Origin of the sequence: Methylobacillus rhizosphaerae (assembly GCF_900187985.1) — a bacterium.
GTDB classification, from domain to species: Bacteria; Pseudomonadota; Gammaproteobacteria; order Burkholderiales; family Methylophilaceae; genus Methylobacillus; species Methylobacillus rhizosphaerae.
This window is the reverse complement of record NZ_FZOA01000003.1, coordinates 56,113-171,057: the sequence shown is the minus strand read 5'-3', so window position 1 is coordinate 171,057 and position 114,945 is coordinate 56,113. Positions and strand designations below refer to the sequence as shown.

Sequence of the window (114,945 nt, the reverse complement as noted above, 5' to 3'; positions counted from 1 at the left end):
CAATTGCGCTGAATTCATTGCTGTCATTTTTGCCCTGTTCAGGCTGGGTGCCTTGCCTGTGTTCGCCTTGCCTGCCCATCGCCAGTTTGAAATCGAACACTTCTGCCGCCATACAGGGGCGGTGGCGTACATCATTGCCGATCAGCACGGTGATTTTGATTATCGTGTGCTGGCACGCAAGCTGAAACAGGAAGTGGATACGCTGCGGCATGTCCTGGTGCTGGGAGAGGCACAGGAATTCACACCGCTGGGGGTGATGCCATCATGGGATGGCGACCTTCCTGCCGGACCGCAGGCCGGAGAGGTGGCCTTCTTCCAGCTGTCGGGAGGCAGCACCGGTACGCCCAAGCTGATACCGCGAACCCATGATGATTATCTGTACAGCGTCCGCGCCAGCGCCGAGATATGCGGGCTGGGGCCGGACAGTGTCTATCTGAGCGTGATCCCGGCCGGACATAATTTCAGCCTGAGTTCTCCTGGGTCGCTTGGCACCCTGTATGCCGGCGGAACCGTCGTTATGAGCGCCCACCCCAGCCCGGACGTGGCCTTGCCGTGGATAGCCCGGGAAGGTGTCACCATGACGGCGCTGGTGCCTCCGCTGGTACCGGTGTGGCTGGATGCCATCCAAGCTACGTCACCAGGCCTGAGTAGTCTCAAGGTTGTGCAGGTCGGCGGCGCCTGTTTCAGCAGCACCATGGCAAACCGCCTGGTGCAGGAGCTGGGCGTAACCTTGCAGCAGGTGTTCGGCATGGCAGAGGGGCTGGTGAACTATACCCGCCTGGATGATCCACTCGATGTGGTGCTGCATAGCCAGGGACGGCCTATTTCTCCCGATGATGAAGTGCTGGTCGTGGATGATGATGACCAGCCTGTGGCAGCCGGGGAGATCGGTCATCTGCTGACACGTGGCCCTTATACCATCCGCGGCTATTACCGCGCTGACGAGCACAATGCGCGAGCTTTCACTGCCGATGGCTATTACCGCACAGGAGACATGGTGAGGATGACGCCAGAGGGCAACCTCGTAGTGGAGGGGCGCAACAAGGACCAGATCAACCGTGGCGGCGAGAAGATTTCTGCGGAGGAGGTGGAGCACCAGTTGCTGGCGCACCAGGGCGTGGCGGATTGCGCGGTGGTGGCCATGCCGGATGCATATCTAGGCGAGAAAACCTGCGCCTTCGTGATCCGGCGCGACGCCAGCCTGCGCAGCATCGATTTCATCCGCTTCCTGCGTGAACGCGGTCTGGCGACCTACAAGATTCCCGACCGCATTGAGTTCGTATCCCAACTTCCCAAGACTGGCGTGGGCAAAATCAACAAGAAACTCTTGCGCCAGCAGATCAGTATGCAATTGTCCGTACCTGCGGCAATGGCAATCTAACCCGAGTGACATGTAAAGGTATTTATTATCATGGCAATTCCCAGAATTCCTTCCTATAACATCCCGGAAACCTTCCCGGATAACCGCGTCGCCTGGCAGGCCAGTCGTGATCGTGCTGTATTGCTTGTGCACGACATGCAGGATTACTTCCTTGATTTTTATGACCGCGACAGCAAACCTGTGCCGCAATTGCAGGCCAATATACGCAGTCTGATCGACCTGGCCCATTCACTGGAAATCCCGGTGGTCTATACGGCGCAATTGCCGGAGCAGAACGTGCAGGAGCGTGGCCTGCTGCAGGATATGTGGGGGCCGGGTCTGACGGCGCAGCCACAGGGGAAATCCATCGTGGCAGCGCTAGCGCCGGAAACCCAGGATACGGTGCTGGATAAATGGCGCTATAGTGCTTTCCAGAAATCCACGCTGGAAAAGATGATGCGGGAAGATGGCCGCGATCAGCTCATCATCTGCGGTATTTATGCGCATATAGGCTGCATGATGACGGCATGTGATGCTTTCATGCGTGATATTCAAGCGTTTATGGTCGCGGACGCCGTGGCCGATTTCTCTACCGAAGAGCATGCTATGGCGTTGCGCTATGTAGCTCAGCGTTGCGGTGCTGTGACCACGACGGAAGCATTACTCGCTGTCTTGCAGCCAGCCTCATCTCACAATCATGTGCCGCTTTCACAGGATGAGTTGAAGACCACGATAGCCGGATTGCTGCAGGTGCCTGCCGCGGAGCTGCAGCCGGATGACAACCTGCTCGACTGGGGCCTGGACTCAATCCGCATCATGTCCTTGCTGGAAAGCTGGCGCAAGACCGGGCTTGATCTCAGTTTCATGCGCCTGGCCGAGCAGCCTACCCTGGCTGCGTGGTGGTCTATACTTGATCCCGACCCTGCCCATAGCTGAGAAGGCATATTGCTCATGACAAGGAAATGCAATTGAAATTTGACACATCTTACCGCCATATGGGCGTCCTGCGGCAGGTAGCCACCCGAATGGGCCTCGCCATGCTGCTTGTCTGTGGCGTGATGCAGGAGGAAGTCCGCGCAGAGGCGGTTCGCGAGGAGGTATTGGCACCGCTGCCTGTAGACTGGCAGCCAGCTACATTTTCACGCAGCCTGGGATTTGATCTGACGTCACGTTATACCGGGCAGACTTACCGTATCCTGTTGGGTTTGCCGCACAAGCCTGCGCCGGCAGGTGGTTATCCGGTACTGTGGGCGCTGGATGGCCTGGCCAGTTTTCCCTTGATGGAAACCGCCAGACCCAGACCGGTTTCAGCCAATGAAAGCGCCCAGTGGCGCAGGAAAATAGGAGATGAGCCGGCTGGCCTGATTGTTGCCATTGGCTATGCCAGCGGTGATCCCATTGATGTCAATGCCAGGGCGCTGGACTATACGCCAGTGACCAGCGGGAGTACTGGTGACACGTTTTCCAGCCAGCATGGCGGCGAGGAGAATTTCCTACGCTTCCTGACCGAAGAGTTGCGACCATTGATTGCCAGCCATTTTGCCATCAACCCGGAACGTAACACCTTGTTCGGTTTCTCTTATGGTGGCTTGTTTACGCTCAATACCTTGGCACGTGCTCCTGGTTTTTTCCAGCGCTACTGGGCGTCCAGTCCCTCGTTGTGGTTTGGCGGGCATCAGACAATGAAACTGCTGCCTGACCGCCTCAAGAACAATGCCACGGCGCTGACAGGTGTCAACAAAGTCATGATCACGGTAGGAAGCGATGAGCAGTATCCAGCCAGTTTTTCCTCGGAGCAGGAGTACAAAAAACTGCAGGAACGCACGATGGTGGATAACGCTGAACAATATGCGCAGGCGCTGCAGGCACAGGGGCTTGCAGTCAGTTTTGAGAAACTGCCCGCTCACGACCACATGGACATGCTCATGCATGGTGCCAGGCGGGTAGTGGGCTTTGCCTTTGCGCCCTGAACCTATTTGTCTTTAACCCTGTATCACATTTGAGGGTCATTAATGAATCCAATATCACAACGCCAGCCCACTACGACTGCCCAGTACGGCATCTGGATGGCGCAGCAAATGGTGCCGGAAAGCCCAAGTTACCTGACTGGAGAAGCCATTGAGCTGAAAGGGAAGCTGGACCGCAAGGCACTCTCCGACAGCGTGGTTGCGGTGCTGAACCATTGCAGCACGCTGCATATGCGCTTTGAAATAGATAATGAAGGCCTATGGCAATGGCCGCAGCCTCTCAGCGAGGCACCGCCGGAATATCACGATATGCGTCAGCAGCCAGATCCTGATGCGGCTGCGCAAGCATGGATGCGCCAGTCGCTGAACACGCTGTGCAGGCCGACGGAGGACCCACTGTACCGCAGCGCAGTGCTGCAAGTGGCGGATAACAGGCACCTGTGGTTCCTGCAGGTGCACCATATTGCGCTGGATGGCTATGGTTACAGCCTGATTTGTCAGGCGGTTGCGGCGCGTTACAGTGCTACGGTGAACCAACAACCTCTGCCGGAATTGCCGGATTGGAAGCTGGACAAGGTGATTGAAGCCGAGCAGCGCTACAAGGCGAATGGCGGGTTTGAACGCGACCGGAATTTCTGGGTGGAACACCTGCAGCATGTGCCAGCTCCTGCCGTGATTGCTGAGCCGCAGGAGTTCAGCGATGCCGTGCGGCGGCATAGCAGCAGGCTGAGCGAGGCTGAAATTGCAAGCTTGCAACAGGCGGCCCAGCGCTGCGGCCAGGATTGGGGAAGCTGGATGCTGGCTGCCATCGGCATGTGGCTGGCCCGGCATTCCGGCCAGCGCCAATTGACGTTTGGCCTGCCGGTGATGAACCGCCTGGGCACGCCTGCGCTCAATGTACCGTGCATGGCCATGAATATCGTGCCGATGAGCGTATATGTCGATCCGGAACACAGCATGCAGCAGATGGGCCAGGCCTTGGCCGGGCATATGCGCAAGATACGTCCGCATCTTTATTACCGCTATGGCTGGATACGCGGCGACCTGGGGCTGCTGGAAGCGCAGAAGCACTTGTTTAATCAGGCTGTCAATATCATGCCGTTTGACCGGCATGCGCCATTTGCTGGGTTGGAAAGCAGCATACATCCGGTGAGTGCTGGGCCGGTCAAGGACCTCAATATCAGCGTGTTCGTCCTCAATGCCGAGTGGCAGTTATTGCTGGAAGGCAATCCATATGGCTACAGCGATGCTCACCTGGCTGAACTGCATGCCGACCTGCTCAAGTGGCTGAAAACGCTGGCAGCCCATCCGCACGATGCGACGCTGGCACCATTGCTTGAACAGTTGCCAGCGCTTTCTATCCTGCAGGGTAATTCGCTCGCTGCAGAGCCGCGACCTGTGATCCGTCGCTTGATCGAGGCTGCAGCAGGCAATCCGGGCAAGACGGCGCTTGAGCATGAGAATGGTAGCCTGAGTTATCAGGCGCTGTTGCAGGAAGTATCAGCGCTTGCCGCCACCTTGCAATCTGGCGGGTTGCAGGCGCAGGACCGCGTGGTAATCCTGTTGCCGCGCAGTTCCCAGGCCATTGTGGCAATATTGGCCTGCCTGTGGACGGGCGCTTGCTATGTGCCTGTGGACCCCACCGGGCCAGCCAGTCGCCTGGATATGGTGCTGAAGGATTGTGCGCCACAGAGGATTGTGACACTGACATGTTGGGCAGAAAGTGCAGGGGATATTCCTGTGCTGTGCCTGGACCAGGTTGACCTGGAAAACCCCGCGGACACTACCTGTCCGCCACCATATATGCCTGCCGATGACGACCCTGCCTACCTGCTGTATACCTCGGGTTCCACAGGCAAGCCCAATGGGGTGATGATGGGGCATGGCGCGCTGGCGCATTTCGTGGAAAGTGCGGGCAGCCTGTACGGGATAGAGGCAAGCGACCGCATGTTGCAGTTTGCTCCCTTGCATTTTGACGCCAGTATTGAGGAAATCTTCCTGGCGCTATGTCATGGCGCTACCCTGATATTGCGTAGCGATGCAGTGCTGGAGTCTATCCAGGCTTTCACCAGCTTTGTCGAGCAGGCTGCCATCAGCATTCTAGACCTGCCCACCGCCTACTGGCATGAATTGGCGCATGCGTTGAGCCCGGCATCGGCAGTGCAGTTAGCCAGCGTACGCCTCACTATTATCGGTGGCGAGGCCGCATTACCCGAGCGAGCGCGGCGCTGGCGCGACCAACTGCCCGGCAATGTGTTGTGCAATAGCTATGGGCCGACGGAAGCTTCCATTATTGCCACGACTGCAAACCTGGGCGGCAAGGATGCCGTGTGGGATGGCGGTGACCAGCTGCCGATAGGCCGTCCGCGCCCGAGCGTGACGGCGCTGGTGGTGGATGAGCAGGGCTACCTGCAAGCGGAAGGCAGACCGGGAGAGCTGTTGTTGTGCGGCCCGGCATTGGCGCTGGGTTATTACCAGAATCCTGAGTTGACTGCGCGCCGTTTCATCCAGCCACAGCATCTGCCCGGTATTGCGCGCGCATACCGTACCGGCGACAAGGTATGCCTACAGAATGGGCAGCTGATGTTTCTGGGCCGCCTGGACAACGAGGTCAAGATCAGTGGTTTGCGCATCGATCCGGCGGAGGTGGAGAATGCGCTGCTGGCCAATCCGGTGGTCAGGGAGGCCGCTGTGCTGGCGCAGGCGCGCAAACCCAGTGGTTATGTGCTGGTTGCGTTTGTCAGCTGCACGGAGGAGGTGACTTCCCAGCAGCTGAAGCAAGCGCTTGCCAGTATACTGCCTGATCCCGCGATTCCCGACCGCTGGCATTTCCTGTCTCAATTGCCGCGTAATCTCAATAACAAGATAGACCGTAAGCAGCTGCAGGAGCTGATGACCATAGCAGAGCCTGCCAGCCTGCCGCAGGCAAGCCCGGTGGAGCAGCAGATCATGCAGGTCTGGCACGAGGTGTTGGGCGAAATGCCGCAGGATGTCGACGCTAATTTCTTTGACCTTGGCGGTAAGTCTCTGCAGGCAATCCAGGTTTCCAACAAGCTGGGTTTGCTGCTGCAACGCGAGATACCGATTTCAGCGCTGTTCCAGCATGCGACTGTGCAGGCGCTGGCCCGCGCGCTGAACGCGCCAGCCGCGCACCGGCCGCCGCCTGCCAGCGCTGACCTGGCGTTTGCCCCTGTGCTGCCGATTCAGCGCGGAACGGCTCCGGCCTTGTTCTGCCTGCACCCGGCAGAAGGCTTATCTTGGTGCTATCTGCCGCTGGCGCAGTACCTGCCAGGTGTGGCGATCCATGGCCTGCAGGCGGTGCCTGACGCCTTGCCAGACAGTTTCGATGATATGGTCGAGCAGTATGTGGCGCGGATTTGCGCGCAGCAGCCTCACGGCCCTTACCACCTCCTGGGATGGTCGCTGGGTGGTGGCCTGGCGCAAGCCATGGCGGCCAGGTTGCAGGCCATGGGCAAGCAGGTGGGCATGGTTGCCCTGATGGATAGTTATCCGGCTAGCGCATTTGCCGCATGGCGTGCGCCGCAGCTGCAGGATGCATTGATCACTCTGCTCAGCGTGACTGGCGAGGTTGAGGCAGATACGCCGGAAACCATTTACCAGCGCCTGCTGCGGCCGGGCAGTCCGCTTGCCGTGTTGGGCCGCGACCGGCTGGAACAGATGGGGCAGGCAGCCCTGCATGGCATGCAGCTTTTCCGTAGCAGCAGCACGCCGCGCTATCAGGGGGATATCCTGTTGTTCCAGGCAGCACAGCGCGGGGAGGAGGTACCTGATCCCGCAAGCTGGCAGCCTTATATCGACGGCCAGATGCAATGCATCACCCTGGACTGCAACCATTTCGGTATGAGCGATCCCGGTCCCATGCGCGTGATCGGAGCAGAAATCACCAAATATATCGATATATCTGCGCGGGAGGAGGCGGCATGAAAGGGCGTATTGCCCTGGTGTCAGGGGCCGCCCAGGGTATAGGAGCGGCAGTGGTGTCAGCGCTGTGCGCACATGGGGTGAGGGTGGCTGCGCTGGATATGGCGCGTGCCCCCCTGGAGGCGCTGGCCGCCACTTTTCCGGGCCTGGTAACGCCTTATGTGGCTGACCTGAGACAGCACCAGGCGCTTGAGGCGCTGGTCGATGAGGTAGAGCGGGAACTCGGCCCGGTGGATATGTTGGTCAATGTGGCCGGAATCCTGCGCATGGGCAACCTGTGCGATCTGGATGCGCAGGATTGGGATGATATTTTCGCCGTGAATGTGCATGGCTTGTTTCACCTGACGCGTGCGGTGGCAAAACGGATGCGCGCGCGCAGGCAGGGCAGTATTGTCACTGTCGGCTCGAACGCAGCCAAGGTGCCGCGCATGCAGATGGGGGCTTATGCCGCTTCCAAGGCTGCTGCGCTGCATTTCACCAAGTGCCTGGGCCTGGAGCTTGCCAGTCATGGTATCCGTTGCAATATCGTCTCGCCAGGGTCGACGGATACCGCCATGCAAAGGCAGTTGTGGCAGTCGGAGGATGACGCGCTCAAGGTCATTGCCGGTAATCTGGAAAGTTACCGCACTGGCATCCCCTTGCAGCGCATTGCCAGTCCGGAGGATATCGCGGCGGCGGTGCTGTTCCTGCTCAGCAATGAAGCGCGGCATATCACCATGCATGACTTATGCGTGGATGGCGGGGCAACACTGGGTGCCTGAGTTGCTGGCTTGCGTGCCGGACTTGCCGGGCGTCAGGTTGTTGGAGCCAGTCACGGCACCGCACCTGCCTGCTGCGGTTGCAGTATGGTGTTTACAATGCGATTTTTCTGCTGGCGATTTGTCTTCCTTGTTGCCACGGCTGAGCGCGGTAGAGCAGGCGCGCTGCCTGCGCTACCGTCGTCTGCATGACCGTTTACGCTTCGCGCTGGTGCGTATCATCTTGCGGCACTTGCTGGCCAGCCGGCTTGGCTGCGCTGCAGCGGCGATTGATATTGCCTATAGTGCCTATGGCAAGCCTTACCTGCCTGACCATCCACACTGGCATTTCAATGTGTCGCATAGTGGGGACAGGGCGTTGATTGCGATATCGCAACACAGGGATGTGGGCGTGGATATCGAAGCGCTGACCAGTGCTAGTGCCGCCAGTGATGTGGTAACAGCCATGACGGTGCAGGAACGGCAATATTGCCACGCGCATGGAGAATTGGCCCTGATGCAAATATGGAGTGGCAAGGAAGCCGTGCTGAAAGCAATGGGCGTCGGCATTACCCGGCATTTTTCCCTGGTATCTGTCATTCCTCTCAGTCCTTGGCAATATGCCGTGAGCTGGAACATGGACAGAGCGCCTCTGGTAGAGGCATGGGAATTGATGGCGCCTTCAGGATTTGTTGCTGCATTGGCCCTGCTGGCGTGAGCAACATGACGTAACCTTCATCAGGTCACATGCTCAGGATTTGTTACGGTAGTGCTTGGGAAGGCTGCCGAAGTGGCGATGGAATGCCGTCGAGAAATTGGCCTGGCTGCTGTAGCCAGCAATTTCTGCGGCGCGGGTCACACTGACACCATCGTATTGCAGTGCATGGGCAGCGCGTTGCAGGCGGCCTTTGCGCAGGTAGTCGAAAATGGTCTGGCCGCATACCTCGCGAAATTGTTGTTGCAGGGTATTGGCATTACAAGCCATCGCCCTTGCAATGCCACGCATGTCGAGCTGATCAGCCTCTCCACTGTCCAGCAGAGTCTGTAGGCGCAATACACGCTGGTAGGCAGCGGCAGAGAGAGTGGAAGGTTGTGAAGGCTCTTCCGGCAGCGTCAGTGACAGGGCTTTCACTATCAGCTCTAGTGCCAGGCACTCTTGGTGCAGCATTTGCAACGGGCCTTCATTGTTTACCGGATGGATCAGTTGTTCTGCCACTGCAATGGCACGCAAGCTAGGTTCCCATTGGAATACTGCCAGGTCTTTGCGGAACAGGTTCTGGGGTATCCCTGCTGCTTCGAACCAGGATGGTGTCAGTGTCAGTACCACCATGCGCTGATGGGTACCAGCGCGGGAGTTGCGGGAAAAAGTGACTGGTTCGTTCAGGCTGACCACCACGCCTTGCGGCACTGCACCTGGGCCTTCACCAGCATCCAGTGGTAGGGTTTGCCTGCCTATCTTGACATCGGCATTACCTTCCAACTTGAGCAGGATCTTGACGCATTTTTCCTTGATGACGAACTGTGTGCTCATATCGTGAAGATGCACGATATCTGTGCAATGTAGCGTCATACCATCGCGCAGCCTGGTCAATGAGAAATTTCCCTGCATCAGCGGTGATGAATTGCCGATATCGGGTGCGATCAGCGTGAGACCCTGGCCTATATGAGAGCTGAGTCTTTCGCCATCAATGGCGCGAGCAAGGGGTGCCATGCGGCCTGTTGAGGATTTTGTCGGACGGAGTTTATCGAATCTGGAATGGTGTGTGTGCACAAACATCTTTCTTGTTTAAACAAACAAAAATGCACTCCCCATGATGGGAGCCGCAGGTATAATTATTAATGAGAATAATACTCATTGCAATATAAAAATAATGAGTGTCAATACTTGTCATCATTAAAGGGGACAATATGAAAGTGGATTCAATACGTGCAGGAGTAATGCACAGCGAAAAAACAACCAGGCTGGCAGCATTGGTTGCATTGGCTTGCGCTGCCATGCCTGTTTACGCTGCTGAAGATACGGTTGAGGATACCTTGCCGGAAATCAATGTGGTTGGCACGGCCCAGGAAACGCTGAAACAAGCACCTGGTGTATCCATGATCACCGCAGAGGATATCCAGAAGCGGCCACCGGCCAATGACCTGTCTGAGATCATTCGTACCCAGCCCGGCGTTAATCTGACGGGTAACTCCACCAGTGGTCAGCGAGGTAATAACCGGCAGATTGATATTCGCGGCATGGGGCCGGAAAATACGCTGATCCTGATTGATGGACGTCCCGTGACCAGCCGCAATTCAGTACGTTATGGTTGGCGCGGTGAGCGCGACAGTCGGGGAGATACCAACTGGGTGCCAGCAGATCAAGTGGAGCGCATTGAAGTATTGCGTGGCCCGGCTGCGGCGCGTTACGGCAACGGAGCGGCTGGTGGTGTAGTCAACATCATCACCAAGGGGCCTGCCAAGGAAACCCACGGTTCGATTACCGCTTATACCAATATCCCAGAACATTCGGAATATGGCGCCACCAGAAGAATCAATTTCAATCTTAGTGGTCCTCTTGCCGAAAACTTGTCGTATCGTCTCTATGGCAATATCAGCAAGACTGATGCGGATGATTATGATGTTAATGAGGATCACAGTAATCCCCGTACCGGCCTTTATGCTGGTACTTACCCCGCCGGGCGTGAAGGTGTGCGCAACAGGGATGTGGGCGCCCGCCTGAGTTGGAAGATTTCTGAGCAGCATAGCCTGGATTTTGATGCCACGTTCAGCCGCCAGGGGAATATTTACGGTGGCGATACCCAGAACACCAATAACTTCACCGCCGCCGCGACAGGCGGCTTGAACCCCTTTGCGCAACGTGTGCAGACTATGCTGGGACGTGAAACCAATATTATTTACCGGGATACAGTCGCGTTGACCCATCGCGGCAAATATGACTTCGGTAACTCCATGGCCTACCTGCAATACGAGTCCACACGCAACAACCGTCTCAATGAAGGTTTGGCAGGTGGCACAGAAGGGTTGTTCAGCAGCAATGAGTTCACTACTTCGCGCCTCAAGGGATATACCGCCCATGCGGAAATGAACCTGCCATCCAAGCTGGGTGGCCTGGATCAGGTCTGGACTGTAGGAACGGAATGGGTGCGCCAGACATTGGATGATCCCAACTCCATGACCCAGACATTATTGGGCGGCGATATCCCCGGCATGGCCAACATCGGGCGTGCCAGTGAAACGGCAGCCAATATTTTCTCGCTTTTTGTTGAAGATAATATCGCGCTGACTGACCGTACTATCCTGACACCAGGTTTGCGCTATGACCATCACAGTCGAACCGGGGATAACTGGAGTCCTGCACTTAACCTGTCCCACGGGCTGGACGACAACTGGACTCTGAAAACTGGTATTGCCAGAGCCTACAAGGCGCCCAACCTTTACCAAACCAATACCAACTACCTGCTCTACAGCAATGGTATCGGCTGTTGGGGTGCCAGTGGCGCATGTTACCTGCGCGGCAATGATAATCTTGAGGCCGAAACCAGCATCAACAAGGAGCTGGGGATAGAGTACAGCAATAATGGCGTACTGGCCGGGCTGACTTATTTCCGCAATGATTACAAGAACAAGATTGAAGCTGGTATTGATCCTGTAGGTCAGGCAACTACCAATAATCAAGCCAATATTTTCCAGTGGGAGAATATCCCCAAGGCAGTGGTGGAAGGCCTGGAAGGCACGCTCAAGTTGCCGCTGGCAAGCAATATCGAGTGGTCCAATAACTTCACTTATATGTTGACGTCCAAGAACAAGACGACAGGCGAAGTATTGTCGGTAATTCCTAAATATACCGTCAACTCTATTCTGGATTGGAAGTACGACAATAATCTGAGTTTTCAGGCCACCATGTCATGGTTTGGTAAGCAGGAGCCGAAGAAGTACGATTATCAGGGCATCCGGGTAAGCGGTTATTCTGCGAAAGAGCGTAGTCCTTATGCCTTGTTCGGCGTGAGCGGTACTTATGTCATTTCCCCCTCCTGGCGTGTGACGGCAGGGGTCAGTAACTTGTTTGACAAACGGTTGTACCGTCGCGGCAATGCCTCCGGTGTCGGTGCTGGGGCTAACATCATTTCCGGTGCTGGTGCTGAGACCTATAATGAACCAGGTAGGGCGTTGTATATCTCGCTGACTAGTTCTTTCTGATGTCAGTATAGAGTGGATAAAAGCTGCCTGGAGTGATCCAGGCAGCTTTCCAGTTTTTTTGGCGTGGCGTTCTGATGAACGATGCGCATGGAATGGATCAATTGATGCAGACATTATGGAGTAGGCTGGCTGGTGGATTATTGCTGGCCTTGAGCATGACCAGCCTTTATTCGCAGGCCGCCATGCAGGAAATCACAGACCTTGCCGGGCGCAAGATGCCGCTACCGGCAAAGAGTGACCGCATCCTGTTGGGTGAGGGGCGCACATTGCCAGCGCTTGCCATTCTGGATGGTCAGACACTTGGGCGCAGGATTGTCGGGATGCCAAGGGATTTCGAGCAGTTGGACCCGGCTGGATATACGCAGTATGTGCAGCGTTTTCCTGAACTGGACAAGGTGGCGCATACCGGCCGCACCACGGCTGAGAGTTTCAGTGTGGAGAAAGCCATTGCCCTGAAACCGGACGTTGCCGTTTTTGGGCTTGAGGGTCATGGTCCCACACCTGACAATAAGGAGATACTGGCCCAGCTCACGGCTGCTGGCATCACCGTTGTGTTCATTGATTTTCGTAAGGATCCTTTACGTAATACTGCGCGCAGCATGGAAGTGCTGGGGCAGGTCATGCATGCGCCTGAACGGGCAGCAGCCTTTGTGGCGGAATACCGATCCCAGCTGGCCAGGGTGGAGCAGAAACTGGCCGGGTTTCATGGCAGGAAACCCAGTGTTTTCCTGGAAAACCGGGTGGGGTTAAGCGAGGAATGCTGTGCCACCATGAGTCATGGGCTCATGGGACTCATGCTGGAGGCTGGTGGTGGGAGCAATATTGCTGCTGACCTCATTCCGGGCGAGTTTGGTACATTGAGTCTGGAGTATCTCATGAGTCATCCGCCTGATCTGTATATCGGTACCGCTATCGGTTCCATGCAAACCCTGGCGCGCATGCCCATGCGCATTGCGCTGGGGGCAGGCGTGGATGCGAAGACTGCACGGGCCTCATTGAAGCATACCCTGCAACGCCAGGGCATTGCTTCATTGCCTGCAGTACAGCAGGGACGGGCTTATGCCATCTGGCACCATTTCTATTCTTCACCGTTCAATGTGGTGGCTGTGCAGGTGTTTGCCAAATGGCTGCATCCTGAGCTGTTCCAGGATATGGAGCCGAGGCAGACTTTATCCATGCTGTATGAACGTTTTCTGCCCGTGCCACTAGATGGCGAGTACTGGGTAGCGCTGACACCGGACCAATAAGGAAGTGCATGTAGATGTCTGACACCACGAAACTGGTGGAGCGTTATGCGCACACAGTGCGCCGCCGACTGTTATTGCTGCTGGCGCTTTTTCTTGCGCTCGTGAGCGTATTGCTGTTGGATCTTGCCACTGGCCCGGCGGGGCTGCCCCTGAGTACCCTGGCGCAGGCATTGTATGCGCCCGCATCTCTGGATGCAGGCACACGCGTCATCTTGTGGGATATCCGCATGCCATATGCGTTGATGGCAGTACTGGTCGGTGCGGCCCTGGGTGTTTCCGGGGCACAGATGCAGACTGTGCTCAATAATCCATTGGCCAGCCCGTTCACGCTGGGGCTGGCCGCCGCTGCCACAGCCGGGGCTTCGCTGGCAATTGTTACTGGCTTTACTGCCTGGGGAGCCGGGGCATCCATTGCATTGCCGTTGGGGGCTTTCGCCGGTGCGGTAATTGCCGCCTTGCTGATTCACCTGCTGGCCTGGCGTACCGGTGCATCAGTCACTGTGGTGATCCTGTTTGGCATCGCGCTCATGTTCTGTTTTGAATCGCTGCTTTGGTTACTGCAATATCTTGCCGACAGCAATGCGCTGCAGCAGATCGTGTTCTGGAGCATGGGCAGTCTGGGACGGGCTACATGGTCGAAAATTGCGGTACTGGCAGTGGTATTGCTGGTATGCGGTTTGTGGACGCAGGCGCATGCATGGCAGCTCACGGTGTTGCGTAGCGGTGAGGATCATGCTCGTAGCAGTGGTGTGGCTGTCGAACGTTTGCGCCTGATCAGCTTACTCCGGGTCTGTCTCATGAGTGCCACAGCATTGGCCTTTGTCGGCACCATAGGGTTTGTCGGCCTGGTCGGACCGCATATGGCCAGGCTGATGATAGGCGAGGACCATCGTTTCTACCTGCCAGCCAGCGCATTGGCAGGTGCCTTGATGCTGTCCTTCGCTTCCATCCTCAGCAAGGTGCTGGTACCCGGTGTCGTCTTGCCGGTCGGTATCCTGACCGCATTGATCGGCGTGCCGGTATTCATGCTGCTGATATGGCGTCATTACGCGAGGTGGCGTGCATGAGCCTGGAGTTGCAACAGCTTTCAGTCAGCTACGGCGCTCGCACTGTTCTGCAGTCAGTTGACTGTGCAGCCCTGAATCCGGGCAAGCTTATTGCCTTGGTGGGAGCCAATGGTGCGGGAAAATCCTCTTTGCTGCGCGCCATTGCGGGCATGACGCCGATGCAGGGTCAGGTCTTACTGGATGGCGAACCCCTGCACCGTATGCGGGCGGCCGCGCGGGCACGCAAGGTGGCATATATGCCTCAGAGCCTGCCTCAAACCTCTTCCCTGACCGTGTATGAATCGGTGCTGGGTGCGCTCAGGATTGCCAGTCCGCATATGGGGCATCAGGAAACCCATGCGCGTGTTGCTACCGTTCTGCAGGACCTGGGGATCGGCGGCCTGGCCATGCATAGACTGGATATATTGTCCGGCGGGCAGCGGCAGATGGCAGGACTGGCGCAATTGCTGGTGCGCCAGCCGCGACTGTTGCTGCTGGATGAACCTACCAGCGCGCTGGACCTGCGCTGGCAGCTTTGCCTGCTCGATACCCTGGCGTCGCATGTGGCACTGCGCGAGACAGTATGCCTGATGGCTGTGCATGACCTGAATCTTGCTACCCGTTTTTGCGATGAGATGCTGGTGATGGCAGCAGGCAGGCTGATTGCGCGGGGAGAGCCGGCGGTGATCCTGACACCTGAATTATTGAAGCAGACATATGGCATCGTGGCACGAGTCGAGACCTGTTCGCTGGGAACGCCCATCGTGATTGCCGAGCAGGCATTGCCACATGATTCGCTGGATTGATGAATGAAAATAAGGAAAACACATAATGCATTACCTCAAGGGCAGCTTGCCCACGCATGAGCCCAGTCGCTATCTCATGGGATTGTGCAGTCATTTTCGCCGCAAGATAGAGGTGGAATACGATGAAAACCGTGGCCTGGCCCGGTTTCCTTGGGGAAACTGCACATTGCAGGTCGCCAACGGCGCCCTTGACCTGGAATGTGAGGCTGCTACTCCTGAGCAGCTGGGCCGTGTCCAGTATGTGCTGGATGAACATATTGCCTTGTTTTCGCGGCGTGCGCCGATGACCGTGGTCTGGCAGAAGCCCAAGATACGACAATCGTGAGCCAATGCGCTGTGGCCGGCATTGGTAAATCTGCTGATCATCGTTAAAATGCCCGCATGAAACTGGAACCGGAAGAACGACCCACCCAAGATACGGAAGTCCGCCAGGCCGCATTGGCGTTGTTGTGCTGGTGCGACCCTGTGGAAAAGGCCCGGAAGGTTGGCATGTTGCATGCCGCCCTGCATGCTGGGAAGGTGAATATCATTCCCGGGCCAGACTTGCTTCCATCAGGCATGATTCCAGGTCGTCCTGTCCGGCCGGAGTTGGTATCACCTCTGTTACTTGAGCGTCGCTCCATGCGTACTGCGCGGGGACGGGCTGCGCTGATTCATGCCCTGGCCCATATTGAATTCAATGCCATCAACCTGGCCCTGGATGCGGTCTGGCGTTTTGCCGGAATGCCTATTCAGTATTATGCGGACTGGCTCAGGGTTGCTGCGGAAGAAGCACATCATTTCACTTTGTTGAACGAGCACCTGCAAAGCCTGGGTTATCAATATGGTGATTTCACCGGACATGACAGTTTGTGGGAAATGGTGGCAAAAACCAGCGATGATGTGCTGGCACGCATGGCTCTGGTGCCACGGACGCTGGAAGCTCGCGGGTTGGATGCCTCACCACCTCTGCGTGCCAAGCTTGCCCAGGTGGGCGATATGCAGGCGGCAGCCATACTGGATATCCTGTTGCATGACGAGATCGGGCACGTGGCGATCGGCAATCACTGGTATGCATGGTTATGCGACCAGCGCGGGCTGGAACCTGTGGCTACTTATGCCCAGTTGACCCAGCAATACAGTGCTCCCAAGTTGCGGGGGCCATTCAATTTTCCGGCCAGGAAGGCTGCCGGTTTCAGTGATACAGAACTTGCATTGCTGGAGCAGCACAGTTGAGCTGAACGGAAGATGAATGCCAGTTGGATGCCTGGCTTAGCAGGTGTCATGGGTAGCGAGAGAAATAACTGGCTTTCAGATGGACGCTGGACTCAGGGTGTGTTTGAGGTATGACCGTTACGGTGAAGCCGGAAGTCTTGCGAGCAATTTCTGCGGGTAATGAAATACTGAAGTCATTGGAATAGGATTTTCCGGCAGGAATGGTAATGCTGTTCCTGCCTTTGAAACTTCCGGCCGGCAGGCCATCTAATTTCAAATGGTAGGTTTCTGTAGTAGCCGACTTGTTTGTAATGCGCAGTTCGTAGCGATTGCGCAGGCTGCCATCGGACAGCTGGATGACCAAGGGTTGGCGCTGCTGATGAATCATAGCCGTGAGCGGGGCAAGGTTGCTCATGGCGTGGGCCGTGAATACCAGGCTGGCAGCCAGTAAGGTGAAATATCCGGCAAGTTTGGCTTTTCCCCATTTATGCTGCCGGACATCAGGCTCCTGGATATGCTTGTCATGGTCAAACCGGATCAATCCATGTGGCAGCTTGAGGCTGTCCATGATGTTGTTGCATGCATCAATACAAAGTCCGCAGGATATACAGCCAATCTGTAAACCCTTGCGGATATCTACGCCTGTCGGGCAGACATTGACGCAGTAATTGCAATCGATACAATCTCCAAAGCCCTGGCTGGAGCGAATTTCCGCTGTTTTTAGCGTAGCGGTAGGTGCTTGGCGACCATGTTGTCCTTCGCCACGAATAGTGTCATACGTTACGTTGACGGTAGAAGAATCCTGCATTACTCCTTGGAATTTACCGTAGGGACATGCAACAAAACAGATGTCTTCACGTGCAAAACCGGCGGCAATATAGGTGGTTGTTGTGAGTACCGCAATGGTGACATAAGCGACAACAGCAGCATTCCCTAGGAAAATCTGGATGAACAGGGAGCCGGCATTGGCGAAATACAAGGTAAAGGTCACTGCCGTAGCGAATGACAACAACAGCCACAATGCATGTGTGCTGCCGAGAAGCACCAGCTTGCGCTTGCTCCATGGTGCTTGCTGCAAGCGTTTTCTTGCTTGCGCTTCACCTTGTATCCATTTTTCAATGTAGCGGAACGCATCGGTCCACAAGGTCTGGAAGCAGAAAAAACCGCAGAATATCCGTCCGTACATGGCAGAAGCTATAAAGAGTAAGGTGGCAGCAATAATCATGATGCCCATCAATACCATCAAATCCTGCGGATAGAGCATGATGCCGAAGATATGAAAACGCGAGTTGCCAATGTCAAACAGTAATGCCTGACCAGCTTCATTGTCCCAGGGTAGCCATGGCAACAGGAAATATACGCCAAACGCCAGGTTGAGGATGATGGACTTGATATTGCGATAACGTCCCTTGACCGAGTAGGGCACGATGGGGATGACTTTTCGTGTCGCAGTAGATCGGGCAATGGCGATTTCTGCTTGCATGACAATTCCTGGGTGAAAATGCTAGGAGGAATTGTGTCGCGGAAGCAAAAGATATAACAGATTCAGTTTTTTATGAATTTATAGGATCAGATGGGGTGGCTGATGCAAGGTGAGGATCAAATAATCAATGCCGCTGCAACGTGGCGGCTTTCCGCCATGAGGATATTGTAAGTGCGGCAGGCTGCTTCTGTCGTCATGCATTCAATGCTGATATTGGCAGATATAAGTTCGCGACTGATGGATGGATGCAGGAAGCGATGCCTGCTGCCGGTGCCCAGCAAGACCAGTTCAGGTTGCAGGGTCAGCAAGTGGCTGAAGTGTTCAGGAACCAGACTGTCAAAGTCGTCTACAGTCCAGTCGGTGACCAGTGTGGCTGGCAGGACAATCAGGCTGTGTTCATGGCGTGCGTAGTTGACCTCAACCCAGCCATCGCCATAGCCGGTGATCAAATGGCTGCCTGCAGCCTGGGTCAGGTGTAATTTCATCAGGAATATCAGGGTGGTTAGGGGGCGTCTTTATGCGGCCAAGCTTCAATTGCATGCCAACTCAATGTAAGATATCACATCTTACGATCTCCTATCCATCAGGACACCATGCAACCGATTTCCAAATCCAATAAGCTCCAGAACGTGTGCTACGACATTCGCGGCCCGGTGTTGGATCGAGCGCGTAAGATGGAAGAGGAAGGGCATCGTATCATCAAGCTCAATATCGGCAATCCAGCGCCCTTTGGTTTTGATGCGCCGGAGGAGATTCTGCAGGACGTGATCCGTAATATGGATTCCGCTTCCGGCTATAGCGATTCCAAGGGTTTGTTCGCGGCACGCAAGGCCATCATGCACTATACTCAGGAGAAGAATATCCGTGGTGTAACAGTGGATGACATCATCATCGGCAATGGCGTCTCTGAGTTGATCGTGCTGGCCATGCAGGCATTGCTCAACAATGGCGACCAGATGCTGGTGCCCATGCCGGATTATCCCTTATGGACAGCTGCGGTAACCCTGGCTGGCGGTACAGCGCGACACTATCTCTGTGATGAGCAGACCGGCTGGTTGCCTGACCTGAAGGACATTGAAAACAAGATTACGGCGAATACCCGTGGCATTGTCCTTATCAATCCGAATAATCCGACTGGTGCTTTGTACCCGGACGATACGCTGCGCGGCATTATTGAAATTGCACGCCATCATGGGCTGGTGGTGTTTGCGGACGAAATCTATGACAAGGTGCTGTACGATGGCAACAAGCATACTTCCATCGCATCACTGGCAGATGATGTCCTGTTCGTGACATTCAATGGCTTGTCCAAGAATTATCGTACTTGCGGTTATCGCGCAGGCTGGATGGTGATTTCTGGCGAAAAGCGTCATGCGAAGGATTATATTGAAGGACTCAATATGCTCGCTTCCATGCGATTGTGCGCCAATGTCCCTGGGCAACTGGCGATCCAGACGGCACTAGGTGGCTACCAGAGTATTGACGACCTGGTCGCGCCCAACGGCAGGCTGTGCAAGCAGCGTGACCTGGCGCACAAGATGCTGACGGAAATCCCCGGTGTGAGTTGTATCAAACCCAAGGCCAGCCTGTACCTGTTCCCACGCCTTGACCCCAAGGTGTACCCGATTGAAGATGACCAGCAATTTATTCTTGAGCTGCTGCAGGAGGAAAAAGTGCTGCTGGTGCAGGGTACCGGATTTAATTGGAAGGCATCCGACCATTTTCGTGTGGTATTCCTGCCGAATGTGGATGACCTGACTGAGGCAATCTCACGAATCGCCCGCTTCCTGGAAAACTATCGCAAAAAGCACAGCACCATGACGGTGATCGAAGGAAAAAATACAGGTAAGACAGCACAGGGCGCGTCTGCATAACCGCGCCTGTGGAAACAAGATCGAATAGCAATAACACTGGAAACTGAATGAAATCTATCAATGTTGGTTTGCTTGGCATCGGCACTGTCGGTGGCGGCACTTATACCGTTCTTACCCGCAATCAGGAAGAAATCGCGCGCCGTGCTGGTCGCCCGATTGCGATTACCCGTGTGGCTGACCGCAACCTGGAGCTGGCTCGTCAAGTGACGGGTGGCAATGTTGCTGTTACCGATGATGCATTTGCCGTGGTGGCAGATCCTGATATTGATATCGTCGTGGAACTGATTGGTGGCTATACCGTCGCGCGTGAGCTGGTGCTGAAAGCCATTGAAAATGGCAAGCATGTCGTCACCGCTAACAAGGCGCTGATCGCCCTGCATGGCAACGAGATTTTTGCTGCTGCGCAGAAAAAAGGCGTGATCGTGGCGTTCGAGGCTGCCGTTGCTGGTGGCATCCCTATCATCAAAGCAGTGCGCGAGGGATTGGCGGCCAACCGTATTGAATGGATTGCCGGCATTATCAACGGTACGACCAATTTCATTCTCTCGGAAATGCGCGAGAAGGGCTTGGCATTTGCCGATGTGCTCAAGGAAGCCCAGCGTCTGGGTTATGCCGAGGCAGACCCGACCTTTGATGTGGAGGGCATTGATGCCGCGCACAAGCTAATGATCCTGGCGGCGATTGGTTTTGGTATTCCGGTGCAGTTCGACAAGGCTTACGTTGAAGGCATTACCAAGCTGGATGCCGTGGATATCCGCTATGCGGAAGAACTGGGCTATCGTGTCAAGCTGCTGGGCATCACCAAGCGCACCGACAAGGGTGTGGAACTGCGTGTGCATCCGACGCTGATTCCAGAGAAGCGCCTGATCGCCAACGTCAATGGCGCCATGAACGCAGTGCTGGTCAAGGGTGATGCTGTTGGCCCAACCTTGTACTATGGTGCGGGTGCAGGCGCAGAACCGACAGCGAGCGCAGTGGTGGCCGACCTGGTAGACGTGACTCGCACCCATACGACGGATGTGCATCAACGCGTGCCGCATCTGGCGTTCCAGCCGGATCAGTTGGTTGACCTGCCGATCCTGCCGATCAGCGAAGTCAGCAGCGGTTATTACCTGCGTATGCGTGCACTGGACAAACCGGGTGTGCTGGCTGATGTCACGCGTATTCTGGGTGACCGTGAAATCTCGATTGATGCCATGATTCAGAAGGAGCCGCAGGAAGGCGAGGAGCAAGCCGATATCATTATCCTGACCCACGTTACAGTGGAAAAGAACATGGATGATGCAATTGCCGCCATCGAAGCCCTGCCTGCAATCTCGGGCAAGGTGACGCGCCTGCGCATGGAAGAACTCAGCCGTTAATTTTGAAAGGGTTGCAGGCAGCCGGAGTGCTTGCCTGCATCAATGTTTTGCATGAAATATATCTCCACCCGCGGGCAATCGCCCGCATTGTCGTTCAGTGAAATCCTCCTCGGTGGCCTGGCTCCCGATGGCGGCCTGTACCTGCCTGAGCAATATCCGCATTTCAGCCAGAATGAGCTGAATGCGATGCGCAGCATGAACTACCGCGATCTGGCGTTCACCATACTCTCGCGTTTGGTAGATGACATTCCGGCGACAGACCTGCGTACGATTGTGGACAAGACCTATCGCGCCGATGTGTATGCCTATGCGCGTTCCGGCCAGGATGCCGAGGACATCACGCCTACGCTCAAGCTGGAGGATGATCTCTATCTTTTGTCCTTGTCCAACGGCCCGACCTTGGCGTTCAAGGATATGGCGATGCAGCTTCTGGGGAACCTGTTTGAATATGTGCTGGCGCAGAAAGGTGAGACTACCAACATCCTTGGTGCGACTTCCGGCGATACTGGCTCTGCGGCGGAATACGCCATGCGCGGCAAAAAGGGCGTCAAGGTGTTCATGCTTTCGCCACACCAGAAAATGAGCCGTTTCCAGACTGCGCAGATGTTCAGTCTGCAGGACGACAATATTTTCAATATCGCGGTCAAGGGTGTGTTCGATGATTGCCAGGACATTGTCAAAGCAGCATCCAATGATCATGCCTTCAAGGCAAAGAACAAGATCGGTGCAGTGAACTCCATTAACTGGGCACGCGTGGCGGCGCAGGTGGTGTATTACTTCAAGGGCTATTTCGCCGTGACCACGGACAATGCACAGAAAGTCAGCTTTGCTGTGCCTTCCGGCAACTTCGGCAATGTCTGTGCCGGGCATATCGCGCGTATGATGGGCCTGCCGATTGCCAAGCTGGTGGTAGCAACCAATGAAAACGACGTGCTGGACGAATTCTTCAAGACTGGTGTCTATCGTCCGCGCGGCTCCGCCAATACCTACCATACCTCCAGTCCCTCCATGGATATTTCCAAGGCATCCAATTTCGAGCGATTTGTGTTTGACCTGGTGGGGCGTGATGCGGCCAAGATGCGCGAACTCTGGGGCAAGGTAGATACAGGCGGCAGTTTCGACCTCAACGAAGGCGGTTGGTTTGCCAAGGTGGCGGATTACGGCTTCGTTTCCGGCAGCAGCAACCACGCCAACCGCATGCAGACTATCAAGGCCACGCATGAGCGTTATGGCGTCACGATAGATACCCATACTGCGGACGGCCTCAAGGTGGCGCAGGAACAGCGTGAGGCAGGAGTGCCCATGCTGGTGCTGGAAACTGCCTTACCGGCCAAGTTCGAGGATGCGATTGTCGAGGCGCTGGGACATAAGCCCGAACGTCCACAAAGCCTGGACGGACTGGAGTCCCTGCCGCAGCGTTTTGAAGTGATGGAAGCTGATGCAGAAGCCATCAAGCAGTTCATTGTTGATCATATCTGATACTGGAGAAATGCCATGAAGGTCTATCATGACTTGATGCGCCACGTACTGGAGCACGGCCACAAGAAAGAAGACCGCACCGGCACCGGCACTCTGTCGGTGTTCGGCTACCAGATGCGCTTCAACCTGGCTGAGGGCTTCCCACTGCTCACCACGAAGAAGGTGCACCTGAAATCCATCATCCATGAGCTGCTCTGGTTCCTGCAAGGTAGTACCAATATTGCCTATCTCAAGGAAAACGGCGTCACCATCTGGGACGAGTGGGCGGACGAGCAGGGCAATCTTGGCCCGGTCTATGGCTATCAATGGCGCAACTGGCCCAAGCCGGATGGCGGACATATCGACCAGATCAGCGAAGTGATTGCTGCTATCAAGCGTAATCCTGATTCACGTCGCTTGATCGTCTCAGCCTGGAACGTGGCCGATGTGGACAAGATGAAGCTGCCACCTTGCCATGCCTTCTTCCAGTTCTATGTGGCGGACGGCAGGCTTTCCTGCCAGCTTTATCAGCGCAGCGCCGATATCTTCCTCGGCGTGCCATTCAATATTGCCTCTTACGCCTTGCTGACCATGATGGTAGCGCAGGTATGCGGCCTTAAGCTGGGTGATTTTGTACATACTCTGGGTGACGCGCATATCTACCTTAATCACCTCGAGCAGGTGAAAGAACAATTATCGCGCGCGCCTTATCCTTCACCAGTCATGCAAATCAACCCAGAGGTGAAGGATATTTTCGACTTCCGCTTCGAGGATTTTACGCTGGAGGATTACCAATCACATCCTGCCATCAAGGCACCTGTCGCGGTTTAAAAGACATGGCGTCAACCATTGTGGTTTCTTCCGCAGCAGAATGCTTAATTGCTGCATAAAATACAATGATGCGAGATTGGTTAGGGAATATTTCCCAAAAAATATAGGGAAAGATTCCCTAATTTATAGGGATAATTACCTGAATCATGTGAATCATATATAATCCGCTCATCAATAATGATGCTATGGAGATATAAAAATGAACAAGATCAGTGTAAGTATCAGTGCGTTGGCATTGCTGGCAGGTAGCCAAGTGGCATTGGCAGATGCATTTCCCAAAAATAAAGCTGGTATGGAAACCTGTGTGCAGGCTGCATTGCAGGCTAAAGCAGGCACTATAATCAAGGTGGAGTATAAGCTGGAAGGCAAGAAGCCTGTTTATGAGTTTGATATTGAATCAGCTGATGGAACTGCCTGGGATGTAGAGTGTGATGCCAATACTGGCAAGATCGTGGAAGTGGAGCAGGAAGTTGAATCCGCTGACCATCCTTTGTTCAAGGCAAAAGCCACGGTGAGCGAAGAAGATGCGCGTAAAACAGCATTGGCTGCTTATCCAGGCGATATCATTGAAGTTGAATACGAAATTGAGCAGGATGGTGCTGCAAGTTATGAATTCGACATCAAAACCAAGGATGGAAAAGAAATTAAGGTGGAAGTTGACGCAACTAGTGGTAAGATTGTGGAATCTCACCAAGAGTTCTACCAAATCGGTAAAGAATAATTTTCTGACTGGACGGACAGTCGATACGCTCCTTCGGGAGCGTTTTTTTTATTTATTGTATCTGGTGATTCCGTATTGCTATGCGGTTAACACCTGATAATTTTTTATAAAATCAATCTATTACTACTGCTACAACCCAATTCCCACGACAAGGCAGGATCGGGTCAGAATAAAAAAAGCAGACCTTCTCGGGGAGGATAAAGGCCTGCTATAAGTCTAATTACGCATTTACCAGGCGTCCGCTTTGAAGCCTGACGGCATCACCCACAGCGTGGCGTGGCGTGTTGTATTGGGTAACGGTCTGTAAACTGCCGTTTCTCATTTTCACTTTGATGATGTAGGTCGTTGAAAGCAACTTGCGTTCAGCGTTACTTACATCATTCGTATTGTCATCAATTTCATTGATAGAAATGATCGTCCCGCATTCAGTACAAGCAATAGTAGTACTACCCTGTGAATTGAGGGTGTTGCTGATAACGGATGCAGCATTGGGGTCTGTTAACGGCATCTGTGCAAGGTCATGCCTTGCAGGAGTCAAGCTGGTGACAACGGCGCTACCAAGCACACTGAACACAGTCAGCACTGTTGCAGCGACTAGAACCATAGGATGAGTTTTATTGGTATTCGATGTCATCTTTAAATTTAATTCTCGACTATTGATTTGCTGTTATACAGACCAACAGGAAACTTGACATGAATTAAAGCGAGAAGTGTGCCAGATATAAAAAGATCATATAAATCAAAATGTTATTATTATTTGTGTTAAGTGTTGCATCTTCAGGCGTGTCTCCAATCTGAGACATACCTGAAGGGTTTTGTTTAACTTATTGAAAGATAAATATTTTTATCGTCTCTAGTTTGAGACATTAATGAGTGGTGGGATCGTTCTTGAATAAAGCAGGGGTGAGTTGATGGCGTTGCAGCAATTTGTAAAACTCGGTGCGATTGCGCTGAGCCAGGCGTGCCGCCTGCGTGACTCCACCGTTAGTGGCTTTCAGCAGTTTTACCAGGTAATCACGCTCGAAGTTCTTGCGTGCTATTTCAAATGGCACGATGCCGCCAATATCTTCCTGCAAGGCTTTCTGTACCAGGGTAACCGGGATCAATGGCGTGGTGCACAGTACGACAGTTTGTTCCACGATATTCTGTAATTGCCGTACATTGCCTGGCCATGGGGCTGCGATGAGCAGTTCCATGGCTTCGGGCGCAAAGCCATTGAGTTTTTTCCGGTATTTTGTCGCCAGCTCATTCAGGAAGTTATTGGCGAGAAGAGAAATGTCCTCGCGGCGTGCAGCTAGGGCCGGAATATCGAGTCCGACTACATTGATCCGGTAATACAAGTCTTCACGGAAGCGGCCGGATTTCATTTCTTCAGCAAGATTGCGATGGGTTGCAGAAATGATGCGAACATCAATGCTGATGCTGCTACTCGACCCAACAGGCCGGATGGCCCGTTCCTGTAAGGCACGCAGTAATTTGACCTGTAGGGGAAGTGGCATGTCGCCAATTTCATCCAGGAATAAGGTGCCGCCATCTGCAGTCTGGAAAAGTCCTTTATGATCGCGCAGTGCGCCCGTAAACGCTCCTTTGCTGTGGCCGAACAGTTCTGATTCCAGCAAGGCCTCTGGAATGGCACCGCAGTTGATGGCAATGAATGGCTGGTTGCGACGAGGGCTGGCATGGTGAATGGCACGTGCTAGCAGCTCTTTTCCAGTTCCGCTTTCGCCCTGAATAAAGACGCTGGCATCGGAGATGGCCATGAGTTTTGCCTGGCCCAGCAAGTTTTCCATCTGGGGGCTGCGTGTAATGATGGATTGGCGCCATTCGATATCGGCATCATCTGCATCTGAATGCAGAGCGCTGGTACCAACACGCAATGCAGTTTCCACTTGCTGCAATAAGGATTTACTGTCAAAAGGTTTGGTGAGGAATCCAAATACACCGCGCTGAGTAGCAGCGACTGCATCTGGAATCGAGCCATGGGCCGTGATCATGATGACGGGAAGGGCAGGATCGGATTTGTGGATAGTGTCGAAGAGCGTCAGGCCGTCCATACCTGGCATGCGCAGGTCAGTAATGACCAGATGCGGCCTGCTGATGGCGATTTGCGACAGTGCCTCTTCCGCATTACTTGCTGCAATGACTTGATAGCCAGCTGCTTTTAATCTCATACCCAGAAGTGTCAGGATGTCCGGGTCATCATCTACTGTAAGAATTTTCTTTGTTACTTCAGTCATTTACTTGTTGCTCCGATTGGAATCTTTCAGCGATTTCTGCATCATGCTCCTCTCAATTTGTTTTAATTCGTCCAGTTTGCGTTGCAAGTTCGTGGCTTTCTGCTGGTTTTCTTCTGCACGTTTCTGTTCTTCGCGGATAAGCTGGTTAAGTCTGGTAGTTTCACTGGCATGCTCTCGCAATATAGCCAGCAGCCCGTACTCTGCTTTGTTCAGGTGCTTGATGCGTGATAATTCATCAAGCAAGGGTTGTGCCTTGCCGGTATCCCGCAATCTGCTACCTGGGATACTGTAGATGGTGGCAGCCTTAAACTTCTGGTATAGGTTGTCAGGAGTGTCGCTGATTTTTTGCAATGTTTGGGCCAGTTCTTTTCTTTGACTATCCTGGGATGATTCGGGAAAGTCACTGGCAAACTCCAGCAATGTGACTATAGGTATGCTTTTTTGCTGGGTACCGCTGGTCGTGCTTGGTATCACGGAGGGGCTGCTTGCTTCAAGGACATTACTGCTGGTGCTGGTGGCAGGCTTGGGTAATGGTTGCTTCTGGTGCGCGCAGGCGCTGAGTAAAAATGCGAAAAACACCAGAGCATATAAGTGTTGATGATTCATGACTTATCGGCTTTCAATGGAAGGGTGACACGGAAATGGGCACCGTGTTTTGAAGGTAGCAGTGTGATTTCACCAGCATGGGCATCTACATATTCCTTGGCAATTGAGAGGCCAAGGCCGCTGCCGCTGACCAGGCTCTGGTAAGCATCGTCCCCGCGATAAAACGGATCATATAGTCTGTCTTTGTCTGCCGTCATGATACCGGGGCCACTATCATGCACTAGGATGACGGCATGATCATTCTCCTGCATGATGGAGAAGCGGATGCTGCTGGATGGCAAGGTATATTTGATGGCGTTGGAAAGCAGGTTATCGATAATGGAGTGAATTTTTTCACGGTCTCCCATGATTGCAATGTCTGAGGGGGAAAAATTGCGCTGGATATCAATGTTTTTACTGCTGATAGTCAATGCGTAATCTGCCAGTATGCTTTCTGCAAGCGGGACGAGGGCCACGGCTTCCAGCTTGAGTTGTGGCGTGTGAAATTGTACAGCCGTGAAACTCAGGAGGTTTTCTATCATTTTCTGCAGGCGCAGACTGCTTTCACGCAGGATGTCCGTAATTTCGCGTTGTTGAGACGTCAAAGTGCCGCCAACCTCATCATTCAGCAATTCACTGCCTTCACGAATCGCTGTGAGTGGGGTTTTGAGTTCGTGTGAAACATTACGCAGAAAACGTTGTTTTTGCTGATCCAGCTCTGTCAATTGCAGGCGTAACCAGTTCAAGCGTTCTCCCAGATTGCGCAAATCTCCTGGCCCGTCAATGCTGATCAGTTCCGTATAATCACCTTCACCCAGCTTGCGAATGGCTGCGTCCATGCGCCTGATGGGTTGGGCAACCAGGAACGTAATCATCACGGCAACCAATAGCGCAACTGGTATCAGGGTCAGGGTCTGCCAGAGCATGATTTGCTGGGTGCGTTCAGCAGTTTCTGCCAGGATGGCAGACTCCCGGTCAATCTGGCGATTATTCTCATCCAGGATATCCTGGGCTTGCGTCGTCAGCTCAGCAAAATGATTGACAATTTCAGCCGCCAGTTTTGTGTTATCCGGATGTCCCATCATGTTCTGGAACAAGGTTTGTTCTTGCTCAGAGAGGGCGTGTAATGCGTTTTTCTGGATGTTGGACAGGCGCAGGTGACTCAAATCCTGCCAAGATTCTGTAAATTTTTCGTGGGCACGCTCATAGTTTTCCAGCAGGCTGCTGTCTTCCAGTACGAAATATTGACGTGCACTGCGCTCCATGAGCGTGATTTGTTCTACAAGGGCGCGACTGGCGCGTGTTGCCTGTACCGCTTGGGTCACTGCATTGCGGCTTTGGGCAGCGAGGCGGTCGAGGTAAAGTGCTGCGTTCCCAAACGCAAAGAAGAGCGGGAGCATTGCAAGCGCAAAGCCAATAAGCAGCAACTTGAGGAAGGATTTGGGATAGGCAATCTGCAAGGCTGGGTTTCCGTTTCTCGTTGTGTGGCAATGACAGGTTTAAAAAGGGAATAATTATCTTAAATCATCTATTTTCTGAGGGGCAGGTGATCATTGTCCTATAAAACCAAGATGTGACAAGTCCAAGTATAATAGCCCTCATGGCTAATCTTTCCCTGATTGTTGCCGTGGCACATCGCCGCGTCATCGGACTAAATAACACCTTGCCCTGGCATTTGCCGGAAGATCTTAAACGTTTCCGTGCATTAACGACGGGTCATCATATCATTATGGGCCGTAAGACTTATGAATCGCTGAACCGCTTGTTGCCGGACCGAACCACTGTCATTGTGACACGTAACCAGCATTATGCGGTGCCTGGTGCTCTGATCGCCAGTAGCCTGGAGCAGGCCATTGAGTTTACTGCCATGGCGGATGACGACGAAGCGTTCCTGATTGGAGGGGCTGAGTTATACCAGGAGGGATTGAGGCTTGCAGACCGGCTTTATATTACAGAGATAGATGCCGAGTTTGCTGGCGACGCTTTTTTACCGGAATTTGACTTGCAGGAGTGGCAGGAAACAGGGCGTGAGGAATTGATCAGTGCCAAGGGGTTGCCATTCCGTTACCTGACTTACGAACGCAAGGCATAGCACATAGCATGCAATCATCTGCTGGGCCTGCAGAATCAGTCTGCAGGCCCAGCTTCAGGCATCAGTGGGCGACACAGTCAACGTAATAATGCGCCTTGCCATCCACGATTTCTTTCACCAGGCCATGGACATCTGTCTCAAACCCTGGGAAATGCTCGTTGAAGTCACGGGCAAAGCGCAGGTAGTTGATGATGACCTGGTTGAAACGCTCCCCAGGAATCAACAATGGAATGCCAGGGGGGTAGGGTGTCAGCAGCACGGCTGTGATGCGACCTTCCAGCTCATCTATCAGTACGCGCTCTATCTTACGGTGCGCGACTTTTGCGAAAGCATCAGTTGGCTTCATGGCTGGCACCATGTTGGACAGGTACATTTCGGTTGTGAGACGCGCCACATCATTGGCTTTGTAAACTTCATGGATTTGCGTGCATAAATCCCTGAGACCCATACGCTCATACCGGGAGTGCTTCCCTACGAATTCAGGCAGTACCTTCCACAATGGCTGATTCTTGTCGTAATCGTCCTTGAATTGCTGCAAGGCAGTTACCATGGTATTCCAGCGACCCTTGGTAATGCCGATAGTGAACATGATGAAGAATGAGTAGAGACCGGTTTTCTCCACGATCACGCCATGCTCTGCCAGGTACTTGGTGACGATGGCAGCGGGAATGCCGATGTCGTCAGAGAATGCGCCGTCTACATCCAGCCCTGGCGTGATGATGGTAGCCTTGATCGGGTCGAGCATATTGAAACCTTCGGCAAGATTGCCGAAACCGTGCCAGCGTTCACCGGCCTTCAACATCCAGGCAGCGCGTTCTTCAATGCCTTCTTCGGAAAGGTCATCCGGCCCCCAGACTTTAAACCACCAGTCACTGCCCCATTCCTCGTCTACCTTGCGCATGGCACGGCGGAAATCCAGCGCTTCCATGATGGATTCCTCCACCAGGGCTGTGCCGCCCGGGGCTTCCATCATGGCAGCGGCAACATCACAGCTGGCAATGATGGAATATTGCGGGCTGGTCGAGGTGTGCATCAGGTAGGCCTCATTGAAGAGGTCACGATCCAGCTGGATATCCTGCGCATCCTGCACCAATATCTGCGAGGCCTGGCTCAGGCCAGCCAACAGTTTGTGGGTGGACTGGGTGGAGAACACCATGGATTCCTTGCAGCGCGGTCGGTCGGCGCCAATGGCGTGATAATCGCCATAGAAATCATGGAAGGTGGCGTGTGGCAGCCAGGCTTCATCAAAATGCAGGGTGTCGATCTTGCCATCCAGCATTTCCTTGATTTCCTCGACGTTGTAAAGCACGCCATCGTAGGTGGACTGTGTGATGGTCAATACGCGAGGCTTGACAGTTTTGTCGCCAATAAAAGGGTTGGCTTCCAGTTTTTTCTGAATGTTTTCCCAGGAAAACTCTTCTTTCGGGATGGGGCCGATGATGCCGAAATGGTTGCGGGTTGGCATCAGGAAGATCGGGATAGCCCCGGTCATGATGATGGAGTGCAATACCGATTTGTGACAGTTACGATCCACAATGACCACATCACCCGGAGCAACTGTGGAATTCCATACTATCTTGTTTGAAGTGGAGGTGCCGTTGGTGACGAAGTAGAGATGGTCACAATTGAAAATGCGTGCCGCATTGCGTTCGGAAGCAGCTACTGGACCAGTATGGTCAAGCAACTGGCCAAGCTCATCTACGGCGTTACAAACGTCGGCACGCAACATGTTTTCGCCGAAGAATTGGTGGAACATCTGACCAACAGGTGACTTGAGGAAAGCCACACCTCCGGAATGCCCAGGACAGTGCCAGGAATATGAACCATCTGCTGCATAGTGAGTGAGCGCACGGAAGAACGGCGGTGGCAGGCTGTCCAGATAGGTGCGGGCTTCACGCACAATATAGCGTGCGACGAACTCGGGCGTATCCTCGAACATGTGAATGAAACCATTCAGTTCACGCAGGATTTCGTTGGGGATATGGCGTGATGTGCGGGTTTCACCATGCAGGAAGATGGGAATTTCCTCATTGCGGAAACGAATTTCATCAACGAAATTGCGCAGGTTCTCCAGCGCTTCCGGCGATTCTTCGATGAATTCTTCATCATCTATCGACAGAATGAATGCCGATGCGCGGCTTTGTTGCTGGGCAAACGACGTCAGGTCACCATAACTGGTGACACCCAGTACCTCAAAACCTTCATCTTCAATAGCTTTGGCCAGGACACGGATGCCCAGGCCGGAAGAATTTTCTGAGCGGAAATCTTCGTCAATAATGACGACTGGAAAGCGAAATTTCATGAGGCCTCCTGAAGGCTGCCTGGATTTAAAAAAAGCGCAATATAGCACACCAGATCGTAATTAATACGATCATGTTTTCAGATAGATGGTCAGATTTTTGGCAGAGTTACACCTATCTGCCCTTGGTACTTGCCATTCCTGTCTTTATAGGATGTTTCGCATACCTCATCTGATTCAAAGAACAATACCTGGGCACAGCCTTCTCCCGCATAAATTTTTGCTGGCAGGGGAGTCGTATTGCTGAATTCCAGTGTGACATATCCTTCCCATTCAGGTTCAAATGGTGTGACATTGACGATAATGCCGCAGCGCGCATAGGTGGATTTTCCCAGACAGACCGTGAGCACACTGCGCGGAATACGGAAATATTCCACTGTGCGTGCCAATGCGAAGGAGTTGGGAGGGATGATACAAAAGTCATTCTTGAATTCAACAAACGAGTTAGGATCAAAATTCTTCGGGTCAACAATGGTGCTGTTGATGTTGGTGAAGACCTTGAATTCATCAGCGCAGCGAATATCGTAGCCATAGCTGGATGTGCCGTAGGACACGATTTTCTGGCCGTGCACTTCGCGCACCAGGTTGGGTTCAAATGGCTCGATCATGCCATGCTGCTCAGCCATACGGCGTATCCACTTATCGGATTTGATGCTCATGTAATATTCTTCCGCTAGAAAGACAAAAAGCGAAGTTGACGGGATGACTGGCCATGATGACCAGTCATCCCGCGCACAACGCTTGAATCAGAGGTATAGAGGTTTATGCCTGTTTATCGCCGCCCAGCTGGATGCTGTAGCGCCAGAACTGGTCTTCGTGTTCGAAAATCACTCTGGATGCTTCCGGATCGCTGCTGCCTGCCGGGTACTGGTGTACAGGATTGCGATCCTTGGACCATGCCTCAATGACTGGGTCCACCAGGCGCCATTGCGCTTCCACTTCGCTAATATGCAGATAATGCGAGTTGTCGCCTTCCATCAGGTTCAGCAACAGGGCTTCATAAGCATCAATGGTTTCATCGCCTTCCTGACGGTTGGCGCCATCCAGCTCAATCGAGCGGGTGGCAACATCCAGTCCTGGAATCTTGGACTGGATTTCCAGTTTGATGCATTCACGCGGCTGAATACCGATGATCAGCCAGTTCTGTTCTTGTCCCTTACCCAGTTGCAGCGGCGCTTTCTTGAAGCGGATGGCAATACGGGTATCTGCCTCATGCAGGCGCTTGGCAGTACGGATATAGAACGGGACACCTTGCCAGCGTGGATTGTCGATGAACAGTTTGAGCGCAGCATAGGTTTCTACCACGCTGCTGCTGTCGCCAAGCTCTTCCAGATAGCCGGGGACTTGCTCACCCTTGACTTCGCCCGCTGAATATTGCGCACGGAAGGCGTTCTTTTCCAGTTGATCAACCGGAATAGGGCGGATGGCTTCCAACACCTTGATTTTTTCGGCGCGAACGTCATCGGGACTCAGGGATGCGGGTTGCTCCATCGCAGTCAGTGCCAGTGTTTGCAACACGTGGCTCTGGATCATGTCGCGCAATGCGCCCGTGGCATCATAGAACTGGGTGCGCTCACCGACGCCTAGTTGCTCGGTATTGGTGATCTGCACATGGTCAATGTACTGATTGTTCCACAATGGCTCAAGGATGGTATTGGCAAAGCGTTGCAACATGATGTTCTGCAGCGCGGATTTGCCAAGATAATGGTCAATACGATAGACCTGGCTTTCCTTGAGGTGCTTGGTGATCGAGGATTGCAATTCCTGGGCGGACTTGAGATCTGTGCCAAATGGCTTCTCGACCACGACACGGCGCCAGTATTTATCTTCCTTGGTCAGGCCTACGCCAGCCAGCTGATCCACAATGGTAGCGAAATCAGAAGGGCGCACGGACAGGAAGAAGGCCAGATTCTGCGGGAAAATGGCTTCATTGGACAATGTTTCTTTCATGCGAGTGAAAGAAGTAGCGTCATCAGGTGGATTGGCATGATAGTGATGACGCTCGATAAAGCGCTTGAACACTGCCTGGTCATAGCCTTTGGGGAACTTGGCATCCAGCATGCTCTTGATGTCGGCCAGCCAGTCCTCGCGGGAAACCTGGCCACGACCTACGGACAGAATTGCCATATTTTCAGGCAAGCGACCGGCCTGATCCAGTCGGAACAAACCGGGCATGAGTTTGATGCGGGACAGGTTGCCGCTGGCGCCAAACAGTACAAGGGTACAAGGGTCGATGACTTTCATTCAGTGTTCTCTAATCAAGTTGATTGCAGATGATTGAAGGCAAGCCGTGAGCGGCTTGCCCGTTCAAGTTTACTTGGTTTTTACTGCGTGGCCACCAAACGCATTGCGCATCAGGGAAAGCAGTTTGTAGCTATAACCCTTGGAGTCCTGGCTTCTGAAACGTGCCTGCAATGCCACGGTCAACACTGGGGCTGCCACACCTTGATCTACTGCCTCGACAACCGTCCAGCGGCCTTCGCCTGAGTCTGCCACGTATGGAACAATGGTAGCGAGTTCCTGATCATGAGCCAAGGCTTCAGCAGTCAGGTCAAGCAGCCAGCTGCGGACAACGGAACCATGACGCCAGAGTTCAGTAATCTGTGCGAGGTCGAGGCCAAACTCTTCCTTGCCCTTGAGCAGATCCAAGCCTTCTGCAAATGCCTGCATCATGCCGTATTCAATACCGTTGTGTATCATTTTGGTGAAGTGGCCTGAACCAACAGGGCCTACGTGTGCCCAGCCGCGATCTTCGTGTGTCAGTGCCTTGGCAATCGGAGCAATGATATCAGCAGCTTCCTTGGCACCACCGTACATCAGGCAGTAACCGTTTTCCAGACCCCAGATACCGCCGGATGTGCCACAGTCGATGAAATGGATACCCTGTTCTGCCAGCCATGCCCCACGGCGTTGGCTGTGCTTGTAGTTTGAGTTACCGCCGTCAACGATGATATCGCCCTTGTTGAGCAGGGGAACCAGATCCTTGATCTGGTTTTCAGTGATTTCGCCACTAGGCAGCATGAGCCAAACGATTTTCTGGGGTTCGCCCGAAAGCTTGGCAACAGCATCTTCTACAGAAGTAGCCGGGATCATGCCATTGGTCAGAGAAATTTGGTTAACGGTATCCTCGTTGAAATCGAAGCCAACGACTTCAATACCGTGTTTCAGCAGGCGGCGAGTCATGTTGCCACCCATTTTTCCTAGACCTATCATTGCAAGTTTCATTGATTTTTCCTTGATGAGGAGAATGCCATCTTCCTTTTGGGTAAGACTTTTGGGGTAAGATGAACCTAGTTGATAATTAAGATCAGCATATAGCTAGGCAATTATAACGTGAAGGTTTTATATCATGCAAAATACAACGCAATCTTTGGTAGTTAATAATCAGGTCAGCCGCTGGCAAGTGTTTACTGCACAGGAGGCCTTGAATGAACGTGCTGTTCGGCATATTGAAGAAGCTGCCCGGAATGCGATCGCTAGGCAAGGCAGTTTCAGCATTGTGTTGGCAGGTGGCAGCACGCCTAAAAGCGTCTATCAGCTGCTGCCGGGAATAGAAACTGACTGGGGAAAATGGCATGTGTACTATGGCGATGACCGTTGCCTGCCACCAGAGCATGAAGAGCGTAATAGCCTGATGGCGCATGAGGCCTGGCTCAAGCATGTGGCGATTCCTGCGGCACAGGTCCACGATATCCCGGCTGAGCAAGGGCCTGAGGCAGCAGCGCAGGCATATAACCAGATACTTCAGAATGCCGGGGAGTTTGACCTTGTGTTGCTCGGATTGGGAGAGGATGGACATACTGCCAGCTTGTTCCCCGGACATATCTGGGATGACAATCAAGCTGCGGTACCCGTTTTCGGGGCCCCCAAGCCACCGCCTGAGCGTGTGTCCATCAGTGCCGGACGCTTGAGTCAGGCCAGAGAAGTGGTGTTTTTCGTGACAGGGGCAGGGAAGCAGGAAGCTGTGGATAACTGGCGTCGTGGTGAAGCAATTCCTGCCAGCCTGATCAAGCCGACAAATGGGGTGGACATTTTTATTTTCGGCGTCAACCTGTAATCGGCAATCGAGTCTCTATCTTGAGGCTCGATTGCCCTGTAAGTACTAGGTTTTCTCGATGACGATATTCGGGAACTTGCTACTGTGATCCCGACCGAGTGCTGCAACCTTGACCGCAGCACGCCGGGCGATGGATTTGTAAATACCGGCAATCTGCCCGGATGGGTCGGCCACGACAGTAGGCCTGCCGCTGTCGGTTTCTTCACGGATACGGATATCAAGCGGCAAGCTGCCCAGTAACTCCGTATCATAGTCAGCACACATTTTGGCGGCTCCACCGGAGCCGAAAATATGTTCCTCATGACCGCATTGTGAACAGATATGCGTGCTCATGTTTTCCACAATGCCGAGGATGGGAATGTTGACCTTCTCGAACATTTTCAATCCCTTGCGTGCATCCAGCAATGCAATATCCTGCGGTGTGGTAACAATAATGGCGCCTGTGACAGGCACTTTCTGCGAAAGTGTCAATTGGATATCCCCTGTGCCTGGGGGTAGGTCAACGATGAGGTAGTCCAGATCTTGCCAGCGTGTATCACGCAATAGCTGTTCCATGGCACCGACGACCATGGGGCCGCGCCAGACCATGGGGGTGTCCATATCGATCAAGAAGCCGATGGACATGGCCTGGACACCATAATGTTCCAGTGGCGTCATGGTCTTGCCATCTGTGCTTTCGGGCTTACCATGAATGCCCAGCATGTGTGGCTGCGACGGGCCGTAGATATCGGCATCCAATATGCCGACGCGAGCGCCTTCTTCTGCCAGGGCCAATGCCAGGTTGACGGCAGTCGTGGATTTACCGACCCCACCCTTGCCTGAGGCAACGGCAATGATATTTTTGACATTGGGAATCAGTTGCACCCCAGGCTGCACTCTATGGGAAACAATGCGGCTGGTGATACCAACAGACACGTTGCCTACATCAGGCAGTGTCTTGAGGGCTGCTATGATTTGTGTCCGGAGGTCGTTCAGGATGCTGTTGGCGGGATAGTCCAGTACGATATCAATGGCGACATGGTTATCGTTGATCGTGATCTGTCGCACTGATTTACTGCTGACAAAATCCTTACCGGTATTGAGGTCTATGACAGTACGGAGCACGTCCTGTACCTGAAGTTCGGTAAGTGGCATGAAGAAGTCTTTCTGTTAATTTCGTAAGAAGGCATTCTAGCGCAAGCGGATTGCTTATGTGAAACCGTGTCAGTTTGCTAGAATGCTGAATTCTTTATGTCGCCTTGTTGATCATCATGTCTGGAAATCCCGTTTCGAATGCATCACGCAAAATACTGGTCACGTCTGCACTCCCTTATGCCAATGGCAGTATTCACCTTGGACACATGGTGGAATATGTCCAGACAGATGTATGGGTGCGTTTCCAGAAAATGCAGGGGCATACTGTCCATTATGTATGTGCAGATGATACCCATGGCACGCCTATCATGCTCCGCGCCGAGAAAGAGGGAGTTACACCGGAAACGCTGATCGAACGGGTGCATGCGGAGCATTACACGGATTTCAGTGATTTTCTCGTGCAGTTTGATAACTATTACTCGACAAATTCCGAGGAAAATCGTGAGTTGTCAGGCCGAATCTATCGTGAACTGGAGTCCAATGACAAGATTGCGGTGCGCACGATTGAGCAATACTACGATCCGGTCAAGAACATGTTCCTGCCAGACCGGTTTATCAAAGGCGAGTGCCCCAAGTGTCATACCAAGGATCAGTATGGCGATTCCTGCGAATCCTGTGGCACGACTTACAGCCCGACCGAATTGATTAACCCGTATTCTGCAGTATCAGGCGCTACGCCGGTACGCAAGGAAACTGAGCATTACTTCTTCAAGCTAAGCGAATGCGAAGATTTCCTCAAGGAGTGGACGCGTTCAGGTACTTTGCAGCAGGAAGCTGCCAACAAAATGGGTGAATGGTTTGCCTCCGGCCTTTCGGATTGGGATATCTCACGCGATGCGCCGTATTTCGGTTTTGAGATTCCAGGTGCGCCAGGCAAGTATTTCTATGTCTGGCTGGATGCACCTATTGGCTATATGGCGAGTTTCAAGAACCTTGCTGCGCGTGAAGGGCTGGATTTTGATGAGTACTGGAACGCTGATAGCCAGACTGAGCTTTATCATTTTATCGGCAAGGATATTCTGTATTTTCATGCCTTGTTCTGGCCTGCAACCTTGAAATTCTCAGGGCATCGCCAGCCGACGAAGATTTTTGCACATGGCTTCCTGACCGTGAACGGCGAGAAAATGTCCAAGTCTCGAGGTACATTCATTACAGCGCGCAGCTACCTTGAACATGTAAAGAATCCGGAATATCTGCGTTATTACTACGCTGCCAAGCTCAATGGCACCATGGAGGATATCGACCTCAACCTTGAAGACTTCATGGCCCGTGTCAACAGCGACCTGGTCGGTAAGTACATTAACATTGCCAGCCGTACTGCCGGGTTTATTGCCAAGCGGTTTGATGGAGTGCTGGCTGAGGTTGTGGACAATCCTGTGATTGCTGAGTTGCGGAATGCGGCAGAGAGTATTCGTGAAAGTTTCGATAAACGGGATACTGCACGTGCCTTACGCGATATTATGGCCCTGGCCGACAAAGCCAATGCATACGTCGCTGAAAATGCTCCCTGGGAGATGGCAAAGCAACCGGAGAAAAACACTGCCTTGCACGAGGTATGTACTGCGTCGCTGGAAATGTTCCGTTTACTGACCTTGTACCTCAAGCCTGTACTACCCAAATTGGCGCAATCTATCGAGATATTCCTCAATATTGAACCACTGGCCTGGCGCGATATTGCGCAGCCACTGGCTGCCGGACACAGGATTGAGGCTTACCAGCATTTGATTACCCGTGTTGATCCCAAGCAGATCGAAGCCATGGTCGAAGCAAACAAGGAGTCCCTGCAGGCAACCGCGGCTCCTGCCGAGCCTGCACAGCCAGCGCCGGAAGAGGCCAGTTATATTTCCATTGACGATTTCACCAAGGTAGACCTGCGCATTGCTCGTATTGCCAATGCCGAGCATGTGGAAGGCGCAGAAAAATTATTGCGCCTGACATTGGATATTGGTGAAGAAAAACCGCGTCAGGTGTTTGCTGGTATCAAGGCTGCCTATGATCCTGAAAGCCTGAAAGGGCGATTGACGGTAATGGTTGCCAACCTTGCACCGCGCAAGATGAAATTTGGCTTGTCAGAAGGCATGGTGCTGGCAGCCAGTGATGAGCGTGGGGGGCCATTTATTCTTTCCCCTGATAGCGGCGCGCAGCCTGGGATGCGGGTTAAATAAACCTCGCTCGCTGAGCCTATAAAACAAAAAGCCCCTGAAAAGGGGCTTTTTGCATCATCAGTACAGTGAGTCTCTATTTCTTGTCTGCTTTGGCGGCTTTCTCTGCCTTGCCCTTGCTCACTGATATTTCTCCACGCAGCTTGTCTATACTCTTCTTGCCAAATCCTTTGACATTGCCCAGGTCGTCCACTGATTTGAAGTCGCCATTGGCTTTGCGGTATTCCACAATGGCTTGTGCTTTCGCAGGCCCAACTCCTTTGATGGATTCCAACTCAGTGGCAGAGGCAGTATTGAGGTCTACCGCCGCCATGACATTCAGTGAAACTCCTAACACCATTACAATAGCCAGAAACAATGCTTTAATCATGATTTTCTCCCATTATAACAATTGGTTAATTGATATTGTTTTACTTTTTCTGATACGGGCAAGTGGAGCATATGCCTGACAATAACCAGAGGTCAATAGGTGAAAATCACGACGATGATGTGAAAAAACGACTAAATTTCTTGAATGGAGGCGCTGATATTCTGCAGTGCTACCAAGGGATCACCTGCCTGGGTAATTGGCCGCCCGATGACCAGGTAACTCGACCCTGACGCCAATGCCTGGGCAGGGGTGGCCACCCGGGACTGGTCATCCAGGCTGGCATCAGCCGGACGGATGCCGGGTGTTACCAGGCAAAAATCCGTGCCCAGTGCCTGGCGTAATGCTGGTGCTTCCTGCGCGGAGCAGACAACACCGTCAAGCCCGGCTTGCTGTGTCAGTCGAGCCAGTCGTAATACGTGTTGTTCAACAGGTGTATCAATCCCTAGTTGCGACAGACCTGTCTGGTTCATACTGGTGAGTACCGTGACTGCAATCAATAATGGAGAGTGACCACTGCGTGCCACGCCTTCACGGGCAGCTACCATCATGTCGCTGCCACCAGATGCATGTACATTCAGCATCCATACGCCCAGTTTGCTTGCGGCTTCACAAGCCTTGGCAACTGTAGTGGGAATATCATGAAACTTGAGGTCCAGAAATACCCCAAAATTACGCTCTACCAGCTTCTCCACCAATTGCGGACCTGCTGCAGTGAACAATTCTTTCCCTACTTTCAGTCTGCACAAGGCAGGGTCAAGCTGTTGCGCAAGGGCGAGAGCGCCAGCGGCATTCGCATAGTCTAGGGCGACGATAATCTTGGGGTCATTCATACAGCTGCTTCTTTGGTTTCAGGTGATAGGGATTCCCAGGCATTGCATGCCGGGCATTGCCAGTGGAAATTGCGGGCGCGGAAACCGCACTGGTCACAGTAATGTGCACTGCGGTTACCAATGGCATAACGCACAGTTTGCTGCATGAGCAGAGCATCTTGCTGATTGGCACTTTCCAGCATGGATTGCGCGCGCAGGAACTGGTCCAGTGTCTGCAGGCTGGGTTTGCGCTGCAGTTCCTCACGAGCGAGTTCTTCAGCGCTGGCAGGGCCTTCCTCGCTGAGGGTGGTTTCATAGACCAGGTTCAGTATGGAGGCAAGTTTATATGATTGCAGGTAACCTTTGAGCAGGACGATGCCTTCCTCCAACTTGCCTAGCGTCTTGTAACTATTGAGTAATTTTGGCGCAACCAGGCCAAGATATTCAGGCTGCTGGAACTCGATACGCTTCCAGAAGGAGATAGCCAGCTTATGATTGCCGCTGCCAGCTTCCAGATCTCCCAGCATGATGTTGGCACGTACGCAGCGTTTGTCAGCTTCAATCGCTGTATCCAGGGCGTGCCGCGCGCTATGGGCATCGTGTTCGAGTATGGCCTGCATGGCAATTTCACAGTGAAATTGTGCTACTTCCTTGCGGAAAGAAATGCCGGACAATCGTTCCAGTTCAGTTGCACTCTTGATGGCGCGATTCCATTCACGTTCACGGATATAGATTTCCAGCAGTGCACGCAAGGCAGTTTGCTTGTAGCGGCTGTCATGCAGTGAAGTAAATAATTCTTCTGCACGATCAAAAAGGCCTGCCTTGAGATAATCCTGTGCCAGCTCAGCCATGACAGCCTGTTTCTGCTGGTCTGGCAGTTCTTTGCGTTCCAGCAGGTTCAGGTGTAGGTGAATGGCGCGATCCATTTCGCCACGGCGACGGAACAGGCTGCCCAATGCAAAATGCAATTCCATGGAGTCAGCATTGGCTTGAACAGCTTCTATGAAAGCTTCGATTGCCTTGTCATGTTGATCACTGATAAGAAAATTCAGCCCCTTGAAATAAGCGGCAGGCAGTGCTGTAGATTCTGTCAGAAGTTGGTTGATATCCACTCGGGCAGCCAGCCAGCCGAGTGTAAAGAAGAGGGGGAGGGCAAGCAGCCACCAGTATTCAAATTCCATGATTTATTTCCATCCCTGTCTCAGTGCGGCAGACATTCTGTCCGGGCAGGCGTGACAAGGAGCATCCTTATCATTTGTTCAGTTTCAGGTTCTTGATTTCTTTTTCCAGCACCAGCAGTTTGCGACGTTGACTGATCAGGGAGCCGACGCAGGCAATGATGCCTGCAATAATGCCGCTGAAAAAGGTAATGAGCAGCATCAGGGAAAGAGGAGCTTTCCATGAATAACCAAGATAATAAACAAGTTCAACCGGTTCAGAGTTCTTGAAGGCAAAACCCAGCAACAGAATGAACAACAGGACGCCAAGTATTGTATATAAGGTACGCATATTGTGATTCTACCCAAGCACTGCAGAAAACGCACAATATCTGTCGCAAAAAATAAAAAAAGCGGCAGTATCGTTCAGATACAGCCGCTTCTTTTTAGCGCAGTATGATTAACTGGTGCTACCGTCTACGCGTTCACGTAGCTCTTTGCCTGCCTTGAAGTGAGGTACATGTTTCTCAGGTACCTGTACTTTGTCGCCAGTCTTGGGGTTACGCCCTAGTCGCGGTGGACGGTAGTTCAAGCTGAAGCTACCGAAACCACGAATTTCGATACGTTCACCAGACGCAAGGTTATCCGTCATTGAGTCAAGAATAGCCTTGACGGAAAGTTCTGCGTCCTTGACGACCAGTTGCGGAAAGCGCGCAGCCAGGTTGGCAATCAACTCCGATTTGGTCATGACACTATGGCCTTACTCGTTGTTTTTGCCGTCAAGCTTGGCTTTCAGCAACGCACCAAGATTGGTAGTGCCAGCAGAACCGGCATCATTGCTGAATTTCTGCAGAGCATCAGCTTCGTCAGCAAGATCCTTGGCCTTGATGGACAGGGCGATAGAACGGTTCTTGCGGTCGATGTTAGTGATGCGAGCTTCAACTTCGTCACCTTCCTTGAGAATGGTAGAAATATCTTCTACCTTGTCGCGGGAAGCTTCAGAAGAGCGCAGGTAGCCTTCAACTTCGTTGTCCAAGGCAATGACGGCACCCTTGGCTTCAACAGACTTGACGGTACCCTTAACAATAGCGCCCTTGTCATTCAGTGCTGCATACGCGCTGAACGGATCGCTGTCGAGTTGCTTGACACCCAGAGAGATACGTTCTTTTTCAACGTCGATGCTGAGTACCACTGCTTCGAGTTCATCACCCTTCTTGAAGTTGCGGATAGCTTCTTCGCCAGTCTGGTTCCAGGACAGGTCGGACAAGTGAACCAGGCCATCAATACCACCAGGCAGACCGATGAATACACCGAAATCAGTAATGGACTTGATCTGGCCGCTGACCTTGTCACCCTTCTTGTGGGAGGCTGCAAAGTCATCCCATGGGTTTGCCTGGCATTGCTTCATGCCCAGGGACAGGCGACGACGGTCTTCGTCGATCTCAAGAATCATGACTTCTACTTCGTCACCCAGTTGGGCGATCTTGGCAGGGTGAACGTTCTTGTTGGTCCAGTCCATTTCGGACACGTGTACCAAGCCTTCGATACCTGGTTCGATTTCAACGAATGCACCGTAGTCGGTCAGGTTGGTTACCTTGCCGAACAGGCGTGTGCTAACTGGATAGCGGCGATCCAGCGCAACCCAAGGATCATCACCCAGTTGCTTGATGCCCAGAGAAACACGGTTCTTTTCTTGATCAAACTTGAGGATCTTGGCTTCAACTTCCTCACCAACAGTCAGCACTTCGGATGGGTGCTTGACGCGGCGCCATGCCAGGTCAGTGATATGCAGCAGGCCGTCGATACCACCGAGGTCAACGAATGCACCGTAATCGGTAATGTTCTTGACGATACCCTTGACTACTGCACCTTCCTTCAGGGATTCAAGCAATGCTTCGCGGTCAGCGCCCATGGTTTCTTCCAGTACGGCACGACGGGAAACCACTACGTTGTTACGCTTGCGATCCAGCTTGATGACCTTGAAGTCCCACTCCTTGTTTTCGAATGGAGTAGTGTCCTTGACAGGGCGCAGATCAACCAGGGAGCCTGGCAGGAAGGCGCGGATGCTGTTGACCATGACAGTCAGACCACCCTTGACACGGCCATTGACCATACCCTTGATGATGCGGGAGTCGTTCATTGCTTCTTCCAGGTCTTGCCATGCAGCCAGGCGTTTAGCCTTCTCGCGTGACAGTCTGGTGGAACCATAACCATCTTCCAGGGATTCGATGCAGACTTTGACAAAGTCACCTGCATTAACTTCGAGTTCACCGCGGTCATTACGGAATTCGGAGGTGGGGATTACGCTTTCCGACTTCAGGCCGGCATTGACGATCACAAAGTCATCATCAACAGAAACAACTTCAGCGGTAATCACTTCGCCGGAACGCATTTCCTGGCGGGCAAGGCTTTCCTCGAACAGGGCGGCAAAACTTTCCATGGAGGAGGTTGTGGTTGAAAGGTTAGTCATTAAAAAAATACCCAATAATCCCGCCGTGCAGCGGGTCAAATTAAAAAAACCATGAACTGAAGCAGTTCACGGTGCTCTTACTACAAAAACTGATTGTCGGATCGGCTGTATTCCAATATAGCCTGAACAGCTTGATCTATGCTGAGCTGGCTGGTTTCAAGCAACCGCGCATTGGCACTTTGCAGCAATGGCGCAGCGCTTCGTTGGCTGTCCCTTGCATCACGGGCTTGCAGATCCTGCAATATTTCCGCGAGATTAGCATGGATTCCTTTTTCCATCAACTGTTTATAACGCCTTTCCGCCCTGATCTCAGCGCTGGCTGTCAGGAATATCTTGGTTTGCGCATCCGGGAATACTACGGTGGCCATATCCCGGCCATCGGCAACCAAGCCAGGCAATTGACGGAAACCTTGCTGTAGGCTGAGTAAGGCACGGCGCAAGGCAGGATGAACCGCAACTTCTGAGGCGCCACGGCTGATTTCTTCGGTACGTATCGCTTCGGTGATGATAGCGCCGTTCAGGTAGATTTCACCTTGTGAAAAGCGAATGTCCAGGTCATGAACCATATGCACCAGGGCAGTTTCATCCTGCCAGTTGATGCCACGTTGCAGCGCGGCGAGGGCGGCAATGCGGTAAATGGCACCTGAGTCCAGGTAGTGGTAGCCCAGTACATGGGCGACGCGTTGGGCTACAGTCCCTTTGCCGGATGCGGATGGACCATCAATGGCGATAACAGGAATGACTGAAGGTGCTGACATATTCAATGGTTCTGGGCAAAGTGGATGTTACGCATGCAGCAAGGTGCCGATACGGGTAAAGTAATCTGGAAATGTCTTGGCAACGCAATTGGGGTCGTTGATGATGACGGGCACCCCACCTAATGCTACCAGGGAGAAACACATGGCCATCCTGTGGTCGTCATAAGTATCAATGCAGGCATTGGGAATGAGCTGTGCAGTAGGGCTGATATGCAGATAATCACTACCTTCTTCCACGATGGCACCTACTTTCCTCAATTCGGTTGCCATGGCGCTCAAGCGGTCTGTTTCCTTGACGCGCCAGCTGGCGATATTGCGCAGCGTGCTGGGGCCATCGGCAAATAATGCGAGGATGGCCAGGGTCATGGCTGCATCCGGAATGTGGTTGCAATCCATATCCAGTGCCTTGAGCCTGCCAGCCTGGGCGCTGACTTCTATCCAGTTGTCACTTGTGGTGACCGTGGCTCCCATTAACTCGAGTGCCTCAACAAAACGCACATCCCCCTGGATACTGTCACGACCTACACCTTCCACCCTGACCGGGCCCTGGCCGATGGCGCCAGCGGCAAGGAAGTACGAGGCGGATGATGCATCGCCTTCCACATGGATCTGGCCGGGGCTTTGATAAGCACTATGTGCGGGGATCGTGAATGCATTCCACTCTTCCCGCTGTACCTTGACGCCAAAACGCGCCATGAGATTAAGTGTGATTTCGATATAGGGCTTGGAAATCAGTTCACTGATCACTTCAATCCGTGCTTCACGTCCTGTCAGGGGTAAGGCCATCAGCAAGGCGGTGAGGAACTGGCTGGACACATCGCCACGTACGCGGATAGGCTGGCCGGTATCCAATTGTGCTGGATGTATCTGCAGGGGAGGGAACCCCGGGTTCTGCAAGTATTCGATGGCAGCGCCGGCGGCGTTCAGCGCATCGACCAGGTCGCCAATCGGGCGTTCATGCATACGGGCAATACCGGATAGCTGATAGTGTCCTTGTGATAGCGCCAGGGCTGCGGTCAGCGGGCGAAAGGCAGTGCCGGCATTACCCAGGAACAAATCAGCTTCTCGTACCGGAAACTGGCCGTTGGCGCCATGCACTTTCCATTGGTTTGAGCTGGTTTCCTCCAGTGTGATACCAAGTACGCGCAGTGCTTCCAGCATGCGCAAGGTGTCGTCAGACGCCAGCAACTCATGGATATCGGTTTCACCTTGTGCCAACGCGGCAAGCAATAGGGTGCGGTTGGAAATGCTCTTGGAGCCAGGTAGCTTGACGGTGCCGTGCGCATGTTGCGCAGCTGCTAGGGTCAAGGTCTCCATATTCAGTTTTTCCTCAATGTATTGACTTGTTGTTGTGCCCAGTCATTGCGCGCGTGGCTGGCTTTTTCAAACAATGCCAGTAAGTTTTCGCCATCTTTCTGCTCCAGGCTGGAACGCAGGCGGGAGAGCGCATGTTGATAATGGTCCAGTTCCTGTAACAGGGCACTTCGGTTGGCCAGGCTGATATCGCGCCACATTTCCGGCGAGCTGCCTGCAATACGGGTGAAGTCGCGAAAGCCACTGGCAGCAAATGCAAAGAACTGCTCTGCATTTGGTCTGGCAGCCAGTTCATCAACGAGAGCAAACGCCAGCAAATGGGGCAGGTGGCTGACTGCTGCAAAAATAGTGTCGTGCGTGGCAGCATCCATTTCCCGGACGACAGCACCGGTACTCAGCCATAGGTTGCGTATTGTGTTGATTGCATCCGGATCGGTATGTGCGTCCGGTGTGAGTACGACATTCTTGCCTTGGTACAGGCTGGCTTGTGCTGCAGTCGGGCCACTTTTTTCCGCGCCGGCAATGGGATGACCGGGCACAAAACGGGCTGATGCCTTGCCTAGGATGAGATGGGCCTGCGCAGCAATATCAGCCTTGGTGCTGCCAGCATCGGTCACGACGGTATGGCTGCCGAGATAAGGGGCAATACTGTGCAGGATGGGAACAATCTGGGCCACTGGGGTGGCGATCATGATGACGTCCGCTGTGCTGGCGGATAATGCGATGTCATGGGATACAGCGTCAATGAGACCCAGGTTCAATGCTTCTTGCAGGCTGTCACCTGTGCGCCCGACACCTGTCACACGCCAGCCAGCCTGCGCCGATTTGAGCGCAAGCGCAAGCGAGCCACCGATCAGGCCAACGCCAAAAACAAGCAGGTTTTTCAAGGTGAATTCAGGTGCAGGGTTAAAAGCGTGATTGTAACACGTTAGCCATGCCTGGCTGGGAGGTGAAAGCAAACGCAGCGTTTTGTATCAAGGCAGAAATACAAAACGCTGGTTGCCTGGAGATGACAAGGAGTAATGATTCAGAACCCGGATACTACATTTGGTTCCATGCCTGGCGAAATTATTTTTCTGGCGGTGTCTGGTCCTGGTTGTGAATCGAGCGCCACTCTCCATTCACCAGCCCCTCCTGGGGCAGGAAATTTTTCTTGTAGGCCATTTTCTTGCTTTCCTTGATCCAATAGCCAAGGTAGAGATAGGGCAGATTGAGACTTCTGCACCATTCCAGCAGCCAGAGAATGTTGTATGTGCCATAACTGGCGTGGCGATCCGCCGGATCGTAGAAGGTATATACCGCAGAAACACCATCGCGGATGATATCGACTACGCTGACGATTTTCAGTATGCCGTCCTGGCGAAATTCGACCATCAGGCTTTCCACATTGCTTTGGACCAGAAAGTTACGGTATTGCTCGGCAGTTTCCGGATCGCCCGAACCACCTTCGTGCCGGGCAACCTGATAAGTGGAATAAAGAGCGAAATGTTCTTCGGAAAAGGCAAGTTTCATCAAGGACACAGACAGGCCGTGATGCTGTTTCCATGCCCGGCGCTGGCTGCGGTTGGGCTGGAATTCCGCTACCGGCAGACGCACGGGAATGCAGGCGTGGCAGGTTTCGCAGTGCGGGCGGTAGGCAAACTTGCCGCTACGGCGGAATCCGAGTTGTATCAGGCCGCTGTATGTATGTGCATCTATCAAGTGGTGAGGGGTCGCAATCAGTGATTGCGCCGGTTGATCGGCAAGATAGCCACAGGCATACGCAGTGGTTGCGTAGAACTGGATTTTTTGCAGATGTTGTTCACCAGGCAGCGTCATACGGCATAGTGTACCAATTCATGCAGCCGTTGTGAAAACTCTGAACGTGGAATTTCCCTGGCACCGAGTGATGCCAGGTGCTGGGTTTTCATCTGGCAGTCTATCAACTCACAGCCTTGGGACTGAAGTTTTTGCACCATGTGGACAAAAGCCAGCTTGGAGGCATCGGTGGCGTGATGGAACATGGACTCACCGAAAAACATTTTCCCTAACTGAATACCGTACAACCCGCCCACCAGTTTGCCGTCTATCCAGGTTTCCGCGCTGTGGGCATAGCCAAGGTGATGCAGTTCGCAGTATGCCTGCATGATGTCCTCCGTGATCCAGGTGCTATCCTGTCCTGGGCGCGGAGTCGCGGCACAGGCTGAAATGACGGCGCTGAAGGCGGAATTGAAACGGATCTCGAAGTCCTGTTTACGTAATCGTTTGTCGAGTGATTTTGAAATTTTCAACTCATCAGGGAACAGGACCATGCGAGGATCCGGGCTCCACCACAGAATGGGCTCTCCTTCGCTGAACCAGGGAAATATACCTTGATGGTAAGCACTGAGCAGGCGCTGAGCATCCAGGTTTCCGCCAATGGCCACCAGGCCGTTGGGGTTCTGCAAGGCATCTTCCAGGGCAGGGAAGGGCGTGTCAGACTGCAATATGCGGACCAGGCCGCCGGGCAGTCGATAATATTGGTGGCTCATATCTTGGTCGCTGAAATACGGCGTTCGTGGAGTGGGTGATTCAGGACAATCGGTTTAGCATAACGCGACATGAGGTACTTTGCCAGAGAACTGGCTTGTGATATGTTGCGGAAATGCGTTTTTACCGTGTCATTATCCTGTTACTGCTGACCATGTTCCTGGTCAACACTGTATCAGCCAGTACCGGGCTGCATCTGCCAGCTCAGGCTGATGTGCATGTCAGCGTGCACCAACATCATGCCATGCATGGTGATATGCAGGCAGCACAGGATACGCAACAAGCTGCCCCCAGCTGCAAGAACTGCCATGATTGTTTGTCATGTTTCAGCATCCTGCCGTTGACAGTGACACACCTAATGCCAGCGTTGCCTGACGACCAGGTTTCATATATCAGTTCTCCCGATTACTATCCTCCCGCCCTGGCGCAATTGCAGCGTCCTCCGATACCGCTCTCCATGTGATTTGCAGGTGCTTGCCACCTGAACTGCATGCTTGCTGTTGCAAGCCCAACAATCATGAATGGAGCGCATGATGCGATTCAATGTAATTATTTCGACTTTCCTTTGTCTGGTTGCCAGCCTTCCCGTCTCATTACAGGCGGCAGAATCCCGGCCTGATGCCGCTTTGCATCAGGAACCCGTACTCAAGAAATACCAGAAGTTTGAAGGTACGCCTGCCACGCCTGAGCCGGTGAAATCTGGACATCAGCATGAACATGAGCAGCATATAACCCAGCCAATGGAGGGCCATGAACATATGCAAGATCATGATCATGCTGTGCATCAACACCAGCATGGGGAGTAGTGTCATGGCAAGATACTTGGCTGGCTTGGTAAGCCTGGCCCTGCTTGCAGGATGTGCCGGATTCAGCCGTGATGGCGGCATGGACAATGTACGGACTACTGTTGCCCAGAAATTGCAGAAGGATGTGGCATTGCCATCGGATGATGCTTCAGTTCCGGGACACCTGGATGAATTGCTGGCATCTTCGCTGGATGTAGAGTCTGCCGTGCAGGTCGCCCTGTTGAATAATCGCGGATTACAGGCCAGGTTCGCGGAGCTGGGAATTGCGGAGTCCGATCTGGTGCAGGCTGGGCGCCTGCCAAATCCTAAGTTTTCCATGCTGTATGCCCGCCATGACGGTGAATACAAGATAGAGCAGTCATTTGCCTTCAATATTTTTTCTCTGCTGACCATGCCGCAGGCGCGGAAAATCGAGCAGCGCCGTTTTGAACAGGTCCAGCGCGAAGTCAGTCTGGATATATTGACGTTGGCACAAGCCACGCGACAGGCCTGGATACAGGCTGTTGCAGCGGAACAATCCGTGTTGTATGCGGCGCAGGTTATGCAGGCCGCAGAGGCTGCCGCAGAGCTGGCGCGGGATATGCAGAAACAAGGCAACTGGAGCAAGCTGGACCAGGCCCGGGAGCATGGGTTTTATGCGGAGGCTGCACTGGAATACGCGTCAGCGCGAGAGACGCAGGTCGTGATGCGGGAGAGGTTGAGTCGGTTACTTGGCATGACTGATAGCACACGATTGAAACTGCCGCAGCGCCTGCCGGACCTGCCATCCCAGGAGGGTGAGTTGTTGCAGGTGCAGCAGCAGGCATTCATGCAGAGGCTGGATTTGCAGTCCATGCGTCTTGAAGCGGAGGCGCTCGCCAGCCAGCTGGGCTTGAGTAAGGCCACGCGATTGGTCAATGTGCTGGAAATCGGGCCGGCACGGGTGCTGGAAGGTCGGCGTAGTGAAGCTTATAAAAAAGGCATTGTGCTGGGGTTTGAACTGCCATTGTTTGATTGGGGAAACGCCAAGGTAAAGCGGGCGGAATTCATTTACAAACAGGCGCTGGATAATATTGCCCAGGCCACTGTGAATGCCGAATCCGAGGTACGTACGGCATATGCGCGTTATCACATTCGCTATGAAATGGCGCGTCATTTTCAGGATGAAATTGTCCCATTGCGGCAACGCATTCTGCAGGAAAGCCAGTTACGTTATAACGGCATGCTGTTGAGTGCTTTCGAACTGCTGGCGGAAGCCAGAACACAAATCCATAGCGTAAATCAATATATCAATGCAGTACGTGATTTCTGGTTGGCAGAATCGGTGCTGACCATGTCTACCATGGGGCCTGTGGCGGCTACTGAGACGAACGGGAGGGGAAAGTAATGCTGAACCGGAGGGATTTTTTCAGGTTGGGAGCGGCGGCGGTGGCTGCAGGTACGGTCAGCAAGGTTGCAATGGCAGCCTTGCCGGAAATTATCAGCGCAGAGCATGCCGACACCCAGACACCCAAAGCACCTGCGGACGGACGGCCTTTTCATCCTGTGGTGACACTGAATGGCTGGAGCCTGCCCTGGCGTATGCGCAATGGGGTCAAGGAATTCCACTTGGTGGCAGAGCCTGTGGTGCGCGAGATTGCCCCTGGCATGCAGGCACACTTGTGGGGCTACAACGGACAGAGTCCGGGCCCTACCATAGAGGTTGTGGAAGGCGATCATGTGCGTATTTATGTGACAAATCGCCTGCCGGAGGCAACCAGTGTTCATTGGCATGGGCAACGCCTGCCAAATGGCATGGATGGGGTGAGTGGATTGACCCAGCCTGCAATCCCGAGCGGCAAGACCTTCGTCTATGAGTTTGTCGCCAGGCGCGCGGGTACTTTCATGTACCATCCGCATGCGGACGAGATGGTGCAGATGGCAATGGGTATGATGGGGTTCTGGGTGACACATCCCAAAAACCCGGATTTCATGCGGGTGGACCGGGATTATGTCATGCTGATCAATGCGTATGATATCGATCCTGGCAGTTACACCCCCAAAGTGGCGACCATGCTGGAGCATAATATCTGGACGTTCAACAGCCGCGTGTTCCCAGGGATTGCCCCCATGGTGGCAAGAAAGAATGACCGGGTGCGTATCCGCGTGGGCAATCTCAGCATGACCAACCATCCCATTCACCTGCATGGACATGAGTTCGTGGTGGCAGGCACTGATGGTGGCTGGACACCGCCTGCATCACGCTGGCCGGAAGTGACGACGGATATTGCTGTAGGCCAGATGCGGGCGATTGAATTGATTGCGGATGAGCCGGGAGATTGGGCATTTCATTGCCACAAGTCACACCATACCATGAATGCCATGGGACACCAGGTGCCGACCATGATAGGCGTGGAACAGCGTGGATTGGTGGACAAGATTACCCAGTTGTTACCCGATTACATGCCCATGGGAGATAAAGGGATGGCTGATATGGGCGAGATGTCCATGCCTTTGCCGGAAAATACCTTGCCCATGGCAGGCGGCAATGGGCCATTTGGCTATATGCATATGGGAGGCATGTTCACCACCTTGAAGGTGAGGGAGGGTTTGTCTGCAGATGATTATCGCGATCCCGGTCATTACCATCATCCTGCTGGCACAGTGGCGCGCGAGGTGACTCCAGATGAGGCGGCAGTAATTACGCGTGCACCGTCGCCTGCTGCTGACGACCATGGGTTGCAGGTACGCAAGCCGCACAGCCATGACGAACACTAAGCAGACTCATTCTGCTGTATAACCTGCTTCACTAATGGCATGGCGGAAATTGTCGGCAGGCATGCTGCTGTCAATATGTACAATCCTGCCCGGCAGATCGATATTGACCTTGGCTTGCGGATCGACAGTGAGCGTAGCCTGGGTAATGGCATGGACACAGTGGTTGCAGCTCATATCGCTGACTTTGAATTCGTGCATGGCAATTCCTTTCATAATGGACAGGCTACAGTATGAACCTTCCCCACATGGTAAAGTCAAGGCTTGACCTTACCATCATGGCAAGCTTTAAGCTGGACAAGTTATATGCTTCCATCAGGACATCGATCTTATGACAAAGCAGACATCATCGGAAAAACTGGATTTCGCCATCACAGGCATGACCTGCGCTGCCTGTGCCGCGCGCATTGAACGTACCCTGAGCAAGCTGCCGGGCGTGCAGGAGGTCAGTGTGAACCTGGCCACTGAGCGGGCGCAGGTGCGAACGAGTGAAGCAGAGAGGGCTCAGCAGGAGACAGTGGCGCAACAGGTGGAACAGGCAGTGGATAAACTGGGCTATCAGGCACGGTTGCTGCTGCCCGATGCCGTGCCTGTGCTTTCCGAGAGTGTGCAGGATGGCTGGAAGGTCGCGCTGGCTGCATTGCTGACCTTGCCGTTGGTGCTGCCGATGGTGGGTATGCTGGCAGGCTATCACTGGATGCCGCCGGGTTGGGTGCAGTTTCTGCTGGCGACGCCGGTGCAGTTCTGGTTGGGCGCACGTTTTTACCGTTCAGGCTGGAAGGCGGCGGTCAATCTCTCTGGCAATATGGATCTGCTGGTGGCACTGGGGACTTCCTCTGCCTATGGCCTTTCTCTCTACCTGCTATGGCAAGGTTCTTCCCATCTGTATTTCGAGGCCAGTAGTGCGGTGATTACGCTGGTGCTGCTGGGCAAGTGGCTGGAAAGCCGTGCCAAGCGCCAGACGACAGAAGCCATTCGCGCCCTGCAGGCATTGCGTCCGGAAACTGCGCGGGTGCGGCGCGATGGTGTGGAGCGGGATGTGCCGCTGAATAACGTGCAAGTGGGCGATATGGTGGTGATCCGTCCGGGGGAGCGTGTGCCGGTGGATGGCATCATCCGTGAAGGCAGCAGCTATCTGGATGAAGCCATGCTGACTGGGGAAAGCGAGCCCGTGAAGAAAAGCCTGGGCAGCAAGGTGGCGGGCGGCGCAGTGAACCTGGATGGCGTGCTGCTGGTGGAAACCAGCGCGATCGGCGCGGAAACTATGTTGGCGCATATCATCCGCCTGGTGGAGGATGCGCAGGCGGCCAAGCCCGCGATACAACGGTTGGTCGATCAGGTCAGCGCCGTATTCGTGCCGGTGGTGCTGGTGATCGCGGCCCTGACACTGACAGCCTGGCTCTGGCATGACGGCAACTGGGAACAGGCTGTGCTCAATGCCGTGGCAGTACTGGTGATTGCCTGCCCCTGCGCATTGGGCCTGGCGACGCCGACGGCGATCATGGCGGGAACCGGCGTGGCGGCGAGGCACGGCATTCTCATCAAGGATGCAGACGCGCTGGAAATCGCGCACCGTATCGATACCATTGTATTTGATAAAACCGGCACCCTGACCGTAGGCAAGCCTCGCATCATCCAGGCGCTTGCCGCGCCGGGACAGGAACATGCATTGTTAGGCTTGGCGGCCGCGCTGGAGCAGAGTAGCCATCATCCATTGGCAGTAGCTGTGTTGGACTACGTGCGGGAAAAGGGCTTGGATATTGAAACAGCGACAGAGGCCGTTGCCTTGCCCGGGCGCGGCCTGATGGCGAAAGTGCGGGGCAGGCGCGTATGGCTGGGCAATCAGCATGCCATGCAGGAGGCTGGCGTGACGGTTGAAACATGGCAGGAAACCGCCGCGCCGATGATGCAGGCTGGATACAGTATTTCATGGTTGGCGGCAGAGGATGAACAGGCGCAACCGCAATTGCTGGGGATGCTGGCCTTTGGCGACGAGGTCCGGTCTGAAGCGGCAAGAGCCATCAGCAACCTGCACGCGCTGGATATCCGGGTGCTGCTGCTGACTGGTGACAACCAGGCCAGCGCAGACCGCATCGCGCAGCAACTGGCGCTGGATGAATGGCATGCGGGGCAGTTGCCGGACACCAAGGCCAAGGTCATTGCCAGATTGCGGCAGGAGGGCAGAGTGGTGGCGATGGTGGGCGACGGCATCAACGACGCCCCGGCACTGGCAGCGGCGGATATCGGTTTTGCCATGTCCAGCGGCACAGATGTTGCCATGCATACTGCTGCCGTGACCCTGATGCGCGCCAGTCCGCTGATGGTCGCGGATACCATCGCCATCTCACGCCGCACTTACCGCAAGATCCAGCAAAACCTGTTCTGGGCCTTCATCTATAACATGGTGGGCATCCCGTTGGCGGCGTTGGGATTGCTGAATCCCGTGGTGGCAGGGGCGGCGATGGCGATGAGCTCCGTCAGTGTCGTCACCAACGCCCTGATGTTGCGCCGGTGGAAACCTGCCAAGCAGGAGAACACATGAATATTGGCAAAGCGGCAGCGGCCAGTGGCGTATCGGCAAAGATGATACGCCACTATGAATCCATCGGCCTGATACCCGCTCCAGCCAGAACCGAGGCAGGCTATCGCACCTATCAGCCACAGGACATACAACGCCTGGTCTTCATTCACCATGCGCGGGAACTGGGATTTTCCATTCCGCAAATCGGCACTTTGTTGGCGTTATGGAGCAACCAGAACCGGGCCAGCCAGGATGTCAAAGCACTGGCAAGCCAGCATCTGGCAGAGCTGGACAGGAAAATCGGGCAGTTGCAGGCAATGAGAATGACGCTGGAACAACTGATCTACGCCTGTCAGGGTAACCAACAGCCGGAATGCCCGATCATGGAGCATTTATCGACAAGTGGAAACCGCAAGTAATTATGGAGTGCTTATAATTTGTCGGGTAGAAAATACCACTGGTCAATGTGCCGGATGATGATCTGCTCAATTGCCTCATTCAGCAGCACGGCATCATTGATCAAGCCTGATTCCGTGTTGTCACCTGCCTGTTGCACTGGCAAGGTAATGGCAGGTTCAAAATGGCAATTGAAGTGAGCACCGTGCGTTCTTTCGCTGTAAACAATACAGATCTTTGCACCTGATAATCTTGCCAGTCGAGTGACAAGCGCAGTATTGCCGCTCAAGTGTGGTGCCCTGCCAAAGAAAGGGCCGCGAATCCTGCCATTGAATCCTTCATCGCAGGGGAGCGCAACGATACCCCCTTGTTTAAGAATTTTCAGCGCAGGCCTGACCCCATCCATCCCCACTGGCAACAGGTTTGCGCCCAGTTTCTTGCGCGTGCGTTGGGCAATCCATGCTTCTGCTGGGTTGTCAGGTGGTAGAAAGAATGTGTGAAATCCTCTGTCATCATACTGGGCCATGCTCGATAAGACTTCCCAATTGCCCAAATGCAAGGGAGTTAGAATCACAGGACCTTGCTCTACAGCCTGAAGCAGGTTATCGAAATTTGTTGTGGTGACACGATTGGTCGAAGCACAAATACGGTGAATGACTGAGAACTCAGCCATGAAGCGCCCGATGTTTTCACAATTCTTCGTGACCACAGCATCGATGATCTCGGCGCCCCAGTCCGGGTGGATTACGCTCAGATTCTGACGCATATTGGCGACAGAAGCAGGGTATTTGTACTTCATCACTATGCGTCCCAGCCATCCGCCGACTGCAGAACATATATCTACAGGTAATAATTTAAGCAGATAGTGGCTGGTGAGCGTATTCAGGTACGAGAGCGGGGTGAGGCACCAGGCACGAAAGAACTGCTTGCAGCCCTGGATTGAGAACGTGAAATCGTGCAAAGCCGGCAAGCGCTTTTTCGTATATTTCCAGGCTTTTCTCTTCAGTGGCTTGATATCTGGTTTTGTACTCATCTTGGGTGAATAGAGGCAGGCAGCCCCCTCTCAGGACGCAAGGTTAACCGGCATACTGGTTTGACCTGGTGGTGCTCGGGAACCCTGATGACGAATTGCTGCGCGAGGATCGCCAGGCACAGGATCGCTTCCACGCGGCCGAACTGTAATCCGGGGCAGATTCTGGGGCCAATGGCAAACGGGATGTAGCTGTATGATGGCGGCCTGGTCCGGTAGAATCGTTCTGGCTTGAACAAATGCGGGTCATCAAACAGGGATGCGCTCCTGTGTAGTAGCCACGGTACGATCAGGATCAACGATGCAGGTTTGACATGGATATTGTTGATTACATCGGCTTCCTGGTTCTGCCGGCCCAGAATAGGCACTGGTGGATACAGCCTCAGTGTTTCCTCGATAATTGCTCTTGCCCATTCCAGGTTAGGAACATCCTCCACGGTAGGGGTGCGGTCACCGCATACCTCTCTGATTTCTTCCAACAGGCGTTGTTCCACCCAGGGTGCGCTGGACAACAAATACCATGCCCAGCTTAAAGTGGCGGCTGTTGTTTCATGGCCTGCCATGAAAATAGTGGCAGCTTCGTTTCTCAATGCGGCCACGTTCAGGTTGAGTTCCGGGTTTCTTTGTTGACGCTTGAGCAACAAGGAAAGCATGGACTGGTTTTCTCCCCGTCCTTTCAGGTGCTGGTCAATGACATCATCCACTACCTGGTGGATGGATTTGACCGAATGGTTTAACCAGGGCCAGCGGATAAGGGGCAGGCCATCATCAAAACCCACAAAATACCCCGGGTTCAATTGGTCAACGGATGCCTGGTATTTGGTGAAACCCTTGGCAACTGCCTGGCAGGCTTCGCTGCCCAATTGGCTGCCAAACACGCTTCTGGCAATAATTTCGGCAGTTAATACCGCCATTTCATGCAGCAGGTTGACGTGGGTGCCAGGGGGAAGTTGATGCCATTTGGCTGCCAACTCATGTGCTGCTGTCGCCATGATGGGACCAAAGTCTGGCACACGGGTTTTATGTACGATATCGCTGACCAGTGGCCTGCGCTGGTTCCATGTGTGCCCATCCGAGATGAAGAGTCCGTCACCAAGCAAATATTCCAGCGCACGACGCATTTGCGGGGTTTTGCGCTCAAAATTATCCCGGCGGTCTATCAGGACATATTTAATCCACTCGGGAGAGTTAACAATGACGATCTGGCGATTCAGTATCTTCCAGTCAAACACGCGATCCTGGTAATCATCTTCAGACCAGATGGAAAGAAAATCCTTGCGCGCGCGCCATAGAACATGCAATGCATTCCCCGATCCATTGTAATAAGAGGGGTGTGCAGGTTCGAAAAATGTTTCCCCTTTTATTTCAATAGTTTTCATATGGCGGTTACTTTTTATTATTCATGCACCATTTATGGGGCAATATGATTCTGATTTATTGGAATTATTTCAGCTTCCCTGAGCGTGCCAAAATTGTAATACATTCATGTCGGTTTTATCCAGCAAGCATACGGAACAAGGGTCAGGTAAAGTGATGGAGGCAATTAATTCACTGATTTTTAAATTAAATTTTAATTTCCACACTACGATTGTGTCATAAGCTGGGGATTCCCATGTAAAATGCCGGCCATATGGAATCTCCACGTTTATTGAGTGCTTATCGGCCGTATTGGGCCAAACGCTTTGGCACAGCGCCTGTACTTCCCATGAGCCGCGCCGAAATGGATGCGCTGGGCTGGGACAGCTGCGATATTATCCTGGTCACGGGTGACGCTTATATCGACCACCCTAGTTTCGGCATGGCATTGATAGGCCGCCTACTGGAGGCACAGGGTTTCCGTGTCGGCATTATCTCGCAGCCGGATTGGCAGTCTGCAGACCCGTTCCGTGTGCTGGGCAAGCCCAACCTGTATTTCGGCATCACGGCGGGCAACATGGATTCCATGGTCAACCATTACACGGCAGACCGTAAAATTCGTTCTGATGATGCCTATACGCCAGGGGCTGTTGCAGGCAAGCGGCCTGACCGCGCCATCCTGGTGTATTCCCAGCGTTGCCGCGAAGCTTATCCCGATGTGCCGCTGGTGATCGGCAGCATTGAGGCTTCCTTGCGCCGCATTGCGCATTACGATTACTGGTCTGACAAGGTCAGGCGCTCGGTGCTGGTGGATTCCAAGGCGGATATTCTGCTATACGGTAATGCCGAGCGCGCATTGATCGAGCTTAGCCACCGCATCGCCAAGGGCGAGCCAGTGAGCGAGATTACCGATATCCGTGGCACGGCTTTCCTGCGCAAACGGGTGCCAGAAGGCTGGGAAGAAGTTTCCTCCACTGCGCTGGACAGGCCGGGGAAAATTGACAAGCCCATAGACCCATACGCCATGGAGCCGGCGATGGAGCAGACCGGGGAATCCTGCGCTTCTACGGCGGCCAATGCCGCGAACAAGGGGTTGGAGCCAGGCACACAGCCGATTACCATCGTGCGCAAGCCGAACAAGCCTAAGGCAGAACGCAGTCATCAATTCATCCGCCTACCGGCCTATGAAGAGGTGATCAAGGACCCGGTGCTGTATGCCCACGCATCGCGTGTGCTGCACCTGGAGGCCAATCCGGGCAATGCGCGTGCGCTGGTACAGCGCCATGGCGACCGCGAAGTCTGGCTCAACCCGCCGCCGATTCCATTGACGACGAAGGAAATGGACTATGTCTATGACCTGACTTATGCACGCAAGCCGCATCCAGTCTATAAGGATGCACGTATCCCGGCCTGGGAGATGATCCGCTTCTCGGTCAACATTATGCGTGGCTGCTTCGGTGGTTGTACTTTCTGTTCGATTACCGAGCATGAAGGCCGCATCATCCAGAGCCGTTCCGAGGCGTCAATCCTCAAGGAGCTGGAAGAAGTGCGCGACAAGGTGGATGGCTTCACCGGCACGATTTCCGACCTTGGCGGGCCGACGGCGAACATGTATCGCCTGGCCTGCAAGAGCGAAACTATAGAGAAGAATTGCCGCAAATTGTCCTGCGTGTTTCCAGGTATCTGCGAGAACCTCAATACCGATCATTCACACCTGATCCAGCTTTATCGCAAGGCGCGGGCGATTCCGGGCATCAAGCGCATCCAGATTGGCTCTGGCCTGCGTTACGATTTAGCAGTGAAATCGCCAGAATACGTCAAGGAGCTGGTACAGCATCACGTTGGTGGTTACCTCAAGATTGCACCTGAGCATTCCGAAGAGAATGTGCTGAGCAAGATGATGAAGCCGGCGATGACGGCTTACGACGAATTCAAGGAAATGTTCGAGCGCTTCTCGCGCGAGGCGGGCAAGGAGCAATACCTGATACCGTATTTTATCGCCTCGCATCCCGGTACCACGGATGAAGATATGCTCAACCTGGCGCTGTGGCTGAAGAAATATGATTTCAAGCTTGACCAGGTGCAGACTTTCACCCCCACGCCGATGGCGATGGCAACTGCTATGTATCACTCAGGCAAGAACCCCTTGCGCAAGGTGACACACGACAGCGAGGATGTGCCAGTACCCAAGGCTGGCAATGTGCGCAAGCTGCATAAGGCGTTCATCCGCTATCACGACCCCAACAACTGGCCGATGTTGCGTGAGGCATTGAAAAAAATGGGACGCGAAGACTTGATCGGCAATGGCAAGAAACACCTGATTCCTGCCTGGCAGCCTATTCTTCCACGCGATCAAGGCAAGGACAATGGCAGTCGACATCCTGCCCGAGCGACAGGTTCGGTCAGGACTGGCGCGCGTGTTCCCATGGGTGGACACAAGAAAAACATGGCGCGCTCACCAGCCAGGAAAACTGGTCGATAATCCGTTCATGCTGACCAGCATGCGTTTCTGCAAAAGCCTCGCAATATCAGTCTTGCGGGGCTTTTTCATCACATTGTTGTGGCATGCCACAATAGCACTGGCTGCCAGCGATGGCATGCTCTGGAAAATCCAGGCGGCCGATGGACCGATCAGCTATCTGTTCGGCACCATTCATGTGGATGATGCGCGAGTGGCCACGCTGACTGAGCCAATCAGCACCGCACTTGAAACGGTGCAGGTATTCATGATGGAAGTCCTGCCATCCAACGATGTTTCGCCGTATTACATGAAGGAGGGGAGCCTGGCGCAGTGGCTGACCAGTGCCGAGCTGGAGCAGGTCTATGCGGCAGCTGATTTTCATGGATTGCCGCGCGAGATGGCGGTGCGCATGAAGCCCTGGCTACTGGCCATGGTGTTTGACTTGCCGGTATCGCAATCGCCTTATACGCTAGACGCCAAATTGTATTTACAGGCCCAGAAGTCAGGTAAGCGCCTGCAGGCGCTGGAATCGCAGCAGGAACATTTCGCCACACTGGAAAACCTGGCAATGGACGAGCAACTGCTCCTGCTCCGCAGTGTGCTCAAGCGTAGCCAGGAACAGAAAAAACAAGATTTTGAGCTGATGATTTCCGCCTATCTTTCCGGTGATCCGGAACAGGTGGCAGCAATAGACCAGACACTGTCTGCAGAAGATATTCCTGCCGAGTTATGGGACAGACTGCGGATTGATCTGCTTGATAAACGCAACGTGAGAATGGCAGAACGCATCGCCAGTGCAGCACGGCAGCAGTCGATATTCGTGGCAGTAGGTGCTGCGCATTTACCAGGCAACGACGGCTTGTTGGCCAGATTGCGACAGATGGGCTTTGTAGTCATGCCAGCGGGCACTGAAGCTAGGGCCGGGTATAATTTACCCATACCAGTCCCGGAGTAATACACATGGCCGACCATATCAACCTGCGTCCGCTGGAGCGTAACGATCTGCACTTTGTGCACAAGCTCAACAACAACGATACCATCATGCGGTATTGGTTCGAGGAACCATACGAAGCCTATGATGAGCTGGTGGCGTTGTATGACAGGCATATCCATGACCAGACCGAGCGGCGCTTCATTATCCAGCTGGAGAGTGGCGAGCTGGCAGGCCTGGTCGAGCTGGTGGAAATCAACTATATCCACCGCCGCGCTGAATTCCAGATCATCATTGCGCCGGATTATCAGGGCAGGGGGTTGGCCAAGTCAGCCACCAGGATTGCGGTGGGCTATGCCTTCCGCGTCCTGAACCTGCACAAGGTATACCTGATCGTGGATACGGATAACCTGGCTGCCATCCATATCTATGAAACTTGCGGGTTTGAAGTGGAGGGCGAACTCAAGGCGGAATTTTTCTCCAATGGCTCATACCGGGATGTCTTGCGTATGCGCCTGTTGCAGAGCGATTATTTACGCCATGTGGGAGCAGCGCCGGTAGATGCTTCTGTCCTGCGGGAGTGGCAAGAAGACGAGTGACCCCGTCATTTTCCTGCCACCCGTGATCAAGACACCAGCTTGAGTCCGATGATAGACCCTATCAATAGCAACAGGAATAAAAGTCGCAATGTGCCTGCCGGATCGCCAAACAGCCAGATACCGATGATGGCGGTGCCACAAGCGCCGATCCCGGTCCATATGGCATAGGCAGTGCCTAGTGGGATGCCTTCCAGCGCCTTTGTCAGCATGGTGAAACTCAGGATGGCAAACAACAGGAAACCAATGGAAGGTAGAGGCTTGCTGAAACTATCGGACATTTTCAGGCAGGTAGTGAAACCGATTTCAAGCAGGCCGGCCAGTAACAGATACATCCAGGACATAGATAACCCTTTCGTTTGGATCGGGCCGTCCCGTGATGGTGTAAATGATGCCGAGGTCGTCCCCGACATGCCGACAATGATCAATCTGCTGAACACTGTCATGACGGATTAATTCTTTCACGTAGGCAGAGCCTTGTCAAACCAAACTGGCTTATCAGGCATGCAGGCCGATCATCTGCATGAAGAGGCGCATGAGGTATGCGGCAATCAGCATTGCCAGCACACTGGCACTCCAGATCAGGCATAGCCAGCCCAGGCGCTTGAGCCAGGCAGGACAATGCCTGCTTGTTTCAGTGGTAGCCATCGCCGTGACGTACCTTGCCCTTGAACACGCGGTAGGACCAGATGGTGTAGCCGAGAATGACAGGCACAATTGCCAGTGTGCCTATCAGAGCGAATTTCAAGCTGGAAGCGGGTGCCGCCGCCTCCCATATCGTGATGTTGGGTGGAATGATGTTGGGCCAGATACTGATTGCCAGGCCGAGGAGACCGAGCAGGACAATGATCAGCGCCGAGATGAAGGGCTGCCTGTCGTAGCCTGACTTGAGTTCACGCATCAGGGAATACAGGCTGATGATTACCAGTAATGGCACCAGGGAGAGGAAATAGAAATTGGGCAGACTGAACCAGCGTTCTGCAATGTCTGGGTGTGCCAGTGGTGTCCAGATACTGACACCGGCCAATGCAATGACGACCAGGCCGACAAGAGGGCGGGTGAGTTGCAGCATGCGTTGTTGCAGTTCGCCTTCTGTTTTCATGATGAGCCAGGTGCTGCCGAGCAGGGCATAGGCTACCGTGACGCCGAGACCGGTGAACAGGGAAAATGGCGTGAGCCAGTCAAATGCGTTCCCGGAAAATGTGTGATCATGCAGGATGATACCGTTGATATACGCGCCCAGCGTGACACCCTGGAAAAATGCCGCGGTGATGGAGCCACCGATAAATGCCTTGTCCCATAACGGCTGTTCTTTTTCCGGTGCCTTGAAGCGGAATTCAAAGGCAACACCACGGAAAATCAGCCCCAGCAGCATCAGGATAATGGGCTGGTAAAGCGCGCTCAACACCGTTGCATATGCCAGGGGAAATGCTGCCATCAGGCCGGCGCCGCCCAGAACCAGCCAGGTTTCATTGCCATCCCAGACGGGGGCAACCGTATTCATCATCACGTCGCGGTCATGCTTGTCCCGGACAAACGGAAACATGATGCCAATACCAAGATCAAAACCATCCATGATCACATACATGGTGATTGCAAACATGATGACTATCAGCCATATCATGGGTAAATCGAATTCCATCAACTACTATTCCTTAGCGTTGGACAAAGGTGTTGTCAGTGAAAATGGTTCATCTGGCGTAGACAGCGGCCGCATCGGTTGCCGGGCTTGACCAGGGCCTCCATCCGGCTCATGGACTGAATGCGGGACGGGCAGGCGCATCAGGTGCAGAAGATAGCCAATGCCGACACCGAACACGAACAGATAGACCACGACAAATAATGCCAGTGATGCTGCCAGTGAGGCAATGTCATGGTTGGACACTGCATCTGCGGTACGCATGATGCCATAAACTACCCAAGGTTGCCGCCCGACTTCTGTTGTAAACCAGCCAGCAAGGATGGCAATGACGCCAGTGGGGCCCATACAGAGCGCGAATCGCAGGAATCCCTTGTGGGAAAACAGGAGTTGCTGGTAACGCAGCCACAAACTCCATATGCCGAGCGCAATCATCAGCAGGCCCAAACCTACCATGATGCGGAATGACCAGAAAATGATACTGGCATTCGGGCGATCTTCGGCAGGAAAATCCTTGAGCGCCGGAATCTGCCCATCCCAGGTGTGTGTGAGTATCAGGCTGCCGAGATGAGGAACACCAACAGAAAAGTGTGTTTTTTCCTCTTTCATGTCCGGCAAGCCGAATAACAACAAGGGAACAGCCTTACCATCGTGGTTCTGCCAGTGGCCTTCAATGGCTGCAATCTTCGCAGGCTGGTGCTTGAGGGTGTTGAGGCCATGGAAATCCCCAATGACGGCTTGAATCGGTGCCACGATGAGCAGCATCCACATTGCCATTGAGAGCATGGTGCGCACCCCGATACTATTCTGCTTGCGCAGCAGATGCCAGGCTCCAGCTGCGCCGACCATGAGCGCCGTGGCGAGGAATGCCGCCACGCTCATATGCAGTAGGCGGTACGGGAAGGAAGGATTGAAAATAATCTGCCACCAGTCCGTGGGCACGGCGACACCATTGGCAATTTCAAATCCTTGCGGTGTCTGCATCCAGCTGTTGGAGGCCAGGATCCATGTGGCGGAGATCAGGGTGCCCAGCGCGACCATGGCCGTGGAAAGCAAATGCAGGCCAGGCCCAACACGACTCCAGCCAAACATCATGACGCCAAGGAAGCCGGCTTCCAGGAAAAATGCAGTTAATACCTCATACGTCAGCAATGGGCCGGTAATGCTGCCGGAAAATGTGGAAAACCCGCTCCAGTTGGTGCCAAACTGATAGGCCATGACCAGGCCGGAAACCACCCCCATGCCAAAATTGACACCAAATATCTTGAGCCAGTAGTGGTAAAGGTCCTTGTAAACATCCTTGCTGGTTTTCAGCCACAGGGCTTCCAGCACAAACAGATAGCTGGCAAGACCAATGGTGATGGAGGGGAAAATAATGTGGAACGAAACCGTGAATGCGAACTGGATACGTGCGAGGTCAAGTGCAGAAAAATCAGGCATGGTAGTGTTCAGGCTCCTTGATTATCTACCGTACAGGCAAATCATGAGAGCATGGGATTGCCTGAATTCAATACCCCTAGCTTACTGGGTAATGCCAGCGTTAAATAGATACAGGTTTAAGGATAAATACCATCACAGATTGCGTGTGATGCCATGCGCCTGATTCAGGCAGAGAATTTTGCTGCTTGTGCTTCTATGGTTTCAATCGCCAGATCAAAATCCATGGATTTGTCGAAAAAGTGTTCCACCCCCAGGGTGCGTGCCATCTGTCGGTATTGCGGATAGGTATGATTGGTCAGGATAAAATAGGCCGGGCGTGAAAAAGGATAGCTATCCTGCTGGGTCGCCTTGATAACCTCAAAACCATTGCCTTGTGCAAGTTCGATATCAACCAGCAACAGATCGAAGGGCTGCTGGTATAGTTGATGAATCGCCTCATCCTGGCTCAGCGCAACACCTGTAAACGTCAGGTCCGGACAGTCGGAAAGAATGTTCATGATAGCGTCCCGCAGCAGCATGGAGTCTTCTACCAGAAGTACTTTCATTTTTCGCAGATATTGCTCCACATCCGGGAGGCTTTGTTTCATGATGGTTCCCATAACCAGCTTCACGTCATCTTATCCAGGTGTTTTGCTTTTCACTATCCGCAAGATTCCTACAAATTCTGATACCCACCGGAATGATGGCCTTTATGCAATCAACTGATTCTTGATGGCGTAATACGTCAGGTCTGCATTGGTCTTCAGGCTCATTTTCTCCATGATGCGAGTGCGATAGGTACTGACTGTTTTGACGCTGATACATAATTCCTTGCCAATTTCCGTGGCACTCAGGCCGCTGGCCAGTTTAAAGAACACCTGAAACTCACGGTCAGACAGGGTTTCATGCAGTAGTTTCTCGGAAGGATGGCTCAATTCGTTGGTCATGAGCTCTGCCAGCTCGGATGAAATATAGCGCTTACCGTTTGCGATGGTGCGGATGGCCTTGATGATCTCCTCGGAATCTGCATCTTTCGAGAGATAACCCTTGCAGCCACTGCGCATGAGGTTTAGCGCATACTGTTCTTCCCCGTAGCCGCTCAGAATCAGCACGGGTACATCCGGGGAGACATGGCGCAAATCATGCAGGGTATCGACACCGTTTTTATCCGGCATCGCAATATCCATAACAATCGCATCATACTGGTTTTGCCTGACCAATTTGATGGCTTCCAGCCCTGTAGCTGCTTCTCCTGTCACCTGCATGTCCGGTTCGAGCTCAATCAGGTTGCGCAAGCCATCGCGCACAATTTTGTGGTCATCAACAAGCAGAATATTCTTCATAAATACTGGTGGCTCTTCAAATAAAGGATGTGACAAGGATTGATACTAAAGTGGCAGGTCCTGATCTTCAAGTTTTTATCTGCAGTGCCTTGACACATTTCTGGGACGGGCAGGACAAATAATAGGTGTTCACGATATGGATTACACTGTAGGCTATCGTTACTTTACTGATGAGTGGAAGGCTGCTGAATTCCTTGTCAGAAAAGACTGACATCATGATTGAGGAGTAATGGACATAAAAGCATTTGGCAATATATTGGCCCGTTGGGGTGACAAGCTGGTCAAGCGCCTGGGTGGGCGCGTTCTGGCGATTCTGCTTGCGGCCATGGTGCTGGCACTGATCGCGGTATTCATCACGGACGCCTGGATCGTGGAAATAGAGAAGCAGAGCGCGCAAATCAGCCAGGTGCAGCGCAATATCATGGTATTGCAGCAATTGCGTACCAGTCTCAACCAGGCCGAAAGCGCACAGCGTGGCTATCTCCTGAACCACAAAAATGAACTGGTTTCCGCATTTGACCAGGCGATTGACGCATCTCGCCGGTACATCCAGAAAGTGGAAGGTTTGCTGACCAGTCAAACTGATTTCATGCAGGACAAGCAGGAGCAGAGCTGGTTGATCGCGCTCAGCTCCAGCCTGGAAGCCAGGAATGCTGAAATGAAGCTGGCAATTTCGCTAGTGCAGACAGGCAAGGAAGAAGAGGCATTGCAAGTCGTCAAGCTGGATCATGGTGCGGCAGAAATGGCCAAATTCATGCAGTACACGCAAACATTGATCGACCAGCAAAGCCAGGCACAGACAAAACTGATGCAGAAGCGCGAGAAAACAATCGTGATTACCCGCAGTGCGGTGATCGGCTCTACGCTGTTGTTGTTACTGCTTGTGATCATGGTCATCCGCCAGCTGGTACAGGAAATGAATCATCGTGACCAGCTGCGTCAGCAGCTTGCCAGGGATTGCGAAACCTATGAAGAGCGTATGCGCGAAAACTCCTATATGATGAAAACACTGGCTTTGGACTACCAGTCTGATGTGGAACGTGCACGGCAGAAACTGGCACGTGAACTGCATGACGAGTTGGGCTCCATCCTGACGGCCACCAAGATGGATATTGCCTGGACAATACGCCGGGTCAAGGACAGGGAACCGGAGCTGGTGGACAAGCTGGACAAAACCATGGGTTACCTGAAACGAGGCATAGAGTTCAAGCGGCAGGTCGTGCATAACCTGCATCCTTCCATCATCAGCACCATCGGTTTTTGGCCTGCACTCAGGTCACTGGTGGAAGATATGGCGGAACGTAATGAGTGGACGCTGGATCTTATTCTCCCGGACGAAACGGTTGAGCTGCAGGAAACCGTGAGCCTGATTGTGTACCGCGTGGTACAGGAAACGCTCAACAACGCGAGCAAGTACGCCCAGGCAACAGAAGTCTCGGTACACCTGGTGGATTCACTGGATCATCTTAAACTGGAAATTGATGATAACGGCATCGGGACTGACCTGGATAAGAAAACATCCACCACCCATGGACTTTCCGGTATCCGCAGCCGCATCATGGCGTTGGGCGGTAGTGTGGATATCACGAGCGCACCTGACCAGGGCTTCAGTCTGATGGTCATTATTCCTACCAGGCTGGGCAGTGCCTAGAAGCGTAGGAATAGGGAAGTAGACAGCACGTGGTGCATGCGGTCAAAGGTATGGCCGCGTATAAACTGGTTTACATAGCCGATTTCCAGCCTGGCATGTGATGTGGCCTGCCAGGCAACGCCCGCAAAGGCGCGGTTCTGGTCAAAACCGCTCAATGCGCCCCAGTCAGTGCTGCGGGTGTTGATGAATAGTTCATTCCATAACAGCCAGCTCAAGGATTCAGCGCCTTCCACTTTCTTGATCACGCGTACCAGCTGGCGCAGACGGTGGCCTGTATCACTCCCGGTATCAAGATGACGCTGTTCCAGACGCGTGCGGCTGGTCAGGACGATCCCGCTGGAAGTGGCGGGAAAGGTATACATGAATTGTTGCCACCAACGTTGTTCATGGTTTTCCCCCTGTTCCGACTGTGTCCTGATATCGGCATAACCCAGCCAGATACTGGCACGATCTGAAACCCGGTAATTCAGTGCCGGACGGATGATGACCTGGTCATTTTCCCGGCCTTCCTCTTTCCAGCGTGGCTGAAATTCGGCATACCAGCCCAGTCGGTTCTGTTCGGACAAGATGCCTTCCATGGTGAAATTGAGCCATACCCTGCCATCTTCCTCAATCTCCGCCCAGGCATACGGCTGCACGCCCAGAGTGGCAATCACGAGAAAAAGACTAACAAATCTGGAGAGAGGCTGCATCGTGGTTCTAACTGTCTGGAATGGTTGAAATCATGGGCTTGAGCACCCCGCAGGGTTCCGACTGTACCTGAATGGCTATGAAAAGGCGACCTTCAAGGCATGTCAGTGGATTCTGACACTATTTCCAGTGGGCAACTGATGGCCGTTGCATTGAGGCGATAATAACATATTAGCGTACACAATAATAAGTAGGAGGGCAGTATGCGTTACCCATTCAAGATCAACACCCTGATCATTGCCATTCCACTGACATGCATGCTAGCAGCTGGCAGCGCCTGGGCAGTGACCATGTCGGAGGAGATCAACCAGAGCCCTGAGGTTAAGCAGTTCCGTGAGCTGGATATCAACAATGACGGAGTATTGAATTTTTCGGAGGCCAGCAAGGACAGCTTTTATACCAAAGAACGATTCACTGCCGCCGACAAGAACAAGGATGCCAAGCTGAACCAGCAGGAATACAGTGATTACAAAATAGCCCAGCAGAAAAAGGAAGTCGGACGTCTCGTGGATGACAGTACGATTACTGCCAAGGTAAAAGCCGGTATCGTAAAAGAAGAAGGCCTGAAAGGGCTGCATGTCAGTGTGGAAACATACAAAGGCATAGTGCAGCTGAGCGGCTTTGTGGATTCCAGCGCCCAGGTCAGCAAGGCCGGTGCCATTGCCAAGGCAGTGGAGGGCGTCAAGTCAGTCAAGAACAGCCTGATCGTCAAATAAGTGTCTGCGGCTGCAAGGCCGCAATGACAGATCTTCGCCACCCCGGACTTGATCCGGGGTTTTGCTGTGCGCTTTCTCTAACTAGATTCCTGACATCGGTGCATTAATGTCTGAATGTATCGCGATGGGCTGGCTGGATGGAGTTGCCACCACTCTGGTCGACAAAAATCAACTCGCTGGTATTAAAGCCCCAGGCTTGAGCCCGGGCAATCAGTTCCGCCTTGATGGGGAAGGATAGTGTCGGTGTGCGCGAGAGTATCCAGAGATAATCGCGATCAGGGCCTGCGACCATGGCAAAATTGTAGTTGACCTGGTCAAGAGCGATGATGTTGTAAGCACCGTAAAAAGGCCCGAAAAAAGAAACTTTCAGCTTGCCGGTATCAGGGCCGTTGACCAAATAGGCCTTGCCTTCAGCTTCTTTCCATTCCTGTTTCTTCGTGTCATAGCCCCGATTGATTACTTTCAGCCCGCCATCCTCGCGCAAGCTGTAGGTGGCAGTCACCTGCTGCAATCCCCGTTCAAACGAATGATCCAGGCGTGCGATCTCATACCAGTTACCCAGATATTGATCCGGCTTGAACCCAGTGACAGGCTGCAGCCCTGTGGGGGTGGCAGTGCCAGTACAGGCCAGCAGGCAGCATACGGACAAAAACCAGCACACACGTTTCATGAGCAGCATGGTGATCTCTTTATGACGAATTGCCTTGATTCTTAGGCAGATGTTGTTGAATGAAACGATCCAGCGCTGCGGCAAACGCCTGGCGATCCGACTGGCTGAACGAAGCCGGGCCTCCCAGTTCCACACCGCTATTGCGCAGATCTTCCATGAAGTGGCGCATAGCCAACCGCTCGCCTATGCTGCCTTTATCGTACATCTCGCCGCGCGGGTTCAGGGCATGCCCACCCTTGGCAATCACTTCTGCTGCCAATGGAATATCTGCCGTAATGACCAGGTCGCCAGCTTCCAGTTTCTGCACGATTTCCTTGTCGGTAACATCGAATCCTCCCGGTACCTGCAAGGCGCGGATATGCGGGGAGGGCGGTACACGCAGCAGTTTATTGGCAACCAGCGTCACCATGATGCCAGTACGTTCCGCAGCCCGAAACAGGATTTCCTTGACGACAACAGGGCAGGCATCAGCATCAACCCAGATTTGCACCATATGTGATTGTTCCTTTGAATCAGTCGGCATGTTCGTTCAATACTTGCAGAAAATCTGCGCCATAACGTGCGAGTTTTGCCTCGCCAATGCCGCTGATACGCCCCATTGCCTGCAGGTCTTGCGGTTTCTGGTGGAGAATTTCCAGTAATGTGCTGTCGTGGAAAATGACATAAGGCGGCACCTCTTGTTCCCTGGCAAGCTCCAGCCGCCTGGCTTTGAGTGCAAGCCAGAGCGGATCATCCTGGACTTCCTTGTAGGCCTCGCGTGTCTGGCTGGCACGTTCTGCCTTGCTGCTTCGCGTATCCGGTGGGTCGCTGCGCAACCATATCTCAGCTTCGCCGCGCAGCAAAGGACGTGCTGCTTCCGTCAGCCGCAGGCCGCCATAACCTTCCATATCCGTTGCCAGCAGGCCCGCAGCCACAAGCTGGCGGAGCACGCTGCTCCATTGTGCCTGGTTCAGCGATTTGCCAATGCCGAAAGTAGACAGGGAATGATGGTTGAAACGCTTGATCTGCTCAGTGCTTTTACCCAGCAGGATATCGATCAGGTGACCGGCACCAAAACGCTGTCCACTGCGGTAGACACATGAAAGCGCCATGCGGGCAGCTTCAGTACCGTTCCAGGTATTGACGGGGTTGAGGCAGTTATCGCACTGGCCACAACTCCCCGCATGTTGCTCGCCAAAATAGCGCAGGATGGATTGGTGGCGGCAATGGGTGGATTCACAATAGCCGAGCAGGGCATCCAGCTTCTGGCGTTCCAGGCGCTTGCGCTCTTCCGGCGTATCACTGCCGCTCAGCAGCTGACGCATATTCACCACATCACCCAGGCCGTAGACCATCCAGGCATTGGCATCCAGGCCATCGCGTCCGGCGCGGCCGGTTTCCTGATAATAACCTTCCATACTCTTGGGCAGGTCCAGGTGCGCGACAAACCGTACATTGGGTTTATCTATGCCCATGCCGAACGCCACGGTCGCTACCATGATGATGCCTTCCTCGCGCAGAAAACGCTGCTGGTTGGCCTGGCGTATGCCAGCATCCAGTCCGGCATGGTAGGGCAAGGCATTCCAGCCTTGCTCTTTCAACCAGAGGGCGGTTTCTTCCACCTTGCGCCGCGACAGGCAATAGACAATACCGGCATCGTGCGGGTGCTCGGACGCAAGAAAGGCAAGCAGCTGCTGACGCGCATTGTTCTTCAACGTTACGCGATAGCGGATATTCGGGCGGTCAAAGCTGGAAATGAATTGCTCTGCACTGTCCAGGCCCAGTCGCTCGACGATCTCATGACGGGTCGGCGCATCTGCCGTGGCAGTCAGGGCAATGCGCGGCACATCGGGAAACACTTCATGCAGCACGGTGAGCTGGCGGTATTCCGGGCGGAAATCGTGTCCCCATTGTGAAACGCAATGTGCTTCGTCAATGGCAAACAGGGCAATGCCGAAGCGCTGCTGAATCTCATGCAGCGTACTGAGAAAATTGGGGGCGACCAGCCGTTCTGGCGCCACATACAGGATATCCAGCTCGCCACGCATCAGGGTCTGGTAAGTGGCACGTGCGGTATCCGCATCCAGGCTGGAATTGATGAAGGCGGCACGCACGCCCAGCTGGCGCAGTGCATCCACCTGATCCTGCATCAAGGCAATCAGGGGAGAAACCACGATGCCCACACCCTGTCTCAGCAGGGCGGGAATCTGGTAGCACAGGGATTTTCCGCCGCCCGTGGGCATCAGCACCAGCGCATCACCGCCACTGGCAACATGATGGACGATGGATTCCTGCGGTCCGCGGAAAGTGCTGTAGCCGAAGGTTTGCTCCAGCAACTGCTGAGCGGCGGTTTGCGCCTGCATAATGGTCAGGCTCTAGCGGCGACCTCGATTGGGGCGCTGGCCCGGATTGGCGTGATACTGGCGTTTGGGTGGTTGCGGCGGAACAAACAGACCCACTTGTGGCATGGCCTGGTGACGCGCAGCTTCCGACATGAACTTTTCCGGATTTTTCTTGGCCTGGTTCTTCTGTCCCTGAGACTTGTTCTGTTGTCCCTGTTGAGTGTGCTGCTGGCCTTGACCGCGTTGAGTGTTGCCATTGCCGTGATGTGGCTTGTTGCGACGGCCTTGATGTTCATGGCGAGGCTTGGCTACATTGCCATTTGTCTCATCCTGAGCACGTCGCTCCTGTGGAGGCCGTTGACGGCGTTGCTGGTTGGAAGCTGGCTGTTTTGGCTGGGCAGGGCGGCTTTCATTGGAAGGCTGTTTTTCGCTAGGGACAAAATCGCCAGGTACTTCCAGGCGCGGAATCTCGCGCTTGATCAGGCGCTCAATCCCCTTGAGCAGCTTGACTTCCTCCTCATCCACCAGCGATACCGCAGCACCAGCACATCCGGCGCGGCCAGTACGACCGATACGGTGCACATAGTCTTCCGGCACATTGGGCAGCTCGAAGTTCACGACCTGTGGCAGCTGGTCGATATCCAGGCCGCGGGCGGCAATATCGGTGGCAACCAGTACAGGCAACGTGCCATCCTTGAATTCCGCCAGCGCCTTGGTACGGGCAGATTGGCTCTTGTTGCCATGGATAGCGGCTGCGGCAATGCCATCCTTGCTGAGTTTTTCTGCCAGCCTGTTTGCACCATGCTTGGTGCGTGTGAAAATCAATACCTGCTTCCAGCCATGTTCACGAATCAGGTGCGCCATCAGCTCGCGTTTATGGGATTTGCCAACCAGGTGCACGGATTGCTCGACCAGTTCGGACGCCGTATTGCGGCGGGCGACTTCCACAAAGCCAGGGTTATGCAGTAGTCCATCCGCTAGCTCCTTGATTTCATCGGAGAAGGTCGCGGAGAACAACAGGTTCTGGCGTTTCTGCGGCAGCAAGGCCAATATCCGCTTGATATCGCGGATGAAACCCATGTCCAGCATGCGGTCTGCCTCATCCAGCACCAGGATTTCGATGGCAGAAAGGTCAACAGTATTCTGTGATGCGTGATCCAGCAAGCGACCTGGAGTAGCCACCAGGATATCCAATGGTTTTTTCAGGCGCGCAACTTGCGGGTTGAGGCCAACACCGCCGAACATCACGGCGGATGTAAGTTGAAGGTGTTTGCCATAGGTTTGCACGGATTCTTCCACCTGCGCGGCCAGTTCACGCGTCGGCGTGAGGATCAGGCAGCGTGGCTGACCGGCTTTGGCCTTGAGTGGGTTGGAGTGCAGCAGATGCAGCAGCGGCAGGGTAAAACCGGCGGTTTTGCCTGTGCCGGTTTGCGCACCAGCCAGCAGGTCACCACCGGTCAAGACCAGTGGAATCGCCTGTGCCTGGATAGGTGTGGGGTTGGTATAGCCGCTATCAGCAATTGCACGCAGGATAGGCTCTGCCAGGCCGAGATCGGAAAATTGTATGTTGGAAAGCGCAAGGCTCATGTCAGAAGACAAGCTGGAACTCCATATATTCAAGGGTGTTTTGTCGGCCTGTTACAATGACATAACTCCAATCGAGGCTGACAGCAAGTAAAGTATCTTTTAGATTCAAGACCGCTGCGCAGATTGGATGAAGCGCAGGGAATGCAATTATACGGCAAAACTGCCATTTCTTGGCAATGCTTGCGTAAGTTGATGAACAAGCCAAGGACATTGATAACGGACAGGTTGGACGACACACCTGCTGGTATTATGATGTCACCTTGTTCGGGGCAGGGGCTTGTCACATCCTATGTGGAAAAGCACGCTGTCTGCCACCATTTTCCTTGATGATATCGCGATATGTCCGACATCCTGAAAACTGCCACTGAATGGTACATCCGCCTGCACGACCCTGCCGTGACAGAGCAGGACAGACAGGAGCTGCAACGCTGGCTGGAAGCATCAAGCCAGCACCGCAATGCCTGGCATGCCATTGAACAAGTGGATATATCATTCTCTGGCCTTAACCCCGAACTCGGGCAGGCCGTGTTATTAAAACGTGCTCAGCGCGCCAGCCGCCGCCAGGTACTTAAGAAACTGGGCGTAGTAGCATTGATCGGTGGCACTGGCGCCATGATGTATCGCGAGCAGCCATGGCAGGGCATGCTGGCCGACTACACCACAGGCAAGGGCGAACAGCGTAGCTGGACCATGCCGGATGACACCATCATCGTGCTCAACACCGGTACCGCCATTGATACCATCTATAACGACACGCAACGCATCGTGGTGCTGATCAAGGGTGAGATCATGGTGCAAACCGGGCATCCGGCAGGCATCTCCGCGCCATTCCAGGTCAAGACCCGTCACGGCATGATCACCGCCATGGGCACGCGCTTCAGCGTCCGCGACCATGGCAGCCATATCAGCGTCAATGTATTCGAACATGCCGTCAGCCTGGCGCCAGCCCATGGCGGCGAAGAGCTGATACAGGCCAACCAGACTGCCAGGTTTGACGCGGATCATGTCACTGATATCAAGCCTCTGCCGCTTGGGGCCGATCTCTGGGTCAAAGGCATCCTCAGCGCCAACGACATGTCATTACAGGATTTTCTGACCGAGCTTGGCCGCTATCACAGCGGCGTATTACGCTGCGACCCCGCCATTGCAGACCTCAAAGTATCAGGCGCTTTCCCGGTCAATGACCTCGATGCCATCTTGTCCAGCCTGCAGGATACCTACCGGCTGCGCCTTGAATTCTTTACCCGCTACTGGGTGACATTGAGGCCAGCATAAAAATGGCAGTGATATAAACACATAACAAACAATAACTTGAGAGGTAAATATAAAAAAACTGAAATTTTTTTATACCTTTCAGCCACTTCAATTGGCGTATCCAGCATAAAACATAAACTCAAGGGAGAGATTCATGGCTGGGAACGTTGCATCCATTTGCAAAAACACCGGGGAGCGTCATAGCAGAAAACCCATCAGCGCACTGCTGATGCTACTGTTTTCCACAGCAACATTGCCGCTTGCTGCAGAACCACTGAACACAAGTATCCCCACGCAAACCTATAACATCCCGCCAGGCGATCTCGATCAGGCATTGACCCTGTATGCAGGCAATGCCGGTGTATTACTGTCATTTGATTCAGGGCTGACCCTGCAGAAAAAAACCACAGGCCTCAAAGGCAACTATGGCGTCATGCAAGGCTTTAGCGAACTGCTGAAAGGCACTGGCCTGGAAATAGTGCAAGGAGAGGGCGGGCGTTATCAGCTGCAACGTGCAACAGTACAGGAACATGACAAGCTTCCCGGTGAGCAGTCCAATCTAAAATTTAAAGTGGACTCTGTTGAAGTAAGGGCCAAACGCTTCTATGAGGTAGGGCCCTTACCTGGATTGGGACTGACCAAAGAAGAAATTCCGGGCAATGTACAAAGCCTGACTGCAAAAGAAATCAAGGAAGCACAATCTTTAAGTCTGACTGACCTGCTGAACTCCAAATTTCAATCGGTCACTGTTAATGATTACCAGAGCAACCCATTTCAGATGGATTTGCAATATCGGGGGTTTGCAGCTTCTCCTCAGTTAGGTACTGCACAAGGGATATCAGTGTTCCTTGATGGCATTCGTGTCAATGAACCATTCGGCGATGTCGTCAACTGGGACATGTTACCTATGAATGCCTTGTCGAGCCTGGATTTAGTGCCTGGATCAAATCCTATTTATGGGTTGGGTACGCTGGGTGGTGCATTAACGATGAAGACAAAGAGTGGCTTTGATAACCCTGGCGTCGATGCCCAGGTACTGACAGGGTCATTCGGGCGTAAACAGCTGCAAGCTTCAGCTGGCTGGAACAATGGGGTAGTTGCCGGATTTCTAGCAGGTAATTTCTTCCTGGAAGATGGTTGGCGCGATGACTCTCCAAGCCGGGTTAATCAGGTCTTTGGTAAGGCTGAATGGCAAAGTGAACGTGCCCGGCTTGGACTATCTGTGCTGTATGCCGGCAACAAGCTGACAGGCAATGGCCTGCTACCCCAACAGATGGTCGACCAGAACCCCAAGCAGGTCTACACATCTCCTGATGAGAGCAGGAACAATCTGTTGCAATTTCAATTATCAGGTATCTGGGATGTAACCGACACCTTCAATATCACTGGACAAATATATAACCGTAAGAGCAAGCGCAAATCCAGTACGTCGGATATCAATGAGAATTTCGGTGGCACAGATGGGCGCCCTAATAGGGCAACTACCAAAGACCCTAACCAGCAATTGCTGTATGGCTATCCAGATATTAATCGGGACGGGCGGCCAGACTACAACGACTACGCTTACAACGTTGCGGCAGATGCGTCAGGCCGAGCTCTGGATGTAAATGGAATTGCATATGGAGAACCCGGATTCGATATTAACAATCTGGCATATGGTACCAATTTCACCACTCAGGCAATTGCTCAGCAGGCGCAAGTGACCGCTGCAGACGGCTCGAGCACACAAGTATGGAATTGGACATACGATCCTCGTAAGGACTTCGACGATTTCACTCAACCCTCAACGATTGCTGGTGTATTTAATGCCCCAACGACCGTCGAATTCGAAAACATTGTGAAATATGCGATTGCCAACTATGGCACGTTAGTTTCTGAAGCCGATCCCACCCGCCTCAGCTCCAACACCACACATCCGGGGAGCGGTCAGACTAGTTACATATATGATGTGACAGGCTCCCAGGGACAGTCAGGTGTTATAGCCACTTATACGGATGATGCTGGCTTCTTTCATGACTATTGGGAGTTACTACTGCCAATTAATTACGGGAATGTCGCAAATGCCGTTGGTGCAGTCGGCGGCTTATCTTACATTCCAACTATTGGCCCATTAGTACTTGATGAAAATGGAAATTACAATGGAATCTTCCGTGACGGCAAGTATGGTGGAGGGGCAGGTTTACTTGACACTGGATACATAGAAGGTACGCCCACTGCGATTTTCAATGATACTCAGATTGATCAACTAGGCAAAGGAGCATCATTACAACTTAACTGGAACTTGGACGAGCACAAGTTCATGGTAGGCGCTTCCATCGACAAGGCAGATGCTACGTATGTCAGCAAACAGTACCTTGGTCTGCTGGATGCAAACCGCCATGGCTATGTCGCACCGGACTTGTTAGGCTGGGAATATTACGCCAATGCCCCAGAACGCGCACAAGGGTTAAATGATTTCAAGGGAGATGGCCTTACCAAAAGCGTTTATTTGAGCGAAACCTGGACGCCAACCAAGACACTCAGCATCACCGCATCAGCCCGTTACAACCGCACCTATGTAAACAACCAGTTGGCGGTATCAAAACTGTCATCATTTACCGACGTTAACACAATTCTCAACTACCTTCAGTTAGCGCAACTTTGTACAGACAATAATAGCGACGGCACCATTGATCCCAACACTGAATGTCCACATGGTCTTGATCACGCCATCCTGCCGTTCGATCCCAGCACTTTCCCCACAGATCCGTTCGGAAACAACATCGCAAACCTATTGGCTCCGGAAACAGAGCGCTTTAAATACCGTTCATTCAACCCATCTATCGGTTTCACCTGGCAGGCCCAAGAAGATTTGAATGTCTATGCCAGCGTGGGGCGTGGCGCCAGAACGCCTAGCGTCATTGAGCTAGGCTGTGCTTATGACCCTACTCCCATGTCGGATGGCCGCCCTCGTTCCATTGTCGAACAGCGAGTATGTAACCTGCCTGGCGGCATGTCAGGCGATCCCTATCTTAAGCAAGTCCGTTCCACCACTTTCGAAATGGGTGCACGCGGCAGATTATCAGAAAACATCGAGTGGAATGCTACTGCCTACCGCACAGACCTGACCGATGACATTTACTTTGTATCCATCAATGCATTTAGCAGTTATTTCCAGAATATTGGCGACACCCGTCGCCAAGGCCTGGAGCTAGGATTAAAGGGCAAATGGGGCAAGGCCAGTTGGGGTGTGAACTATGCCTTGACTGATGCCACCTTCCAATCCGTCATGCGCATGGCCAGCCCCCACAACAGCACAGCAGGCAATGTCTATGACATCAATAGCTTCACACAGCAAGGCACGTACCAGCAAATCACGGTACATCCAGGCGATCGTATGCCCGGTGTGCCTTTGCATAACTTGAATTTCAATTTCGGTTACGACATTACGGATAAATGGCGTATTGGCTTAACTGCCATCATGCACTCCGAAGCTTTCGTGCGCGGTAATGAAAACAACAAACATCGTGCAGGTGCTGCTCGTCCTATTGAAGGGCCATTCTGTACCGATCCTGTCAGTGGAGTCACAGGACAATGGTGTTCAGTTGAGCGAGCAGATTTTGGTTCTGGCAAAACAGCAGGTTATGCCGTGTTCAATCTGCGTACGACCTACAAGCTGGCACCGGAATGGACCTTGGGTCTGCAAATCAACAACTTGTTTGACAAGGAATATGCCAGTGCCGGGCGTCTCGGGCTCAATGCTTTTTCCCCATCCATTCGTGGGGCGATCGGGGCAAGTGGGTTCAATTACAACAGCGCAGATTGGCAAGGTAGCAGTTTCCTAGGTATAGGCGCGCCTAGAGCCGCGTGGGTTACCTTGAATTATGAATTCGATCCCAAGAGGTAACCTGATGTCATTATTCAGGTTCATCACCTATCTCAAACAATGGCTGCTGCACGAAAGCTGGATGATCGTGCTGCCTGCGCTATTTTTCCTGCTGCTGGCAGTTGAGTTGAGTCTGCTGATATCAGGGTTTTACTGGATGTAGGTTTCTCTCGTGCCGGATGATCTCCGGCATGCATCCACTCCCTCTGCCGGGTTTATCCCGGCATTTTTTTGTCTTGGTTGCGGCTGGTTAAACCAGAACGTTTTTTCGGCCAGGCAATCGGGGTCGCCTTTACTTTGCTTTGGCGATGCAAAGGAAAGTCACTCGCTGGTAAGTGAAAAGCGGCGTGGCAATGATGTAATGACACATCGGGTTGGAGTCAGGAGTAGGCTGTTATCGCTATTTGCACCACAAGGTTCCGGTTTGTAGCCCTGAGTGACAAAATGAAGGGTAAATATCACTATAAAAAGCGGTCACATTCAACCCGATCAGCTCTTAAATTCCTTCCCCCAAACCTTTCATCACTGGTTGGTTAAAATTGGCTGTATACAACCAACTTGGCTATATATAGCCACACCTGGCTGTATACAGCCAATTGTGGTTGTAGCCATTTTTTGCTTAAATTTGTGAAATTTATTTAATATCAATAAGTTATGATTTTTTGTGAAATTGGTATGGAATTTGCAATAGATTTTGCATGATCGCAAGCAAGGTGAAATGCAATGTCGATGAACCAGTTATCACAGCAGGGGTTGATTCAGGATTTTTACGAGCGTCATCGGGCGTGGTTACAGTCGTGGTTATCGAGGAAAACCGGGTCGAGCGCTGATGGGGCAGATTTGACCCATGACACGTTTATCCGCGTGTTGTCCCAGGAGAACGCCCAGCAGATTGTGGAGCCAAGGGCCTACCTGACGCATATTGCTCATGGGCTGATGGTGAATCTTCTGCGCAGGCGGGAGATTGAGCATGCCTATCTCAGTGCCATGGTCAGCCTGGGGTACGGGCAGGAGATGGCAACGCCCTCACCGGAGGATTATCTCCTGACCCTGGAGAAGCTGCTGGTGGTCGACCAGATGCTGGATGGCCTGCCAGTCAAGGTCAGGCAGGCGTTTCTGATGCATAAGCTCAATGGCATGACATATCCTGAAATCGCAGCGGAGATGGGGATGAGCGTGATCTCCATCAAGAAATACATTGCCCGTGCCTTGCTCCAGTGTGCGCAGGTGAAATGAAGAGTGCTCGGTATTTCCGCTACTTCGAGATTACGGGTCAAGCTTGGGATGATGAAGTAGGGTGTTCCCTTGGACTTGACCCGGGGTTTCGTTCAACAGCCTATTGCTGAGAGCTACAAGATTCCGGCTCATCTCTCAGAATGACAGAATAAATGGAAGCAACCCTACTTGTTTTCCTCCATACCGCCTTTGACCTTCTCCCCGTCTGACTGAGCCGAGTAGCACAGGTTTGGCCGGATCAAGTGCTGGCATTTGTCTGAGCGTAGCGAGTTCAGCCAGCGCCCGGACAAAGCGAGCAATGCAGGGCATCGGGAACTGGTTCCCGGCCAGGCAATCGGGGTCGCCTTTACTTTAGTTACTTTGCTTTGGCGAAGCAAAGGAAAGTAACTCGCTGGCAAGCGAAAAGCGGCGTGGCGATGTTGCACGGGAATATCGGATTAAGCTCAGAGATTAATGCTCAGCGACAAGCTTTCTCCGAACCACAAGAGCCTGGGTCTCGTCCGATTATCTGTGGTTAGGCCAGATTGGTGCTGACGGTGAGACTCGAACTGGCACGTGTTCAAGACTCTAAAGCTGGGTACTACGAGATTCCGGCGCAAGGCCGGAATGACACAAAACAAGATGCTGGGTAGTTATGGCTGGCGTACAGGTGAAACAGCAGCCAGCATGTCGGCGTCCAGCCAGCGCCATTCGCCTTCTGCGAGGTCGGCGGGTAAGTCCAGGCTGCCAACACGGATGCGTTTCAAGGCTTCTACCCGGTTGCTGACTGCGGCAAGCATGCGTTTGACCTGATGGTATTTGCCTTCGGCCAGGGTCAGGTGTAATACGTGTTCACTGATGATGTCTGCTGCCAGTGCTGCGACGGGCGCTGGTTCATCCAGCAGCTGGACTCCCTGCAGCAAGGTATCGACCTGTGTTTGATCCAGTGGATGTTTGGTGGTGACTTCGTATACCTTGGGCATTTTCCATTTTGGCGAGCTTAGGCGGTGGATGAATTGTCCATCGTCCGAAAGCAGCAGCATGCCGGTGGTATCTTCATCCAACCGGCCTACGCACTGGACTCCACGTTCCAGCAGGGGGGCAGGCAGCAGGCTGAAGATGCTGGGATGGTGCTGGGGTTTGTGTGAGCATTCGTAGTTTGCAGGTTTATTGAGTATGAGGTAAGCCTGCTTGCGGAATTGCCATGCTTCGCCACGGACGGTGAAGGAGAAGTTGTCTGTATCAAATTCCGTGAATGGGAAATCATGGATTGCTCCGTTGATGCTGACTTCACCATGGCGGATGAGTGAGCGGCACAGTTTGCGTGAGCCAAAGCCCTGGGAGTGCAGAATACGTTCGAGTTGCATAGTGGGGTGGTTCTTGATGGTGAAAAATTGAGCTTAGAAAGCTGGAATGTTGGCGTCGCAAGCGGTTTTGACCCATTTGCCGCTGACGGATGAATTCTGCGCCAGGGGAATTGGTGTTGCGCCCTGCATGGAGATTTTGCCCTGGAATGCGCTGTCGCTGAGCAAGGTGATATCCACGCGCCCGTTGCTCTTGATGACGCCATTGCAGTTGATATCAGCACTGATATTGTTGCCCTGGTGCTTGTAGTTGCTCACGCTGCAATTGTCCTCGAGCTGGGGCAGCATTGGCTGCTTCAGGTTGGCCTGTTCTGGTGAAATGCATTGCTGGGTAATGATGGCGTTGTTCTCTGCCGGTAATTCGATGCCGAACTGCCTGAGCTGTTCCAGCTGTGCCTGCCCGATGATGGGTAACCCCTCCATCTTGACAGTCGTTTCCCACTGTCCGGGCTTGATCTGGTCGATAGCAAAGGCAGGAAGTGCGGTGCATGACAAGCTGCACAGGAGTAACAGTCTGATTTGTCTGGGCATTGGATATGAGGCAGGGAAGTTGAATTCGATGGAAGTATAACATTGTCACCAGGCTTGCCTGATGATCTCCATTGAGGGGCTGAAAGGGGAGAGAGTATAATCATGCCCTTGTTTGTGTGGTGGTTATTATGCACGCGCTGGTAAGGCAGGATATGGGCGGTGTGGGCCATACAGTTTGTCCGCAGTATTCAACGAGAGATTGATAGAACATGAATGAGCTTCCAGATTGTCCCCAATGTGGTTCCAGTTATACATACCAGGATGGCAGCCTGCTGATGTGCCCGGAATGCGCACATGAGTGGGCACCTGGCAGTGATGAAGCTGCAAGCAGCGAGTTTGTTGTCAAGGATGCCAATGGCAATGTATTGCAGGATGGCGATACGATTACCGTGATCAAGGACCTGAAAGTGAAAGGGTCATCACTGGTGGTCAAGGTCGGCACCAAGGTGAAAAATATCCGCCTTGTGGATAGTGACCACAATATCGACTGCAAGATTGACGGCATTGGCGCGATGAAGCTGAAATCCGAATTTGTGAAGAAGGCTTGAGGCGATCGATGCAGGAAATCAGTTTTGAGGATTTTCTCCAGGTCGAACTGCGGGTGGGGGAAGTGGTTTCGGCAGAGTTGTTTGCCGAGGCGCGCAAACCTGCCTACATCTTGCATGTCGATTTTGGCCCCGGGATTGGCGTGCTGAAATCCAGTGCGCAAATTACTGTGCATTACCAACCCGGGGAGCTGATCGGTAAGCAGGTGGTAGCTGTCGTTAATTTTCCTACGAAGCAGATCGGCCCGATTCAATCTCAATGCCTGGTGACGGGCTTCCACGATGAAAATGGGGCAGTGGTATTGTGTGTACCTGACAGGCCTGTCCCTAAGGGTAGCAGGCTGCTTTAGTTCTATATTTTGAATCTATGCCTGTGGCAGCTTGTAGTTGCACAAAAACAGACCCCGGAACGCGTCCGGGGTAATGAGGAATATCAGCACATGAGGAAGGATTGTTGGTCTTGATTCATGGCGATGAAGGAGCGATAAAATCTTCCCTTCATACCTGTATAACTGTTTAGCGCAAAAAAACCTGACGTCGATTTTGAAAAAAAGATGAATTTTTTTGTAAAAAATTTCATGAAAATATAAAAAACCATATTAATCAATTGGTTGTGGATGGAAATTTTTTTAATTATTTTTACATTTTTTTGAGAGTTTGCGCGAGAAATGCGCTTGATCAGCTAGGTATACCGGTTTGCGGCATACCATTTCTCTTGCACCAAAACACAAATGCCGCTGAATAGCGGCATTTTTATTTCCCGGCGGGAATGTTTAACGTTGCCAGCGCAGGGCGGCGGTATGGACTGGGCTATCCCAATGCTGGCGGATTTCGTCGTCCAGCAGGCAGATTGTGATGGAGGCTCCTGCCATATCGAGCGCTGTAATGTAATTGCCGACCAGGGAACGGGTAACGTTGAGTCCTTTGTCCTGCAGGAGTTTGGCGGCGCTGTTGTAGAGCAGGTATAGCTCCATGAGCGGGGTCGCGGCAAAGCCGTTGACCAGCAGCAAGACTTCGCTGCCAGCAGCGGGTTTGAGGTCTTCCAGGATGGCTGCGACCATGTCGGCGACGATGGCATCGGCATTGCGCATGGGTTCACGCCTGCGGCCGGGTTCGCCATGAATGCCAACTCCCATTTCCAGTTCAGTGTCGCCGATATCAAAAGTCGGCCGGCCTGCTGCGGGTACCGTGCAGCTGGTGAGTGCGACACCCATGGAGGCCGTGCGGCTGTTGACCTTGTCGCCCAGTGCCTTGCAGGCAGCCAGGTCGGCGCCGGTTTCAGCCAGGCTGCCAACCACTTTCTCAACGATCACTGTACCAGCCACGCCACGGCGGCCTGTGGTGTAGGTGGAATTTTCCACGGCAACGTCATCGCTGGTCAGGACTGTGGCGCTTTCGAACGGCAGCATTTCAGCAGCCATTTCAAAGTTCATGACGTCACCGGCATAATTCTTGACGATGAATAACACGCCTTTGCCTGCATGCACTGCCTCGGCAGCGGCCAGCATCTGGTCTGGGGATGGCGATGTGAACACATGGCCGGGGCAGGCTGCATCCAGCATGCCGTAGCCAATATAGCCACCATGCAGTGGCTCATGGCCTGAGCCACCACCGGAGATGATGGCGACCTTGTTTTCAGCCTTGTGCCTGCGTGTCAGGAAATGTGGTTCCAGGTTCAGGCTGACGATATTAGCGTGTGCGCTGGCAAAGCCGGTCAGGCTTTCTGCCAGGACGTCATCGACCTGGTTGATGAATTTTTTCATGTTCTCCTCCGTTGCCTGTTGTTGGGGCGAGTTTGCGGTGCATCTGCCCTAGGCTGTGTGATGTTGTTTTGCCAGTTCGCAGATGGTGTGGATGATGATCTGGCTGCTGCGGGCGCCGGGGTCAATATGCCCGATGGCGCGTTCGCCAAGGAAGGCGGCACGACCCTTGGTGGCGATCATGTCGCGGGTGGAAAGCATGCCTTGTTCCGCAGTTTGCTGAATGGCATTGAATATCTCCAGCGGAGTTGCATTGGCTGCAGCTAGGCGGTTGAATGTTTCTGCGACGGGTATCAGGGTGTCTAGCATGGTTTTTTCGCCAGCGTTGGCTTTGCCGCGTTGCTTGATGCCTTCAACGCTGGCATTGAACGCAGCAGCGATTTCACTCAGGGAGCTGATATCTCCGGCTTTTTCCACTTTTGCCATGATCATGAAAAAAGTGGCGATCAGTGGGCCAGAAGCACCGCCTATGGTGGAAAGCAGTTTCATGCCGATACGTTGCAGCACATCAGCTGGCGGGAGCGAGGCGAGCTCATCACGCATGGCGAGCAGGGTGGTACAGCCACGCTTGAGGTTGATGAAGTGGTCGCCATCGCCGATTTCACGATCCAGCGATTCCAGCTCGGTCTCGCTGTGCAGGATGACATCGTTGACTGCGGTGATGGCTTCAAGGATAAATTCGGTTCTCATCAGTTCTTCCAGATTTCTTCTACTTTTCCGTTGTCGGCGACAAAGATTGCAGTGGCAATATCATGGAAAATGCCATGCTCGACAACGCCGGGTATGTCATTGAGTTGTTGGTTGAGTGTTTCGTCATCGGTATGGCTGTCGAATGTCAGGTCCAGCACCAGGCTGCCGTGTGAGGTGATGGCCCAGCCATCCTTGGCGGCATTCTGCCGCAGTTCGGCATGAGCACCCAGTGCCTGCAGGCGGCTTTTGACCAGTTGCCAGGCAAACGGCATGACTTCGACCGGGATGGGGAATTTTTCACCGATACGGCCGACCAGCTTGCTCTTGTCGATCAGGACGATGAACTGGTCGCTGCCGCGCGCGAGCAGCTTTTCACGTACCAGATCGTAGCCCCTGCCTTTGAGCAAGGTCATCCGGGTCGTGACTTCATCAGCGCCATCCACATAGAGATCGAGTTTGCCCAGATGTTCGATGGCAACCAGCGGCAGGCCGAGCTCCTGCGCCTTGATGGCGCTGACCACGGAGCTGGCTGCGGCGGTAATGCGCAGGCCTTCTTCCTGGTGGCGGCGGGCAAGTTCCTGAATGAAATAGTTGGCGGTGGAGCCGGTACCCAACCCCACAGTCATGCCATCCTTGACTTGGTGTGCTGCCTGAATGGCGACCAGTTGCTTGTCATTCATTGCGGTTCTCCTCATGTTTTGGGCAGGCTCTTCTGCCGAATCGGGTAGAATGGCCTGCATCTTTAGGCAGTATGCGATTTTTCATGACATTTAAACATATCACTTCCCGCGATAACAGTCTGTTCAAGCAATTGAAAAAGCTGGCCGACAATGCGCGGGAGCGGCGCAAGAATAATGAAACCCTGCTGGATGGCGTCCATCTGTTGCAGGCTTATATGGAACAGTTTGGCTTGCCGAAACTGCTGGTGATTGCCGAGGGTGAATCCACCAATGAGGTGGTCGGGCTGCTGCAGGAGCTTGCTGATGTGCCTACCATCATGTTTACCACCCTGATGTTTGCTGAATTGTCTCCGGTGGCAACGCCGACTGGTATCCTGGCGCTCGTGGATATTCCGCAGTTACCAGTGCCAGAGCAGGCTGATTTTGCTCTGATGCTGGAGGATATCCAGGACCCAGGCAATCTGGGCAGCATGCTGCGTTCAGCCGCAGCTGCCGGTGTGGATGCGGTTTACCTGTCACAGGGATGTACGGATGCCTGGTCACCCAAGGCATTGCGTGGTGGGCAGGGAGCGCAGTTTGTGGTGCCGATTGTGGAGCGTGCTGACCTTGCTGCTATCTCGCAGGCATTCGCGGGGCAGACCTTGGCGACCACCCTGGATGGAGAATCCTTGTACGGCCTTGATTTGTCCCAGCCAACCGCGTTTGTGATTGGCAATGAGGGGGCTGGTCTGAGTCCGGCGCTGGTGGCTGCTGCCAGCCACAATGTCAGTATTCCCATGGCAGGGCAGGTGGAGTCACTCAATGCTGCAGCGGCGACTGCTGTATGCCTGTTTGAGCGCAGCCGCCAGAAAATGGCACAGGGCTGAAGTCACGTTCCGGGATTGATATCCCGGAATGCTTGCTGTGTGTTAGTGGCGGATATTGTTGCCAGGCAGCACGATTTCCGTGCTGAATAATTGTTCAGCGTCTACCTGGTCAAAGTGGTATTCCTTGTTGCAGAAATCACAGTTGATATCTATCGTGTCTTCTTGCGCCAGGATGTCTGCCACTTCTTCTTCGCCGAGCATGCGCAGCATGTTGGCAACATTTTCGCGTGAGCAGTTGCACTGGAATTTCAGGTTCTGTTCCTTGAACAGGCGTATGTCTTCTTCACTGAAAAGCCTCTGGAGCAGAGAAATGGCTGCCAGGTTGAGCAGTTCGTCGTCCTGCACGGTTTCTGCCAGCATGACGATACGGTTCCAGGTATCAGCATCTTCAGCATCGGGTTGATCCGGCAGCTTTTGCAGCAGCATGCCAGCGGCACTTCTGCCATCACAGGTCAACCACATGTGGGTATCGATCTGTTCCGAGCGCAGCATATAGTTCTGCAGGGTTTCCGCAATGCTGCCACCCTCAACTGACACTATACCCTGATAGGGCTGACCACCATCGCGCGGGTCCAGCGTGATGACAAACTGGCCATCGCTGACCATATCGTTGAAAGACATGCCATCCAGATTGCCCTCCCATTTTGCCGTGGCGCGTAATCCGAGGTCTGCGGTGCATTCCACTACCAGTAACTTGAGCGGGCCTTTGCCTTGCACTTGCAGGATCAGCGCCCCACCTTGCAGTTTGAGGGTGGCTGCCAGAAGAGCACTTGCTGCCATCAGCTCGCCCAGTGATTTGCGCAGGGTTGAAGGCATATCGTGATTTTGCAGGGCTTGGGTGAAGCTTTCGTCCAGGTGGACGATATTGCCGCGTACAGGTGTGTTTTCAAACAGGAAGCGGTGCAGTTGATCGCTGATTTGCATGGAGTCTCAAGATGTTGCAGGTTGTTGACAATTGAATGATACCACTGCGCATGCCAGCAAGAATGCACATGCGGGCGCATGAGGCAGATTTTATTCTGCGTGGCGCACTTGAATGGGGATGGCGCGTTGGCGTGGAATGCGGGCAGGCTGCCAGTGTTGCAAGGCCCATTGCCATACTTCAGACAGGGACTGGTGATATAATTCATCCGGCGGGGATTGGCCGAGGAAGGTCAGCACACGCCATAAGTCAGCTACCTTGTAGCGGCTGTTCAGTGGTTTGGCCAGGGTCTGTTTGCTGAGTTTCTCGCCTGCGGCATTGGCGGCAACGGGCACATGCAGATAGGCAGGCGTGGCGTAGCCCAGCGCCTGTTGCAGGAAAATCTGCCTGGGTGTGGAATCGAGCAGGTCTGCACCGCGCACGATGTGGCTGATGCCTTGTAACTCATCATCCACCACCACAGCGAGTTGATAGGCAAACAGCCCATCGGCGCGCTTGAGGACGAAATCGCCGATATCGCGGGACAGCAGCTGGCTGATCTCCCCCTGAACCCTGTCCTGAAATTGCGTGGGTTGGTGGTTAACCTGAACACGCCAGGCCCGGGCATGTTTCCCCGCCAGGCCATGGCGGCAGGTGCCGGGGTAAACCAGCCCATCGATGCCGGTGGCGGCAGAATCGGCAATTTCCTTGCGCGAACAGCCGCAAGGATAAGTCAGGCCACGCTCGGTCAATGTTTGCAGGGCATGTTGATAATAGGCATCGCGCTGGCTCTGATACAGTACCGGACCATCCCACTCGAAGCCGTATTGTTCCAGTGTGGTGAGAATCAGATCGGCTGCTCCCGGCATTTGCCGTGGCAGGTCGAGGTCCTCCATGCGCACCAGCCATTCGCCATGCAGGCTGCGGGCATCCAGGTAACTTGCGGTGGCGGCGATCAATGAGCCGAAATGCAGCGGCCCGGTAGGTGAGGGGGCAAAACGGCCTCTGGCAACGTCAGGAGCTGAATGGGCCATCGTTGATCAATACAAGGGGTTGCTTGGCACCGGTTGCAGGTAAGGAGGAATATGCCAGCTCTGTAGCTGACGACCCAGCATGACCAGCTCGCATGACAGCCGGTCGCTGCCGCGGGCACTGACCTCAAACTGGTAAGTACGACGTAACTGCATGTGGCCACGGCTGTTGCGGCCAAACCAGACTTTATTGCAGGCGACGGTTTCGTCCAGCAGTTGCAGGTTGCAACGCTCTGCCAGTTCCCGGCCCTGGGCAATCGCTTGTTCGCGGCTGCCTATGCTGTCGATCCAGTACCAGGCGGCGATGAGGGCAATGATGAGTAAATAGAGTTCCATGGTAGGGCGCAGCGTATATTTTTTGTCGTTAGGAAAAAGCCATCATCATGAGGCATCAGCTTCCATATGTGGGCAGGAGCTTAACATCTCAAGAGGCAGATGAGTACATGTTGCAGGCCTGCCTGTGTCATTTCAGCGCATCCAGTTTACGCTCCAGTTGCTCGCAGATGGTCTTGAGTATCTTGATGCGGGCATATTTCTTGTCGTTGGATGCCACAAGTGTCCACGGAGACTGTTCTGTGCTGGTGCGGTCTATCATGTCGCACACGGCTTTCTGGTATTCGTCCCATTTTTCACGGTTACGCCAATCTTCCGCTGTGATTTTGTAACGCTTGAACGCGGTTTTCTCCCGTTCTTCAAAGCGCTGTAGTTGCTCATCCTGGTCAATATGCAGCCAGAATTTCAGCAATACGATGTTGTGATCGGTGAGTTGCGATTCAAAGTCATTGATTTCCGCATAGGCACGCATCCAGTCCGGTTCACTGCAAAAACCTTCCACTCGTTCCACCAATACCCGTCCATACCAGGTGCGATCGAAAATGGTCACACGCCCGCGTCGTGGCAACTGGCGCCAGAAACGCCAGAGGTAGGGCTGGGCACTTTCTTCATCGGAGGGTGCGGAAATCGGCACGATGTTGTAGGTGCGGGCATCCATGGCTTGGGTAACACGCCGGATAGCGCCACCCTTGCCTGCGGCATCGACTCCTTCGAATGCTGCAATCACGGAAATTTTCTTGAATTTCTCGTGGCGGGTCAGCAGATTGAGTTTGCCCTGATACTCCTCAAGCTGGCTGTTGTAGTCGTCCTTATCCAGTGATTTGCCCAAATCCAGCGCATTCAGCACATTCAGGCTATCCACTACCGCCAGTGCCGGCGCAGTGGTTTTGCAGGCAACAGGCGTACTGTTGTCCAGGTGCTTGCGCAGGGCTTCCAGCAGGTATTGGCCGGTTGTCAGATTGCGATAATTTGCATCGAAACCCTCTATGACTTTCCAGGGGGCATTTGCGGTACTGGTTTCCCGCAACACGTGGCCAGTGATGGTACGGAATGCGTCGTAGTGTTTCAGGTGCTGCTTATCCTGCTCGGTGACGCGCCAGCGGGTTCTGGGGTTGTCTTCCAGTTCGGCAATCCGGTGTTTCTGCTGCTTTTTTGAAAGATGGAACCAGAGCTTGATGACGAGGGCGCCCTCATCCGTCAGCATGCGTTCGAAACGCACGATATCGCTGAGCTGGCTATCCAGTTTGCGGCGCAATTTGCCGTCCATGTTTTCCACGATGGGGGCTGTGTACCATGAGCCGAAGAAGATGCCCATGGTACCCTTGGGCGGTAGCTCACGCCAGTAGCGCCACATGGGTGGGCGTTCTGCCTCATCCTCGGATGGCGGGCCGAATGCGTGGGTATGGATCAGGCGCGGATCCATCCACTCATTCAACAGGTTGGCAGTTTCTCCCTTGCCACCTCCATCCACGCCTCCCAGTTGGATAATGACGGGAAAGCTCCTGGCCTGGGCGAGATCGTATTGCACTTCCAGCAATGCTTCCCGCAAGGCTGGAAGTTCTTTTTCATATGTTTCATCTGAAACGGTGTGACCAAGTTCTGCGGATTCAAACATGGACGATCTTCTGGATGGAATGTGGATGGGAATCCATGTTGCATAAACTTCATCCGGGTGTCAAAGCTGTATGCATGGAGAAAACACAACAATCGTATGAATTGCACATATTTGGTGCATTGCACCAGGTGCTGGTCACATATAGTGCGTATATTTGCCACGGAGAATGTCAACTCCTTATAAAACATGCAGATAAATATTGGCGTGGTTTTTGCTAATCATTCATCACTATAAAAATAGATGGAGGAGATTAAGATGGATGCAATACAGTCAGGAAATGACGTATTTTTCATATTGCTTGGCGCCATCATGGTGCTTGCCATGCATGCCGGGTTCGCCTTTCTTGAGGTGGGTACTGTGCGCCGCAAGAACCAGGTCAATGCCCTGGTCAAGATCATGGTGGATTTTTCGGTATCCACCATTGCCTATTTTTTCATTGGTTATGGCGTGGCATATGGCGTAGGTTTCCTGCAAGGGGCGGAAGCGCTGTCAGCACAAAATGGGTATGAACTGGTGAAGTTTTTCTTCCTGCTGACTTTTGCGGCTGCCATTCCCGCCATTATTTCCGGCGGCATTGCAGAGCGAGCCAGGTTCAATCCACAGTTGGCAGCGACATTTGCAATCGTAGGGCTGATTTACCCATTTTTTGAAGGCATTGCCTGGAATGGTCATTTTGGCATCCAGGGTTGGCTGGAGGCGACATTTGGCGCACCTTATCATGACTTTGCCGGCTCCGTGGTCGTACACGCCATGGGCGGTTGGATTGCCTTGGCAGCGGTATTGCTGCTTGGTCCGCGCATTGGCCGTTACAGTAAGGATGGCCGCTTGCATGCTTTTCCACCATCAAGTATCCCGTTTTTGGCGCTGGGAGCCTGGATACTCACTGTGGGCTGGTTCGGCTTCAATGTCATGTCGGCCCAGACTGTGGATGCTGTGACTGGCTTGGTCGCACTTAACTCCCTGATGGCCATGGTTGGCGGTACGCTGGCAGCGCTGCTGGCTGGCAGGAATGACCCAGGCTTTGTGCACAATGGTCCGCTGGCAGGATTGGTGGCCATCTGTGCCGGTTCTGATGTGGTCAATCCGCTCGGCGCGCTGGTGATCGGCCTGGTAGCCGGCGCGGTGTTTGTCTGGACATTCACGCTGACGCAGAATCGCTGGAAAATTGATGATGTGCTGGGTGTGTGGCCTTTGCATGGTATCTGTGGTGTCTGGGGTGGGGTGGCGGCAGGTATCTTCGGTGCCAAGGCATTGGGTGGCATGGGTGGAGTGAGCCTGGTGTCGCAACTGCTGGGCACAACGCTGGGAGTTTCGATTGCATTGCTTGGCGGATTTGCGGTCTATGGCACATTGAAACTGTTGGTGGGGCTGCGCCTGGAGGCGGAGGAGGAATATAACGGTGCCGACCTGTCCATTCACAAAATCGCAGCAACCCCCAATCTGGCTGCGGGACAGGATGAGTAGCTATTTTTGACCATGTAACCGATTCCCGGTACCGGATTCTGATATAAGGTTGGGGGTTGGTTCTTCAGACCCGCGTTAGATTTTTGATAGCCAGGTCATGGTGCGGGAAAGTCTTATACCTGAGTGACAGGACTTTCCCACACACCGTTTTGCATGCGTGCTGGGTCACAGTCGTGGTATCTTCAAGGCTATTGCCGAGAGTTTTGCATGTTAAGACATACCAAGATACTGCTGTGGCGGCTGTTGGCCGTGATTTCCCTGATCCTGGGTGTGATTGGTGCGTTCCTTCCCATTATGCCTACGGTGCCGTTTGTGCTGCTTGCAGCCTGGGCAGGCGAGCGTGGCTGGCCACAACTGGAGCGCTACCTGCTCAACCATCCCCGATATGGGCATCATATCCGCGACTGGCGTGAACAGGGTGCGGTATCGCGCAAGGCCAAATATATTGCGGTATTCATGATGTCCTGTAGTGCCATTGGTTTGTGTTTTTCTCCTGCGCCATTATGGGCAAAGTGGGGTGTCACCCTGACCATGGCCGCGGTGGCAATCTGGCTTGTGCTGCGGCCTGAGCCTGCTAGTCATTGACGGGACTGTGCTGTGTGCAAGCTGGCTCATGCTAGAATCCTGCCATGTCGAAATTCCATGTATTGATCCCTGCTGCCGGTACTGGCAGCCGCATGGGAGCTGAATATCCCAAACAGTATTTGCCTTTGCTCGGTAGGCCGCTGATTCATCATACTTTGTCCCTGTTTGCCTCTGCTGGTCGCATCAGTTCCGTGCACGTAGTGATTAGCCCGGATGATGCATTCTGGGAGCAGCATGAAGGGGGTGTTGATGGCAAGGTTCATGTGCACCGCGAAGGTGGTGATACCCGCGCAGCGACAGTGCTCAATGGTCTGCAAGCTATGGCTGGCCAGGTTGCAGCGGAAGACTGGATACTGGTGCATGATGCAGCTCGTCCGGGGTTGAGCCATGCCATGTTGGACCGCCTGCTGGACAACTTGCAGGATGATGACGTTGGCGGCTTGCTGGCCATTCCGCTGGCTGATACGCTCAAGCGCGCCGATGCTGCCCAGCGTGTAGCGCAGACTGAACCGCGCGATGGACTGTGGCAGGCACAAACGCCGCAGATGTTCCGTTACCAATTATTGAAGCAGGCCTTGCAACAGGCTGGCGGCGCGCCCACTGATGAGGCGCAGGCCGTGGAGGCGCTGGGATTCAGCCCTAAATTGGTACCAGGTGAATTGAGGAACCTTAAAATTACTTATCCGCAGGATTTGAAGCTTGTTGAAGCCATCCTGCTTGCAGATGCCAGGGAGCATAAAACATCATGATCAGAGTGGGAAACGGATTTGACGTACATCAACTGGTGGAAGGGCGCCCCTGTATTATCGGCGGGGTGGAGATTCCTTTTGCCAAAGGTCTGAAAGGCCATTCAGATGCAGATGTGCTGCTGCATGCTGTGAGCGATGCCTTGCTTGGCGCTGCGGCGCTGGGGGATATTGGCAAGCATTTCCCCGATACGGATGAGCGTTTCAAAGGGGCTGATTCCAGGGTTTTATTGCGACATGTGGTGTCGCTGCTCAAGGCCAAGCATTACAACATCGTGAATATTGATGCCACCATCATGGCCGAAGCGCCAAAGATGGCGCCGCATATCAGCGATATGTGTCGCAATATTGCCGAGGACTGCGGCTTGCCGACAGATAGCGTCAACGTCAAGGCCACTACTACGGAAAAACTGGGATTCACCGGACGTGGTGAAGGGATCGCGGCGCAGGCCGTGTGCCTGATCCAGCGTTACCAGATTTAAGTGTTCTGATGGTCGTGCCTTGCTTGCTTGAGCTGCCTGTTGGAGGATAGTGCCGATTGGCAGCAGGCACCAGAAGCGCCTCCGGTAATTGGTTCTATCAGGCTTTAAGCAGGACAATGACAGCGCCGCTGCCACCCTCTTGAGGGCGTGCCTGGGCATAGGCGATGACTTCATCTTTCTGCATCAGCCAGTTGCGCAATTTATGCTTGAGCACCGGTTCCCGGTTGCGTGAGCTGAGGCCTTTACCATGGATGATGCGCACGCAGCGGATCCCACGTTTTTTGCAATGAGCCAGGAACTCGGCGACATACATCCGGGCTTCATCGCTGACCAGACCATGCAGATCGATGGCAGCCTGCACTACCCAGTGACCACGACGCAACTTGCTCAAGATGTCTGGAGAGTGGCCATCGCGTAGATACAGTAGTTCTTCACCACTTTCCAATTCATGGGCGGGAATATAGCCATCGCTAAGGGAATCTGCCAGTGCCTGGCGTTCATCTCTCAGGAGTTGCCGGGGAACAGGTTTGGGTTTGGGAGTTGGAAGTGGGTGCTGATCCAGGCGAGACGGTTTGAGTGGGCGAGCGTCTTTGACTGCGTCAAGAAACAGTCTGCTTTCATCGTCATTGTCCTCGTAATCAGCCATATTTCTGAACTACCAGCAAAAAAGAGAACCCGCAGGAAGTACTCCTGCGGGAATTGCTATTTACGACAATTGATCCAGATACCGTTCGGCATCCAGTGCTGCCATACAACCTGAACCAGCGCTGGTAACAGCCTGGCGGTAGATGTGATCCTGCACATCACCTGCAGCAAAGACGCCGGGGATGCTGGTGGCAGTGAAATTGCCCTCACGGCCGGCCTTGGTGATGATGTAGCCCCATTCCATGTCCAGCTGGCCTTCAAAAATATCGGTATTGGGCCTGTGACCAATGGCGATAAATACGCCTTGCAGCGCAATCTCCTTGGTGGTGCCAGTGTTGACGTCTTTCAGGCGTACACCTGTCACGCCGGAGTCATCACCCAGTACTTCATCCAGCGTGTGGAAAGTTTCCAGGACGATACGGCCTTCCTTGACGCGCTCCATAAGCTTGTCCACCAGGATGGCCTCAGCCTTGAACTTGTCGCGACGGTGCACCAGGGTTACCTTGCTGGCGATATTGGCAAGGTAGAGCGCTTCTTCAACGGCAGTGTTGCCACCGCCGACGACAGCCACTTCCTGGTTACGGTAGAAAAAGCCATCGCAGGTGGCACAAGCGGATACACCTTTACCGGAGAAGGCTTCTTCTGAAGGCAGGCCAAGGTATTTTGCAGAGGCACCCGTGGCAATGATCAGGGAGTCACAGGTGTATTCACCGGCGTCACCGATCAGGCGAATAGGCTTTTCAGTGAGCTTGGCTGTGTGGATATGATCAAAAATCATTTCCGTGTTGAAACGCTCGGCATGCTTCTGGAAGCGTGCCATCAACTCTGGCCCCTGCACGCCATCGGCGTCTGCAGGCCAGTTATCCACTTCCGTTGTGGTCATGAGCTGGCCTCCCTGGGCAATGCCGGTGATCAACACTGGCTTCAGGTTGGCACGCGCTGCATAGACAGCAGCAGAGTAACCTGCGGGGCCGGAACCCAGAATCAGCAGGCGGGCATGTTTTGTTGCCATACGGTGAATACTCCTAGATGCAATATTTCAAAAGTTCGTAATGTTAGGGCTTTTCCAGCAGGCTGCGTAGCATCCATGCCGTTTTTTCATGAATCTGCAGGCGCTGGGTTAACAGGTCGGCGGTGGCTTCATCTGCTGCTTTTTCCGCAGCTGGGAAGACCGAGCGCGCAGTACGCACAACAGCTTCATGGCCAGCGACCAGTGCCTTGATCATATCCTGAGCATGGGGTACGCCATTCGTTTCTTCAAGGGAGGTCAGTGTACTGAGTTCCTTGTAAGTTCCGGGAGCCGGAAAATCCAGTGAGCGGATACGTTCGGCAATCTGGTCTACTGCTGTCCAGAGTTCATTGTATTGTTCCTCGAACATCAGGTGCAATGTACGAAATTGCGGCCCGGTCACATTCCAGTGGAAGTAATGTGTCTTGAGGTATAGCGTATAAGTATCTGCAAGGAAATGGGAAAGTCCTTCTGCAATCTTCTTGCGGTCTTTTTCACTGATGCCAATATCTACCATCTTGTTCTCCTTTGTTTGAGGTGAAATGAAACCTGAATGCTGCTGCAATTCAATGATTGTGTCTCAGGTTGTGTTATAGCAGACAATCGTGACAATTGTTAACTATGTCTAGTGTAGGCGTCGCCACAAGGGAGTGCAAATTGATTATGGTTATGTCCGTGATAGCCTGGGTTAATCAGTTGTTGTCGCTGACAGGTAAAAGTAGAACTGGAACATTGTTTTATCCGCAGTATTTGCCGGAAATATATTCAGTAAATTTCCCAATGCCGTGATCGGGCCGAAACTGGCCTGATGCTGATATAATCGCAAGGCTTAAATTTTGTGCCGGGTAGTCAATCATCTTGTTCTTCCAGAAAAAAAGCACACCGCTCAATAGTCGCCGTCAAGCAGAGTCCACACCTACTCCAGGTATTGTCAAGGAGGCATGGTGGCTGGGCCTGGTGGTGGTGGGTCTTTATCTTGCCTTGATCCTGTTCACTTATCACAGTGAGGATCCTGCGTGGTCGCACAGCGCGAGCGATAGTGATGTTACGCACAATGCTGGTGGCGTATTGGGAGCCTGGCTTTCCGATATCCTGCTGTCTCTGTTTGGTTTTTCCGCCTGGTGGTGGGTAGTGCTGGCCTTCTATGCGATGTGGCTGGTCTATTTGCGGCTGGAAGTCGTGGATGCCGAACAGAAGCCGTTGATCTGGGTCAACCTGACTGGTTTTATCATGTTGCTGCTGTCCTCGGCAGCTCTGGAAGTAGGGCACTTCCATTCCATGGCCGTGGAATTGCCGCTGGCTGCAGGTGGCATGCTGGGCACATTGATTGATGGGGCCTTGCAGGCCATGCTGGGTTTTGCAGGTTCCACCCTGGTGCTGCTGCTTTTACTCGCAGTAGGGTTCAGCCTGTTTACTGGCTGGTCCTGGATTACCATCGCAGAGAAACTGGGTGCCGGGCTGGAGTTCAGTTATCACTACGTGATCAACCGCTGGCAGGATTACCAGGATCGCAAAGTAGGCAAGGCTGCTGAGCAGAAGCGCCAGGAGTTTGTCATCAGTGAACGCAAGCGGACAGAAGACAGGCAGCCGGTGCAGATTGAAGTGCCGCCTACATTTGAGATAGTGAAAAGTGAGCGTGTGCAGAAAGAAAAGCAGTCGCCACTGTTTGAAACCCTGCCGGATTCACCATTACCACCGCTACACCTGCTGGATGAACCTAATGGAGTAGTGGAAGTACAGTCTGCCGAAACGCTGGAATTCACTTCGCGCCTGATCGAGCGCAAGCTCATGGATTTCGGCATCGAGGTCAAGGTGGTGACTGCACTGCCAGGCCCGGTGATTACGCGCTATGAAATTGACCCGGCGGCAGGCGTCAAGGGTAGCCAGGTGGCTAATCTGTCCAAGGATCTGGCGCGAGCCTTGTCCGTGATCAGTGTGCGCGTGGTGGAAACTATTCCGGGCAAAACCTATATGGGCCTGGAAATTCCCAACCCTAAACGCCAGATTGTGTACCTGTCCGAAATTCTTGGCTCGCAGGTCTATGCTGAGATGCACTCGCCGCTGGCGATTGCCATGGGCAAGGATATTTCCGGCAAACCTGTGGTGGCTGACCTGGCAAAGATGCCGCACGTGCTGGTCGCGGGGACTACCGGCTCCGGTAAATCCGTGGCCATCAATGCCATGATCCTGAGCCTGGTCTACAAGGCCGAGCCAAGCAAGGTGCGCCTGATCCTGATCGACCCCAAGATGCTGGAGCTGTCTGTTTATGATGCCATCCCACATCTATTGACGCCCGTCATCACTGATATGCGCCATGCAGGCAACGCGCTGAACTGGAGCGTGGCCGAGATGGAACGACGCTATAAACTGATGTCGGCATTGGGCGTGCGTAACCTGGCGGGATACAACCAGAAAATTCGTGATGCTGAAAAGGAAGGCACATCCATTCCGCATCCATTCAGCCTGACACCGGATGAGCCGGAGCCCCTGGATGAGCTGCCGTTGATCGTGGTGGTGATTGATGAGCTGGCCGACCTCATGATGGTGGTTGGTAAAAAAGTGGAAGAACCGATTGCCCGCCTTGCGCAGAAAGCACGAGCCTGCGGTATCCACTTGGTAGTGGCGACCCAGCGTCCATCAGTGGATGTGATTACCGGCCTGATCAAGGCCAATATTCCGACCCGGGTAGCGTTCCAGGTTTCGAGCAAGATTGATTCGCGTACCATTCTTGATCAGATGGGTGCTGAAGCGCTGCTGGGCCAGGGTGATATGTTGTACCAGCCGCCCGGTACCAGCGATCCGCAGCGTGTGCATGGTGCGTTTGTTTCCGACCAGGAAGTCCATCGTGTGGTGGAGCATCTCAAGCAGCAAGGTGAACCCAACTACATCGAAGGTATTCTCACCGGAGGCAGTGAAGATGGCGGTGAGGGTGGCGAACTCGGTGAAGGTGGTGGCGAGGCTGACCCACTCTATGACGAGGCTGTGGCAATCGTGCTCAAATCCCGCCGTGCTTCGATCTCATCTGTGCAACGCCAGTTGCGTATCGGCTATAACCGCGCCGCGCGCCTGATCGAGGAAATGGAACGCGCCGGCTTGGTATCTGCAATGCAGAGCAACGGTAATCGTGAAGTGATTGCCCCCAATAACAGCCATGATTAAGTATTGGAAAAGGCAAGAAAACATGAGGTTTATTGCAGCAACATTGATGGCTGTGCCGTTATTGGCGCAGGCTGGCGGAGTGGAATCGCTCAAGGAGTTTTTCCAGACGACCAATACCATGCGCGCGCATTTTCACCAGGTCGTGACTGATGTACAGGGTGGCAAGGTGCAGGAAGTGCAGGGTGACATGCAATTGCAGCGTCCGGGTAAATTTCGCTGGGATTATGAGCAGCCTTATGTGCAACAGGTCGTGGGTGATGGTGAGAAGGTCTGGCTCTATGATCCTGACCTGAATCAGGTCACGGTGCGTACCATGAGCAAGGCTATTGGTTCCAGCCCCGCATCCTTGCTGGCCGGTGCCCAAGATGCGGAACGCAATTTCACGCTGACTGCGTTGAGCGGTCGCAATGATGGCCTGGAATGGGTACAGGCTGTGCCCAAGGCGGAGGAAAGTGGTTTCGAGAAAGTCCTGCTGGGTTTCAGCGGCAATGTGCTGCAGAAAATGGAATTGCACGATAGTTTCGGTCACCTCACCAGCATCCAGTTCAGCAAGTTTGAACGTAACCCGGCCCTGAACAGCAGCAGCTTCAGGTTCAAGGTGCCTGCAGGCGCGGACGTGGTGGGCGAATGATCAAACATGGCGCGAGCTTGCCTATGACAGGGAGGCGGGATGGCTGACCTGTTTGTCCAGGAACCAGCGGCGCCATTGCCGGAAGCCTTGCGCCCGAAAACACTGGATGAGGTGATCGGGCAATCGCACCTGCTCGGTGAGGGCAAACCCCTGCGTCTGGCATTCCAATCCGGCAAGCCACATTCCATGATTTTCTGGGGGCCGCCTGGTGTGGGTAAGACCACGCTGGCACGGCTGACTGCTACTGCCTTTGATTGCGAATTCATCGCCCTGTCCGCCGTGTTTTCCGGGGTCAAGGATATCCGCGCCGCCATGGAGCAGGCAGAACAGAACCTGTCGCGTGGGCGACACACCATCCTGTTCGTCGATGAAATCCACAGGTTCAACAAATCGCAGCAGGATGCCTTGTTGCCATATGCTGAAAGCGGGTTGGTCACCTTTATTGGCGCGACCACAGAAAATCCTTCGTTCGAGGTCAACTCCGCTTTGCTCTCTCGTGCCCAGGTCTATGTACTCAAATCGCTGAGCGAAGATGAGCTGAAGCAACTGCTCAAGCGCGTGAAAGCGCAGGCGCTGGGGCATCTGGAGTTTGACGATCTTGCCGTGGATACCATCATTGGCTATGCCGATGGCGATGCAAGACGCTTCCTCAACCTGCTTGAACAATGCGCCACGGCGGCCAAGGCCGCAGGCGTGCAGAAGATAGACGCCGATTTCATCCAGAATGCGCTGACCCTGAACAGTCGCCGTTTCGATAAGGGCGGCGACAACTTCTACGACCAGATCTCCGCCCTGCACAAATCCGTGCGCGGCTCGCACCCGGATGCCGCACTTTACTGGCTGACCCGCATGCTGGATGGCGGCGCGGACCCGCGTTACCTGTCGCGACGTATCGTGCGTATGGCGTGGGAAGATATCGGCCTTGCCGATCCCAGAGCCATGCAGATCGCCAATGATGCCGCATTGACCTACGAACGTCTCGGCAGCCCGGAAGGCGAGCTGGCACTGGGACAGGCCGTGATTTATCTCGCCGTGGCCGCCAAGAGCAACGCGGGCTATATGGCTTATAATCAGGCCAAGGCTTTTGTCCGGCAAGATAAAAGCCGCGAAGTCCCCGTACACCTGCGCAACGCGCCGACCAAACTCATGAAGGAGCTTGGCTACGGGCATGAATACCGCTATGCCCATGATGAACCCAATGCCTATGCCGCCGGGGAAACCTATTTCCCTGATGAGCTGGCAGAGCCAGGCTGGTACCAGCCAACGCCAAGAGGACTGGAAAGCAAGATTGGCGAAAAACTGGCGCTGCTGAAAAAGTGGGACAAAGAGGCTGGCAAGAAATAAGCTGGCGTTGCCCGAAAATCAGCCCAGCAGCAAACCGCGTTAAATATCAATAAAATGTGCTCAGGCACTGAATGTAATCGAATCAGGAATTTCCATGTTAGACATCCAGCAGTTACGCAATGATCTTGATACCGTAGTGGCGCGTCTTGCCAGCCGGGGTTTCGCCTTTGATACCAGTGCATTCACTGCGCTGGAGAATGAGCGCAAGACGGTGCAGACCCGCACCCAGGATTTGCAGGCCAAGCGCAATGCCACTTCCAAGCAGATTGGCATTGCCAAGTCCAAGGGCGAGGATGTGGCGCCCATCATGGCGGAAGTGGCTGGGCTGGGTGCCCAGTTGAAGGCGGATGAGGAGCGGCTGGGTGCCATTCAGGCAGAGCTGCAACAGCTTTTGTTGAACGTACCCAATCTGCCGCATGAAAGCGTGCCGCTCGGCAAATCGGAAGAGGACAATGTCGAGGTGCGCCGTGTCGGCACACCGCGCAGCTTTGATTTCACGGTCAAGGACCATACTGATGTCGGCACACCGCTGGGCCTGGATTTTGATACCGGGGCCAAGCTGGCCGGCGCGCGTTTTACGCTGATGCGCGGCAGGATCGCCCGTTTGCATCGTGCGTTGGCGCAATTCATGTTGGATACGCAGACAGAAAAGCATGGCTACACCGAGTGCTACACGCCTTATATCGTCAATGCGGATACCCTGCGTGGCACCGGCCAGCTGCCCAAGTTCGAGGCTGACCTGTTTGCCGCGCAAAAGGGTGGACAGGAGGGCGACAGCAATGAAACGCTGTACCTGATCCCGACCTCGGAAGTAACTCTGACCAATACGGTGCGCGATGAGATCGTGCCGCTGGATAGCCTGCCGATCAAGCTGACTGCCCATACGCCATGTTTCCGCTCGGAAGCCGGTTCCTATGGGCGCGATACGCGCGGCATGATACGCCAGCACCAGTTCGACAAGGTGGAAATGGTGCAGATTGCGCATCCTGAACAGAGCTATGATGCGTTGGAGGAAATGGTTGGGCATGCGGAACATGTATTGCAGGCGCTTGGCTTGCCATACCGCGCTGTGTTGCTTTGCACTGGTGATATGGGATTTGGCGCGGCCAAGACCTATGACCTGGAGGTGTGGCTGCCTGCGCAGGATACCTATCGCGAGATTTCCTCGATCTCTAATTGCGAAGCGTTCCAGGCCCGCCGGTTGCAGGCCCGTTTCCGCAATGAAAATGGCAAGCCGGAGCTGGTGCATACCCTGAATGGTTCCGGCCTGGCTGTGGGCCGGACACTGGTGGCCGTATTGGAAAATTACCAGCAGGAAGATGGCAGCGTTGTAGTGCCTGAGGTGCTGCGTCCTTATATGGGTGGGCTGGAAGTCATCAGCGCTGCCTGCTGACGACAACTCTTGCTTGGTTTGTAACCCCGGATCATATCCGGGGTTTTGTTTTGTGGCGTGCCCTAGGTCATTTGCTGTTTAATGCTCTTCCTTGTCCTGGGTCAGCGTCTCGATCAGTGTAATCTGCATACGGTAATGCAGCATGACAAACCAGCGCCAGAGCAGAGATACCAGTCCGGCGATGATCAGCAGGGCGACAACTCGCACATCCAGCGCTGGCATGATTTTGTGACTCAATGTCAGTACCAGTAATGTCATGCTGACGATAGCCAGGACATTGACGGTCTTGGCAATGAAACGCTGCACGCGGCTGCAATCGCTGCCTGTCATGCCTTGTGTGCTGTGGTCAGCCAGCAGCAGGCCCAGCGATTGCAGTTTCCTGAATGCTGCAATGAGGAAAGGGGCTGCCAGCAACAAGGATGTGCCCCAGATCAGCGCCTGTTGCCACATGATGTCGCGCATGGGGGAGGGACGGCTGACCAGATAATCGTTAGCCAGCCAGACAGCACCGAGACAGAGAGCACTGACCATGCACAAGTTCACGAAGACCTGTAACAGCAGTTTACGGTAGATGCCGGCGAGAATGGCGCCGTCGCTGTCTGGGGCGTGGCTGTTGGAGTCCAGCCAGTTACGGTAAAGGCGGAAAAATTGCGAGATCTTTCCTGGCAGGTTGCGGGCCAGCTTGTTGGAAAGTGGGTCGGCCGCCTTGATCAGGTAAGGCGTGGTCAAGGTGGTGATGACGGAGGCGGCTACCGCAATCGGGTAGAGGAAGGAGCTAGTGACACCCAATGTCAGCCCGAGGGAGGCAATGATGAAGGAAAACTCGCCGATCTGGGATAACCCCATACCCACACGCAAGGAGGTGCGACCGTCATTGCCAGCCGCCATGGTGCCCAGTGTGCAGGCAAATATCTTGCCGAAAATGATGGCTACGATCACGACCATGACCGGCTTGGCGTGTTCGATAATAATGGCGGGGTCCAGCATCAGCCCGATGGCAACGAAGAAAATGGCGCTGAACATGTCGCGGATGGGCATGATCAGGCGCTCAATGGCGCGAATGCGGCGTGACTCCGCCATGATGGCACCGATCATGAAAGCACCTAGCGCAATGCTGTAATCCAGTTTCATCACCAGCAGACAGAAACCGAAGCACAGGCCGAGAATCGTGATCAGCAGCATCTCGTCACGCTTGAAGCTGGCAACGTATTCCAGCAGTTTGGGGACAAAAATGATGCCCAGCACCAGGGCCACCACCATGAACAATGTAAGGTTGGAGATGGTGATGGCAGCATCCATGGTGGATACATGTCCGGTGGCGGCAATGCCGGAGAGCAGGGCGATGATGCCGATACCGAGGATATCCTCGACAATCAGCACGCCAAAAATCATCTGGGCAAAGCGCTCATGCTTCATATTGAGCTCATCCAGCGCCTTGACGATGATAGTGGTGGAGGAAATGGCCAGCATGGCGCCAAGGAAGATGGAGTCCATGGGTTTCCAGCCGAAATGGCTACCGATCTCATATCCCAGCCATACCATGACGATAATTTCGACTGATGCGGCGACCACGGCTGTGGCGCCTACAGCGCGCAGTTTACGCAGGCTGAATTCCAGCCCGAGTGAAAACATCAGGAACACAATGCCGAGTTCGGCAAGAATCTCGATGGTGTGGTTGTCATGCACGAGGGAGAATGGCGGGGTATGTGGACCAAGGATCAGGCCTGCGAGAATATAGCCAAGTACCACCGGCTGCTTCATGCGGTGGAATAAAATGGTAACCATGCCAGCCACCAGCATGATGACGGCAAGATCTTGTATGAAGGCAGCGGCGTGCATGTGTTGTGTGCTTTCTTGTTATAAGGCCGGGTTCAGAATGCGTATTTTATAACGAGACTGATCCAGTCAAGGGCAGGAAAACAAACGATTTGCGAATTATTCCTGGCTCAGGGAATTGTTGAAGCCGCTGAAGTCCGTCAATTCAAAACTGGGAAATACAGGGATATGCCTTGGTTCTCTCAATGCGAGTATCTTGTAATAAGTACGCACCGACTCCACAAAGACGACAGGCGCGCCGCCCCTGGCAAAGCCGAACTTGAGCGTGGAGTAGTATTCGTCCTTGCTCAGCAGGGGTAGCGTTTTCTTCACATCGACCCAGCGATCCGGGTTGAGCTTGAGGCGCGTAGCCAGCGTACGGGCATCCAGCAAATGGGCATAGCCGATATTGTAGGCTGCAAGTGCCAGCCAGGTCCTGTCCGGCTCGGCTACACCCTCGGGAATGGAGTCTTTCAGCATGACGATATAACGGGCGCCAGCCGTGATGCTTTGCCGAGCATCCAGCCTGTCTGTGACACCCAGGCGGTCAGCTGTTTCCTCAGTCAGCATCATCATGCCGCGTACATTGGTAGGCGAGGTATTAAACCTGTCCCAGTGGGATTCCTGATAGGCGACGGCGGCAATCAGCCGCCAGTCCAGCCCGGTCAGCTCCTGAGCATCATGAAACATGCGCTTGTATTGTGGCAGCAGGGTTTCTGAACGCTGGATGAAAGTCGTGACATCCACGGGTTTGAGGCGATCGGTGTGGCCGTAGTAGCGGTCAATCAGGTTGCGCAGGGTGCCATCCTTGCGGATGCGAGTGAAAAAAGCGTTGGCCTGCTCATACAACCAGGGGTCTCCTGTTTTGGCAAAAGCCCATGCTATCTGCTCCGGTACTTCCAGTGGCAGGTCACTGGCGGCAAGGTTGGGATAATAGTTTTGTATCAATGCAATCAGATGATTGTCGGCAATGGTGAAATCCAGCTTACCTTCGGCCACCTGGGTCATTAATTCATCAGAGTTGGCATGTGAAGTCTCGCTCCAGTGCAGCTGCGGCTCTTTGCCTTTCAGGCGGCGCAGGCTTTCTGCATAGCTGGTGCCGGAAGAAACCGTGATGTGCTTGTTGAGCAGGTCCTTGATGCTGGAGGGGGCTCGCGTGCGGTCGGTATTGTAGATAATGCGTTGCTGGACACTCTGGTAAGGCTGCGTGAACTTGACCATGCGCTCACGCGCGGCAGTAACGCTGAGGTCGGCAGCGGCAAAATGTGCCTTGTGTTTACGCAGCGCGGGGATGACCTGGGAAATATTCTGCACAATCAGGAACTTGACGCTGTATTCCGGACCCAGCTCGCGTACAAAGCTGCGTACCAGGTCATATTCAAGCCCGGCATATTGATTATTGCCGCTGTAATAATAAGTACTGGGACCACTGTGGGTCACCACAATGATTTCCTTGGTTGTACGAGGGTCTGCCAGTGATGAGCCTGATTCCTGACAGCCCATCAACAGCAGCACCAGCAAAAGAATAACCAGTGAACGCATCAGGCAGAGTTTCCTAAAGATTGCTGTCTTTGTCCAGTCAGAATGATCTTTAGTGCTTTTTTGGCCATCTGCCCAGTGCAGGAATGCAGCCAGGATGCGACATTGGCGCCTTTACTGTGCAGTTTCACGGTAAAGGCGCCGGCAGGAAGGAATGACTATTTCAGGCACTTGCTGACGACTTCAAATACATCATTGGATAGACCTGGGGTTTCCATGATGCTTTGCAGTGCTTGTTGCATTTGGCTCTGCAGGGCAGGGGCATAACGCCGCCATTCACGGAAAGGCGTGACTTGGCGTGCGGCAATCTGCGGGTTGATGGCATTCAACTCGATGATGGCATCGCGCACCAAGGCGTAGCCCTGGCCGCTGGGGTCATGGAATTTCACCGGGTTATTGACGGCAAACGCAGAGTAGAGCGCTCGTACCCGGTTGGGATTACGGATATTGAACTCCGCATGTCGGCGCAGTTTGGCAAAGTCTTCAAATATCTCTGCGCGATTGGCGATGGCCTGTAACGCGAACCACTTGTCCACGACCAGCTGATAATCCTTGAAGCGTTCATAAAAGTCTGTAAATACCTCATCACGCTCCGGTTTGATGCTGTCTGCGAGGCAGGAAAGGGCTGCGACCCGGTCAGTCATGTTGTTGGCCTGTGCATAATGCGCCTTGGCGCGTGCGGCGCATCCCGTGCCATTGCTGACAGTCAGCAACTCCAGCGCTACATTGCGCAATGCCCTGCGTCCCATGGCTTGTGGCGTGATGGAAAAGGCACCATCGTCACTGTTGAATTCATACAGGCGTACTAGGGCATCTTTGTGCGCCTGCTTGATGCTCTTGAGTATGCTGGTGCGTGCCTGGTCAATGGAGGCCGGATCAACAACTTCCTGAGCTTGGGAAAGCACTGCAATGGAAGGCAGGGACAGGGCGCGGGCCAGCAATGCCTTGTCGGTTTCCTTGCGCAGACCTTGCTCGATCAGGGCACCAAAATCCTCGATGAACTGAGAAGTATCCGCTTGCGCATCGGCCATGACACGCTGGATGGTACGCAGGGCAATGGTCTGGCCTGCTTCCCATTTGTTGAATCCATCCGTATCTCTGAGCTGCAGCAGGCGCAAGTCATCATCACTCAGGTCTGTAGACAGTTTCACGGGGGCGGAAAAGCCGCGCAGTATGGAAGGCACAGGACGGCTTGCGACGTTTTCGAACGTGAAATCCTGCTCGCGCTCTGTCATTTCCAGCACTTGCGTAGCGTGGGTTTCCATACCATCGGCATTCAGTAGACCGACAGCCACAGGAATCAGCAGAGGCTGTTTGCCAGTCTGGCCCGGTGTATCTGGCTGGGACTGGCGCAGCGTCAGGGTATATCGACTGTTGTTTGCATCATAACGACCACTGGCCTGCAGGCTGGGAGTGCCAGCCTGCTTGTACCAGCGGAAGAATTGCGACATATCACGTCCGGAGGCATCGGCCATGCACTGCACAAAATCATTGATGGTGACCGCATGGCCGTCATAGCGTGAAAAATAGAGATCTGTTGCCTGACGATAATTGTCTGCACCCAGCAGGGTATGTTGCATGCGGATCAGCTCGGAGCCTTTTTCATACACGGTCATGGTGTAGAAATTGCTGATCTCGATAAAGTTGTCCGGCTGCACGGAATGCGCGAGCGGACTGGCATCTTCCGGGAACTGCAGGCGGCGCAGCTGATCGACATCATCAATACGTTGCACGGCACGTGAGTTCATGTCTGCGCTGAATTCCTGATCGCGGAAAACAGTCAGGCCCTCCTTCAGGGAAAGCTGGAACCAGTCGCGGCAAGTGACGCGATTGCCGGTCCAGTTGTGGAAATATTCGTGACCGATCACGGCTTCTACACTGATGAAATCTGCGTCTGTGGCAGTTTCCTGATGCGCCAGCACCAGCTTGGTATTGAAGATGTTGAGCGAGGTGTTTTCCATCGCACCCATATTGAAGTCGCTGACTGCGACGATATTGAACAGGTCCAGCTCATATTCGCGGCCATATTTTTCTTCATCCCACTTCATGGCTTTCTTGAGTGAGGCCATGGCATGAGCACATTGTCCTTCATCACCCTTGCGGACATAAATATGCAGATCCACATCGCGGCCAGACTGGGTGCGGAAAGTATCCGCGATGCGCACCAGATCGCCTGCCACCAAGGCAAACAGGTAACAAGGCTTGGGGAAAGGGTCGTGCCAGGCGGTGAAGTGACGTCCTTGCGCCAGGTCGCCGGATTCCTGCAGGTTGCCATTGGACAACAGGACAGGGTAGCGCTGCTTGTCTGCTTCTATGCGTACCGAGAAAGTGCTCAGCACATCTGGTCTGTCCTGGAAAAACGTGATGCGGCGGAAGCCTTCCGCTTCGCACTGTGTGCAGAATGTTCCCTGCGACTGGTACAAGCCTTCCAGCGCCGTATTGGTTTCAGGATGAATCTCGGACGTGATGGCCAGCGTGAATTGCTCGCCTGCCTGTTCAATTACCATTTTCTGCTCTGCGAGTGTGAAGCCGTCAAATGCTGCCCCATCGCGCTCTACTGCCAGCAGTACCTGATCCTGGCCATTGAGAACCAGTGTATCGGACGAGGAGGCAGGATTACGGCGATAAGTGACTTCAGACCTGACGATGGTGCGATCCTCAAACAGTTCGAATGTGAGGGCAATATGCGACGCCAGGTAAGGTGCTGGCGTGTAATCCTTGAGATAAATTGTTTGCGGGGCAGTATCGGTATCAGGAAACATGAGCGGGTATTTCTTCAAAAATGGAATGTTATCGATAGTATAAAAGAGATTGCAGTGTTTTGAGGCTTGCGCAGGAGTGGAACAGGATTTTCCCTGCGTTTAATTTACAATTTCCATCTCACCCTGCATAATTGGTAATGGTAATTAATATCATTTGTGGGGTTTGCAAAGATAATCTGTGCAAATTGCATATTGCAGATATCAGAAAAAAAGGGGGGGTGATGTATCAATATTCGGGTAGTAGAAAGCTTAAGCTCGCGCAGCAGATGTTATTAATGGCTGGTTTGTGTCAAAGCTGTGTAATAGCTTACGCGCAAGATACAGCTGGCGATGATGAAGCACAGACAGCGCTTCCTGTTGTGACTGTTGTAGGCTCGGCAGATAAAAGTGGAGATAATTTCAAATCGACGGCGCAATCTGTGTCCATTATCAATGAACAGGATATCGAAGATATCGGCGCCAACAGGAAACTGGATGACCTGCTGCTATACGAAGCAGGCGTGCTTAGTCAGCAGTTTGGTATGGACAATAAATCCAACTGGTTCAAGGTCAGGGGATTTGATGCTAATACTACGTTGGATGGCACCGCAATTTCCAACAATGGTTTTTTTGTTTGGGAGCAAGAGCTTTACGGCCTGGAAAAAGTTGAAATATTGAAAGGCGCCAATTCCTTCAATTACGGGGCAACGGATGCAGGCGGAACTGTCAACCTGATGTCCAAGCGTCCCAAGGATATTGAGGCTGGTGAAATCAATCTCAGTGTAGGCAATTTCAACCGCAGAACCATCAGCGGGGACTATAACGGTATCCTCAGTGAATTGAATGGTGTGCGCTATCGCCTCGTTGGTTCGTATTCGAAAAGTAACTTTCCCATTGATCATACCGGGATGGAGCAATACTATTTCGCTCCCAGTATCGCCTGGGATATTACGGATCGCACAAGCCTGACCGTCCTGGCCAGCCTGCTGAAAAAGCAAGGCACGCCGACCAATGGATTTATGCCGGGCTATGGATCCCTGATTCGTACGCCTTATGGCAAGATCGGTTACGACACAAATCTGGGCGAACCCAGCCGTGATTACTTTGAACGCCGCCAATATTCCATTGGCTATGAATTCAGCCACGATTTCGGCCAGCGCCTGAAGTTCACGCAGAATTACCGCTACGGCAAAATGGATCACGACTTTCTGGGAGTGTTTGCCTGGGAGTCTGACAAAGACCGGCTTGCCACGCGCGGCTATTCCTACCTGAATGGCCAATCCACGGTGCATAGTGTCGATAACCGTTTGAGCAAGACGTTTCTGTTAGGAGATATTGAAAATACCATCATGCTTGGCTGGGATTACAAGCGCAGCAGGACAGATGCCGAGAATAACGGGTTTGGCTATGTTCCGCCGATTGATATGTTCAATCCACAATATGGTGCGCCATTCACCGTGACAGCGAATCCTTATGAACTCAGGCTCAAGCAGCAGGGCTTATACTTGTTCAACCAGTTTAACTGGAATGATACTGTGTTGGTGAACCTGGGTGTCAGGCGTGATAACTATGAGAGCAGTTCTTACATTGACCTGAAGCATCATGCTGATAAAGGGGGCAAGAATACTCACAATGCCAGCATCATGGTGCGTACGCCGATTGGGCTCTCACCTTATGTCAGCCACTCCACTTCTTTCAATCCTGCGCTGGGTGCTGATGATTACGGACGGGCTTACAAACCCTATGAAGGCAAGCAGCTGGAAGTGGGTTTCAAGTATGAACCGAGCTGGATGAGAGGAAGCTTCAATCTGGCATTCTTTGACCTGAAGGAAGAAAATGCGCTGGTGTCCGATGCATCCAACGTCCAGATCCAGGCAGGTGAACGCCGTAACCGTGGTATCGAGCTGCAATCAGATTGGCTGATCAATGACAATGTCTCGGCAAAATTCAGTTATACCCGCAATAATGCCGAGCAAGACTTGAGTGTCAGCCAGACAGTGAAAGCGCCGCTGATTCCCGACCATCAGGTAGCCGCCAGGGTCAGTTACAAGCACACCCAGGGTACGATACTGAATGGCCTCAGGCTGAGTCTGGGTGTCCGTTACAACGGTAGTACCGAGGACGAGCGCTATTACCCTGGGTACAAGGTATCTTCCTATACCTTGGTGGATGCCATGGCGAGTTATCCTCTGACACCGCACTGGAACCTGCAGGTGAATGCCACCAACCTGCTGAATAAGGAGTACCTCAGTGCCTGCGATTTTTATTGCTACTACGGTACATCCCGCACAGTCGATGCGCAGTTGAGCTATCACTGGTAATACAGGACTCCATCATCAGCAATCATAAGCCCCGGTTACGGGGCTTTTTTATTGGGGCAGGGTAGCAGCTAGTGTGTAGGGCTGATTTGAACTAATTGTCCAGATAGCGCTCAATTGAAGCGCAACCGGTTTTTATTTATGGAGCTTTTCAGCGTATGTATACAGTACTACGCCCATTCTGCGGGCTGATGGCAATGGCATTATTGATGACTGGCCAGAATGCGGCAGCGGATACTGAAATTGATGGTGGATATTGGTTTAATCTGCACCTGCAAGGCCGATTACCGATCAAGCATTTCTTCTGGAGTATGGATACCAATCCGCGCTGGCGCGAAGAAGGGCGGCACCTTGACCAGTTGTACCTGCGCCCGTCAGTGTTTTATGCACTCAATCCGAAAACCAGCCTGTGGCTGGGGCATGACACCATTGTCCGCCATCCGGCTGGCAAATCCACCCTGAATGAATATCGCGTATGGGAACAGTTTAAATACCACTTTGATCCTGTCTCAACTGTTACTTTCACAAACCGTACCCGACTAGAGCAGCGTCGGCGCGAGGGTTATCATGACACAGGCCATCGCTTGCGCCAGATGATCAAGGCTACAGCGCCGCTTTCCATTGATCCCAAGCTTTCCCTGGTCGTCTCGGATGAATTGTTCATTAACATGAATAACACGGACTGGGGAACTTATCGCGGCATAGACCAGAATCGCCTTTTTCTTGGGTTCAACTGGAAGCTGGATGAATCTTCGAATATTGAAGCTGGCTATCTCAACCAATTCATCAATACCCGCACGACCAATCGCGACAACCATATCCTCACCACCACTCTGGGATTCAAATTCTAGAGAGTAACCATCTCAGATACGCTGGCTGGTATATCAGTCGAACAAACTTCCCTGCGGATCAACCACTTTAGGTGCTTGATAGGTTTGTGGATCGAAGTCGAGATCAAACAATCCAGGCTTGCCTCGGCAGGGAATAAATTCAATGGGCCTGACATTGGCAAACACCAACCCATAATGGCCGGGGCCGCTGTAGGCACGCTTTTCAATGGGGAATCCACCTGAATCGCCGGGCTGCAGCACATCAACCAGCTCGCCTATCCCGACAATACCGCCCCGTTCAAGGTCAGCCATGTCAGGCACATCCACTCCGGCAATGTGCCGACAGTAAAGAATGTATTCCTCAAGCCCGGTCTTGCTGGCATGAATGGCGATAGGGCCGCGGTAATAGGGAATCCAGGTTCTGTCATCGACGACAAAATGACCATGCGCCAGCATCCAGGCGATGGGTTGATAAAAAGAGAGTGCTTTCATGGTTGCTCAGGCAAGAGGGAGATGATGGGGATGGCGTTCATGGGGCAGGGCAAGGTGTTGATCCTGGCCTTGTGGAGGTCACTGTCAAATTGGCGAAAGCCGCGCCAAGTTGCGGAGAGGGGGGGATTCGAACCCCCGATACGCTTTCACGTATGCCTGATTTCGAGTCAGGTACATTCAACCAGCTCTGCCACCTCTCCGAGGTCGTGGATTATAGCTGACAGCTATATCTAAGTAAATTTAACCGTGTTGCATGTCGGCAGCCGTCAAGGTTGCTCCTGGTTTTCTTCTTTGTTGGGTGCGAAGGTGACAGGGATGATGGGAGCCACACGGAAATGACAGTCTGCGGGAATATGCAGGGTATCGGCGTAAGGGGTGAGTTGCATGTTGTCTATGCTGTTTAACATGGCAAGGTCCAGCCTGCTGGAGCCTGTGGATTGGGCAATGATAGGGTCTGAAACTTCCAGTTGTTCGTTGACGAAAAACATGACATAGCCTGTGCCGCTCTGCTGCCGTGCGCGGGCAGTTGCGGGATAGACGAGGGAGGCGGCATGTGCTTGTGAGATGACTTTATTCAGCTCCCGGGCAATGGGTTGGTAGCAAGCCGTGCCGGGCAGTGGATACTTGATCTTTTTGAGCTGTGGGGAAACAGAGTGGACGCTATCTTGCAGTGAGGTATGTGTTTGGTCGGCTGGATAGTCACCATCGCCTTCCACATAAAGCTCGGCATCGCGGAATAATTGCAGGAGCAAGGCATGCTTGATGCCTGTCTGTGCGGTCTGATCACTGATGAGGACGGCAACGCTTGCATCAGCAAGTTTCTGATACAGGTCTTTCAGGTCCGGGTTGTCTCCAGCACTGTCAGGAGTTACATAATCAGCCAGACGATTGGTGTAGACGCGAGTGTTCTTGCCGGTTTGGTAGGTGCCCAGTATGTAATAGGGGCGAAGCAGCAGTGCAAACAGGGCGCTGATACCGTAACGGTCAGTTGCGATATGTGGGTTTCTGTAATCCAGAATGATGCGGCTGATGTTGGGTTGATCATGCTCGGACAGCAGGGGAGCGAGTTGCTGACTGATGAGTTGATGGAATCCTGCACAGATTTGTTCGATGTTCAGATACAGAGTGACTTTGTCATCGAGGCGTTTGAGCTGAAAGCTGTTCTGGCAGGTATCGGTGGCTAGAGGCTCCGCGTGAAGATTGTCGGCCAGCAGGAGCATGAGCCATAGCCATGCAGAGAGCTGGAGTAGCTTGCGAACATCAACCCTTGGTTTTTTCTGTTGGCCCGGGTGATGCTTGATGTGGAATGCATGGTTCATGCCGGGATATTCTATCCAACTCTGCTGGTTTGATGGTAACAGAAAGATGGTGCGCGCGCTGTGTATGAATCAACAGATAGCGGATTGTCCGCTATCTGTTGCTGCGTTTCTATCATGGACGGATCGGGTTGGCCTGGTGCCACAGTACCAGCATGCCGCTGGCACAGATGATACCGATACCGATGAAGCCGAAGATGTCAGGGATGTTGCCAAAAGTGATATAGCCGATCAGGCCGGCAAAGATGAGCTGGGCATAGGTAAAGGGGGCCAGCGTGGATGGGTTGGCATGATGGTAGGCTTCTGTCAGCAGAAGATGGCTTGCCAGGGCCGAGGCTCCCAGTGCCAATAACAGCATGGAGTGATAGGCGCTGGGACTTTGCCAGAAAAATGGTGCGATGCAGCCGAGCACGGTGCTGCCGATCAAGCCGCTGAGCAGGTTGGTGGTGGCGGAACTATCTGTAGTGTTCAACTTGCGCGTAATGAGTTGATACAGGCTGAAGGTGCATGCAGCGCCCACTGCCAGTAAGCTGACCGGGGTGAATAGCGCTCCACCTGGCCGGAGGATGACCAGCACGCCGATAAAGCCCAATGAGACGGCGAACCATTGTAAGCGCGTGATGCGCTCCCCAAGTAGTGAGCCTGATAGCGCCGTGACGATCAGCGGAGTGAGGTAGACGATGGCAGTGCCTTCCGCCAGCGGAATATAGCGCAGGGCGGAGATAAACAGCATATTGGTACCGACCATGCACAGCCCGCGCAGCAGTTGCAGCCCGGGCTGCCGAGTCTTGAACACGGTAAAGCCCGAGTGTGGCAGCATCACAGCCAGCATGAGGCCACTGTGCACGACATAACGTATCCAGATCACCATGACGACGGCATAAAATCCGGCCAGATACTTGGAGAGCGCATCACTGCCTGCAAACAGGAAAATGGCACCAAAAATGTAAAGCACTCCCTGGAGGATTTGTGTTTTTGAGTGTTGTGGCATGAATGTCTGGAGAGAAAAGGCTGGTGGCTGGGAGCGGTCTGGAGATAAGTGCCCAGTGTATCAAAGCCATAGCTATTGTGATATCTGCAGCTGGGGAACGAAAGCCTCATCCCTTGTCGATGAATTGTGCCTGACTCGGAATCAGGCATATTAAAAGTAAGCGGAAGTGCTTGCCGCGTATAATGCAACACTTTTCAGCATGCCTTAACGGCGTTCGCAGGTAGTCAACATGCATTGTGGTATAGATTACGGGACTTCCAATTCATCTCTGGGCATTGTCAGGGCAGGCAAGGTCATACAGGCACAGCTTGAAGCGGGCAGTGTATATCTGCCTTCCGCCATTTATCGTGCGTTCCCTGAACATGAGCTCAATGAAGATATTACATCTCGTTCCATTCGCCAGCAGCTGGGCAATGCCGAAGGTTTGTTATATGGCACGCAAGCCATAGATAGCTATATCCGCCATCCTGGCGATGGTTTGTTCATGAAATCTCCCAAAGTGTTTCTTGGCAGCGATCTCAATAAAGACCAGATGGATTTTTTTGAGGTGGTGATTGCTCGCATGATGACGCATATCCTGGAGCAAGCGCGTACGTTTTACGGGCACGATCTGACACAGGCGGTGATTGGCAGGCCTATCCGATATCATGGCATTCGCGGTGAGCAGGGCGACAAGCAGGCATTGGCGATCATGGAGCATGCCGCAATGGAAGCAGGCTTGCAGGAGATTGTCTTCATGTATGAGCCATTGGCGGCGGCGCTGGATTATGAGCAGGGATTGAATCAGGATGAGGTGCTGCTGGTCGTGGATGTGGGTGGTGGTACTACAGACTGTTCCGTGGTTCGCGTTGGGCCTTCGTATCGCGAAAAGCGTGAACGTAGCGCGGATCTGCTGGCTTATTCCGGTAACCGGGTGGGTGGGGTGGACCTGGACATCAATCTGGGCTGGCACAACATCATGCCCTTGTTTGGGCGTGGCACGGATGAGTTGCACAACAAAGCGTTCGATGCCATTTCCGTCAATAGTATCCCTAGCCAGCAGGCATTCTATTCCCGATTTGAAATGCCGATTCATGGCAAGGCGAGCCTGGAGCGGGAACGACTTTACACTGTCTGGCTGGACAAGCTGAGCAGTCATCTGGTGCGCAGCGCAGAGCTGGCAAAAATTGCCTTGTCGGATGCGGATTCACATATATTGAACCTGGATTATGTGGAAGATGATTTGCAAACCCATGTCACCCGCGAAGATTTTCGCGCGGCCATCGAGCGTTCTACAGAAAAAATCCGGCAAGTGATTGAGGATGCGCGTCAGGCAAGTGAGACGGCCATAGACAAAATCTACCTGACTGGCGGATCTGCGGTGTCACCTGTTATCCAGCAGGTGATCCGCAATGTGGTGGGGGATGCTGTGCCGTTTGTTTCAGGCAACATGCATGGCAGTGTTGCGTGTGGGCTCAGTGTATTTGCCAGCAGGCATTTTGCCGGGTAGTGCTGCGGATGTTGGATGAATAAAAAAGGGTTGCCGTAGCAACCCTTTTTTCATTCCGCAGGCAGTGTTATTCAACGCCCTGACTGGTGAGATAGTCTTCGTAATTGCCGCTGAAATCTACAATGCCATCGGCCTTGATCTCAATAATGCGGGTAGCCAGCGAGCTGACGAACTCACGGTCGTGACTGACAAAGAACAGAGTGCCTTTATATTTATCCAGCGCAGTATTCAGTGCTTCGATGGACTCCATATCCATGTGGT

Annotated in this window: 105 protein-coding genes and 1 tRNA gene (2 of these 106 cut by a window edge); 49 read left to right on the top strand and 57 right to left on the bottom strand. The window is 53.4% G+C overall.

The window, feature by feature from the left end; translation table 11 throughout:
• The 6 genes in view from CHB59_RS04535 to CHB59_RS04510 are tightly spaced (at most 42 nt apart) and all read left to right on the top strand, a layout consistent with a single transcriptional unit that may run on beyond the window.
• Window positions 1–1,381: the 3' portion of a (2,3-dihydroxybenzoyl)adenylate synthase gene (locus tag CHB59_RS04535; RefSeq protein WP_089375047.1), read on the top strand. Its footprint begins 248 nt before the window's first position; 1,381 of the gene's 1,629 nt are visible here — the last part of the coding sequence; its start codon lies off the left edge, out of view; its stop codon occupies window positions 1,379–1,381.
• A gap of 30 nt (window positions 1,382–1,411) precedes the next feature.
• Window positions 1,412–2,296 (top strand): isochorismatase family protein, encoded by an 885-nt coding sequence (locus CHB59_RS04530; protein ID WP_143738690.1) that lies wholly within the window; start codon window positions 1,412–1,414, stop codon window positions 2,294–2,296.
• A 32-nt stretch (window positions 2,297–2,328) separates the two neighbouring features.
• Window positions 2,329–3,330, top strand: a complete 1,002-nt coding sequence (locus CHB59_RS04525) for an alpha/beta hydrolase (protein WP_179212075.1) — start codon at window positions 2,329–2,331, stop codon at window positions 3,328–3,330.
• 42 nt (window positions 3,331–3,372) lie between these two features.
• Window positions 3,373–7,272, top strand: coding sequence for a non-ribosomal peptide synthetase (locus tag CHB59_RS04520; RefSeq protein WP_089375045.1), 3,900 nt, complete (start codon window positions 3,373–3,375; stop codon window positions 7,270–7,272).
• Window positions 7,269–8,030, top strand: coding sequence for a 2,3-dihydro-2,3-dihydroxybenzoate dehydrogenase (locus tag CHB59_RS04515; RefSeq protein WP_089375044.1), 762 nt, complete (start codon window positions 7,269–7,271; stop codon window positions 8,028–8,030). Before CHB59_RS04520 ends, CHB59_RS04515 begins: the two co-directional genes overlap by 4 nt.
• On the top strand, window positions 7,990–8,724 hold the full coding sequence (locus tag CHB59_RS04510; protein ID WP_179212074.1) for a 4'-phosphopantetheinyl transferase family protein: 735 nt from the start codon (window positions 7,990–7,992) through the stop codon (window positions 8,722–8,724). Before CHB59_RS04515 ends, CHB59_RS04510 begins: the two co-directional genes overlap by 41 nt.
• 33 nt (window positions 8,725–8,757) lie before the next feature.
• Here CHB59_RS04510 and CHB59_RS04505 read toward each other — a convergent pair whose 3' ends face one another.
• The gene (locus CHB59_RS04505; protein WP_179212073.1) at window positions 8,758–9,717 is read right to left on the bottom strand and encodes a helix-turn-helix transcriptional regulator; all 960 of its coding nucleotides are present in this window, start codon (window positions 9,715–9,717) and stop codon (window positions 8,758–8,760) included.
• 197 nt (window positions 9,718–9,914) lie between these two features.
• Here CHB59_RS04505 and CHB59_RS04500 point away from each other — a divergent pair, with 197 nt between their 5' ends.
• The 6 genes from CHB59_RS04500 (at window position 9,915) to CHB59_RS04475 (ending at window position 16,520) form a co-directional block, all read left to right on the top strand.
• Entirely contained in the window at window positions 9,915–12,206 is a 2,292-nt protein-coding gene (locus CHB59_RS04500) for a TonB-dependent siderophore receptor (protein WP_281252015.1), read from the top strand.
• A 104-nt stretch (window positions 12,207–12,310) separates the two neighbouring features.
• Window positions 12,311–13,453, top strand: coding sequence for an ABC transporter substrate-binding protein (locus CHB59_RS04495; RefSeq protein WP_089375139.1), 1,143 nt, complete (start codon window positions 12,311–12,313; stop codon window positions 13,451–13,453).
• 14 nt (window positions 13,454–13,467) lie between these two features.
• Window positions 13,468–14,520 (top strand): FecCD family ABC transporter permease, encoded by a 1,053-nt coding sequence (locus CHB59_RS04490; RefSeq protein ID WP_089375040.1) that lies wholly within the window; start codon window positions 13,468–13,470, stop codon window positions 14,518–14,520.
• Complete coding sequence (locus CHB59_RS04485; protein WP_218816207.1) at window positions 14,490–15,305, top strand: ABC transporter ATP-binding protein; 816 nt, start codon at window positions 14,490–14,492, stop codon at window positions 15,303–15,305. The genes CHB59_RS04490 and CHB59_RS04485 overlap by 31 nt, the downstream gene beginning before the upstream one ends.
• A gap of 25 nt (window positions 15,306–15,330) precedes the next feature.
• The gene (locus CHB59_RS04480; RefSeq protein WP_089375038.1) at window positions 15,331–15,630 is read left to right on the top strand and encodes a DUF2218 domain-containing protein; all 300 of its coding nucleotides are present in this window, start codon (window positions 15,331–15,333) and stop codon (window positions 15,628–15,630) included.
• 56 nt (window positions 15,631–15,686) lie between these two features.
• Complete coding sequence (locus CHB59_RS04475) at window positions 15,687–16,520, top strand: ferritin-like domain-containing protein (protein ID WP_089375037.1); 834 nt, start codon at window positions 15,687–15,689, stop codon at window positions 16,518–16,520.
• Window positions 16,521–16,566: 46 nt separating this feature from the next.
• Here CHB59_RS04475 and ccoG read toward each other — a convergent pair whose 3' ends face one another.
• Both ccoG and CHB59_RS04465 read right to left on the bottom strand, forming a co-directional pair.
• Complete coding sequence (gene ccoG / locus CHB59_RS04470; protein WP_089375036.1) at window positions 16,567–17,982, bottom strand: cytochrome c oxidase accessory protein CcoG; 1,416 nt, start codon at window positions 17,980–17,982, stop codon at window positions 16,567–16,569.
• Between the two features lie 116 nt (window positions 17,983–18,098).
• Complete coding sequence (locus tag CHB59_RS04465; protein ID WP_089375035.1) at window positions 18,099–18,467, bottom strand: Mth938-like domain-containing protein; 369 nt, start codon at window positions 18,465–18,467, stop codon at window positions 18,099–18,101.
• Window positions 18,468–18,575: 108 nt separating this feature from the next.
• On the opposite strand from CHB59_RS04465, the gene CHB59_RS04460 reads away from it, so the two are divergent.
• From CHB59_RS04460 to CHB59_RS04440, 5 genes are all read left to right on the top strand, one after another.
• Window positions 18,576–19,856 (top strand): pyridoxal phosphate-dependent aminotransferase, encoded by a 1,281-nt coding sequence (locus tag CHB59_RS04460; RefSeq protein ID WP_089375034.1) that lies wholly within the window; start codon window positions 18,576–18,578, stop codon window positions 19,854–19,856.
• A 47-nt stretch (window positions 19,857–19,903) separates the two neighbouring features.
• Window positions 19,904–21,217 carry a homoserine dehydrogenase gene (locus CHB59_RS04455; RefSeq protein ID WP_089375033.1) on the top strand — a complete coding sequence of 438 codons (1,314 nt, stop codon included), beginning with the start codon at window positions 19,904–19,906 and terminating at the stop codon, window positions 21,215–21,217.
• A 51-nt stretch (window positions 21,218–21,268) separates the two neighbouring features.
• Window positions 21,269–22,696 (top strand): threonine synthase, encoded by a 1,428-nt coding sequence (gene thrC, locus CHB59_RS04450; protein WP_089375032.1) that lies wholly within the window; start codon window positions 21,269–21,271, stop codon window positions 22,694–22,696.
• Between the two features lie 15 nt (window positions 22,697–22,711).
• Window positions 22,712–23,506 (top strand): thymidylate synthase, encoded by a 795-nt coding sequence (locus CHB59_RS04445; protein ID WP_089375031.1) that lies wholly within the window; start codon window positions 22,712–22,714, stop codon window positions 23,504–23,506.
• A 199-nt stretch (window positions 23,507–23,705) separates the two neighbouring features.
• A complete protein-coding gene (locus CHB59_RS04440; RefSeq protein ID WP_089375030.1) occupies window positions 23,706–24,227 on the top strand; it encodes a PepSY domain-containing protein in 522 nt (173 codons plus the stop codon).
• Between the two features lie 220 nt (window positions 24,228–24,447).
• Here CHB59_RS04440 and CHB59_RS04435 read toward each other — a convergent pair whose 3' ends face one another.
• From CHB59_RS04435 to CHB59_RS04420, 4 genes are all read right to left on the bottom strand, one after another.
• Window positions 24,448–24,861, bottom strand: a complete 414-nt coding sequence (locus tag CHB59_RS04435; protein WP_089375029.1) for a hypothetical protein — start codon at window positions 24,859–24,861, stop codon at window positions 24,448–24,450.
• A 232-nt stretch (window positions 24,862–25,093) separates the two neighbouring features.
• A complete protein-coding gene (locus tag CHB59_RS04430; RefSeq protein ID WP_089375028.1) occupies window positions 25,094–26,464 on the bottom strand; it encodes a sigma 54-interacting transcriptional regulator in 1,371 nt (456 codons plus the stop codon).
• Window positions 26,465–27,070, bottom strand: a complete 606-nt coding sequence (locus CHB59_RS04425) for a hypothetical protein (protein ID WP_089375027.1) — start codon at window positions 27,068–27,070, stop codon at window positions 26,465–26,467.
• The gene (locus tag CHB59_RS04420; RefSeq protein WP_089375026.1) at window positions 27,067–28,509 is read right to left on the bottom strand and encodes a HAMP domain-containing sensor histidine kinase; all 1,443 of its coding nucleotides are present in this window, start codon (window positions 28,507–28,509) and stop codon (window positions 27,067–27,069) included. The genes CHB59_RS04425 and CHB59_RS04420 overlap by 4 nt, the downstream gene beginning before the upstream one ends.
• 140 nt (window positions 28,510–28,649) lie before the next feature.
• Between CHB59_RS04420 and CHB59_RS04415 the strand changes: the two genes are divergently transcribed.
• Window positions 28,650–29,141 (top strand): dihydrofolate reductase, encoded by a 492-nt coding sequence (locus tag CHB59_RS04415; RefSeq protein WP_089375025.1) that lies wholly within the window; start codon window positions 28,650–28,652, stop codon window positions 29,139–29,141.
• Between the two features lie 61 nt (window positions 29,142–29,202).
• Here the strand turns inward: CHB59_RS04415 and CHB59_RS04410 are convergent, their stop codons facing one another.
• The 4 genes from CHB59_RS04410 to gnd form a co-directional block, all read right to left on the bottom strand.
• Window positions 29,203–31,443 (bottom strand): arginine/lysine/ornithine decarboxylase, encoded by a 2,241-nt coding sequence (locus CHB59_RS04410; protein WP_089375024.1) that lies wholly within the window; start codon window positions 31,441–31,443, stop codon window positions 29,203–29,205.
• Window positions 31,444–31,532: 89 nt separating this feature from the next.
• Window positions 31,533–32,099, bottom strand: a complete 567-nt coding sequence (gene dcd, locus CHB59_RS04405; protein WP_089375023.1) for a dCTP deaminase — start codon at window positions 32,097–32,099, stop codon at window positions 31,533–31,535.
• 103 nt (window positions 32,100–32,202) lie between these two features.
• Window positions 32,203–33,684, bottom strand: coding sequence for a glucose-6-phosphate dehydrogenase (gene zwf, locus CHB59_RS04400; RefSeq protein ID WP_089375022.1), 1,482 nt, complete (start codon window positions 33,682–33,684; stop codon window positions 32,203–32,205).
• A 69-nt stretch (window positions 33,685–33,753) separates the two neighbouring features.
• Window positions 33,754–34,665: a phosphogluconate dehydrogenase (NAD(+)-dependent, decarboxylating) gene (gene gnd, locus CHB59_RS04395; RefSeq protein WP_089375021.1), complete on the bottom strand. Its 912-nt coding sequence runs from the start codon at window positions 34,663–34,665 to the stop codon at window positions 33,754–33,756.
• A 124-nt stretch (window positions 34,666–34,789) separates the two neighbouring features.
• Here gnd and pgl point away from each other — a divergent pair, with 124 nt between their 5' ends.
• On the top strand, window positions 34,790–35,497 hold the full coding sequence (gene pgl, locus CHB59_RS04390) for a 6-phosphogluconolactonase (protein WP_089375020.1): 708 nt from the start codon (window positions 34,790–34,792) through the stop codon (window positions 35,495–35,497).
• A 45-nt stretch (window positions 35,498–35,542) separates the two neighbouring features.
• On the opposite strand, the gene apbC is transcribed toward pgl, so the two are convergent.
• Window positions 35,543–36,631 carry an iron-sulfur cluster carrier protein ApbC gene (gene apbC / locus CHB59_RS04385; protein ID WP_089375019.1) on the bottom strand — a complete coding sequence of 363 codons (1,089 nt, stop codon included), beginning with the start codon at window positions 36,629–36,631 and terminating at the stop codon, window positions 35,543–35,545.
• A gap of 116 nt (window positions 36,632–36,747) precedes the next feature.
• Between apbC and metG the strand changes: the two genes are divergently transcribed.
• Window positions 36,748–38,796, top strand: a complete 2,049-nt coding sequence (gene metG, locus CHB59_RS04380) for a methionine--tRNA ligase (RefSeq protein WP_089375018.1) — start codon at window positions 36,748–36,750, stop codon at window positions 38,794–38,796.
• A 73-nt stretch (window positions 38,797–38,869) separates the two neighbouring features.
• Here the strand turns inward: metG and CHB59_RS04375 are convergent, their stop codons facing one another.
• From CHB59_RS04375 to aat, 11 genes are all read right to left on the bottom strand, one after another.
• Complete coding sequence (locus CHB59_RS04375; protein ID WP_179212072.1) at window positions 38,870–39,163, bottom strand: ComEA family DNA-binding protein; 294 nt, start codon at window positions 39,161–39,163, stop codon at window positions 38,870–38,872.
• 131 nt (window positions 39,164–39,294) lie between these two features.
• The gene (gene pyrF, locus CHB59_RS04370; RefSeq protein WP_089375017.1) at window positions 39,295–39,993 is read right to left on the bottom strand and encodes an orotidine-5'-phosphate decarboxylase; all 699 of its coding nucleotides are present in this window, start codon (window positions 39,991–39,993) and stop codon (window positions 39,295–39,297) included.
• The gene (gene lapB, locus CHB59_RS04365; RefSeq protein ID WP_179212071.1) at window positions 39,990–41,153 is read right to left on the bottom strand and encodes a lipopolysaccharide assembly protein LapB; all 1,164 of its coding nucleotides are present in this window, start codon (window positions 41,151–41,153) and stop codon (window positions 39,990–39,992) included. Before lapB ends, pyrF begins: the two co-directional genes overlap by 4 nt.
• Before the next feature lie 70 nt (window positions 41,154–41,223).
• Window positions 41,224–41,481 (bottom strand): lipopolysaccharide assembly protein LapA domain-containing protein, encoded by a 258-nt coding sequence (locus CHB59_RS04360; protein WP_089375015.1) that lies wholly within the window; start codon window positions 41,479–41,481, stop codon window positions 41,224–41,226.
• Between the two features lie 108 nt (window positions 41,482–41,589).
• Window positions 41,590–41,877 (bottom strand): integration host factor subunit beta, encoded by a 288-nt coding sequence (locus CHB59_RS04355; RefSeq protein WP_089375014.1) that lies wholly within the window; start codon window positions 41,875–41,877, stop codon window positions 41,590–41,592.
• Window positions 41,878–41,889: 12 nt separating this feature from the next.
• The gene (gene rpsA / locus CHB59_RS04350) at window positions 41,890–43,569 is read right to left on the bottom strand and encodes a 30S ribosomal protein S1 (RefSeq protein ID WP_218816210.1); all 1,680 of its coding nucleotides are present in this window, start codon (window positions 43,567–43,569) and stop codon (window positions 41,890–41,892) included.
• 110 nt (window positions 43,570–43,679) lie between these two features.
• Window positions 43,680–44,357, bottom strand: coding sequence for a (d)CMP kinase (gene cmk / locus CHB59_RS04345; protein WP_089375012.1), 678 nt, complete (start codon window positions 44,355–44,357; stop codon window positions 43,680–43,682).
• Window positions 44,358–44,384: 27 nt separating this feature from the next.
• Window positions 44,385–45,674, bottom strand: coding sequence for a 3-phosphoshikimate 1-carboxyvinyltransferase (gene aroA / locus CHB59_RS04340; RefSeq protein ID WP_089375011.1), 1,290 nt, complete (start codon window positions 45,672–45,674; stop codon window positions 44,385–44,387).
• Between the two features lie 2 nt (window positions 45,675–45,676).
• On the bottom strand, window positions 45,677–46,558 hold the full coding sequence (locus tag CHB59_RS04335; RefSeq protein ID WP_089375010.1) for a prephenate dehydrogenase: 882 nt from the start codon (window positions 46,556–46,558) through the stop codon (window positions 45,677–45,679).
• A gap of 181 nt (window positions 46,559–46,739) precedes the next feature.
• A complete protein-coding gene (locus CHB59_RS04330) occupies window positions 46,740–47,489 on the bottom strand; it encodes an arginyltransferase (RefSeq protein WP_089375009.1) in 750 nt (249 codons plus the stop codon).
• The gene (aat, locus tag CHB59_RS04325) at window positions 47,486–48,181 is read right to left on the bottom strand and encodes a leucyl/phenylalanyl-tRNA--protein transferase (protein WP_089375008.1); all 696 of its coding nucleotides are present in this window, start codon (window positions 48,179–48,181) and stop codon (window positions 47,486–47,488) included. The genes CHB59_RS04330 and aat overlap by 4 nt, the downstream gene beginning before the upstream one ends.
• Before the next feature lie 113 nt (window positions 48,182–48,294).
• Here aat and CHB59_RS04320 point away from each other — a divergent pair, with 113 nt between their 5' ends.
• The 4 genes from CHB59_RS04320 (at window position 48,295) to CHB59_RS04305 (ending at window position 51,721) form a co-directional block, all read left to right on the top strand.
• On the top strand, window positions 48,295–48,642 hold the full coding sequence (locus CHB59_RS04320; RefSeq protein WP_089375007.1) for a hypothetical protein: 348 nt from the start codon (window positions 48,295–48,297) through the stop codon (window positions 48,640–48,642).
• 67 nt (window positions 48,643–48,709) lie between these two features.
• Window positions 48,710–48,985: a hypothetical protein gene (locus CHB59_RS11720; RefSeq protein WP_179212070.1), complete on the top strand. Its 276-nt coding sequence runs from the start codon at window positions 48,710–48,712 to the stop codon at window positions 48,983–48,985.
• Window positions 48,930–50,351, top strand: a complete 1,422-nt coding sequence (locus tag CHB59_RS04310; protein WP_245835031.1) for a TolC family protein — start codon at window positions 48,930–48,932, stop codon at window positions 50,349–50,351. The genes CHB59_RS11720 and CHB59_RS04310 overlap by 56 nt, the downstream gene beginning before the upstream one ends.
• Complete coding sequence (locus CHB59_RS04305) at window positions 50,351–51,721, top strand: multicopper oxidase family protein (RefSeq protein ID WP_089375005.1); 1,371 nt, start codon at window positions 50,351–50,353, stop codon at window positions 51,719–51,721. The genes CHB59_RS04310 and CHB59_RS04305 overlap by 1 nt, the downstream gene beginning before the upstream one ends.
• A gap of 6 nt (window positions 51,722–51,727) precedes the next feature.
• Here CHB59_RS04305 and CHB59_RS04300 read toward each other — a convergent pair whose 3' ends face one another.
• Complete coding sequence (locus tag CHB59_RS04300; RefSeq protein ID WP_089375004.1) at window positions 51,728–51,919, bottom strand: heavy-metal-associated domain-containing protein; 192 nt, start codon at window positions 51,917–51,919, stop codon at window positions 51,728–51,730.
• Between the two features lie 130 nt (window positions 51,920–52,049).
• On the opposite strand from CHB59_RS04300, the gene CHB59_RS04295 reads away from it, so the two are divergent.
• On the top strand, window positions 52,050–54,260 hold the full coding sequence (locus CHB59_RS04295; RefSeq protein ID WP_089375003.1) for a heavy metal translocating P-type ATPase: 2,211 nt from the start codon (window positions 52,050–52,052) through the stop codon (window positions 54,258–54,260).
• Complete coding sequence (gene cueR / locus CHB59_RS04290; protein ID WP_089375002.1) at window positions 54,257–54,658, top strand: Cu(I)-responsive transcriptional regulator; 402 nt, start codon at window positions 54,257–54,259, stop codon at window positions 54,656–54,658. Before CHB59_RS04295 ends, cueR begins: the two co-directional genes overlap by 4 nt.
• A gap of 11 nt (window positions 54,659–54,669) precedes the next feature.
• On the opposite strand, the gene CHB59_RS04285 is transcribed toward cueR, so the two are convergent.
• On the bottom strand, window positions 54,670–55,668 hold the full coding sequence (locus tag CHB59_RS04285; protein WP_089375001.1) for a lysophospholipid acyltransferase family protein: 999 nt from the start codon (window positions 55,666–55,668) through the stop codon (window positions 54,670–54,672).
• Window positions 55,665–57,044: a cytochrome P450 gene (locus CHB59_RS04280; protein ID WP_089375000.1), complete on the bottom strand. Its 1,380-nt coding sequence runs from the start codon at window positions 57,042–57,044 to the stop codon at window positions 55,665–55,667. The genes CHB59_RS04285 and CHB59_RS04280 overlap by 4 nt, the downstream gene beginning before the upstream one ends.
• Before the next feature lie 251 nt (window positions 57,045–57,295).
• Here CHB59_RS04280 and CHB59_RS04275 point away from each other — a divergent pair, with 251 nt between their 5' ends.
• From CHB59_RS04275 to speG, 3 genes are read left to right on the top strand one after another with little or no spacing between them, the layout of a single operon-like run.
• Window positions 57,296–59,503, top strand: coding sequence for a YgiQ family radical SAM protein (locus tag CHB59_RS04275; protein WP_089374999.1), 2,208 nt, complete (start codon window positions 57,296–57,298; stop codon window positions 59,501–59,503).
• Window positions 59,388–60,437, top strand: a complete 1,050-nt coding sequence (locus CHB59_RS04270; protein ID WP_089374998.1) for a TraB/GumN family protein — start codon at window positions 59,388–59,390, stop codon at window positions 60,435–60,437. Before CHB59_RS04275 ends, CHB59_RS04270 begins: the two co-directional genes overlap by 116 nt.
• A 5-nt stretch (window positions 60,438–60,442) precedes the next feature.
• Window positions 60,443–61,012 (top strand): spermidine N1-acetyltransferase, encoded by a 570-nt coding sequence (gene speG / locus CHB59_RS04265; RefSeq protein ID WP_089374997.1) that lies wholly within the window; start codon window positions 60,443–60,445, stop codon window positions 61,010–61,012.
• 26 nt (window positions 61,013–61,038) lie between these two features.
• Here speG and CHB59_RS04260 read toward each other — a convergent pair whose 3' ends face one another.
• The 6 genes from CHB59_RS04260 to CHB59_RS04235 form a co-directional block, all read right to left on the bottom strand.
• Window positions 61,039–61,353, bottom strand: a complete 315-nt coding sequence (locus CHB59_RS04260) for a DMT family transporter (RefSeq protein ID WP_089374996.1) — start codon at window positions 61,351–61,353, stop codon at window positions 61,039–61,041.
• 154 nt (window positions 61,354–61,507) lie between these two features.
• Window positions 61,508–61,657, bottom strand: a complete 150-nt coding sequence (locus CHB59_RS04255; RefSeq protein ID WP_089374995.1) for a DUF2474 domain-containing protein — start codon at window positions 61,655–61,657, stop codon at window positions 61,508–61,510.
• The gene (cydB, locus tag CHB59_RS04250) at window positions 61,644–62,651 is read right to left on the bottom strand and encodes a cytochrome d ubiquinol oxidase subunit II (RefSeq protein WP_089374994.1); all 1,008 of its coding nucleotides are present in this window, start codon (window positions 62,649–62,651) and stop codon (window positions 61,644–61,646) included. The genes CHB59_RS04255 and cydB overlap by 14 nt, the downstream gene beginning before the upstream one ends.
• A gap of 6 nt (window positions 62,652–62,657) precedes the next feature.
• The gene (locus tag CHB59_RS04245) at window positions 62,658–64,088 is read right to left on the bottom strand and encodes a cytochrome ubiquinol oxidase subunit I (RefSeq protein ID WP_089374993.1); all 1,431 of its coding nucleotides are present in this window, start codon (window positions 64,086–64,088) and stop codon (window positions 62,658–62,660) included.
• Window positions 64,089–64,252: 164 nt separating this feature from the next.
• Window positions 64,253–64,675, bottom strand: coding sequence for a LytR/AlgR family response regulator transcription factor (locus CHB59_RS04240; protein ID WP_245835029.1), 423 nt, complete (start codon window positions 64,673–64,675; stop codon window positions 64,253–64,255).
• A gap of 102 nt (window positions 64,676–64,777) precedes the next feature.
• Window positions 64,778–65,410: a response regulator gene (locus CHB59_RS04235; protein ID WP_089375135.1), complete on the bottom strand. Its 633-nt coding sequence runs from the start codon at window positions 65,408–65,410 to the stop codon at window positions 64,778–64,780.
• 229 nt (window positions 65,411–65,639) lie between these two features.
• Here CHB59_RS04235 and CHB59_RS04230 point away from each other — a divergent pair, with 229 nt between their 5' ends.
• The gene (locus CHB59_RS04230; protein ID WP_089374992.1) at window positions 65,640–67,061 is read left to right on the top strand and encodes a sensor histidine kinase; all 1,422 of its coding nucleotides are present in this window, start codon (window positions 65,640–65,642) and stop codon (window positions 67,059–67,061) included.
• Here the strand turns inward: CHB59_RS04230 and CHB59_RS04225 are convergent.
• Entirely contained in the window at window positions 67,058–67,753 is a 696-nt protein-coding gene (locus CHB59_RS04225) for a DUF2490 domain-containing protein (protein ID WP_089374991.1), read from the bottom strand. The two genes, CHB59_RS04230 and CHB59_RS04225, sit on opposite strands and share 4 nt — an antisense overlap.
• A gap of 201 nt (window positions 67,754–67,954) precedes the next feature.
• Between CHB59_RS04225 and CHB59_RS04220 the strand changes: the two genes are divergently transcribed.
• The gene (locus CHB59_RS04220) at window positions 67,955–68,467 is read left to right on the top strand and encodes a BON domain-containing protein (protein ID WP_089374990.1); all 513 of its coding nucleotides are present in this window, start codon (window positions 67,955–67,957) and stop codon (window positions 68,465–68,467) included.
• A 103-nt stretch (window positions 68,468–68,570) separates the two neighbouring features.
• Here the strand turns inward: CHB59_RS04220 and CHB59_RS04215 are convergent, their stop codons facing one another.
• Genes CHB59_RS04215 through CHB59_RS04200 form a run of 4 tightly spaced genes read right to left on the bottom strand, consistent with a single transcriptional unit; the run spans window position 68,571 to window position 73,045 of the window.
• Window positions 68,571–69,137 (bottom strand): lipocalin family protein, encoded by a 567-nt coding sequence (locus CHB59_RS04215; RefSeq protein ID WP_089375134.1) that lies wholly within the window; start codon window positions 69,135–69,137, stop codon window positions 68,571–68,573.
• 19 nt (window positions 69,138–69,156) lie between these two features.
• The gene (locus tag CHB59_RS04210; protein ID WP_089375133.1) at window positions 69,157–69,627 is read right to left on the bottom strand and encodes a YaiI/YqxD family protein; all 471 of its coding nucleotides are present in this window, start codon (window positions 69,625–69,627) and stop codon (window positions 69,157–69,159) included.
• 22 nt (window positions 69,628–69,649) lie between these two features.
• A complete protein-coding gene (recQ, locus tag CHB59_RS04205) occupies window positions 69,650–71,479 on the bottom strand; it encodes a DNA helicase RecQ (RefSeq protein ID WP_089374989.1) in 1,830 nt (609 codons plus the stop codon).
• A gap of 12 nt (window positions 71,480–71,491) precedes the next feature.
• Window positions 71,492–73,045 (bottom strand): DEAD/DEAH box helicase, encoded by a 1,554-nt coding sequence (locus CHB59_RS04200; protein ID WP_089374988.1) that lies wholly within the window; start codon window positions 73,043–73,045, stop codon window positions 71,492–71,494.
• Window positions 73,046–73,384: 339 nt separating this feature from the next.
• On the opposite strand from CHB59_RS04200, the gene CHB59_RS04190 reads away from it, so the two are divergent.
• The 4 genes from CHB59_RS04190 (at window position 73,385) to CHB59_RS04180 (ending at window position 79,400) form a co-directional block, all read left to right on the top strand.
• The gene (locus tag CHB59_RS04190) at window positions 73,385–74,320 is read left to right on the top strand and encodes a FecR domain-containing protein (protein WP_089374986.1); all 936 of its coding nucleotides are present in this window, start codon (window positions 73,385–73,387) and stop codon (window positions 74,318–74,320) included.
• Window positions 74,321–74,453: 133 nt separating this feature from the next.
• Window positions 74,454–78,185: a TonB-dependent receptor gene (locus CHB59_RS04185; RefSeq protein ID WP_245835028.1), complete on the top strand. Its 3,732-nt coding sequence runs from the start codon at window positions 74,454–74,456 to the stop codon at window positions 78,183–78,185.
• A 4-nt stretch (window positions 78,186–78,189) separates the two neighbouring features.
• Window positions 78,190–78,327, top strand: coding sequence for a hypothetical protein (locus CHB59_RS11715; protein ID WP_179212069.1), 138 nt, complete (start codon window positions 78,190–78,192; stop codon window positions 78,325–78,327).
• A 566-nt stretch (window positions 78,328–78,893) separates the two neighbouring features.
• The gene (locus CHB59_RS04180; protein WP_179212068.1) at window positions 78,894–79,400 is read left to right on the top strand and encodes a sigma-70 family RNA polymerase sigma factor; all 507 of its coding nucleotides are present in this window, start codon (window positions 78,894–78,896) and stop codon (window positions 79,398–79,400) included.
• A 632-nt stretch (window positions 79,401–80,032) separates the two neighbouring features.
• On the opposite strand, the gene CHB59_RS04175 is transcribed toward CHB59_RS04180, so the two are convergent.
• Both CHB59_RS04175 and CHB59_RS04170 read right to left on the bottom strand, forming a co-directional pair.
• Window positions 80,033–80,746 carry a pseudouridine synthase gene (locus CHB59_RS04175; RefSeq protein WP_089374984.1) on the bottom strand — a complete coding sequence of 238 codons (714 nt, stop codon included), beginning with the start codon at window positions 80,744–80,746 and terminating at the stop codon, window positions 80,033–80,035.
• A gap of 33 nt (window positions 80,747–80,779) precedes the next feature.
• Window positions 80,780–81,274, bottom strand: coding sequence for a DUF3617 domain-containing protein (locus tag CHB59_RS04170; RefSeq protein ID WP_089374983.1), 495 nt, complete (start codon window positions 81,272–81,274; stop codon window positions 80,780–80,782).
• 209 nt (window positions 81,275–81,483) lie between these two features.
• Here CHB59_RS04170 and CHB59_RS04165 point away from each other — a divergent pair, with 209 nt between their 5' ends.
• Both CHB59_RS04165 and CHB59_RS04160 read left to right on the top strand, forming a co-directional pair.
• Entirely contained in the window at window positions 81,484–81,822 is a 339-nt protein-coding gene (locus CHB59_RS04165) for a zinc ribbon domain-containing protein YjdM (protein WP_089374982.1), read from the top strand.
• Window positions 81,823–81,830: 8 nt separating this feature from the next.
• Window positions 81,831–82,169, top strand: coding sequence for a tRNA-binding protein (locus CHB59_RS04160; RefSeq protein ID WP_089374981.1), 339 nt, complete (start codon window positions 81,831–81,833; stop codon window positions 82,167–82,169).
• Between the two features lie 423 nt (window positions 82,170–82,592).
• Here the strand turns inward: CHB59_RS04160 and dhaK are convergent, their stop codons facing one another.
• Genes dhaK through rpiA form a run of 3 tightly spaced genes read right to left on the bottom strand, consistent with a single transcriptional unit; the run spans window position 82,593 to window position 84,949 of the window.
• Window positions 82,593–83,582, bottom strand: coding sequence for a dihydroxyacetone kinase subunit DhaK (gene dhaK, locus CHB59_RS04155; RefSeq protein WP_089374980.1), 990 nt, complete (start codon window positions 83,580–83,582; stop codon window positions 82,593–82,595).
• 48 nt (window positions 83,583–83,630) lie between these two features.
• Window positions 83,631–84,269 (bottom strand): dihydroxyacetone kinase subunit DhaL, encoded by a 639-nt coding sequence (gene dhaL / locus CHB59_RS04150; protein ID WP_089374979.1) that lies wholly within the window; start codon window positions 84,267–84,269, stop codon window positions 83,631–83,633.
• On the bottom strand, window positions 84,269–84,949 hold the full coding sequence (gene rpiA, locus CHB59_RS04145; protein ID WP_089374978.1) for a ribose-5-phosphate isomerase RpiA: 681 nt from the start codon (window positions 84,947–84,949) through the stop codon (window positions 84,269–84,271). The genes dhaL and rpiA overlap by 1 nt, the downstream gene beginning before the upstream one ends.
• A gap of 83 nt (window positions 84,950–85,032) precedes the next feature.
• Between rpiA and CHB59_RS04140 the strand changes: the two genes are divergently transcribed.
• Window positions 85,033–85,815, top strand: a complete 783-nt coding sequence (locus CHB59_RS04140) for a TrmH family RNA methyltransferase (protein ID WP_089375131.1) — start codon at window positions 85,033–85,035, stop codon at window positions 85,813–85,815.
• A 42-nt stretch (window positions 85,816–85,857) separates the two neighbouring features.
• Here CHB59_RS04140 and hslO read toward each other — a convergent pair whose 3' ends face one another.
• The 4 genes from hslO to pap all read right to left on the bottom strand — a co-directional run bounded on the left by hslO (window position 85,858) and on the right by pap (window position 89,695).
• A complete protein-coding gene (gene hslO / locus CHB59_RS04135; protein WP_089374977.1) occupies window positions 85,858–86,739 on the bottom strand; it encodes an Hsp33 family molecular chaperone HslO in 882 nt (293 codons plus the stop codon).
• Window positions 86,740–86,829: 90 nt separating this feature from the next.
• Complete coding sequence (gene gluQRS / locus CHB59_RS04130; protein WP_089374976.1) at window positions 86,830–87,750, bottom strand: tRNA glutamyl-Q(34) synthetase GluQRS; 921 nt, start codon at window positions 87,748–87,750, stop codon at window positions 86,830–86,832.
• A gap of 6 nt (window positions 87,751–87,756) precedes the next feature.
• A complete protein-coding gene (locus CHB59_RS04125; RefSeq protein ID WP_089374975.1) occupies window positions 87,757–88,083 on the bottom strand; it encodes a DUF3301 domain-containing protein in 327 nt (108 codons plus the stop codon).
• 127 nt (window positions 88,084–88,210) lie between these two features.
• On the bottom strand, window positions 88,211–89,695 hold the full coding sequence (pap, locus tag CHB59_RS04120; RefSeq protein ID WP_089374974.1) for a polyphosphate:AMP phosphotransferase: 1,485 nt from the start codon (window positions 89,693–89,695) through the stop codon (window positions 88,211–88,213).
• Between the two features lie 255 nt (window positions 89,696–89,950).
• Between pap and CHB59_RS04115 the strand changes: the two genes are divergently transcribed.
• The 4 genes from CHB59_RS04115 to ispF all read left to right on the top strand — a co-directional run bounded on the left by CHB59_RS04115 (window position 89,951) and on the right by ispF (window position 92,972).
• Window positions 89,951–91,159 carry an ammonium transporter gene (locus tag CHB59_RS04115; protein ID WP_089374973.1) on the top strand — a complete coding sequence of 403 codons (1,209 nt, stop codon included), beginning with the start codon at window positions 89,951–89,953 and terminating at the stop codon, window positions 91,157–91,159.
• A 207-nt stretch (window positions 91,160–91,366) separates the two neighbouring features.
• Window positions 91,367–91,744 carry a YbaN family protein gene (locus CHB59_RS04110; protein ID WP_089374972.1) on the top strand — a complete coding sequence of 126 codons (378 nt, stop codon included), beginning with the start codon at window positions 91,367–91,369 and terminating at the stop codon, window positions 91,742–91,744.
• Between the two features lie 44 nt (window positions 91,745–91,788).
• A complete protein-coding gene (gene ispD / locus CHB59_RS04105; protein WP_089374971.1) occupies window positions 91,789–92,493 on the top strand; it encodes a 2-C-methyl-D-erythritol 4-phosphate cytidylyltransferase in 705 nt (234 codons plus the stop codon).
• Window positions 92,490–92,972 (top strand): 2-C-methyl-D-erythritol 2,4-cyclodiphosphate synthase, encoded by a 483-nt coding sequence (ispF, locus tag CHB59_RS04100; protein ID WP_089374970.1) that lies wholly within the window; start codon window positions 92,490–92,492, stop codon window positions 92,970–92,972. Before ispD ends, ispF begins: the two co-directional genes overlap by 4 nt.
• 97 nt (window positions 92,973–93,069) lie before the next feature.
• Here the strand turns inward: ispF and CHB59_RS04095 are convergent, their stop codons facing one another.
• From CHB59_RS04095 to CHB59_RS04085, 3 genes are read right to left on the bottom strand one after another with little or no spacing between them, the layout of a single operon-like run.
• Entirely contained in the window at window positions 93,070–93,618 is a 549-nt protein-coding gene (locus tag CHB59_RS04095; protein ID WP_089374969.1) for a Smr/MutS family protein, read from the bottom strand.
• Between the two features lie 60 nt (window positions 93,619–93,678).
• Window positions 93,679–94,629 (bottom strand): thioredoxin-disulfide reductase, encoded by a 951-nt coding sequence (trxB, locus tag CHB59_RS04090; RefSeq protein ID WP_089374968.1) that lies wholly within the window; start codon window positions 94,627–94,629, stop codon window positions 93,679–93,681.
• A 43-nt stretch (window positions 94,630–94,672) separates the two neighbouring features.
• On the bottom strand, window positions 94,673–95,143 hold the full coding sequence (locus CHB59_RS04085; RefSeq protein ID WP_089374967.1) for a Dps family protein: 471 nt from the start codon (window positions 95,141–95,143) through the stop codon (window positions 94,673–94,675).
• A 341-nt stretch (window positions 95,144–95,484) separates the two neighbouring features.
• On the opposite strand from CHB59_RS04085, the gene CHB59_RS04080 reads away from it, so the two are divergent.
• From CHB59_RS04080 to serS, 4 genes are all read left to right on the top strand, one after another.
• On the top strand, window positions 95,485–97,785 hold the full coding sequence (locus tag CHB59_RS04080) for a DNA translocase FtsK (protein WP_089374966.1): 2,301 nt from the start codon (window positions 95,485–95,487) through the stop codon (window positions 97,783–97,785).
• Between the two features lie 22 nt (window positions 97,786–97,807).
• On the top strand, window positions 97,808–98,416 hold the full coding sequence (gene lolA, locus CHB59_RS04075) for an outer membrane lipoprotein periplasmic chaperone LolA (RefSeq protein WP_089374965.1): 609 nt from the start codon (window positions 97,808–97,810) through the stop codon (window positions 98,414–98,416).
• A 39-nt stretch (window positions 98,417–98,455) separates the two neighbouring features.
• Window positions 98,456–99,760, top strand: a complete 1,305-nt coding sequence (locus tag CHB59_RS04070) for a replication-associated recombination protein A (RefSeq protein WP_089374964.1) — start codon at window positions 98,456–98,458, stop codon at window positions 99,758–99,760.
• 94 nt (window positions 99,761–99,854) lie between these two features.
• The gene (serS, locus tag CHB59_RS04065) at window positions 99,855–101,153 is read left to right on the top strand and encodes a serine--tRNA ligase (protein ID WP_089374963.1); all 1,299 of its coding nucleotides are present in this window, start codon (window positions 99,855–99,857) and stop codon (window positions 101,151–101,153) included.
• Between the two features lie 78 nt (window positions 101,154–101,231).
• Here the strand turns inward: serS and CHB59_RS04060 are convergent, their stop codons facing one another.
• The 3 genes from CHB59_RS04060 to pepN all read right to left on the bottom strand — a co-directional run bounded on the left by CHB59_RS04060 (window position 101,232) and on the right by pepN (window position 107,269).
• Window positions 101,232–102,992 (bottom strand): cation:proton antiporter, encoded by a 1,761-nt coding sequence (locus CHB59_RS04060; RefSeq protein WP_089374962.1) that lies wholly within the window; start codon window positions 102,990–102,992, stop codon window positions 101,232–101,234.
• A 96-nt stretch (window positions 102,993–103,088) separates the two neighbouring features.
• Complete coding sequence (mltF, locus tag CHB59_RS04055; RefSeq protein ID WP_089374961.1) at window positions 103,089–104,510, bottom strand: membrane-bound lytic murein transglycosylase MltF; 1,422 nt, start codon at window positions 104,508–104,510, stop codon at window positions 103,089–103,091.
• Between the two features lie 155 nt (window positions 104,511–104,665).
• Window positions 104,666–107,269 (bottom strand): aminopeptidase N, encoded by a 2,604-nt coding sequence (pepN, locus tag CHB59_RS04050; RefSeq protein ID WP_089374960.1) that lies wholly within the window; start codon window positions 107,267–107,269, stop codon window positions 104,666–104,668.
• A gap of 137 nt (window positions 107,270–107,406) precedes the next feature.
• Here pepN and CHB59_RS04045 point away from each other — a divergent pair, with 137 nt between their 5' ends.
• Window positions 107,407–109,569, top strand: a complete 2,163-nt coding sequence (locus CHB59_RS04045; protein ID WP_089374959.1) for a TonB-dependent siderophore receptor — start codon at window positions 107,407–107,409, stop codon at window positions 109,567–109,569.
• A 155-nt stretch (window positions 109,570–109,724) separates the two neighbouring features.
• Window positions 109,725–110,417, top strand: a complete 693-nt coding sequence (locus CHB59_RS04040; RefSeq protein WP_089374958.1) for a DUF2490 domain-containing protein — start codon at window positions 109,725–109,727, stop codon at window positions 110,415–110,417.
• Window positions 110,418–110,450: 33 nt separating this feature from the next.
• On the opposite strand, the gene CHB59_RS04035 is transcribed toward CHB59_RS04040, so the two are convergent.
• The 4 genes from CHB59_RS04035 to CHB59_RS04020 form a co-directional block, all read right to left on the bottom strand.
• Window positions 110,451–110,888 (bottom strand): ASCH domain-containing protein, encoded by a 438-nt coding sequence (locus tag CHB59_RS04035; protein ID WP_143738689.1) that lies wholly within the window; start codon window positions 110,886–110,888, stop codon window positions 110,451–110,453.
• A gap of 112 nt (window positions 110,889–111,000) precedes the next feature.
• Window positions 111,001–111,088: transfer RNA gene (locus CHB59_RS04030), tRNA-Ser, on the bottom strand.
• Between the two features lie 66 nt (window positions 111,089–111,154).
• Window positions 111,155–112,207 carry an energy transducer TonB gene (locus CHB59_RS04025; RefSeq protein WP_089374956.1) on the bottom strand — a complete coding sequence of 351 codons (1,053 nt, stop codon included), beginning with the start codon at window positions 112,205–112,207 and terminating at the stop codon, window positions 111,155–111,157.
• Window positions 112,208–112,319: 112 nt separating this feature from the next.
• Window positions 112,320–113,195, bottom strand: coding sequence for a DMT family transporter (locus CHB59_RS04020; RefSeq protein WP_089374955.1), 876 nt, complete (start codon window positions 113,193–113,195; stop codon window positions 112,320–112,322).
• A gap of 229 nt (window positions 113,196–113,424) precedes the next feature.
• Between CHB59_RS04020 and yegD the strand changes: the two genes are divergently transcribed.
• A complete protein-coding gene (gene yegD, locus CHB59_RS04015; RefSeq protein WP_089374954.1) occupies window positions 113,425–114,684 on the top strand; it encodes a molecular chaperone in 1,260 nt (419 codons plus the stop codon).
• A 67-nt stretch (window positions 114,685–114,751) separates the two neighbouring features.
• On the opposite strand, the gene CHB59_RS04010 is transcribed toward yegD, so the two are convergent.
• A protein-coding gene (locus CHB59_RS04010; RefSeq protein ID WP_089374953.1) for an ABC-F family ATPase crosses the window boundary here: on the bottom strand, window positions 114,752–114,945 show its final stretch. The gene runs 1,402 nt beyond the window's last position; the window shows 194 of its 1,596 coding nt (coding positions 1,403–1,596); its start codon lies off the right edge, out of view — the gene reads right to left on this strand; its stop codon occupies window positions 114,752–114,754.

What these genes read in the sequence shown, in the direction of transcription:
- CHB59_RS04445 (WP_089375031.1), top strand. Translation starts at nt 22,712, where the DNA reads ATGAAGGTCTATCATGACTTGATGCGCCACGTACTGGAGCACGGCCAC.
- cueR (WP_089375002.1), top strand. Translation starts at nt 54,257, where the DNA reads ATGAATATTGGCAAAGCGGCAGCGGCCAGTGGCGTATCGGCAAAGATG.
- CHB59_RS04060 (WP_089374962.1), bottom strand. Translation starts at nt 102,992, where the DNA reads ATGCACGCCGCTGCCTTCATACAAGATCTTGCCGTCATCATGCTGGTG.
- CHB59_RS04160 (WP_089374981.1), top strand. Translation starts at nt 81,831, where the DNA reads ATGCAGGAAATCAGTTTTGAGGATTTTCTCCAGGTCGAACTGCGGGTG.
- ispF (WP_089374970.1), top strand. Translation starts at nt 92,490, where the DNA reads ATGATCAGAGTGGGAAACGGATTTGACGTACATCAACTGGTGGAAGGG.
- CHB59_RS11715 (WP_179212069.1), top strand. Translation starts at nt 78,190, where the DNA reads ATGTCATTATTCAGGTTCATCACCTATCTCAAACAATGGCTGCTGCAC.
- CHB59_RS04035 (WP_143738689.1), bottom strand. Translation starts at nt 110,888, where the DNA reads ATGAAAGCACTCTCTTTTTATCAACCCATCGCCTGGATGCTGGCGCAT.
- CHB59_RS04330 (WP_089375009.1), bottom strand. Translation starts at nt 47,489, where the DNA reads ATGACGCTGCCTGGTGAACAACATCTGCAAAAAATCCAGTTCTACGCA.
- CHB59_RS04020 (WP_089374955.1), bottom strand. Translation starts at nt 113,195, where the DNA reads ATGCCACAACACTCAAAAACACAAATCCTCCAGGGAGTGCTTTACATT.
- pepN (WP_089374960.1), bottom strand. Translation starts at nt 107,269, where the DNA reads ATGTTTCCTGATACCGATACTGCCCCGCAAACAATTTATCTCAAGGAT.
- serS (WP_089374963.1), top strand. Translation starts at nt 99,855, where the DNA reads ATGTTAGACATCCAGCAGTTACGCAATGATCTTGATACCGTAGTGGCG.
- CHB59_RS04415 (WP_089375025.1), top strand. Translation starts at nt 28,650, where the DNA reads ATGGCTAATCTTTCCCTGATTGTTGCCGTGGCACATCGCCGCGTCATC.
- CHB59_RS04455 (WP_089375033.1), top strand. Translation starts at nt 19,904, where the DNA reads ATGAAATCTATCAATGTTGGTTTGCTTGGCATCGGCACTGTCGGTGGC.
- CHB59_RS04510 (WP_179212074.1), top strand. Translation starts at nt 7,990, where the DNA reads ATGACTTATGCGTGGATGGCGGGGCAACACTGGGTGCCTGAGTTGCTG.
- CHB59_RS04040 (WP_089374958.1), top strand. Translation starts at nt 109,725, where the DNA reads ATGTATACAGTACTACGCCCATTCTGCGGGCTGATGGCAATGGCATTA.
- CHB59_RS04465 (WP_089375035.1), bottom strand. Translation starts at nt 18,467, where the DNA reads ATGAAATTACACCTGACCCAGGCTGCAGGCAGCCATTTGATCACCGGC.
- pap (WP_089374974.1), bottom strand. Translation starts at nt 89,695, where the DNA reads ATGTTTGAATCCGCAGAACTTGGTCACACCGTTTCAGATGAAACATAT.
- CHB59_RS04085 (WP_089374967.1), bottom strand. Translation starts at nt 95,143, where the DNA reads ATGGTAGATATTGGCATCAGTGAAAAAGACCGCAAGAAGATTGCAGAA.
- cydB (WP_089374994.1), bottom strand. Translation starts at nt 62,651, where the DNA reads ATGGAATTCGATTTACCCATGATATGGCTGATAGTCATCATGTTTGCA.
- CHB59_RS04505 (WP_179212073.1), bottom strand. Translation starts at nt 9,717, where the DNA reads ATGGCACCCCTTGCTCGCGCCATTGATGGCGAAAGACTCAGCTCTCAT.
- CHB59_RS04070 (WP_089374964.1), top strand. Translation starts at nt 98,456, where the DNA reads ATGGCTGACCTGTTTGTCCAGGAACCAGCGGCGCCATTGCCGGAAGCC.
- CHB59_RS04220 (WP_089374990.1), top strand. Translation starts at nt 67,955, where the DNA reads ATGCGTTACCCATTCAAGATCAACACCCTGATCATTGCCATTCCACTG.
- CHB59_RS04495 (WP_089375139.1), top strand. Translation starts at nt 12,311, where the DNA reads ATGCAGACATTATGGAGTAGGCTGGCTGGTGGATTATTGCTGGCCTTG.
- CHB59_RS04200 (WP_089374988.1), bottom strand. Translation starts at nt 73,045, where the DNA reads ATGAGCCTTGCGCTTTCCAACATACAATTTTCCGATCTCGGCCTGGCA.
- cmk (WP_089375012.1), bottom strand. Translation starts at nt 44,357, where the DNA reads ATGTCAGCACCTTCAGTCATTCCTGTTATCGCCATTGATGGTCCATCC.
- aat (WP_089375008.1), bottom strand. Translation starts at nt 48,181, where the DNA reads ATGAGCCACCAATATTATCGACTGCCCGGCGGCCTGGTCCGCATATTG.
- CHB59_RS04270 (WP_089374998.1), top strand. Translation starts at nt 59,388, where the DNA reads ATGGCAGTCGACATCCTGCCCGAGCGACAGGTTCGGTCAGGACTGGCG.
- CHB59_RS04295 (WP_089375003.1), top strand. Translation starts at nt 52,050, where the DNA reads ATGACAAAGCAGACATCATCGGAAAAACTGGATTTCGCCATCACAGGC.
- dhaK (WP_089374980.1), bottom strand. Translation starts at nt 83,582, where the DNA reads ATGAAAAAATTCATCAACCAGGTCGATGACGTCCTGGCAGAAAGCCTG.
- CHB59_RS04165 (WP_089374982.1), top strand. Translation starts at nt 81,484, where the DNA reads ATGAATGAGCTTCCAGATTGTCCCCAATGTGGTTCCAGTTATACATAC.
- CHB59_RS04095 (WP_089374969.1), bottom strand. Translation starts at nt 93,618, where the DNA reads ATGGCTGATTACGAGGACAATGACGATGAAAGCAGACTGTTTCTTGAC.
- CHB59_RS04180 (WP_179212068.1), top strand. Translation starts at nt 78,894, where the DNA reads ATGAACCAGTTATCACAGCAGGGGTTGATTCAGGATTTTTACGAGCGT.
- lolA (WP_089374965.1), top strand. Translation starts at nt 97,808, where the DNA reads ATGAGGTTTATTGCAGCAACATTGATGGCTGTGCCGTTATTGGCGCAG.
- apbC (WP_089375019.1), bottom strand. Translation starts at nt 36,631, where the DNA reads ATGCCACTTACCGAACTTCAGGTACAGGACGTGCTCCGTACTGTCATA.
- CHB59_RS04410 (WP_089375024.1), bottom strand. Translation starts at nt 31,443, where the DNA reads ATGAAATTTCGCTTTCCAGTCGTCATTATTGACGAAGATTTCCGCTCA.
- rpiA (WP_089374978.1), bottom strand. Translation starts at nt 84,949, where the DNA reads ATGAATGACAAGCAACTGGTCGCCATTCAGGCAGCACACCAAGTCAAG.
- CHB59_RS04355 (WP_089375014.1), bottom strand. Translation starts at nt 41,877, where the DNA reads ATGACCAAATCGGAGTTGATTGCCAACCTGGCTGCGCGCTTTCCGCAA.
- metG (WP_089375018.1), top strand. Translation starts at nt 36,748, where the DNA reads ATGTCTGGAAATCCCGTTTCGAATGCATCACGCAAAATACTGGTCACG.
- CHB59_RS04320 (WP_089375007.1), top strand. Translation starts at nt 48,295, where the DNA reads ATGCGTTTTTACCGTGTCATTATCCTGTTACTGCTGACCATGTTCCTG.
- CHB59_RS04115 (WP_089374973.1), top strand. Translation starts at nt 89,951, where the DNA reads ATGGATGCAATACAGTCAGGAAATGACGTATTTTTCATATTGCTTGGC.
- CHB59_RS04255 (WP_089374995.1), bottom strand. Translation starts at nt 61,657, where the DNA reads ATGGCTACCACTGAAACAAGCAGGCATTGTCCTGCCTGGCTCAAGCGC.
- CHB59_RS04045 (WP_089374959.1), top strand. Translation starts at nt 107,407, where the DNA reads ATGGTAATTAATATCATTTGTGGGGTTTGCAAAGATAATCTGTGCAAA.
- speG (WP_089374997.1), top strand. Translation starts at nt 60,443, where the DNA reads ATGGCCGACCATATCAACCTGCGTCCGCTGGAGCGTAACGATCTGCAC.
- CHB59_RS04460 (WP_089375034.1), top strand. Translation starts at nt 18,576, where the DNA reads ATGCAACCGATTTCCAAATCCAATAAGCTCCAGAACGTGTGCTACGAC.
- CHB59_RS04500 (WP_281252015.1), top strand. Translation starts at nt 9,915, where the DNA reads ATGAAAGTGGATTCAATACGTGCAGGAGTAATGCACAGCGAAAAAACA.
- CHB59_RS04305 (WP_089375005.1), top strand. Translation starts at nt 50,351, where the DNA reads ATGCTGAACCGGAGGGATTTTTTCAGGTTGGGAGCGGCGGCGGTGGCT.
- CHB59_RS04360 (WP_089375015.1), bottom strand. Translation starts at nt 41,481, where the DNA reads ATGCGTACCTTATATACAATACTTGGCGTCCTGTTGTTCATTCTGTTG.
- rpsA (WP_218816210.1), bottom strand. Translation starts at nt 43,569, where the DNA reads ATGGAAAGTTTTGCCGCCCTGTTCGAGGAAAGCCTTGCCCGCCAGGAA.
- CHB59_RS04230 (WP_089374992.1), top strand. Translation starts at nt 65,640, where the DNA reads ATGGACATAAAAGCATTTGGCAATATATTGGCCCGTTGGGGTGACAAG.
- dhaL (WP_089374979.1), bottom strand. Translation starts at nt 84,269, where the DNA reads ATGAGAACCGAATTTATCCTTGAAGCCATCACCGCAGTCAACGATGTC.
- mltF (WP_089374961.1), bottom strand. Translation starts at nt 104,510, where the DNA reads ATGCGTTCACTGGTTATTCTTTTGCTGGTGCTGCTGTTGATGGGCTGT.
- ccoG (WP_089375036.1), bottom strand. Translation starts at nt 17,982, where the DNA reads ATGCAAGCAGAAATCGCCATTGCCCGATCTACTGCGACACGAAAAGTC.
- CHB59_RS04245 (WP_089374993.1), bottom strand. Translation starts at nt 64,088, where the DNA reads ATGCCTGATTTTTCTGCACTTGACCTCGCACGTATCCAGTTCGCATTC.
- CHB59_RS04225 (WP_089374991.1), bottom strand. Translation starts at nt 67,753, where the DNA reads ATGCAGCCTCTCTCCAGATTTGTTAGTCTTTTTCTCGTGATTGCCACT.
- zwf (WP_089375022.1), bottom strand. Translation starts at nt 33,684, where the DNA reads ATGAAAGTCATCGACCCTTGTACCCTTGTACTGTTTGGCGCCAGCGGC.
- CHB59_RS04375 (WP_179212072.1), bottom strand. Translation starts at nt 39,163, where the DNA reads ATGATTAAAGCATTGTTTCTGGCTATTGTAATGGTGTTAGGAGTTTCA.
- CHB59_RS04280 (WP_089375000.1), bottom strand. Translation starts at nt 57,044, where the DNA reads ATGAAAACTATTGAAATAAAAGGGGAAACATTTTTCGAACCTGCACAC.
- CHB59_RS04110 (WP_089374972.1), top strand. Translation starts at nt 91,367, where the DNA reads ATGTTAAGACATACCAAGATACTGCTGTGGCGGCTGTTGGCCGTGATT.
- CHB59_RS04485 (WP_218816207.1), top strand. Translation starts at nt 14,490, where the DNA reads ATGGCGTCATTACGCGAGGTGGCGTGCATGAGCCTGGAGTTGCAACAG.
- CHB59_RS04025 (WP_089374956.1), bottom strand. Translation starts at nt 112,207, where the DNA reads ATGAACCATGCATTCCACATCAAGCATCACCCGGGCCAACAGAAAAAA.
- CHB59_RS04240 (WP_245835029.1), bottom strand. Translation starts at nt 64,675, where the DNA reads ATGAAACAAAGCCTCCCGGATGTGGAGCAATATCTGCGAAAAATGAAA.
- hslO (WP_089374977.1), bottom strand. Translation starts at nt 86,739, where the DNA reads ATGCAAATCAGCGATCAACTGCACCGCTTCCTGTTTGAAAACACACCT.
- pgl (WP_089375020.1), top strand. Translation starts at nt 34,790, where the DNA reads ATGCAAAATACAACGCAATCTTTGGTAGTTAATAATCAGGTCAGCCGC.
- CHB59_RS04530 (WP_143738690.1), top strand. Translation starts at nt 1,412, where the DNA reads ATGGCAATTCCCAGAATTCCTTCCTATAACATCCCGGAAACCTTCCCG.
- CHB59_RS11720 (WP_179212070.1), top strand. Translation starts at nt 48,710, where the DNA reads ATGATGCGATTCAATGTAATTATTTCGACTTTCCTTTGTCTGGTTGCC.
- CHB59_RS04125 (WP_089374975.1), bottom strand. Translation starts at nt 88,083, where the DNA reads ATGGAACTCTATTTACTCATCATTGCCCTCATCGCCGCCTGGTACTGG.
- gluQRS (WP_089374976.1), bottom strand. Translation starts at nt 87,750, where the DNA reads ATGGCCCATTCAGCTCCTGACGTTGCCAGAGGCCGTTTTGCCCCCTCA.
- CHB59_RS04425 (WP_089375027.1), bottom strand. Translation starts at nt 27,070, where the DNA reads ATGAATCATCAACACTTATATGCTCTGGTGTTTTTCGCATTTTTACTC.
- ispD (WP_089374971.1), top strand. Translation starts at nt 91,789, where the DNA reads ATGTCGAAATTCCATGTATTGATCCCTGCTGCCGGTACTGGCAGCCGC.
- CHB59_RS04440 (WP_089375030.1), top strand. Translation starts at nt 23,706, where the DNA reads ATGAACAAGATCAGTGTAAGTATCAGTGCGTTGGCATTGCTGGCAGGT.
- CHB59_RS04215 (WP_089375134.1), bottom strand. Translation starts at nt 69,137, where the DNA reads ATGAAACGTGTGTGCTGGTTTTTGTCCGTATGCTGCCTGCTGGCCTGT.
- thrC (WP_089375032.1), top strand. Translation starts at nt 21,269, where the DNA reads ATGAAATATATCTCCACCCGCGGGCAATCGCCCGCATTGTCGTTCAGT.
- CHB59_RS04140 (WP_089375131.1), top strand. Translation starts at nt 85,033, where the DNA reads ATGACATTTAAACATATCACTTCCCGCGATAACAGTCTGTTCAAGCAA.
- CHB59_RS04515 (WP_089375044.1), top strand. Translation starts at nt 7,269, where the DNA reads ATGAAAGGGCGTATTGCCCTGGTGTCAGGGGCCGCCCAGGGTATAGGA.
- trxB (WP_089374968.1), bottom strand. Translation starts at nt 94,629, where the DNA reads ATGGCAACAAAACATGCCCGCCTGCTGATTCTGGGTTCCGGCCCCGCA.
- CHB59_RS04520 (WP_089375045.1), top strand. Translation starts at nt 3,373, where the DNA reads ATGAATCCAATATCACAACGCCAGCCCACTACGACTGCCCAGTACGGC.
- CHB59_RS04475 (WP_089375037.1), top strand. Translation starts at nt 15,687, where the DNA reads ATGAAACTGGAACCGGAAGAACGACCCACCCAAGATACGGAAGTCCGC.
- CHB59_RS04190 (WP_089374986.1), top strand. Translation starts at nt 73,385, where the DNA reads ATGTCCGACATCCTGAAAACTGCCACTGAATGGTACATCCGCCTGCAC.
- CHB59_RS04170 (WP_089374983.1), bottom strand. Translation starts at nt 81,274, where the DNA reads ATGCCCAGACAAATCAGACTGTTACTCCTGTGCAGCTTGTCATGCACC.
- yegD (WP_089374954.1), top strand. Translation starts at nt 113,425, where the DNA reads ATGCATTGTGGTATAGATTACGGGACTTCCAATTCATCTCTGGGCATT.
- lapB (WP_179212071.1), bottom strand. Translation starts at nt 41,153, where the DNA reads ATGGAATTTGAATACTGGTGGCTGCTTGCCCTCCCCCTCTTCTTTACA.
- CHB59_RS04235 (WP_089375135.1), bottom strand. Translation starts at nt 65,410, where the DNA reads ATGAAGAATATTCTGCTTGTTGATGACCACAAAATTGTGCGCGATGGC.
- gnd (WP_089375021.1), bottom strand. Translation starts at nt 34,665, where the DNA reads ATGAAACTTGCAATGATAGGTCTAGGAAAAATGGGTGGCAACATGACT.
- dcd (WP_089375023.1), bottom strand. Translation starts at nt 32,099, where the DNA reads ATGAGCATCAAATCCGATAAGTGGATACGCCGTATGGCTGAGCAGCAT.
- CHB59_RS04175 (WP_089374984.1), bottom strand. Translation starts at nt 80,746, where the DNA reads ATGCAACTCGAACGTATTCTGCACTCCCAGGGCTTTGGCTCACGCAAA.
- CHB59_RS04275 (WP_089374999.1), top strand. Translation starts at nt 57,296, where the DNA reads ATGGAATCTCCACGTTTATTGAGTGCTTATCGGCCGTATTGGGCCAAA.
- CHB59_RS04260 (WP_089374996.1), bottom strand. Translation starts at nt 61,353, where the DNA reads ATGTCCTGGATGTATCTGTTACTGGCCGGCCTGCTTGAAATCGGTTTC.
- CHB59_RS04285 (WP_089375001.1), bottom strand. Translation starts at nt 55,668, where the DNA reads ATGAGTACAAAACCAGATATCAAGCCACTGAAGAGAAAAGCCTGGAAA.
- CHB59_RS04490 (WP_089375040.1), top strand. Translation starts at nt 13,468, where the DNA reads ATGTCTGACACCACGAAACTGGTGGAGCGTTATGCGCACACAGTGCGC.
- CHB59_RS04310 (WP_245835031.1), top strand. Translation starts at nt 48,930, where the DNA reads ATGAACATATGCAAGATCATGATCATGCTGTGCATCAACACCAGCATG.
- CHB59_RS04185 (WP_245835028.1), top strand. Translation starts at nt 74,454, where the DNA reads ATGGCTGGGAACGTTGCATCCATTTGCAAAAACACCGGGGAGCGTCAT.
- recQ (WP_089374989.1), bottom strand. Translation starts at nt 71,479, where the DNA reads ATGCAGGCGCAAACCGCCGCTCAGCAGTTGCTGGAGCAAACCTTCGGC.
- CHB59_RS04435 (WP_089375029.1), bottom strand. Translation starts at nt 24,861, where the DNA reads ATGACATCGAATACCAATAAAACTCATCCTATGGTTCTAGTCGCTGCA.
- CHB59_RS04430 (WP_089375028.1), bottom strand. Translation starts at nt 26,464, where the DNA reads ATGACTGAAGTAACAAAGAAAATTCTTACAGTAGATGATGACCCGGAC.
- aroA (WP_089375011.1), bottom strand. Translation starts at nt 45,674, where the DNA reads ATGGAGACCTTGACCCTAGCAGCTGCGCAACATGCGCACGGCACCGTC.
- pyrF (WP_089375017.1), bottom strand. Translation starts at nt 39,993, where the DNA reads ATGAATGACCCCAAGATTATCGTCGCCCTAGACTATGCGAATGCCGCT.
- CHB59_RS04300 (WP_089375004.1), bottom strand. Translation starts at nt 51,919, where the DNA reads ATGCACGAATTCAAAGTCAGCGATATGAGCTGCAACCACTGTGTCCAT.
- CHB59_RS04480 (WP_089375038.1), top strand. Translation starts at nt 15,331, where the DNA reads ATGCATTACCTCAAGGGCAGCTTGCCCACGCATGAGCCCAGTCGCTAT.